Source organism: Vescimonas fastidiosa, assembly GCF_018326305.1.
Classification (GTDB): domain Bacteria; phylum Bacillota; class Clostridia; order Oscillospirales; family Oscillospiraceae; genus Vescimonas; species Vescimonas fastidiosa.
Genome location: NZ_AP023415.1, coordinates 1 through 115,343 on the forward strand (window position 1 = coordinate 1; position 115,343 = coordinate 115,343).

Sequence of the window (115,343 nt, forward strand, 5' to 3'; positions counted from 1 at the left end):
AAAACACAATAAAAATCTGATTATCCGCTAAAATACAGTATCTATCAGCATTTTCAAGGAAACAAACTCATCAATTTACTACTTATTTACTACCAACGAATGAGCCTTGATACGCAAGTTTTCCTAGATATGCAAAGATATGGTACAGCACATCAGTATTGAAACAAGAAAAAATTGAATATTTCATAGACTATGGAACGCCTAAAATGACGTTCCTTTTCTATTTTCAGCCGTTCTTATTGGACGGCTATTTTATTACCCAAAATGAAAGGAGCATTAGATTTATGAAAAAGACATGGAAACGATTGTGTACGGGCTTCTTAGCTCTTGCAACTGTCGTTACTTCTTTACCGACTACACCCGTTCATGCAGAAAGCAAGCAATACTGGACGGAAAGTGCAGAGCGTGTCGGTATCATTGAAAAAGTAATGAATGACGGTTCTATCGGTTCGACATTCAATGAGGGCTATATGAAAGTTGAGGGCGAAACTGCCTATTGTATCGACATCAATACAGATTTCAAAAATGGTTACAAGACCAGAGCTGACGCAAGCTCACGCATGAGTACCGACCAGATTTCAGATGTGGCGTTATCCTTAGAGTATGTCAAACAGTATGGCGAAGCTCACAAGGAACTGAACTACAAGCAACTCTATCTGTTGGAACAATGTGTTGTCTGGCAGAGATTGAGCGTACATCTTGGCTGGCAATGTGATAACGTGCGAGCTTCTTATGATGAAATTCAAAAGGCTACGCAGGACGAAGTTTTCTCTGGTGCAAAAGCCTTTGTCAAAGAAAATAAAGGACGCTATGAATGTGGCGGTTATATCTACTCTGGCGAGGGGCAGGAATTAGGACAATTCTGGGCGAAACTGAATGTCGGAAATGCAAAACTACAAAAGACTTCCAGTAATACCAGCATTACCGACGGTAATGGGAATTACTATATTGCAGGTGCAACATACGGTGTCTTTTCTGATAAAGACTGCACAAAACAGCTTGCCACCCTTACGACTGATGAAAACGGAAACACAGATATTGCAGAGGTAAAAGCAGGCACAGTCTATATCAAGGAATTATACGCACCAGCAGGATATAAAGTGGATAAAACTGTATATTCCTTAAAGGTTGAAGTTGGAAAGACAGCAATTTTGAAAGTATCAGATACGCCAAAAGTAACGGACACTTTGATTGAGCTTTTCAAGATTGATATGGAAACACAGAAAGACAATCCGCAAGGGAACGCTTCTTTAGCAGGTGCGGAATTTACATGGAAGTATTATGCTGGCTTCTACAATAAAGACAATCTCCCTGCCGAAGCTACTCGTACATGGGTTACAAAGACAATCGCTGAAACAGACAGCGACGGGACAACTCATTACATCACAAAATTAGCGGACACATACAAAGTATCTGGCGACAGCTTCTATATGCAGGACGGCAAGGCGGTTCTTCCACTTGGAACACTAACCGTAGAAGAAACAAAAGCTCCAAACGGCTACTTGTTAGAGGGTGCATATATGCAGGCTGGCGATAAGTCCGAACAGATAAAAGGCTTATATGTAACACAGATTACCGAGGACGGCGACCTTGCCGTATTATCTGGAAGTAACCAGTTTTCCGTATCAGACAAGGTTATCCGTGGCGGTGTCAAAATTCAGAAACGAGATTTAGAAACGGGCGATACAAAGCCACAAGGAAGTGCCACTTTGAAAGATACTGCCTTTGACATCATTTCCTTAAATGATAATGCAGTATTGGTTGAGGGCAAGTTATACAAGAAAAATGAAGTGGTAAAGACAATTCGTACAGATATTGAGGGTGTCGCTTCTACTTCTTCTGACCTCTTACCTTATGGAAAATTCCGTATCGTTGAGAGTGAAGCTCCCAACGGTTACTTAACTGACGGTGCAAAGCCGATTGATTTTACAATCACAGAAAATGGAAAAATCGTGGACTTAACCGAAAAAGCCCATTCTATCTATAATCAGATTAAGCGTGGAGATATTGAGGGTGTAAAAATCGGTGCAGGCACACACAAGCGTCTTGCTGATGTTCCTTTTAGGATCACAAGCAAGACAACGGGCGAAAATCACGTCGTGGTAACTGATGATAACGGGCAATTCTCCACTTCTGCTGACTGGGCTTCTCATAAGCACAATACAAACGCAGGCAAGACCAGCGAGGACGGTGTGTGGTTTGGAACTTCTGAACCAGACGACAGCAAGGGTGCATTGCCTTATGATACCTACATCATTGAAGAAATGCGTTGCGACAGTAACAAAGGCTTTGAACTTATCCCACCTTTTGAAATCGTGGTATCAAGAAATAATCTTGTGATTGATTTAGGGACGCTGACTGATGAATACGAAAAAGAAATCTCTATCCATACCACAGCGACCAGCAAGGACGGCGAAAAGACTATCCTTGCAGGAAAAGAGGTTACAATCGTTGATACTGTCAAATTAGACGGACTTACAAAAGGCACAAAATATCAGCTCAAAGGTTGGCAGATGTTAAAGGAAGAAAACGCCGAGCTTATCATTGACGGGAAACGTGTAGAAAACGATTATACCTTTGTCGCTGATGATGAAGAAATGAAAGTGGAAATTTCCTATACATTCAATGCGTCTGCTTTAGGTGGCAAGAACCTTGTTACCTTTGAGGAATTATATGATTTAAGCAATTCAGACGAACCCGTAAAAGTTGCGGAACACAAGGACATTGAGGACGACGGGCAAACGGTACTTATCACAGAGCGTATCATCAAGATACATACTACCGTTACCGATAAGGACGGCAATAAAGAGCTTAAAGCAGGAAAAGACGTTACAATCATTGATACCGTAACCTTAGAGGGCTTAGAAGTCGGTACACAGTACAAACTTGTGGGCTGGCAGATGTTGAAAGAAGAAAATGCAGAACTTCTTATCAATGGAAAACGTGTGGAAAGTGATTACACTTTTATTGCTGACAGCGAAGCTATGAAAGTGGAAGTTGCTTTTACGTTTGACGCTACTTCTCTTGACGGCAAACAGCTTGTAACTTTTGAGGAATTATACGATTTAAGCAATCCAGACGAGCCGAAGAAAGTTACCGAGCATAAGGATATTGAGGATAAGGGACAGACGATTACCTTTAAGGAAAAGCCAGAAGAACCAGAGAAACCCGAAACACCACCGACACCGGAAAAGCCTAACAGACCTAGCGACAGTCCCAAAACGGGCGACAGTACAAATGTAATGGCATTTATCGTGATGTTGCTTGCGTCTGCTGGTGGACTGGCTGGAACATATCTTTACAAACGCCGTAAAATGAAGAAATCATAAGGCGGTAACGGTATGAGGAAAGAAAAATCACGCTCTCCGCCGAAGCTGTCAAACGGCAGATTTTTTGCTTATTCTGGCTTGTCTGCCAACAACCTGCAAGAACACGGATAGTCAAGGGTGCGTAAGCATTGATTTTACCCTTTACTATCTGGGGGGATTGCTGGTACTTCCCAAACCGCCAGAATAAGAAATCACAATTAAAAAACTTATCAAATATAGAAAGAAACGAGGTAAAACAATATGGAAATGAAATATGTCGTGCCAGATATGGCACAGTCTTTTGGAACTCTTGAATTTGCAGGGCGAAAGCGAGCCAGTCTTTGAAAGAGATAAAAATAATCGCAGGGTCTTAGCCAGACGAAGCTATAACCTTTATTCCGACGTACAGAAAGGCGAAAATGTTGTGGTAGAAATTCCCGTGCAGGCTGGCGAAAAGAAGTTCAAGTATGAGCAGAAAGTAAAACTTGTCAATCCGAAGTTATACGGCAGAGGTTACGCAATCGGGGATATGGGACATACCGATTATGTATTAGTTGCTGATGATATTGTAGCAGTTGAAGAAAAGTAAAGGAGTGAAGAAGTTATGAGATTATCAAACGGATTTGTTATTGACAAAGAGAAAACATTTGGAGAATTAAAATTTACAGCAGTGCGTGATGTGTTCTTACAGAATGAGGACGGGACACCGAGTACCCAGCTTAAAAAGCGTATCTATGATTTGAAGTGCAGTCTGCATGGTGGAATTATCCCCGTATCTGTACCGCCAGAAGTACCGTTAAGAGAATTTCCGTACAATGCAGTTGTGGAACTTGTCAATCCCGTAGCCGATACGGTATCACGAAAGACCTATACGGGTGCAGATGTGGACTGGTATGTAAAGGCAGAGGATATTGTATTGAAGAATAAAGGAAACCAGAACGCAGGAAGTCCACAGAACCATACACCGCAGGGACAGCCGAAAAAATAAAAATTCTCCTCATAAGTTAGAAAAATAGAGGTACTCTCCCGTTAGTAGATTGCCTACCTTATCGTAAATGGTTAAAATAACGATAGGAGGTGGCACAAATGTATCAAATCAACAATGAAAAATTTGGACAATTTTTAGCCGAAGTGCGAAAAGAAAAACAAATGACACAAAAGGACTTAGCAGATAAGTTGTTTGTGTCGGATAAAACAGTTAGTAAATGGGAACGTGGAAACAGTATGCCAAATGTTACATTACTTATCCCTATTGCTGATATACTTGGTATTACAGTAACAGAACTTTTACAAGGAGAAAAATTAAAAGAGAACAAGACATTAAATAGTGATGTGGTAGAAACTCTTGTTGTAAACTCGTTAGACTTGTCGTTGCGTGATACAATTCATCAACGAAAAAAGAACTGGATATTTGCATTTCTTATCTCAATCGGTGTGGTAGTTATAGAGGCAATATTATTAACTGTTTCTGGAATTTCCATAGAACAAATGGGAGATAGTTTGTATATATCTTTGTTAATGCTTTTGTTTGCAAGTTGGCTTTGCATTTTTGCGAAAGAATTATTACCGACATATTATGATACAAATAAAGTTAATTTTGTATCACAAGGAATTTTCAGAATACACATGGCAGGGCTATCTTTTAATAATGCAAACTGGGGATATGTATTAACAGTATTTAGAGTATTTACATTAGGAACTGCTATTCTATATCCTATTATTTGCTATATCAGTTTTTTAGTTGGTGGCATTTCATTATGGAATACTGTAAAACATCCAGCTATAATTATTTTGCTGATAGGAATGTTAGTAACAACCTATATTGTTGGGAAAAAACACGAATAATGATATAAGCAGTTAGTCTTAGGATTGACTGCTTTTTTCTTACCCAGAAAGGAGTGATTGATTTATGCGTAAGATTTGGAACAAAGGACACCGTATCAGAGCCAGCGACAAGCACCTTGTCTACCATTTTTCCATAGGAACGCTTCTGTTTATATTCGTGGCGGTTCTTCTGCTACTGAATATAAAACAGCTCATGCGTACCGATTGGGAGCATTTCAGCTTGTTAGAAAACGGCTTGACGCTCTCCCCTTACAACTTCATAACCATACTGATAGCGACTGGTGTTTGTGCATTGGTCGTTTTTCTGTATTACCGATTCTGTTACGACAGTTTCAAGAAGCTCCTGCACCGTCAAAAGCTGGCAAGAATGATACTGGAAAATAAGTGGTATGAAGCCGATACCATACAAGACAGCGTTTTTTTTACTGACCTGCAAAGCAGATCAAGGGAAAAAATCGTCTGGTTTCCAAAGATTTATTATCAAATGGAAAAGGGACTGCTTCATATCCGATGTGAAATCACATTAGGAAAATATCAAGACCAGCTTTTACGGTTAGAGGATAAATTGGAAAGTGGCTTGTATTGTGAGCTGACCGACAAGACCCTGCATGACGGCTATATCGAATATACCCTGCTTTATGATATGATAGCGAACCGCATTACCATTGATGAAGTACGGGCAGAAAACGGCTGTCTTAGACTGATGAAAAATCTTGTCTGGGAATATGACGCACTCCCTCATGCTCTGATTGCTGGTGGGACTGGTGGCGGTAAAACCTATTTTCTGCTGACGCTCATTGAAGCCCTTACTGCATACCAACGCTGTCCTTTATATCTTAGACCCGAAGAACGCTGACCTTGCAGACTTAGGGACAGTTATGGGAAATGTGTATCACACCAAAGAAGAAATGATAGATTGCGTCAATGCCTTTTATGAGGGCATGGTACAGCGAAGTGAGGAAATGAAGCGACACCCGAACTATAAGACGGGCGAAAACTACGCCTATCTGGGACTGCCACCCTGCTTTCTTATCTTTGATGAATATGTGGCGTTTTTTGAAATGCTGGGGACAAAAGAAAGCGTGAGCCTACTTAGCCAGTTAAAGAAAATCGTTATGTTAGGGCGACAAGCAGGTTATTTCCTTATCGTTGCCTGCCAGCGTCCAGACGCAAAGTATTTCTCGGACGGTATCAGAGATAACTTCAATTTCCGTGTGGGACTTGGGCGTATCAGCGAATTAGGTTACGGTATGCTGTTTGGTTCAGATGTGAAAAAGCAGTTTTTCCAGAAGCGTATCAAGGGGCGTGGCTATTGTGATGTGGGAACAAGTGTTATCAGTGAGTTTTACACGCCTTTAGTCCCGAAAGGACATGATTTTTTGCAGACTATCGGCTCTCTTGCACAAGCAAGGCAGGACGGGACGGCGACGTGCGAAGCGAAAGGCGACGGCACGGACTAGCCGTTGCTGGTGTGGCGTCAGCCACGCCAGCAGGTAAAACCCCTCGGTATCTAACAGAGGGGTACGTTTGCAAATAGACAATAGACAAAAAACATAGGAAACATAAGGCTTCTGGCATGGTTTTCTAGCAAAAATCGGCTGTGAAGTCGCCTTAAAAAACTTCACACTTTACAGATTGGGGGTATGGTTCTGAATGAAGAACAACGGATAAAAGAATTACGGGAGAAACGGATTGCTTACGGTATCTCACAAGGCAGGCTGGCGGTGGCTTCTGGTATCACAAGGGAATATTTCAACAAGATAGAAAGTGGAAAAATGAAGCCGTCAAAGGAACTTCTGGAAACTCTGCATAAGGAACTGGCAAGGTTCAATCCAGAAGTACCGCTTACCATGCTGTTTGATTATGTGAAAATTCGTTTTCCCACGCTGGATATACAGCACATCATCAAAGATATATTAAAACTGAATATCAATTATATGCTCCATGAAGATTACGGACATTACAGTTATACGGAGCATTATTCTTTAGGGGACATCTTTATCTATACGTCGGCTGACGAAGAAAAAGGTGTCCTTTTAGAGTTAAAGGGGCGTGGTTGCCGACAGTTTGAAAGTTACCTGCTGGCACAACAAAGAAGTTGGTATGACTTTCTCATGGACGCACTCATAGACGGTGGCGTGATGAAGCGTATCGACCTTGCTATCAACGACCATACGGGTATTTTGGATATTCCAGAGCTTGCGGAAAAATGCAGGAAACGGGAATATATCGGAAAGTCCAGAAGTTATAAGTTTTATCAGTCGGGCGAGCTTATCAAGCATAGAGAGGACGACAGAGAATATATGGGACGCACCCTTTATCTTGGTTCGCTAAAATCAGATGTGTATTTCTGTATCTATGAAAAGGACTATGAGCAGTACGTCAAGTTAGGGACACCGCTGGAAGAAGCCGACATTATCAACCGTTTTGAGATACGGCTTAGAAATGAACGTGCCTATTATGCAGTACGAGATTTGCTGACCTATTATGACGCAGAGCAGACTGCCTTTTCTATCATCAACCAGTATGTGCGGTTTGTTGATGAAGAAGCAGACAAGCGAAAAAATGACTGGAAACTCAATGACCGCTGGGCGTGGTTTATCGGCGATAACAGACAGAGCTTGAAGCTGACGACAAAGCCAGAGCCTTACACCTTAGACCGTACATTGCGGTGGGTACAACGGCAGGTAGCACCGACCTTGAAAATGCTGAAAAGGATTGATAAGGGAAACGGAACAGACTACATGAAAACTATCGAACAGCGAGGCAAAGCTCACAGAAAAGCATGAAATGATAATCAAACAGCAGACGACCCCTGCAAAAGATTTAGTAGAAAGTTAGGAGTGATGAAAAAATGTGGGAATTATTGAAAGACTTCCTGCTGGTATCTGTTGGAACGGGTATCGGCGTAGCCTTGATGTGTATTTTAAGTGTTGGCAAAGGAGCTGACTATGAAATGAAGAAATTAAAAGAAAGCGAGGACAAATAACATGAATTTCGGGCAAAATTTGTATCAATGGTTTTTAAGCAACGCACAGAGCTTAGTGCTTATGTCGATTGTGGTTATCGGTATCTACTTAGGGTTCAAGCGTGAGTTTTCAAAACTTATCGGTTTCTTGGTAGTTGCCTTGATTGCTGTCGGCTTGGTATTCAATGCTGGCGGTGTGAAAGATGTACTGTTAGAGCTGTTCAATAAGATTATCGGTGCATAAAATTTTATTGTGGGGCTGATGTATGGGTGCTATAATGTGAAAAAAGAAGTAATCGAGGTGTTCTATTTTGAATGAGAGAGAAAAAATTATTCGTTTATGGTTTGATATGTGGTTGAAACAGCAAGACTTAGGAATAGATAAAATTTTTACAGAAGATGTTGTTTATACGGAAAGCTGGTGTCCTAAATATGAAAATCTTAAAACAGTAAAACATTGGTTTAATGAATGGAATACTCGTGGTAAAGTCATTATTTGGGATATTAAACAGTTCTTTCATAAAGAAAATCAAACTGTCGTAGAATGGTATTTTTAAAAAATGAAATGAATACGGGAAGCGTTGAAGAATTTGACGGTATTTCCTTAATTGAATGGACAGAAGATAACAAAATCAAATCATTAAAAGAATATGGTTGCAATCTGAATAACTATAATCCATATCAACACAGCGATAACCCTCAATTTAGAGATGAAAAAACAAACTGGTTTTAAAACTTAATCAAATTATATCCATATACATAAAGCAGTTAGTCTTAGGATTGACTGCTTTTTTCTTACCTAAAATCAGATTGGAGTGATGAAATGAGCGATATTTTTAAGGATATGCAGGCAAACGTCGGCTGTGATTATATTTCTAACCTGCCCTCTTACAAGCGTAAAGTGTGGCATGAAATGAAGCGATTACCGCTTACGAATTATGATATAAAACAGTTAGAAGATTTTTCAAAGTATGTGTTTGGTATGTCGTACCAGAGCTTAAAAGATGTGATGAAGCAACAGAAAGGACGTGAGGAACAATGCAGGAAACAAGGGTGCTGGTGGAAACGAGAGGAACAACTGGCGAAGAAACAATATCATACTGGTTCGACCTGCCGATAGATGTTGCCGAGTTTGAAGAAAAGTTAGGTATCGGTGCAGAAAGTGGGGATTATCGTATTATCGAAAAGGTGTTGCCTTATGCTGATGAAGTCCACGAACACACCAGCGTGTACCAGCTCAACGAATTAGATTTTATGTACCGCCAGCTTTCAAGTGATATGCAGGAAGAATATGTATCACTACTTACGGTGTTTGAAAATTTAGAAGCACTTTATATTTGCAGGAACGTGATTATTGTTTATCCCGACTGTAAAAGCATGATAGATGTTGCAAGGCAAAAGCTGATGAACGACCCGATGTTCAAGCATTTATCCGAGGACTGTCAAGAATACTACTTTGACTTTGAAGCCTACGCTTCTCACTTGCAGGAACACGGGAAATTTTTAGTAACAGAACACGGTATCTTTGAACTGCCAGAGTAGGAAATGAGGTGGTGCTTATGATTGATGATATGGCGGTTTATATTGCTAATCTTGGCAAATACAATGAGGGCTATTTAGTCGGTGCTTGGTTCACGTTCCCCATTGACGAGGAAGATGTGAAAGAAAAAATCGGCTTGAATGAACAGTATGAGGAATACGCTATCCATGATACCGACAACTTTCCCATTGCGATTGGCGAGTATGTTTCCATTGAAGAACTCAATGAGATGTATGAAATGATAGAGGAACTTCCCGACTATATTGTAGAGTGTCTGGACGAATTTATCAGCCACTATGGGACGCTGGAAGAAGTCGTGGAACATAAGGACGATATTTATTATTATCCCGACTGTGAAACCATGACAGACGTTGCCTACTACTACATAGACGAATTGCGAAGCACTTGGCGACATTCCACCCAGCTTACAGAACTACATTGACTATGAAGCCTACGGGCGAGATTTGGATATGGGCGGTTGCTTTATTGAAACAAGCCGAGGTATGTGCGAGATACCATATTAACGCTGGAAGATCAGCGACAAGCATTGTTGCTACTGACAGCGTATTTCTCTTTTAAGGGACAGTCTGAAACATGGCTGTCCTTTTCTATTTAGAAACTTACGAAAGGAGCTGAAAGAACTTGAAAAAGATTAAAAGCTACACGGGTATCTGGAACGTGGAAAAAGTCTTGTATGCAATCAATGACTTTAACTTACCCTTTCCCGTTACTTTTACACAGATTACATGGTTTGTGATTACGGAATTTCTCATCATTCTGTTTGGGGATATTCCCCCACTTTCCATGATTGAGGGAGCATTTCTCAAATATTTTGGTATTCCCGTTGCTCTCACTTGGTTTATGTCGCAGAAAACTTTTGACGGAAAGAAGCCGTACAGCTTTTTGAAATCACAGATAACCTATGCCCTGCGACCTAAAATCACTTATGCAGGAAAAGCCGTAAAACTGCATAAGCAGACCTTGAATGAAACAATCACGGCAGTAAGGAGTGTGAACTATGTTCCCGATAAAATATATTGACAATAACCTTGTCTGGAACAAGGACAATGAGGTGTTCGCTTACTATGAGCTGATACCGTACAACTATTCTTTCTTATCCGCAGAGCAGAAATTTATCGTGCATGACAGTTTTCGCCAGCTCATTGCACAGTCCCGTGAGGGTAAAATTCATGCCTTGCAGATTGCCACAGAAAGCTCAATCCGCAGTATGCAGGAGCAGTCAAAGAAACTGGTAACTGGAAAATTAAAGGAAGTTGCCTATCAGAAGATAGACGAACAGACCGAAGCGTTAGTATCTATGATTGGGGACAATCAAGTGGACTACCGCTTTTTTCTTGGCTTTAAGCTCATGGTTACGGAAGAACAGCTCAATCTGAAGAACATCAAAAAATCGGTGTGGCTGACGTTCACAGAATTTCTCCATGAAGTGAACCACACGCTGATGAATGATTTTGTTTCCATGCCGAATGATGAAATCAACCGTTACATAAAAATGGAAAAAGTTACTGGAAAATAAAATCTCCCGTCGCTTTAAGGTGCGTCGCTTGGAAATCCATGATTTTGGGTATCTCATGGAACATCTTTACGGCAGGGACGGTATCGCTTATGAAGATTATGAGTACCAGCTACCAAAGAAAAAATTGAACAAAGAGACGCTGATAAAATACTACGACCTTATCCGTCCGACAAGGTGTGTGATTGAGGAAAGCCAGCGGTATTTACGATTGGAACATGAGGACAAGGAAAGCTATGTGTCCTATTTTACCGTCAATGCGATTGTAGGAGAGCTTGATTTTCCGTCGTCTGAAATCTTCTATTTCCAGCAACAGCAATTCACATTCCCCGTTGATACGAGCATGAATGTAGAAATCGTGGAAAATCGGAAAGCATTAACGACCGTCCGCAACAAGAAAAAGGAACTGAAAGACCTTGATAATCACGCCTATCAAGCAGGAAGTGAAACCAGCTCAAATGTGGTGGACGCTTTAGACAGCGTGGACGAGCTGGAAACTGATTTAGACCAGACAAAAGAAAGTATGTATAAGTTAAGCTACGTCATACGGGTGTCTGCACCCGATCTTGACGAGCTGAAACGCCGTTGTGATGAAGTCAAGGACTTTTACGACGACCTCAATGTAAAGCTGGTGCGTCCTGCTGGGGATATGCTGGGGCTTCATTCTGAATTTTTTACCAGCCAGCAAGCGATATATCAATGACTATGTGCAGTATGTAAAATCAGACTTTTTTTAGCTGGGCTTGGCTTTTGGTGCGACACAGCAGTTAGGGAGAAACTACGGGTATCTATATGGGCTATTCTGTTGATACGGGAAGAAATGTGTACCTGCAACCGTCCCTTGCCAGTCAAGGTGTAAAAGGTACAGTTACCAACGCTTTAGCGTCTGCTTTTTGTCGGTTCGCTTGGCGGTGGGAAATCGTTCTGTAACAATCTTCTGGTATATTATGCGGTGCTGTTTGGCGGTCAAGCACTTCTGTTAGACCCTAAAAGTGAGCGTGGTAACTGGAAAGAAACGCTCCCAGAGATTGCACATGAAATCAATATCGTAAATCTTACCAGCGATAAGGACAATGCAGGGCTTCTTGACCCGTTTGTGATTATGAAGAATGTAAAAGACGCTGAAAGTCTGGCAATCGACATCTTAACATTCCTTACGGGTATTTCTTCAAGGGACGGCGAAAAATTCCCCGTACTTCGTAAGGCAGTACGCTCCGTTACCCAGAGCGACAGTCGGGGCTTGCTCCATGTGATAGACGAGCTACGCCGTGAAGATACGCCCATATCAAGAAATATCGCAGACCATATCGACAGCTTCACGGACTACGACTTTGCACACCTGCTGTTTTCAGACGGTACGGTAGAAAAATGCTATCAGTCTGGATAATCAGCTCAATATCATTCAAGTAGCGGACTTAGTATTGCCAGATAAAGACACCACTTTTAATGAATACACAACCATTGAATTATTATCGGTGTCTATGCTGATTGTGATTAGTACCTTTGCACTCGACTTCATTCACAGCGACAGAAGCATTTTTAAGATTGTAGACCTTGATGAAGCGTGGGCGTTCTTAAATGTGACACAAGGAGAAACGCTCTCTAACAAGCTGGTTCGTGCTGGACGAGCTATGCAGGCAGGCGTTTATTTTGTTACCCAGTCTGCCTATGATGTTTCAAAGGAAAGTCTGAAAAACAATATCGGCTTGAAATTTGCCTTTAGAAGCACGGATATAAACGAGATAAAGCAGACCTTAGAATTTTTCGGTATCGACAAGGACGATGAAAACAACCAGAAACGCTTGCGTGATTTGGAAAATGGACAATGTTTATTGCAGGACTTATACGGGCGTGTCGGTGTGGTACAGATACACCCCGTCTTTGAAGAACTGCTACACGCCTTTGATACCAGACCGCCCGTACAGAGAAATGAGGTGGAGTGATGAAAGAAAGGATAAAAGGTGCGTTCACAAAAAAGAAGATTTTCCACTTTCTCAAAATGGCTCTGTTCGTGGTGGCACTCTCCCTTATCCTGCTTTCACTTTTGGGGACGGTGGCTCATGCGACGGGGCTTGTAGACGATACCATAAACGCAGAAAATCTTTATTCAAAATATCCCCTTTCCAACTACCAGCTTGATTTTTTCGTCGATAATAGCTGGTCGTGGCTTCCGTGGAACTGGCTCGACGGTATCGGAAAATCGGTACAATACGGGCTGTACTGCATTACCAACTTTGTCTGGACTATCAGTTTGTATTTGAGTAATGCAACGGGCTATGTGGTGCAGGAAGCCTATAAGCTGGACTTCATCAATGATATGGCAGACAGTATCGGAAAGAGCATACAGACCCTTGCAGGCGTTACCGAGAACGGCTTTTCTTCTACGGGCTTCTATGTTGGTTTCCTGCTTCTCATTATCTTAGTGGTGGGAATGTACGTTGCTTATACGGGACTTATCAAACGGGAAACCAGCAAGGCACTTCACGCCGTTATCAACTTTGTAGTGGTGTTCGTACTGTCCGCTTCGTTTATCGCCTATGCTCCCGATTACATCAAGAAGATAAATGAATTTTCATCAGACATCAGTACCGCTTCACTTGATTTGGGAACAAAAATCATGCTCCCCAACTCTGACAGCGAGGGCAAGGACAGCGTGGACTTGATACGGGACAGCTTATTTTCTATTCAAGTGGAACAGCCGTGGCTACTTCTGCAATTCGGGAACAGCAACGCAGAGGAAATCGGGACAGACCGTGTGGTCGCTCTTGTATCGGCAAGTCCAGAGGACGAGGACGGGAAAACCAGAGAGGAAGTCGTGAAAACAGAAATCGAGGACAACGACAATAACAATCTGACAATACCGCAGGTCGTGAAACCGTTTGGGTATGGTGTTCTTCCTACTTGTTCTTTAACTTTAGGGTATCACGATATTTGTATTCTTGCTTACGGGCATGATGTTGTTCAGCCAGATACTTTTTTATTATCTTTGCAATGTTTTTTACCTATCAGTTTTTCTACTTTCCATGATACCGAGCTATGAAAGCATGGCAAAGCAGGCAATCGTGAGAGTATTTAATACCATAATGACACGGGCAGGAATAACGCTCATTGTAACGGTGGCATTTAGTATTTCCAGTATGTTTTACAACATTTCCACAGACTACCCATTCTTTATGGTGGCGTTCTTGCAGATAGTATGTTTCGCTGGTATCTACATGAAGCTGGGCGACTTAATGAGTATGTTCTCACTTAATGCTGGCGACAGTCAAAGCATGGGACGACGCATATTCCGCAGACCGTATCTGTTTATGCGACATCGGGCTAGGCGTATGGAACACCGTATTGCAAGGGCGGTAAGTGCTGGCGGTATTTCGGGCGGTGTAGCTGGTGCGGTGGCTGGAAGTGCCGTTGCTGGCAAGAGAGCCGAAAGAAAAAATACGGCTTCTAAAGAAAATCGGGGCAATACCACTTCCAGCATGGGACAGCGTGCAGGTTCAAAAGTCGGTGCTGTTTTAGATACGAAAAATAAAGTGAAAGACAAGGCAAACGCTGTCAAAGAGAATATCAAGGATATGCCGACACAGACCGCTTATGCGGTGTATTCCGCAAAGGAAAAGGCAAAGTCCAGCGTGTCCGACTTCAAGCGTGGCATGGTGCAGGAACAGCAGTCCAGACAGACGGGACGCTTGGAAAAGCAGGAACAGCGTAAGAAAAATATCGCTGACAAACGTATGGAGCTTCAAAAGGCACAAGAAGCAAGGCAGGTACAGCGAAAGGCTGACGGATCAGCGACAACGGGAGCTACCCGTCCCCATGAGCGACCAGTCACAGCTTCAACCATTCCAAAGCCGAGTGTTGAAAAAATGCAGGAAGTCAAACGCCCAGCCACAGCTCCAACTCCGAAAGCAAGTGAGCCAGTCAAGACAAATGTTATCAAAGAGCGTCCGTTATCTTCTGGTGCTTCTGATAAGAAAGCACCCCAGCCTACACAGACAGTACATAGGCAGAATGTAGAAAAAGTGGTATCGCAGGAAACACGCCAGAATGACACCAAAGACCGCAGGATAAAGGTTCAGCAGACCCAGAGCGTCCAGAAGAACCAGCAGACCATAGAGAAAACCCGTAACCTTGTAACGAAGAAAGGACAGAAGAAAAAATGAAACTGAAACATATCGCTATCATTGGCAGTCTGTTTCCTATCCTCTTTTCTCTGGTGCTTTTCTTTGGCGTCCTCATTAGTGCGGACAGCGACGACGAGAACAGCAATTTTTCTTCTGGCATTACGGGTATGAACCTATCCGCAGAAGTCTTGAAACATCAGCCTATGGTAGGAAAAATACGCCAGAGAAAACGGTATCTCCGAGTATGTCAATGTGTTACTTGCTATCATTCAAGTAGAAAGTGGCGGTACGGCAGAAGATGTTATGCAGAGTTCGGAAAGTCTTGGTTTACCGCCTAATTCCTTAGATACGGAAAGCTCAATCAAGCAGGGGTGTAAGTATTTTGCGTCCCTGCTTTCTTCCTGCAAAAATCAAGGTATCGACGACTTGAATGTAGCGATACAGTCTTATAACTATGGCGGTGGCTATGTGGGATATGTGGCAGGAAAAGGAAAAAAACACACTTTTAATCTTGCAGAGAGCTTCGCCCGTGAGAAATCGGGTGGAAAGAAAGTAACCTACACCAACCCGATAGCCGTTGCTAAGAATGGGGGCTGGCGGTATGGCTATGGAAATATGTTCTATGTGGAAGTAGTCAATCAGTATTTAGCAGTTCCGCAGGTATCGGGAGAACTGGCACAAAAGGTAATGAATGAAGCGTTGAAATATCAAGGCTGGAAGTATGTGTATGGTGGCAGTAACCCGAATACTTCCTTTGATTGTTCGGGATTGACGCAATGGTGCTATGGAAAAGCTGGTATCTCCTTACCGAGAACAGCACAAGCACAGTATGACGCAACCCAACATCTGCCACTCTCGCAGGCAAAAGCTAGGCGATTTGGTGTTTTTCCATTCCACCTATAACGCTGGTTCGTATGTAACACACGTCGGTATTCTTGTTTCGCCGACACAGATGTACCACGCAGGCGACCCGATAGGATATGCAGACCTAAGTAGTAGTTACTGGCAACAGCACTTAATCGGTGCAGGACGAGTAAAACAATAGAAAGGACTTGAAAAATATGTTTAAGAAGAATAAGAAACAGACAGAAACTATCAAAGAACCAAAAGAAAAAAAGGTGCGTACTGTCAAGGTAGGCACACATAAGAAAACCGTGATTGCGTTGTGGGTGGTGCTTGTCGCAAGCGTGAGCTTTGGAGTATATAAGAATTTTACCGCTATCGACCAGCACACGACCCATGAAAAAGAAATCATAGAGCTTCGCTTGCAGGACACCAACGGGATAGAAAATTTCGTAAAAAACTTTGCGAAGTCCTACTACACATGGAGTAACAGCAAAGAAGCGATTGAAGCAAGGACGCAGGCAATCAACGCTTATCTGACAAAGGAATTGCAAGACTTGAATGTTGATACAATCAGAACGGATATACCGACCAGCTCCACAGTTACAGATGTGATTGTATGGCATATCGAGCAATCGGGAACGGACACTTTTTCTGCTACCTACGAAGTAGATCAGCAGATAAAAGAGGGAGAACAGACAAGCAATGTGAAAGCAACCTATACTGTAAAAGTCTATGTGGACGCTGACGGGGATATGGTAATCGTTCAGAACCCTACCCTTGCACCAGCAATCGAAAAATCAGACTATGAGCCTAAGACACCAGAAGCAGACGCAAGCGTAGACGCTGATACTGTCAATGACGCTACCGCTTTTCTGGAAACATTCTTTAAGCTCTACCCAACAGCCACAGAAAAAGAGCTTGCCTACTATGTAGCTGGAAATGTGATTGAACCTATCGGCAGGGACTACCTTTATTCTGAATTGGTAAACCCTATCTTTATAAAGGACGGGGACAATGTGAAAGTCAAGGTTGCTGTAAAATTCCTTGATAATCAGACAAAGGCAACGCAGGTATCGCAGTATGAGCTTGTGCTACATAAGGATAGTAACTGGAAGATTATAAAATAATAGCTCTATTATACCCCCCTCCTCAATATGTGTCATGCTAGCTTGACATTTGAAGTCAATATGATATAATGACAATGTAAGGCTAACTTGACACTGAAAAGGAGGGGTGATTTTGAAAAACCGTGTAAAAGAGTTGCGTGAAAAGGAGGGACTAACGCAAAAGAAATTAGGCGAAAAAGTAAATGTTTCAAGACAAGCAATCAACGCTATTGAAACGGGAAAATATGACCCATCACTTTGGTTGGCTTATGATATTGCACAACTATTTAATATGAGCATTGAAGAAGTATTCAATTTTAAGGAGAGTGAGAGAAAATGAAATCATTAAAAAATCCTATGACTAATGCGATTTATATAGCTTCAATTACTGCTATTTACGCTATGATATTTATAGTTTCGTCTGAATTTGTATCAAAGTATGCTTATTGGCTTTCTGATAGTCGGTGGTCTTTGTTCATTCAAAACAAAAACATGAAATTTATAGGACTTGGGATGATTGGCATAGCAATTATCATTGACATATTCTCTGCTTTAAGAAGAAAGAAATATGATGAGTATCAAATAATTGCATTAGAAAAAATCATGCTATTTAATGGACTTTTTATAACGATTATCTTTCCATTTTCTTTATTTATACTTATTTTTGCACCGATATATTTTGTGGAAACGATTTTTGCTTTTATTCTATTTCAATGGTTGTGTATGGTAATTACAGAAGTGCTTTATTTATTTAAGAATTATAAAATTTAAGTGGAAGGAGTTGTTACTATGTGGTTTGTTTGGGTTATGTGGGGAATAGTTACCATTTCTATTATTGCAACAATTATTTTGATGACAGGAAAGGGAAGTAAATTTGTTACTGGTTTTAATACTAAAAGTACAGAAGAAAGAGCACAATATGACTCAAAAAAAGTGAGTAAACAAGCAGGAATTTTTATGATTTTAATAGATGTAGGATTGATTGCACTTGTTTCGTATATTCAGTTTAGAGCCGTTCCAGCTATTCAAAATAACACAATTTCAAATTATGGAACAGAAATAACTATTGTTTCATTAGGAATTTGTGCTTATATAATTCTTGTTGCAATGATAGCGGTTATTCGTGGCTTTAAGTATAGTAAGAAATAATGAGGTTAGAATGATAACCTCAAGTTCCTATGTAATTATTAAAGAAATTTACTACAAATAATTTGTTTGAGGTATTGGTATGATAAGACTTAAAAAACGAGATATAAAAAAGGCATTAAAAGCTGGTGCAAAAGCTGGCGGTGTATCATTAGCTGATGTTCGAGCTGATATTGAAGCAACGATTGATGAAGCAATGAACAGTACCGACCCTGATGTGCAGGCAAATTTCAAAAAGTATTTTGGAAATAAACGCCCTACGCCAGAAAAATATATTTATAAGATTACGAAAAAGACAGTAAAATAAGTGCTTTAAAGGGGGCTTGTATTATGGAACGCTTTAAGTACAATCTTATACGGTCATACACTACCTAACTGCATTTTATCAACAACTGAATATTTTATAGCTATAATAGCTCGTATAAAACTATATGTTTTGTGCGGGCTTTTTTCATACCCGAAAAAATTAAATTTTTTTCAAAATAGGTCATTAAATCACACCTTTCATTCCCTATATGGTGCGGAAAGAGGGATAAACACTTTTCAAATCATAGAGGAAAGGGGGTGAGATTGATGAAACCGTCTGACTTCCAGAAAACAGTTCAATGTCGCTTTGAAAGTTGTTTGAAGAAAGTTGTCCGTCATGTTGTAAAGGACTACCAGCAAGGATTGAAACGACGAAAAGATAAAGAAATTCCATTCTGTGAACTTCCAGAAATTTTCGTTGAAAATTTTGCTGTGTGGGACGACTACGAAACAGATTATACAATCTTTTCAGTATGTGGCATTGATATTCGTGTCCTTGATGATGGGCTGGCAGAAGCCTTGAAGAAACTTCCAGAAAGAAAGAGAAATACTCTGTTGATGTATTACTTCTTGGAAATGACAGAAAGTGAAATTGCCAACTTGCAAAAGATTACGCAAAGCGGTGTATTTAAAAACCGACATCATGCTTTAGAAACTATGAAAAAAATACTAAAGGAGAAGCAGTAAAATGAAGCAAACATTTAAGAAGCCGTCCTACTATTTGCTTTCGCAGGCAATGGACGGGGACGAAAAAGCGATTGAAAAAATACTGGCATTTTATGACCCGTACATATCAAAGTGCTGTCTGCGTCCACTCTATGATGAATACGGCAATGTTTATATTGTTGTAGATATGGAGTTAAAGGGACTTATCAGAGAAGCACTTATTAAAATGATTTTAGGGTTTGATATTGCCTTAGAAATCGAAGAAGAATAACAAGCAGTAACCGCAGAGCATGATTTGTTCAATCCCCTCTTTCCTGCTCTGCCCCTGCTTTTACATGAAAGCAACACGCTTTCGCCACAGCTCTTTGACAACTGAATAAAGCAGACAGATACGTTTGTGAGATAGCGAGCCACGGGGACTGTACGCCACGACCTTTTCAAAAGAAAGCGAGCGACCCACGCAGTGATCCGAGAGCGACTGTTGGAAAAGTCGTTTTGCCACGACCTATCCTCACAGAATAATGATACGTCCGCATGGTGCGGTTCTGCCCACAAGAATGGGAATAGTTGAGATACTAATGGAGCTTTCCAAAGCCGTCTGTCTGCTTCTGTAACATTGTGAAAAATACGCATATTGGATAAGCCTATGTGCGTATGTTGAGAATAGATAGCTGACTAAGGGGGCTGATAACTTGGCTAAAAAAGAACCTGCACAATATATCGTAGAACGGGAATTTTTAGGTAAATTTTCCGTAGAGGAATTGCTTGTCCGTATCGTGAAATCTCATGTAAAAAAAGGACTATCAAGAGGGTAAAACCCTTGAAAACAATGGAAAGAAGCCGTACTTTATGGTATAATATTATCATAGGTACGGCAGTTGAATAGGTGGAAAAATGATTTATCAAAAAGGTTCAAACTTATTTAACATGGCTATTTATATCAGATTATCACGAGAGGACGGAGATAAGGAAGAAAGCGATAGTGTAGGAAATCAGAGAAAACTTTTAACAGAATATGTGAACAAGCATGATGACTTTATCTTATATGATGTTTATATTGATGACGGTTTTACGGGAACGAATTTTAATAGACCAGACTTTCATAGAATGATTGCTGACATTGAAGATAACAAGGTAAATTGTGTTGTTGTAAAAGACCTTTCCCGTTTCGGACGAGATTACATTGATACGGGGCGATATTTGGAAAGAATATTTCCAGAGCTTAATGTTCGTTTTATTTCTGTAACAGATAATATTGATAGTATGAAGCAGGCATACGATATGTTACTTCCTATTAAAAATATATTCAACGAACAGTATGCCAGAGATATTTCTAATAAAGTTCAAGCGACTGTAAAATCAAAGCAGAAAGCAGGAGAATTTATCGGAGCTTTTACAAGTTATGGTTATAAAAAATCTCCTGCAAATAAAAATAAACTTGTGATTGATGAATATGCGTCCGAAGTTGTAAAAAGAGTATTTACTATGTATGCACAAGGAATAGGAAAACAAAGCATTGCAAAAATACTAAATGCAGAGGGTATCCTTTGTCCGTCGGAATATAAAAAGCTCAACGGCGAAAACTACAAAAATTGCAACCGTTTAGAGAAAACTTCTTATTGGACGTATTCTACAATTAAAGTGATGTTACAAAATGAGCTTTATATTGGAAACATGGTACAAGGAAAGAAACATCAACGTATGAGAAGCAAACAGCGTCCAGTTGAGAAAGAAAACTGGATAAGGGTTGAAAATACACATGAACCGATTATAGACCGTCATCTGTGGGATAAGGTACAAAAATTGCTGACGAAAAAGCACAGGGATATTGATTTAGAAACAAATAAAAATATCTTTGCAGGTTTTATCAAGTGTGGAGATTGTGGTCGGGCAATGATGAAAAATTTCTGGCGACGTGCTGATGGAAGTAAGTCCTATTCATTCTATTGTGGAACTTACAAAAGAAGTGGAAAAGATTATTGTACTCCGCACACGCTCCCATTTCAAGTATTGAATGATATTGTGCTGGGGGATTTAAAGCAGATAATCCGCAATGTAGAGAACTTGCAGGAACTTGTAAAATCACAATCTTTCACAGCAACAAAAATCAGAAAATCAACAGACATAGAACTGACAAAGTTAAAAGCAGAGCTTGAAAGAGTGAAGAAACTGAAAAAGTCAATTTATGAAGATTACAAAGACGAACTGATTTCTAAAGAAGAATTTCTTTCTTATCGAGAGGACTATCAACAAAAAGAAACGCTTTACTCCAAACAGATTGAAACGCTGGAAGAAAAGAAAAAGGAAAGTGTAACAGAAGATGTTTTTGAAACACCGTGGTTAAAGCGGTTGTTGGAACTGAAAGACATTGAAGAATTAGACAGAGATATTATAGTGGAAATGATAGACCAGATAACAGTTTATGAAAACCACAAACTTAAAATCTCATACAACTTCGGAAATGAACTGGAACATTTATTTTCAAGCGTTTACTGTGAGGACTTGGAGAAAAAGGCTATCTAATCTCAATACATTTCTAACTCCCCATAGATATTGGGGAATACATATCACAATTTGCGTAAACTACAACCAGCACACGGTGTTCGTGTTCAAAAAGCACTATGCCACCCATCGCTTTTCCGTGGGGTCGCACCCCACCGGACATGAAAGCTTCCGGGCGGCGGCAGAGTGGCTGGCGGAGCGCGGCATACCCTTTGAAGCGGCGGAGCTGGAGCTGGAAATGGGCCAGCCTCTGCGCTCCACAGAGGAGGCACGGCGTTTTTTCCGGCTCTACAGTCGAGACGAGGATAAGTCCGTTATCACCGACGAATTCCTGCGCGGAAGGCTAATAGAGACAGGGCGGACAGACTTTCCCCTGTACCTGCCCCATAAGCGGCCCGTGGGCTGCCTGAAATTTTCCAGCAAGAATTTATAATGTAAAAAAGGAGCAAGACGAATGAAAGCAAAGAAGCTCTCAGCGCTGCTGCTGGCTGTGGTGATGATCTTCAGCCTGGCCGCCTGCGGCAGCAAGACCCCGAAGACAGACTCCAACGCCACGCGCATTTTCACCGACTCCACAGGCCGGGAGGTAGAGGTCCCCGCCCAGATCAACAAGGTGGCCCTCAGCGGCCCTCTGGCCCAGATCGTTCTGTTTGCCCTGTGCCCGGATAAGCTGGTGGGCGTTTCCAATGCCTGGAGCAGCGAGGCCCAGGAGTTCCTGGACGAAAAGTATTTCAATATGCCCCAGATCGGGCAGCTTTACGGCGGCAAGGGGGAGCTGAACCTGGAGACCCTGCTTCAAAGCGGCGCTCAGGTGGTCATTGATGTGGGCGAGAGCAAGGGCAGCATCAAGGAGGACATGGATTCCCTGCAGCAGCAGATCGGCATCCCATTCGTACACATCAGCGCCGATATGCAGTCCTATCCCCAGGCCTATCGGATGCTGGGTGACCTCCTGGGTATGAAGACCGAGGCCGAGGCCCTGGCTACCTACTGCGAGAAGATCTACAGCCGCACCGAGACCATTGCCTCCGGCGTGGAAAAGGCCAATGTGCTCTATGTCACCGGTGACATGGGCCAGAATGTCATTGCCAAGGGCGCCTATCACGCCGAGATTTTGGACATGCTGACCAATAACCTGGCCCAGGTGGACGAGCCATCCTCCAAGGGTACCGGCAATGAGGTCAGCATGGAGCAGATCCTCACCTGGAACCCGGATGTGGTGATCTTCGCCCCGGAGAGCATCTACGCCACCGTGAAGGACGATGCCGCCTGGCAGAGCGTTACCGCCATCAAAAACGGCGCTTACTACGAAGTGCCCTTCGGCCCCTACAACTGGATGGGCTTCCCGCCCTCTGTGCAGCGGTATCTGGGCATGGTGTGGCTGAGTAAGCTGCTTTATCCCGACGCCACGGCGGACTACGACCTGTTTGCCGATGTGCAGGAGTATTACAAGCTCTTCTATCACTGCGACATCACCCGGGCCCAGTATGACGTCTTGGTAGCAAACTCCATCGGAAAATAAAAAAGGAGGGGGACTGCCTGAGGCAGTCCCCCAATATAATTCTATTCAGCCGTTTCAGTCTGCAAACAGGGGAGTGGAGAGATAGCGGTCGCCGGTGTCAGGCAGCAGGGCCACAATGGTCTTGCCCTTGTTCTCCGGGCGCTTTGCCAGCTGGATGGCGGCCCACACGGCGGCGCCGGAGGAGATGCCCACCAGCACGCCCTCCTTCTTGCCGATGAGCTTGCCGGTGGCGAAGGCATCGTCGTTTTCCACGGGGATGATCTCGTCGTAGACCTTGGTATCCAGCACATCCGGCACAAAGCCTGCGCCGATGCCCTGAATCTTGTGGCTTCCGGACACACCCTTGCTCAGCACCGGGGAGGCGGCAGGCTCCACAGCCACCACCTTCACATGGGGGTTCCGGCTCTTGAGATACTCGCCTATGCCGGTAACGGTGCCGCCGGTGCCTACGCCGGCCACGAAGATGTCCACCTTGCCGTCGGTGTCCTCCCAGATCTCAGGGCCGGTGGTGGCCTTGTGAACGGCGGGGTTGGCGGGGTTTACAAACTGGCCGGGGATGAAGCTGTTCGGGATCTCCTTGGCCAACTCGTCAGCCTTGGCGATGGCACCCTTCATGCCCTTGGCACCCTCGGAGAGCACCAGCTCCGCGCCGTAGGCCTTCATCAGCTGACGGCGCTCCACGCTCATGGTCTCGGGCATGACGATGATGATGCGATAGCCCCGGGCGGCGGCTACGGAGGCCAGGCCGATACCGGTGTTGCCGGAGGTGGGCTCGATGATGACGGAGCCGGGCTTCAGCAGCCCCTTCTGCTCGGCATCGTCGATCATGGCCTTGGCGATGCGGTCCTTCACGCTTCCGGCGGGGTTAAAGTATTCCAGCTTGCCCAGAACCTTGGCCTCCAGGCCCTGGGCCTTCTCAATATGTACCAGCTCCAGCAGGGGAGTCTTACCGATCAGCTGATCTGCAGATGTGAAAATCTTGCTCATTTTATATTCCTCCAAAATTTATTCTCAAAAGTTCCTATGGTTATCTGAATGTGGTGTCTGCGTTCTGGCTCACGGACAGCAGCAACATCGAAATTCGGCGGTAAAGTTCATTTTGAATTACCAACCTTTCTTGTAGGTTAATACGGATTATAGACCTGCCGGGGCTGTTTGTCAATACCCTTTAAGAAAATAATTTAATTGATTTACCCACTTCCCTGGTGTATAATAGGTAAAAAGAAAAGGGAGGGACAAAGTATGCTGATTTCAACGAAGGGACGCTATGCGCTGCGGGTGATGATCGACCTGGCCGAGCATCAGGCAGACGGATTCATCCCCCTAAGGACCATTGCCCAGCGCCAGGGCATTTCGGAGAAATACCTGGAGAGCATCATTAAGCTCCTGGTGAAGGCAAAGCTTCTCGCCGGACTCCGGGGTAAGGGCGGCGGCTACCGCCTGACCATGGCGCCGGAGCAGTACACCGTGGGCAGCATCCTGCGTCTGACGGAGGACTCCATGGCTCCCGTGTCCTGCCTGGAGCCCGGGGCGGAGGTCTGCTCCCGCTCCGGCGAGTGCCGCACGCTGGCCCTTTGGCGGGGGCTGGATAAGGTCATAAGTGACTATCTGAATGGTGTCACCCTGGCCGACCTGATGCACACCGATCCGGAGGGATTCGACTATGTGATCTGACCGTCGGCGCGATTTATATGCCGGGGCCAGGTTGAGATTGCCGGAAAAAGGGGCGGAAGCCCCATAAAAGTCCATAGCTTAGGAAGCGGCGTGCCGGGAAGCTTTTTCCGGCACGCCGCATTTATGTGTTTTATTTGTAGGTTTTGATAATATTCTCCGCTGCCTCCCGCCTGGAAATGCGCAGATCCATAGCCTGCTTTTCAATATACCGGTGCGCCTCCGCCTCTGTCATATTCAGGCATTCGATCAGGAGCCATTTTGCCCGGTTCACCAGGCGGATCTCCTTGATCTTTTCCTCTACGGTGGCCTGCTTGGCCTGCATTTGCCGTATCCGCTCCCGGGTGGCGCAGAGGATGCGCAGGTTTTGGGCCACCATTTGCCGGTTGGTGGGCTTGGACAGGGTGATTACCCCGTAGCGCACCACCTTGGAGTAGATCTCGTTATAGTGGTCGTTTTTCACCAGCAGCAGCACACCGGCGCCGCTGCCGGTGCAAATGTCAATGGCCAAATGCATTCCGAAATCGTCCGGCAGCGGTGTGTTGATCAGCACAATGTCAAACTCCGTGTCGGCCAGCCATCTGCGGGCCTCTGCCACACTGGACGCCGTTTGCACCGGCCAATAATCGGTCATGGGGAGCAGCGGCATAATGCTGTCTGTGAACCGTTCCGAGGCGGTAACGATCAAAACACTGTAGGTCCTTTCTTGAAATACCACAGGCTCCCCTCCTTTCCCCCCGGAGATTCCGGCGACTTACTTCACGCCAAAGGCGCACAGCACCGACTCGGGCAAATGTGCCCGCACAAACGGGCTGGTCTCGGCAAGGGCAATGGCCTCACCCAGGGAATCCGGCAGCGCTTGCAGCGCCTGCAGGATCTCTGCCGGGGCCGTGTAGAGATTGAAGTCCGAGGCCGGCGGGAGGGCCAGCTTATGGCTAATGCCGTAGAGCCCGGCGTAAATCAGCAGGGCATAGGCCAGATAGGGATTGGCGGTGGAGTCGGCGGAGCGCAGCTCTGCCCGGCGCTGCTCGCCCACAGCGGCGGGAATGCGGATCAGCTGGGAGCGGTTTTCATCCGACCAGGTGATGTACCGGGGTGCCTTGTCGCAGCCCAGGCGGCGATAGGATTCCTCGCTGGGATTTAAAAATAGGGTGATCTCGGCGATCTTATCCAGCAGACCGGCAATAACGGACGGCAGCAGGTCCGCCGTTCCGCCGTCCCTGGCGGAAATGTTTATGTGCATTCCGCTGCCGTCTCGGTCCGACAAAGGCTTGGGCTGAAAGCTGGCGCACAGGCCGTTTTGAGCGGCCACCGTGCGGACCACGGCCCGGAAGGTGATGGCGTTGTCCGCGGCGGTCAGGGGATCGGAGTAGCGGAAGTCGATCTCGTTTTGCCCCGGCCCACTCTCGTGATGAGAGCTTTCGGGCTGAATACCCATCTGCTCCAGCATCAGGCAAATCTCCCGACGGATATGCTCGCCCTTATCGTCGGGGGCAATGTCCATATAGCTTGCCTGGTCATGGGGGAGGGTAGTGGCCTTGCCGTATTCATCCAGCTTGAACAGATAAAACTCCATCTCCGCGCCGAAGGCGAACTCAATGCCCCTTTCGGCGGCCTCGGAAACGGCTTTTTTCAGGATGCTGCGGGTGTCCCGCTCAAAGGGCCGGCCATCGGGATAAAAAATATCGCAGAACATCCGGACCACCTTGCCATGCTCTGGCCGCCAGGGGAGCTGGATCAGGGTGGAGGGATCCGGCCGCAGTAGCAGGTCGGACCGCACCTCGCCGCCGAAGCCCTCAATGGCGGAGGCGTCGATGGCGATCCCGTAGGTGAAGGCCCGGGACAGCTCACCGGGCATAATGGCCACATTGTGCTGCTTCCCGTAGACATTGCAGAAGGCCAGGCGGATAAATTTCACATCCTCCTGCTCCACGAACTCCATAATTTCCCTGGGTGTATACTTCACAAGCCCACCTGCTTTCCTTTAGTTTGTAACATAAAGCTGCTTATAGGGGTTGCTGCTGTTGGGGGTGATCACGGTAAAGGGCTGGCGCAGCAACGCATCACAGTTGCCGCCGAACAGCTGGCAGAATGTATGCAGATAGTCCCGCACCTCGTTCATATCCTTGCGGGAGGCCGGGCGGGCAATGACCTGCTTAGGCAGCAGGAGCTTTTTGCAGTCCGAGCGGATGTAGAGCTTGCCGCCGTGCATCCCTGTGCAGGGGAAATTGCTCACGATGGGACGGGGCCCGTCGGTAAGGCCTAAAACGATGATAATGCCGCCGGCCTGGTATTCGCCCAGAAAGCTTCCGGCCTTGCCGCCGATGACCATGACCGGCAGCTTGTCGCCGTAGGCCTTCATGTGGATCCCGGCCCGGTATCCGGCGTTTCCCTCTACATACAGCTCGCCGCCCCGCATGGCATAGCCGGCGGCGTCGCCGATGCTGCCGTGTATAACAATGCGGCCTGCGTTCATGGTGTCGCCCACAGCGTCCTGGGCATTGCCGCGCACCTCGATGCAGGCGCCGTTGAGATAGGCACCCAGGGCATTGCCGGGTGTCCCCGTTATAGAGAGGCTTCCCTCCTCCAGTCCCGCACCGATAAACCGCTGCCCGTAGCAGTCGGTCACAGAAGCGTCTCCGGAGCAGTCGCGGATCGCCGCGTTGAGTTGTCGGTAATCCATTCCGGACGCATCAATATAGGTCATTATAGCACACCTCCGTATAGCTTGTACATAGAATTATTCGCCTGCATGGGAAATCCCCAAGATCTCCAGCTCCTTGTCGGTCATGCCGACGCCCCGGAGCATCAGGCGGTTCCCCTTCAGGGCCTCAATGGAGTTGATGCCCATGCCGCCCATCATCTCCTTGATCTCGTGCTTCCAGGCGGTCAGCAGGTTTACCAGTCTGTTTTTCCCCTCTTCGATGTCCAGCCGACTCACCAGCTCCGGGTTCTGGGTGGCAATGCCCCAGTTGCACCGGCCCGTCTGGCAGGAGCGGCACAGGTGGCAGCCCAGGGCCAGCAGAGCGGCTGTGCCGATGTAGCAGGCGTCCGCCCCCAGGGCAATGGCCTTGACCACATCGGCGGAGGAGCGGATGCTGCCGCTGGCGATGAGGGAGATGTGATTTCGAATTCCCTCGTCCCGCAGACGCTGGTCCACCGCAGCCAGAGCCAGCTCAATGGGAATGCCCACGGTGTCTCGGATACGGGTGGGAGCGGCGCCGGTGCCGCCCCGGAAGCCGTCGATGGCAATGATGTCCGCGCCGCTGCGGGCGATCCCGCTGGCAATAGCGGCGATGTTATGCACCGCGGCTACCTTTACAATAATAGGCTTTTTGTATTCCGTTGCCTCCTTCAGAGAGTAGACAAGCTGGCGCAGATCCTCAATGGAGTAAATATCGTGGTGGGGGGCGGGCGAGATGGCGTCGGTCCCCTCGGGCACCATGCGGGTCCGGGACACATCGCCTACGATCTTCGCACCGGGCAGGTGGCCGCCGATGCCCGGCTTTGCCCCCTGGCCCATCTTGATCTCAACGGCGGCACCGGCCTCCAGATACTGCTTGTGTACGCCGAAGCGGCCGGAGGCCACCTGGACGATGGTGTTGTCCCCGTAGGCGTAGAAGTCCTCGTGGAGCCCGCCCTCGCCGGTATTATAGCAGATGCCCAGCTCCTGAGCCGCCTGGGCCAGACAGGCGTGGGCGTTGTAGCTGATGGAGCCGTAGCTCATGGCGGAGAACATCACCGGCATGGACAGCTCGATCTGCGGCGGCAGCGTGCAGATAAGCTGTCCCTTTTCGCCTCGGCGGATGCTGTCGGGCTTCCGGCCCAGAAAAACTTTCGTTTCCATAGGCTCCCGAAGGGGGTCCACCGGGGGATTGGTCACCTGAGAGGCGTTGATGAGGATCCTGTCCCAATATACGGGATAACGCTTGGGATTGCCCATGGACGACAGCAGCACGCCGCCGCTTCCGGCCTGCTTGTAGATTTCTTTGATCGTATCCTCGTCCCAGTTGGCGTTGTCCCGGAAGGTGCAGTCACTTTTTCGGATCTTCAGGGCATGGGTGGGGCAGAAGCACACGCACCGCTGGCAATTCACGCACTTGCTCTCGTCGGTGGTCATGCAGCCCCGGTCTTTGTCAAAGCCGTGTACACCGTTGGCACATTGCTTTTCACACAGACGGCAGTTTATGCACCGAACCGGGTCGCGGACAACCTCAAACTGCGGATAAATATAGTCGATACCCATTAGAATTTCCCCTCCTTTACCCGAACGATCACAGGCTCGCCGCCTGCCGGGGCGTAAATGTTCTCCACATCCGGCTCAATGACCCGAATGGCGGACTCCTCGCTGGCAATGTAGACCTTGTCGTCCTTTTCACCCACCACCATGCTGCGCAGCTTCAGCCGGTCATTCAGAGCCATAAGCCCGCCCTCAAAGCCCAGCACGATGGAAAACGGCCCCGTGATAAGCAGACTGGAAAAGACCTTGCGGAGATACCGCAGCTTCTCCTGCTCCTGGGGCGGCTTCCTGTCGATGGTACTCCAGAAGGGAGCGGCGATGACCGAGGCCAGCTCCTCCAGCGACAGCTTTTGCTTGCGCAGCAGATAATCGGCGATGTAGGTAATGACCTCCGTATCCGTTTGCAGGGTACACTTGTAGCCGAACATCTCAATGAAGCGGCGGTTGGTGTCGTAGGAGGATATTTCCCCGTTGTGAACAATGGAGTAATTCAGCAGAGCGAAGGGATGCGCGCCGCCCCACCAGCCGGGGGTGTTGGTGGGATAGCGGCCATGGGCCGTCCAGCTATAGGCCTGGTAGTCCTCCAGCCGGTAGAAATAGCCCACATCCTCCGGATAGCCCACCGCCTTGAATACGCCCATATTCTTGCCGCAGGAAAATACATAGGCCCCCTTGATTCGGGTGTTGATGGCCATTACGGCCCGGGTCACGCACTCCTCCTCATCTATCTGCATGGAGGCCAGGGTGCTGCGCAGGGGTGTGACAAAGAACCGCCAGATCAGCGGCTCATTGGTAATGGCCGGCGTTGTGCGAATGGGGATCCGCTCCAGGTGGACGATCTCCATGGTCTCCCGCAAAAAGGCCTCGCAGCTTTTCCGGGCGGCCCGGTCCTCCAGGAACATATGCAGGGCAAAAAAGTCCTTGTACTCCGGGTAAATGCCGTAGGCCGCAAAGCCGCCGCCCAGTCCGTTGGAGCGGTCGTGCATGGGGCGCATACTCTCTATGATCTTTTCTCCGGTCATGCGCTTCCCGTCTCTGGATATAACGGCGGAAATGGCGCAGCCGGAAGGGATGCGTACCTGGCCTTCCATTTTATTCATAAAATCAGCTCCTATAAAAATAAAAAACGACAGAGTTTTGCAAGAGAAACTAATCTCTCTTGCAGAACTCCATCGTTCAAGCATAGTATAATCCATAATTTTGAATTATGCAATCCAGCAAATTGCAAAAAAATCATTTGTTAATTTTTCTGCATTGTGACAGAATGTGCAAAAATGCACAAAAACCGCATTTTTTTGTTGACATTTGCCGCCGCGGGGTGTACTATTCGGCCATGTTAAGAGACACAGGCGTCTCGGAGGGAGCTTTCCCGCCCGGACGCAGTGTCTCCTTTTTTATTTTTCGGAAAGGAAGAATCTGTTATGACAACTGTACCGGAATATTTTGGAAGCCTTGTTTTTGATACCCGTGTGATGAAGGCCCGCCTGTCCGGCGATGTATACCGCTCTCTGAAGCAGACCATTCAAAAGGGCGTTAAGCTGGACCCCACCGTGGCCGATGCCGTGGCCTCGGCCATGAAGGACTGGGCCATTGAGAACGGAGCCACCCATTTCACCCACTGGTTCCAGCCCATGACCGGGATTACCGCAGAGAAGCACGACAGCTTTATCAGCCCCGCTCCCGATGGGCGGGTCATCATGGAGTTCTCCGGCAAGGAGCTTATCAAGGGCGAGCCGGACGCATCCTCCTTCCCCTCCGGCGGCCTGCGCGCTACCTTTGAGGCCCGGGGCTACACCGCCTGGGACCCCACCAGCTTTGCCTTTATTAAAGGTAAGACCCTGTGCATTCCCACGGCCTTTTGCTCCTATGGCGGAGAGGCGCTGGATAAAAAGACGCCCCTGCTGCGCAGCATGGAGGCCCTGAACCGACAGGCACTGCGTATTTTGAAGCTGTTCGGAAACGAAAGCGTCCGGCGGGTGTCACCCTCTGTGGGCGCAGAGCAGGAGTATTTCCTTATTGATAAGGAAGTATACGATAAGCGCCGCGATCTCATTTACACCGGCCGGACCCTGTTCGGGGCCAAGCCCCCCAAGGGTCAGGAGCTGGACGACCACTATTTCGGCCCTATCAAGCCCCGGGTAGAGGCCTACATGGCCGACCTGAATGAGGAGCTTTGGAAGCTGGGCATTCTGGCTAAAACGGAGCACAACGAGGTGGCTCCCTCCCAGCACGAGCTGGCGCCTATTTTCACCACCACCAACATCGCTACCGACCAAAACCAGCTGACCATGGAGATTATGCAGAAAGTGGCGGCGGGGCATGGCTTGGTGTGCCTGCTCCAGGAAAAGCCCTTTGCCGGGGTCAACGGCAGCGGCAAGCATAATAACTGGTCCCTGGCCACCGATACCGGCGTCAACCTTCTCTCTCCTGGGGAGACGCCCTATGAAAACGCGCAGTTCCTGCTGTTTTTGGTGGCCGTTGTGCAGGCTGTGGACGACTACCAGGGCCTTCTGAGGGCTGCTGTGGCCACCGCCGGAAACGATCACCGCCTGGGTGCCAACGAGGCGCCTCCTGCTGTGGTCTCCGTGTTTCTGGGCGATGAGCTTACGGCCATTCTGGAGGCCCTGGAGACGGACACGGCATACGCCGGTGTGGAGAAGAAGAAGCTGAAGCTGGGCGTGGATGTGCTGCCCCATTTCTTCCGGGACACCACCGACCGCAACCGTACCTCCCCCTTTGCCTTCACCGGCAATAAGTTTGAGTTCCGCATGCTGGGCTCCAGCAACTCCATCGCCTGTGCCAACATCATGCTGAATACGGCTGTGGCTGAGTCCCTGCGTCAGTACGCCGACGAGCTGGAGTCTGCCTCTGACCTGAGCACAGCCCTTCACGACCTGATCCAGCGTGTTATTCGCCAGCATAAGCGCATTATCTTCAACGGCAACGGCTATGACGATGCCTGGATTCAGGAGGCCACCGAAAAGCGCGGCCTGCTGAACCTGCGCACCACGCCGGACGCCATCCCCATGCTGGTTCAGAAGGACAATATGGCCATGCTGGTGCGCCACAAGGTCTTTACGGAGTCCGAGCTTCGCTCCCGCTATGAGATCCAGCTGGAAAACTACTGCAAGACCGTCCGCATCGAGGCCCTGACCATGGTGGATATGGCCCGAAAGGAGATCCTGCCGTCGGTAGAGGCCTATGTGTCCGACCTGGCCACGGCCGCCGCCGCCAAGAGCACCGTTTCCGAGGAGCTGCCCTGGGGCTATGAGAAGAAGCTGCTGCGCAAGCTGGCCTCCCTGGTGGACACCATGGATGGCCGGGTGGACAGCCTGGAGGAGAAGCTGGTGCGCCTGGATACCCTCCGGGATACCACCGAGGAGGCGGCCTTCATCCGCGACGAGCTTATTCCCGCCATGGGCGAGCTGCGGGCCGTAGCCGATGAGTCGGAGACCCAGACCGCTGCTAAGTACTGGCCCTTCCCCACCTACGGCGAGCTGCTGTTCAGCGTAAAGTAAAAACCGTTTTCGAGTGCCGGTAGACAAATAATCCGCCCCGGGGCAACCTCTGTAAAGAGGACGCTCCGGGGCGGAATTTTTGCGCTTTATTGGGTTACTTTTGCAGAGACAGAGCCCACTGGGAGTATTTGGCGATGTTTTCATCCCGCTGCTTGGGATCGCTTCCCAGGGTGAGGATATAGACCTTGATCTTGGGCTCGGTGCCGGAGGGACGGACCAGGATCACGGTGCCATCGGCCAGGGCGTAGCGAAGCACATTGCTGCCCTTCAGCTCCGAGGCGGTAACCTTTCCGCTTGCGCAGTCGGTGACGGTGCCGTCCTTATAGTCCGTGCGTGCCGTAACGGCCACCCCGGCGATGTCCGCAGGGGGCACATCCCGCAGGGACTGCATGAGCACAGCCATCTTCTCCAGACCGTCCAGGCCGGGCATCACCAGATTGTGGGTCTTTTCACCGTAGTAGCCGTACTTTTCGTACAGGGCCTGGAGGGCGTCAAAGAGGGTCATGCCCCGGCTCTGATACCAGGCGGCCATCTCCGTCAGCAGCAGGGAGGCGGTGACGGCGTCCTTGTCCCGGACATAGTCGCCCAGCATATAGCCATAGCTCTCCTCGTAGGAGAACACCACCTTACCCAAACCCTGGCTCTCCAGCTGCTGCTTCTTTTCGGCCATGAACTTGAAGCCCGTGAAGGTATCGTAGCAGGTGACGCCGTGACTCTCGGCCACCCGGCGAGCCATTTCGGTGGTGACGATGGTCTTCAGCAGCACGGCGTTTTTAGGCAACTTTCCGTTACGCGCCATGGCGCCCAGCAGATAATCCGCCAGCAGCACGCCGGTCTGATTGCCGGACACGGGGATGAAGCGGCCGTCGGTGCCGCGCACCAGGATGCCCACCCGGTCGCTGTCCGGGTCGGTGCCGATGATGAAGTTGGCGCCCACCTGGTCAGCCAGGGCGATAGCCAGATAGAAGCCCTCGGGATTCTCGGGGTTGGGGGACTCTACCGTGGGGAAGGAGCCATCCAGCACCATCTGCTCGGGTACGCAGTGCAGGTGCTTCACGCCCAGGTCCCGCAGAGCCTGGGGCACCAGCTTCCAGCCGCAGCCGTGGAAGGGGGTGTAGACCACATGGAAGTCATCCGCCACCTTGGCGACACAAGCCCGGTCATTGACCATGGCCATGACATTTTCCATGAAGGCGTTGTCGGTTTCCTCCCCCATAAGCTCGATGCGTCCGGCGGCCTTGGCCTCGTCGAAGGGCATGGTCTTTACGCCGGTGAAAATGTCGATATTTTCCAGCTCCTTGGCAATGGCGTCGGCGTGGTGGGGGGGCAGCTGGGCGCCGTCGGACCAGTAGACCTTGTAGCCGTTATACTCCTTGGGATTGTGGCTGGCGGTGATGTTAATGCCCGCCTGGCAGCCGTAGTGCCGCACGGCGAAGCTCAGCTCCGGGGTGGGGCGAAGGGATTCGAAAATGCGCACATGGATGCCGTTGGCGGCGCAGACTTCCGCGGCAGCCCGGGCAAACTCCATGCTGTGGTGGCGGCAGTCCATGCAGATGGCAACGCCCTTATCCATGGCGGCGGGGCCTTCGGCGCAGATGACATTGGCAAAGCCCTGGGTGGCCCAGCGGATCACATAGATATTCATCTGGTGCAGGCCCATCTTCATGGTGCCCCGCAGACCGGCGGTACCGAACTCCAGGGGGCCGTAGAAGCGGCTCTCGATCTCCTTGTCATCGCCTGCGATGGATAAAAGCTCTGCCCGCTCATCTTCGGTGATGGCGTCGCTGTGGAGCCATTTTTGATATTCCGCTTTGTAGTCGATCATGCTGTAAAATCTCCCTTCCGTTTTATTGTGAAAGTTATGAATTATCCTCGTCGAAAATGGGCTCGGCGTTGAGCAGGGCCCGGGCCTCCTCCAGGCGGGAGGCGGGGACATAGAGGTCGGCACCGTAGCCGGAAAAGCCGTTGATAACCTTGCCGGCGCCGCCCTCCTTGGCATAATACTTAAAGCAGGGGATGCCGCAGGAGTGCAAAAAGGAGACGGTCACATCCGACTCGGCGGGGGAGTCGAAGGTGGACTGGAGCAGAACGGCCTTCTCCTTTTCGCCCTTTTCGTCCACCGGCCAGGCCGGTTCCTCCTTGTGGAAGCGCCAGCCGGAGGAGAGATCGTCCCAAAAATTCTGCGGGAGCTCGCCGTTTCGGGCGGTTTCCGAGACAGCTAACATATCAAAATCGTTCATGAAAAAACCTCCAATATGTTTTGTTATATGGTATCACCGATTATTTGTGGTATTTTGTCCCCTGCCGGATCTGAAAGGCGCGGTAGATCTGCTCTAAGAGCATCACCCGGGCTAGGTGGTGGGGAAAGGTCATGGGGGACATGGAGAGCTTCCAGTCCGCCCGGCGCTTCAGGTTCTCGCTGAGGCCCACGCTGCCGCCGATGAGGAAGGTGAGCTGGGTCTTGCCGGAGACCGCCAGCTGCTGCATTTTGCGGCTCATTTCCTCGCTGGAGCAGGGAGTGCCCTCAATACACAGGGCCACCAGCGCCCCGCCCTTGGGGAGCTTTGCGGTGATGGCGGCGGCCTCCGCGTCCAGAGCCTGCTGGATTTGGGCGGGGGAGGGCTCCTCCGGTAGACGGCTCTCCGGCAGCTCGAGAATGTCTAATTTACAGTACCGACTCAGGCGCTTGGCGTACTCCGCCGTGGCGTCCAGGTAGAATTTTTCCTTTAATTTTCCCACGCACAGGACGGTTATTTTCTGCATGGCAGGCCCTCCGCTATGTAAGCCTCGCTGCACTCGCCCCGGGGCGCCACGGTGAGATGCACATCGGCAAAGCCGCCGCCGCGCAGGGCGCACTCCACGGTATGGAGGGCGCAGACAGGGGTGTTATTCTCCTTGCTCAGATGCACCAGGACGAACTGGCGGGTGCCGGTTTTGGCCATGCGGCAGGCAAAGGCGGCCGCCGCATCGTTGGACAGGTGGCCCCGGTCGCTCAAAATGCGCTGCTTTAGGGGGTAGGGGTAGGGCCCCGTTTGCAGGTGGGTCACATCGTGATTGCTCTCCAGGAGCAGCAGGTCTACTCCGGCCAGAGCTTCCTCGGCGGCCTCGGTCACATAGCCGGTGTCCGAGAGAATCCCGGCGGAGGCGGTGGGGGTGTCGAAGCGGAAGTCCATAGACCCCTCGGCATCGTGGGAGGTGGCAAAGGGGGTAACGGTGAGACCGCCCAGCTCCTGGGCCAGACCCGGAGCCAGGGGATGGAGCAGCTCGGCCACTGTGGGGACCTGGCGGGAAAGGACCGCGCAGGTGGCGGGGGAGGCGAACACCGGCAGGGCCGTGTGCTTGAGAAAGACCCGCAGCCCGGCGGTGTGATCAGAATGGGTATGGGTGATGAAAACAGCGGAGAGGGTGTCCGGGGGATGGCCCAGGGCCTTCAGGGCCGTTTCCATGCGCCGGGCGGAGATGCCGGCGTCCACCAGAATGCGCACGCCGCCGCCGCAGACCAGGGCGGCGTTTCCCTCAGAGCCGCTGGCCAAGGTATGGATGGTGATCAAATGTCAGACCTCGCTTGTGATTTCATGGGAGTAGAGAAAGGTGGTGGGATAAAAACAGCGTCTGTACGCCGGCCGCCTTTCGGCGACTCTACGCGGCAGACGCTGCCTGGCGGCTGATCCTCAGCCGATATGGGCTTCTTTTTGCTCGGCGATGTCGGGCAGCTCCACCACGCGGATGTCCGCGCCTACGGCACGGAGCTTGCCCACCAGGTCCTCATAGCCCCGCTCAATAAACTGCACCTGGCTCAGCTCCGTGGTGCCCTGGGCGCTGAGACCGGCAATAACCATGGCCGCCCCTGCCCGCAGGTCACAGGCCTGGACCGGGGCGCCCTGGAGATGGTCCACGCCCTCGATGACGGCCACATGGCCGTCGGCCTGGATGTTGGCTCCCATGCGCTTTAGCTCGTCGATATACTTAAAGCGGCTGTTCCACACATTTTCGTTGACGATGCTGGTACCCCGGGCGGTGGTGAGGACCGCGGCGATCTGGGGCTGCATATCCGTGGGGAAGCCCGGGTAGGGCATGGTTTTCACATTGGTTTTCTGCAGGGGATCGCTGCGGCGAACCAAGATGGCGTCGCCCCGATCCTCTATATACACGCCCATCTCCACCAGCTTGGCACTGATGCAGTCCAAGTGCTTGGGGATGACATTTTTGATGAGTACCTGTCCGCCGGTGGCGGCCACGGCAGTCATGTAGGTGCCGGCCTCGATCTGGTCGGGAATGATACAGTAGCTGCCGCCGCCCAGACGCTCTACGCCCCGGATCTTGATGGTCTCGGTGCCTGCGCCCCGGATATCGGCGCCCATGGAGTTAAGGAAGTTGGCCAGGTCCACAATGTGGGGCTCCTTGGCGGCGTTTTCAATGACGGTGTTGCCCCGAGCCAGCACAGCGGCCATCATAATATTCATGGTAGCGCCTACAGACACTACATCCAAATAGACGGAGGTACCGGTAAGGCGGCCGTCCTTGGCGGTGGCCTGGATGAAGCCGCCCTCTACGCCCACCTCGGCTCCCATGGCGGTAAAGCCCTTGATGTGTTGGTCAATGGGCCGCACGCCAAAGTCGCAGCCGCCGGGCATGGCCACGGTGGCCTCGCCGAAGCGGCCCAGCAGGGCGCCGATAAGATAGTAGGAGGCACGGATGCGCCGGGCCATTTCATAAGAGGGATGGGTGGAGTGGATGGCATGGCAGTCCAGCTCCACGGCGTGACGGTTCAGCACGCGGATCTTAGCGCCCAGCTCCTCCAGAATATGCAGAAGCAGGGTCACATCGCTAATCTGGGGGATGTTTTCAATGCGGCAGGTACCATCCACCAGCAAAGCGGCGGGGATAATGCCTACGGCGGCGTTTTTGGCACCGCTGATGGTGATCTCTCCGAAAAGCGGATGTCCGCCTTCAATAATATATTGTTTCATAGAATTCCCTTTCCTAAAGTGAAGGAGGCCCAGTGCCTCATTATAAGAGCCGCTGCGTCAAACGCCGCAGGGCATAGTCATCCATTTATAAGAAATAGTATATCACATATTTTTTCAAAAGCAATCACCAATATTCCAAATCCGGCGGAAATCTTCCTCGGAAAATATGGAAAGAAGAAAAACAGGTCACTGAAAAAACCTTTCTGTCCCTGCTTTCCCTATTTCTACGGGGCCGTCAGCCTGAAAATTGCCGAATTTTTTTCAAAAGGGGTTGACACCGGAGAGAGATAGGTGTAGTATACAAACAACAAATATGTGAGCAATTATTCATATGAACACTTGAGGAGAAAAATATGGAGCAGATGGAAAAGAACCAGGACCAGGAGTTCCTGTGTCTGGACGAGAGCGGCGTGGAGGCCGTGCGCCAGCAGATGCCCGACGAGGACGATCTGTATGATCTGGCGGAGCTTTACAAGGTGTTTGGCGACTCCACCCGGATCAAGATACTCTATGTGCTGTTCGGCGCGGAGCTGTGCGTGTATGACATTGCAAGGCTCCTGGGCATGACCCAGAGTGCCGTGAGCCACCAGCTTCGCATTTTGAAAAACAACAAGCTGGTGAAGTTTCGCCGGGAAGGTAAGACTGTTTTTTATGGCCTGGATGACGACCATGTGCGCTCCATTTTGAAGCTGGGTATGGAGCATTTAGGCGACTGAGGAAAGGAGACCCATTATTATGAAAAAGACTTACAAAATCGAAGTAGACTGCGCTGCCTGCGCCGACAAGATGGAGCAGGCAGCTCAGAAAATCCAGGGTGTGGCTGCCGCCACCGTCAGCTTCATGACCCAGAAGATGAAGGTGGAGTTCGCAGAGGGCGCCGATGTGGAGGCGGTGATGCAGCAGGTGCTGAAGAACTGCAAAAAGGTGGAGGACGACTGCGAGATTTACCTTTGACTGGCGAAAAAATCCGTGTCATTGCGAAGCCAGTCCGCAGACTGGCTGTGGCAATCCGTGATACCCTATATCCCGTTTAGTCAGCGTGGCGGGCGACCGCAAGGGTCGCCCCTACGCAATTTTTGCCGATAAAAGGCTGCGATATTCTTTTTCGTAAACACAGAAGGAGGCGTAAAGGCCGTGACAAAGAAGCAGAAAACCAATCTTATACGGATCATCGTGTCGGCGGTGCTGGTGGCGGGGATTTGGCTCTCGCCCCTTACAGGCTGGCTGGAGGGCGTGCTGTACCTCCTCCCGTATTTCATCGTGGGCTATGACATTTTGCTCAAGGCTGTGAAGGGTATTTTCCGGGGGCAGGTGTTCGACGAGAATTTCCTTATGGCAGTGGCCACCGTGGGCGCTATGGCCCTGGGCGACTGGCGGGAGGGCTGCGCCGTTATGGTGTTTTACCAGGTGGGCGAGCTGTTCCAGAGCTACGCCGTGGGTAAGAGCCGCCGCAGCATCTCCGACCTGATGGATATTCGTCCGGACTATGCCAACATCGAGTCCGGCGGCACCCTGGAGAAGGTGGACCCGGATGATGTGGCCGTGGGCACCGTCATTGTGGTGCAGCCCGGGGAGCGCATTCCCATTGACGGCGTGGTGACCGAGGGTGAGTCTGCGGTGAATACCAGCGCTCTTACCGGCGAGAGCCTGCCCCGGCAGGTGAAGGCCGGGGACGAGATACTCTCCGGCTGCGTGAACCTCAGCGGCCTGCTGCATATCCGGACCACTAAGGAATTCGGCGACTCCACCGTGGCCAAGATCCTGGATCTGGTGGAAAATTCCAGCATGAAAAAGGCCAAGGCGGAGAACTTTATCACCAAGTTTGCCCGGGTCTATACCCCTGCGGTGTGCTACAGTGCCCTGGCTCTGGCGGTACTGCCGCCGGTGGTGCGGCTTGCTATGGGCAATGCACCCCTGTGGGGCGACTGGATCACAAGAGCCCTGACCTTCCTGGTCATCAGCTGCCCCTGCGCCTTGGTCATCAGCATTCCCCTGAGCTTTTTCGGCGGCATCGGCGGCGCGTCTGCCAAGGGGATTTTGGTCAAGGGCAGCAACTACTTGGAGGCCCTGGCTAAGACCGGGTGCGTGGTGTTCGACAAGACGGGCACCCTGACCAAGGGCGTTTTTCAGGTGCTGGAGACGGCCCCGGAGGGCATGGACGCACAGACCCTGCTGGGCTGGGCGGCCCAGGCGGAGTGCTACTCCGGACACCCCATCAGCCAGAGCCTGAAGGCGGCTTGGAGCGGCCGGGTGGATGCCGACCGGGTGACGGATGTGGAGGAGCTGGGCGGCTTCGGCCTTACGGCGCAGGTGGACGGCCACGCCGTGGCTGTGGGCAACCGGCGGCTCATGGAGAAGCTGGACATTCAGCCCGCAGAGCCTCAAAAGGCCGGAACCGTGGTCTATGTGGCCGTAGACGGCGTCTATGCCGGGTGTATCCTCCTGGGTGATGTGGTGAAGGAGCACGCAGTCCAGGCCATTCGGGGCCTGAAGGCGGAGGGCATCGAAAAGACCGTTATGCTCACCGGCGATGCAGACGCGGCGGCCCGGCAGGTGGCATCCCAGCTGGGCGTAGACGAAGTACACAGCCAGCTTTTGCCGGCGGATAAGGTCCGGCAGGTGGAGCGGCTGCTGCAGGAGCGCAAGGACGGTCGACTCCTGGCCTTTGTGGGCGACGGCATCAACGACGCACCTGTGCTGGCCCGGGCCGACATCGGTATCGCCATGGGCGCCCTGGGCAGCGATGCGGCCATTGAGGCGGCGGATGTGGTGCTTATGGACGATGACCCGGCCAAGATCGCTCTGGCTATGCGCATCTCCCGGCGGACCCTGCGCATTGTGTACGAGAATATCGTATTTGCCCTGGCGGTAAAGGCGGTGTGCCTGGTGCTGGGCGCTATCGGTATCGCCAATATGTGGCTGGCCATCGGCGCGGATGTGGGCGTGATGGTGCTGGCGGTGCTCAATGCCACCCGGGCCCTGTCGGCGGGAAAAGAGTAAAAAATAAACAGGCGGAGGGAGCTGTGGAAAGCCCCTTCGCCTGTTTTGTCTGCAGATTGCCCTTGTTTTTTTCGGAGTCGTAATCGCCATCTCTGAGCAACCGCTTGTCGCAGCGCTCTTACTATATTTATAGTACCACACGGACGGAAAATGTCAAGTGTGGGTTTTCTTTTGCCCCGGGTTGGGGGGCCATATTTTAGTCTTGAAAACCCGACCTCTTTCTGCTACAATTATTTAGTTAAAGTATGCCATTTTTGAGTAGTGAGGTGAACTGCGTGTACTTAAAAGCGCTTGAGATACAGGGCTTTAAGTCCTTTCCGGAGAAAACGGTTTTGAACTTCGGCGAGGACATCACAGCTATCGTCGGCCCCAACGGCTCCGGCAAGTCCAATATTTCCGACGCCATCCGCTGGGTCATGGGCGAGCAGAACAGCCGTCAGCTCCGGGGCGCTAAGATGGAGGATGTCATCTTCGGCGGCACCGAAAAGCGCCGCCAGATGGGCTTTGCCCAGGTGACGCTGGTCATTGACAATACCGAGCACATTTTCAGCCGTGATGAGGCAGAGGTGGCGGTGACCCGCCGCTATTACCGCAGCGGTGAGTCGGAATATTACATCAACCGTCAGTCCGTGCGCCTCAAGGATGTGAACGAGCTGTTCATGGACACCGGCATGGGCCGGGAGGGCTATTCCATCATCGGTCAGGGTAAAATTGATGAGATATTATCCGTCCGCAGCGACGACAGGCGGGAGGTTTTCGAGGAGGCGGCGGGCATCAGCAAGTACCGCCACCGCAAGGAGGAGTCTGAGCGGAAGCTCCAGCGCACGGAGGAGAACCTGGTGCGCATCAATGACAAGATCGCGGAGCTGGAGCTGCAGGTGGAGCCCCTGCGAAAGCAGGCGGAGACGGCTAAGAAATACCTGGTGCTTCACGATGAGCTGCGCACCCTGGAAATAAGCGTGTGGCTGGAAAATCTGCAGAAGCTGAAAACCGATCGGCTGAAGCTGCAGGCGGACTTTGAGACCGCGCAGGCCGACCAGAAAAAGGCCCAGGCGGAGCTGGATGAGGTATATGCCCAGGCAGAGGAATGCGCCCGGCTTATGCACGAGAGCGACTGCGCCGCCGAGGAAAAGCGCGCCCGGGTCTCGGACCTGGAGAGCGCCATCGGCGAGCATGAGTCCGCCGCCGCCGTGGCCCGAACCACGGCCCGGCATCATGCGGAGACCATCCAGCGCATGGAGCAGGAGATGAGCGAGAGCCGCAGCCGCACGGAGTCCCTCCAGGAGCAGACGGAGGCCCTGGGCCGCCGTATAGAGGAGATCGGAGAAGCCGCCCGGACTCTGGACGGGGAAATGGAGGCGCTGTGCGAGGAAATGCGCGGCAGCACCCACAGCAGCGATGCCTATGCCGTCCGGCTGGAGGAGCTGCGCCGCCGGGAGGCTCAGGAGGTTGCCCAGGCGGCCCAGGCCCAGGCGGAGCTGTCCGCCCTCACCGCCGGCTCGGACGAAATCGCCCAGCGTACCCGGGAGCTGGAGGATGAGCTGTCCCAAACCCGGGAGAAGCTGACCCAGGCCCAAGGAGAGGCCGGGGAGAACGAAAAGAAGCTGCAGGCTGCCCGGGAGGAGGAGCAGGCCGCCTCCAACATCATCGGCGGTCACAGCCTGAAAATGGAGGGCCGTCAGCGCCGCGCCCGGGAGAGTGCGGAGCAGAAGGACCGGCTGACCCTGGAGGAAAAGACCCTTTCAGACCGCATCCGGCTGCTGAGCGAAATGGAGAAGGAATACGAGGGCTTTTCCAAGGCCGTGAAGATCGTCATGCGGGCGGCCGAGGCCCGAACGCTCTCGGGTATCCATGGGCCGGTGGGCAACCTGATCCACGCCGACAAGGAGTGCAGCGTGGCTATTGAAATCGCCCTGGGCGGTGCGCTGCAGCATATTGTTGTGGATACGAAAAACGACGGCAAGAATGCCATCGGCCTATTAAAGCAGCGGGACGGAGGTCGGGCTACCTTCCTGCCTCTGGACACCATCCGGGGCCGCAGTCTCCGGGAAAACGGCCTGGAAAACGAGTACGGCTTCGTGGGCGTTGCGTCGGAATTGGTGCGCTACGAGGGGAAATATGGTGCCGTTGTGGAGAACCTTTTGGGCACTACCGTGGTAGTGGAGGACCTGGACTGCGGCATTCAGATGGCCAAGCGCCACGACAACCGCTTCCGCATCGTCACCCTGGACGGCCAGGTCATCAACGCCGGTGGCTCTATGACCGGCGGCAGCGTCAGCCGTAATGCGGGGATTCTCTCCCGCTCCGGGGAGCTGGAGCAGCTGGAGAAAAAGCGCAAGAAGATCCAGTCCCAGCTTCAGGACGCAGCCCTTATGGCCGAGAGTGCCAACCGGGAGCTGCAGAAGGCCCAGTATGAGCTGGAGGTGGCCAAGGACCAGCAGCGCCGGGCCAATGACCGGGTGCTGACCCTGGAGGGCCGCAAAAACCACTTTGATATTTTGCTGGACAGCCTGAAGCACCAGCAGGAGAGCCTGCACATTCAGAAGGAGAACCTGCAAAAGCGCAGCAGCGATGACGCCGGGCGGATGGACACCATTCGCCGGACCATTGCGGACTTTACCGCCCGGGCGGAAGCCACCCGGGCCGAGACGGAGACGCTTCAAAAGGAGCAGGCGGACTGCCGGCAGAGCCTCAGTGAGCTGTCGGCCCGGCTGACAGAGAAAAAGGCCCGGCAGGCGGCCCTCACTGCCGAGGGGGAGAGTACCCGGCGCAGCATGGAGGACCTGGTCCGCCTCCGGGAGAGCCTGGAGGGTGAGCACACCGACCGGGAGAGCCTGCGCGTCCGAACGGAGGAGGCCATGGCCCAGGCACAGGCTGAGGAGGAGCGGCAGATGCAGCAGGCCTGGGAGCTTCGGGAACACATTGAAGAGCATCGCCTGGCCCTGCAAAAGCTCGCCCAGGAGAAGATGGCCCTGGAGGCCCGGCGCAGCCAGACGGATCGGCTCAGCCGCACCTGCAACGATACCCTCCTCAACTGTGAGCGGGAGGTGACCCGCCTGGAGGGCAAGCTAAACGGCAGCGCTCTGGAGGAAAAGCAAATTCTGGATAAGCTGTGGGAGCGGTACGAGCTGAGCCACAGCGATGCCCAGAGCCTGCGCATCGAGCTGGAGAGCGTGCCCAAGGCTACCCGGCGTATCGGCGAGCTGAACCGGGAGATCAAGGGCCTGGGGCCCATCAACATCGGCGCTATTGAGGAGTTTGACCGGGTGAACACCCGCTATACCTACCTCTCTGACCAGCGCAACGATGTGGAGAGGGCCAAGGAGGAGCTGGTGGGCATCATCGAGGAGATCACCAAGCAGATGACGGAGATCTTCGCCACCCAGTTTGAGATACTCAAGCAGAGCTTCCAGGAGACTTTCCTGGAGCTGTTCGGCGGCGGCCGGGCTACCCTGGAGCTGGAGGACGAGAACGATATTCTCCGCTGCGGCATTGAAATTAAGGCCCAGCCCCCGGGAAAACAGCTGAAGACCCTGTCGCTGCTCTCCGGCGGTGAGAAGGCCTTTGTGGCCATCGCCCTGTATTTCGCCATTTTGAAGGTGCATCCCACGCCGTTTTGTGTGATGGACGAAATTGAGGCGGCGTTGGATGAGTCCAATGTGGTGCGCTACGCCAAGTATATGCGGCGCATTGCCGGCAAGACCCAGTTCATCGTCATCACCCACCGCCGGGGCACTATGGAGGAGGCGGATGTGCTGTATGGCATCACCATGCAGGAGCGGGGCGTTTCCACGGTGCTTACGGCCAACCTCAATGAGCTGAGCAAGGAAATGAAAATCAAGTGAGGAAAAACGGATTGCCACAGCCAGTGTGCGCACTGGCTTCGCAATGACAGGTTTACGGGACGCGGTGCGTGACCGGTGCGGGCCGATGTAGGCATCGACCCCTACGGATACGACGCATACATTTATAATTTGGAACAGGAGGCAGCATATGGGTATTTTCAGCAAGCTCAAGCAGGCCTGGTTCGGGGATGTGAACTGGGAAAAGCTGGACGACGAATTTTTTGATAATTTGGAGGAGTCCCTGATCCTGGCGGATGTGGGGGTAAACATCGCCACCGAGGCGGTGAACTCCCTGCGTAACGCCGTGTTCAGCTACGACATGAAGGACCCGGAGCAGGTAAAGGCGGAGCTGCGGAAGATATTGCTGCAAAAGCTGTCCGTGGGCGATGCGGCCCTGGACACCGCCAAGAGCCCCACGGTGATTCTGGTCATCGGCGTCAACGGCGTGGGCAAGACCACCTCCATCGGCAAGCTGGCGGCGCGGCTGAAAGGGGAGGGGAAAAAGGTCCTCCTCTGCGCAGGGGACACCTTCCGGGCCGCTGCCGCCGATCAGCTGGAGATTTGGGCGAACCGGGCCGGGGTGCCCATTGTGCGCCAGCATGAGGGGGCGGACCCGGGAGCGGTGCTGTTTGATGCATTGCAGGCGGCCAAGGCCCGGGATGTGGATGTGGTCCTGTGCGATACCGCCGGTCGGCTGCACAATAAGCAGAACCTGATGAACGAGCTGGCCAAGCTCCGGAAGATCATCGACCGGGAGCTGCCGGAGGCGGGCCGGGAGACACTGCTGGTGCTGGATGCCACCACCGGGCAAAACGGGCTTATCCAGGCCCGGAGCTTTAAGGAGACGGCGGGGCTTACGGGCATCGTGCTGACCAAGCTGGACGGCACCGCCAAGGGCGGTATCGTTATCGCCATTGCCCGGGATCTGGGCGTGCCGGTTAAATTTGTAGGCGTGGGCGAGGGTATCGACGATCTGAAGCCCTTTGACCCGGAGGAATTCGTAAACGATTTGTTTTAACAGGGGGAGAGACTATGACCAGAGCGGACGGACGGGCTTTTGATCAGCTTCGGCCCGTGGAGCTGACCAAGGACTATATAAAATTTGCCGAGGGCAGCGTGCTGATTCGCTGCGGCGACACGGTGGTGCTGTGCAACGCCTCGGTGGAGGAGAAAACACCGCCCCATGTGCCGGAGGGCCACGGCTGGGTGACGGCGGAGTATTCCATGCTGCCCCGGGCCAACCGGGAGCGCTCCCGCCGGGATATTGACAAGCTGAAGCTCTCCGGCCGCAGCGCGGAGATTCAGCGGCTTATCGGCCGCAGCCTCCGGGCGGCGGTGGACAGAGAGGCCCTGGGGGAGCGGACCATCACCGTGGACTGCGATGTTTTGCAGGGAGACGGAGGCACCCGTACCGCCTCCGTTACCGGCGGCTTTGTGGCCCTGGCCCTGGCCTGCCGGAAGCTGATGGCTGAGGGTAAGGTGACAAAAAATCCCATTATCCATCAGGTGGCGGCGGTGAGTGCAGGCATTGTGGACGATGTGCCCCTGCTGGACCTGCCCTACGCCGAGGACAGCCGGGCCCAGGTGGATCTCAACTGCGTCATGAACGAAAAAGGGGAGCTCATTGAGCTGCAGGGCACCGGCGAGGGTCGGAGCTTTACCCTTTCGGAGCAGCAGGAGCTGGTGCGCCTGTGCGCTAAGGGCATCGGGGAGCTGCTGGAAAAGCAGCGCCGGGTGCTGCAGGGATAATACAAAAGTAAGAAGGTAGAGATATGTCATCGGAAATTTTCGAGGCAGGTATGCTGCTGTGCTTTGGCTGCTCCTGGCCCATGAACATCACCAAATCCATTCGGGCCAAGACGGCTAAGGGGAAAAGCCTGGCTTTTGAACTCTTTGTGCTGGTGGGATACATTTGCGGCATAACGGGTAAGTGCATCAGCGGACAGATCAACTGGGTGTTCGCCATCTATATACTGGACCTGCTGATGGTGGCTACGGACATATTACTGACGCTGCGCAATCGGCGTCTGGACAAGAGAAAGGAGGCAGCGCAATGAAATTCGTATTGGCATCCCATAACAAGGGAAAACTGGCAGAAATGCAGAAAATATTAGGTGAGCTGGGTGTGGAGGTGGTGCTCCAGTCGGATCTGGGTCTGGACCTTGAGCCGGAGGAGAACGGCGCAATCTTCACCGAGAATGCCCGCATCAAGGCTAAGGCTGTCATGGAGGCCAGCGGTCTGCCGGCCATCGCCGATGACAGCGGCCTGTGCGTGGACGCGCTGAACGGCGCGCCGGGGGTCTACTCCGCCCGGTACGGCGGGCTGGATGACGATGCAGCCCGCTACCGCCTGCTGCTGCAGAATATGCGCGGCTCCATGACCCGGGCGGCCCACTTCCATACCTCGGTGGTGTGCCTGTTCCCCGACGGGACAGAGCTGACGGCAGAGGGGGAGTGCCCGGGTACCATTGCCTACGCCCCTATGGGGGACGGCGGCTTCGGCTATGACCCGGTGTTCTATGTGCCGAGTCTGCGCAAGACCTTTGCCCAGATGACACCGGAGGAGAAAAACGCCATCAGCCACCGGGGCAACGCCCTGCGGGCTTTCGGGACGGAATTAAAAGAATATTTGGAGAAGCATTGACTATGGAACTGACAAGCAAGCAGCGTGCCCAGCTGCGGGGCCTGGCCTCCACTCTGGACACCATTATTCATATCGGCAAGGACGGCATCAGCGATAACCTGGTGAAGCAGGCAAACGATGCTCTGGAGGCCCGGGAGCTTATAAAGGGCAAGGTGCTGGAGAATTCCATGCTCACCGCCCGGGAGGCTGCCGAGGAGCTGAAGGTGGTCACCCGCAGCCAGGTGGTACAGGTGATCGGAAACAAGTTTGTTCTCTATCGGATGCAGCATGACAAGACAAAACGCAAGATTCAGCTGCCGAAGGCGACCCGGCGGGGTGAGTGACCATGAAAATCGGCGTATTCGGGGGTACCTTTAACCCCATCCACCGGGGACATCTGGCGGCGGCCTCGGCAGCGGCGGGGCAGCTTTCTCTGGATAAGCTCCTGCTGATCCCGGACGCCATCCCGCCCCACAAGCCCTTGCCTTCCGGCAGTGCCGGGGCGGAGGAACGGCTGGAAATGGTGCAGCTTTGCACCGCAGAGGTGTCGGCTCCGGTGGAGGTTTTAGACCTGGAGCTGCGGCGGCAGGGGGCCAGCTATACCTGCGATACCTTAGCCCAGCTTCGGGAGCAGTACCCGGAGGAGGAGCTGTTTCTCCTTATGGGCTCGGATATGTTCTTGTCCTTTGAGACCTGGCGGCAGCCGGAGCGCATTTGCGATTTGGCGACCCTGGCGGTATTCAGCCGCCGGGAGGAGAGCGAGGCGGCGGCCTTTGCCCGGCAGAAGAAGCGCCTGGAGGAGACCTATGGCGCGCATATCCGGGTGCTGGAGAATCCGGAGGTGGTGGAAATCTCCTCCACGGAGCTGCGGGAAAAGCTGAGTCGGGGCGCGGGCCGGGCGTACCTTACCGAGCCGGTGTACGGCTATATTTTGCGCAAGGGCCTGTACGGCACAAAGGCGGATTTGAAGCATTTGACCCCGGAGGAGCTGCGACCCATTGCCCTGAGCTATTTAAAGCCCAAGCGGATGCCCCATGTGCTGGGCACGGAGCAGGAGGCGGCCTTCCTGGCGGAAAAATACGGCGCGGATGGCACGGCGGCCCGAGTAGCGGCCCTGCTCCACGACTGCACCAAGAAGCTGGATATGGACCGGCAGCTCTCCCTGTGCCGCCATTACGGCATCGACCTGGACCCGCTGGAGCAGGTGAGCCTGAAGCTCCTGCACTCCAAAACCGGCGCGGCGGTGGCCCGGGATAAATTCGGCGTGTCGGAGGAAATTTATAACGCCATTTTCTACCACACCACCGGCAAGGCGGACATGACCCTGCTGGAAAAAATCATTTACCTGGCGGATTACATTGAGCCCAGCCGCCGCTTTCCCGGGGTGGACGAGCTGCGCCGGGCGGTGCATACGGACTTAAATGAAGGGCTGTACCGGGCACTTTTGGACTCGGTCAAGGAGCTGCAGGGCTACGGAAGCCCTGTCCATCCCCACACCCGGGAGGCCCTGGACTCTATACGAAGCGAGATCGGAGGAACAATACATGAATAAATCACCCAAGGAACTGGCGCTGCTGGCGGCCCAGGCGCTGTCGGAGAAAAAGGGCCGGGAGATTCAGGTGCTGGAGATTGCGGACCTGACCACCCTGGCGGACTACTTTGTCCTGGCCACCGGCTCGTCCAATACGCAGATCAACGCCCTGGTTGACAATGTGGAAAAGGTGATCACGGAGCAGGCCGGCGAGGAGCCCCTGCACCGGGAGGGGTACCGGGGCGGCACCTGGGTGCTGCTGGACTATGGGTGCCTGGCCGTGCATGTTTTCAGCGCCGAGGCCCGGGAATTCTACGGCCTGGAGCGCCTGTGGCGGGACGGCAAGAGCGTGGACCTGACCGGCATCATCACCGATGGGGACTGAGTTCCGGCCCATTATTGACCTTGTGCGCCGCCACGAGGCCACGGCGGACCGCTGGGTCACCGTGGCGGTGGCCCGGCCCGGGGGCTGCGAGCATCTGTCCCTGGGCCTGCACCGGGATGAGGCTATGGCGGCGGCAGACGAGGAATATGCGCTGCTCTTGGTAAAAACCGCCCTGTGGCTGCGAGGGGGCTGCACCCTTCTCACAGCGGATGAGGCGGTTTACCGTTGGCTGCAAGGGGCGTACGCCCCGGCGGGGGCGCGGGCCTTTGATCGGGCGTTTCTGTCCGGCATATACCGTTCGCCCTTTCAGGTGGAGCGGCGGCAGACGCTGCCCCCGGAGCGGGAAACGCCGGCCTCGGCAGCAGCCCGGACGGAGGGCTGCCGCATCGGCATCGACCTGGGCGGCAGCGACCGCAAGGCCGCAGCGGTGATAGACGGGGAGACCGTTTACACCGAGGAGGTGGTCTGGCAGCCTAAGACGGCGTCGGACCTGCGCTATCATTATGAGGGGATCACCGCCGCCCTGCGTTCGGCCAAGGCCCATCTGCCGAGAGTGGACAGCGTAGGCATTTCCACCGCCGGGGTGGTGATAGACGGTGAAATTCGCCGCTCCAGCCTGTTTGTGGGGGTGGAGCAGGCAACCTATGACCGCTTGGGCCGGGACCTTTTGGCCCGGGCGGTGCGGGAGACCTGCGGAAATGTCCCCTGGGCCGCAAGCAACGACGGCGATGTGGCGGCCCTGGCCGGGGCTGTGAGCCTGGGGCGGCGGAAGCTGCTGGGTATTGCCTTGGGCACCAGTGAGGCCGGCGGCTATGTGGACGGCAGCGGACGCATCACCGGGCGGCTCCATGAGCTGGCATTTTTGCCGGTGGATGTGAACCCGCTGGCTCCGGTGGACCCCTGGTCCGGAGACCGGGGCGTGGGAGAACGGTACTTCTCCCAGGAGGGTGTGCTGCGCTTGGCCGGGCTGAACGGACTTACCCCGGAGGGGGAGACCCCGGCGGAAAAGCTCCGCTGGGTTCAGGACCGGGCCCGGGCCGGAGAGAGCCGGGCAATAGCGGCTTTTTCGGAGTTGGGACGGCTTTTGGGGCTGACCCTACCCTGGTATCAGCGGCTCACCGGCTGCGAAAGCGTGCTGCTGTTGGGTCGTGTCGTGGACGGTGCCAGCGGCGAGTGCCTGGTGGATTCGTGCCGGGCTGCACTGGAGAGCACCGGAGCGGCACTGGAGATATTGCTGCCGGAGGCTTCGCAGCGCCGGGTGGGTCAGGCTGCAGCAGCGGCATTTTTGAATAGTACATTATAATAATATAATGCGTATACACAAAAAGCAGGCCCGGCGGCCTGCTTGAGACTGTCGAAAAACCCTCCGGGTTTTTCCGACAAAAGGCTTGCGGTCTGCTGCGCGCATAATTTGTCCGTCCATGACGGACAAATTCCACACTGGCAGCCCGAGCTGTATTTTCTCTCACGCACATGTCGCGAGAGAAAATGATTTTATTTCTTTGCCGCCTGCGGGCGGCAAACTCTGCGAGGCTTTTTTGACACACTGAAGCAGGCCCGCCGGGCCTGCTTTTTTGCGGTATTAGGAGCTTTAGTCCGTATGCACATCCATCTGCGGATAGGGGATGGTAAAGCCGCTTTCCAGGAAGCGGCGACGGATGTGGCCCAGGGCCCGGCGGCGCACGGTGTTTTGAACGGCAGGCTTGGCCCGCAGGCCCAACAAATAGTCTACCGACCAGTCTCCCAGCTTGGAAAGCCCCAGAAAGGTGCAGCTTTCCACATCCGGCAGTTGGGCAATCTCTCGGGCCAGCTGCTGCAAAAAGGGCTCTATGGCATCGGGGCCGTCGTCATAGGAGGTGGAGACGGTGAGGTAAAGCTCATTGCTGAGCTGCGACACCTGGAAAATATTCCGGTTGGAAACGGTGACCAGGTTTCCGGTGGCCAGCTCCCGAAGCTTGGTGGCCCGGAGGGAAAACTGCACCACCTCGCCGGTCACCTCGCCGTATTTCACCACATCCCCCACGGCGAAATACTCCCCGGTGAGGATGTTCATGCCCATAATCACATCCTTGAGCATATCCTGCAGGGCCAGGCCCACGATGGCGCCGATGATGCCCAGGCCGGCGACCAGGGAGGATACATTTACCCCATGGATCTGCAGAACAAGAATCAGCGCCAGCAGCGCCAGCAGGCCCCGGGCGAAATTCAGCGTCAGGGCCAGATAGGTCTGGCGGCGGCCGGAGAGGGCTCCGGTGGAGGTGATTTTCTCCGTGAAGCGGTGGATCAGGTGCCGCAGCAGCAGCCAGCACACCAGGGCGGCGGCCACGGTGCAGAGACTGAAAATGAACTTGTAGGAGCCGAAATAGGCCAGTATCCGTTCCATGAGGCACCTCACAGCGATTTTTTCTCAGTATAGCACAGCCGCCGTGCCATTGCAACGCGGTTTTTTGCCGGGAAACGGGCGAAAAAACGGCGCAAGAGGCTTTACTTTGCGGCCCGGGACGGTATATAATGACTGTGATTTGACAGAAACGGAAGGGGCAGGAGGCCCTGGCCCACCGCCTGGATAAAATCTGCATCCGGGCGGAAGCCCTGCAAACGCCCTTCGGCACAAGGGAGCACACCTATTCCGTCTCTTGCTCCATGGCCATGCTGGCTTTGCAGGAGGCATGCCAAGCGCATTGCGAGAAGCATTGCAAGAAGTGCCAAAAAGAAAGCTGCGACCATGTGCCCTTCAAGGTTTTATTTGAGGAGCAGAACGGCGCGGAAAAGCAAGAAAAATAAGAGGTCACAAAATGTCTGAGAGAAGAGCGGAAGTGCTGCTGGCGGCGGTGATCATCGCCCGAAGCACCTCCTTTGTGTTCAATAAAATAGGCCTTCGTACCATGGATGCCTTCAATATGCTGGCGGTGCGGTTTCTGCTGGCCTTTGTGCTTTTGGCGGCTCTGTTCGGTAGGAAGCTGATAAAGGGTCTGAACCGCCGCGCCGTAGCCGGGGGCGCCCTGGTGGGCTTCCTCTTTTTCCTGGTGATGAGCTGCGAGATGCTGGCCCTGAAAACGGTGAACGCCGGCACGGTCTCCCTGCTGGAAAATTTGGCTATCATCATCGTGCCGCTGCTGGAGTCGGCCCTGCACCGCAGGGCTCCCTCGGCCATGAGCCTGCTGTGCGCCGCCATCGCCGTAGGGGGCGTGGCCCTGCTGACCCTGGAGGGCGGGAGCTTCCGCCTGGGCGCGGGGGAGTGTATTGCGCTGCTGGCGGCCTTCCTGTACGCCGCGGGCATCATCGCCATCGACCGCACCAGCCATCGGGCCGACGGCTTTGAGCTGGGAGTCCTGGAGGTGGGCTTTTTGGGCCTGTTTTCCCTTCTGGCTTCCTGCCTCTTTTCCTCACCCCGCCTGCCCCAGACGAGCAGCGAGTGGGGCATCATCCTGGTCCTGGCGGTGGTGTGTACCGGCTTTGGCTATACCCTGCAGCCTGTGGCCCAGAGCCATATCAGCGCAGATCGGGCCAGCCTGTTCTGCGCCCTGAGCCCGGCCTTTGCCACCATTTTCGGGGCCACGCTGCTCCATGAGCGGGTGGCAGGCCCGGGGTATCTGGGCATCGTTCTGATTTTGGGGAGCATCCTGCTGCCCAACCTGCTGACGCTGCGTGGAAAGTCCCGGGCCCGGGCTGTGCTGTTTGACATGGACGGCACGCTGCTGGACACCCTGGAGGACTTGCAGGACTCCGTAAATCATGTACTTTTGGCCCACGGATACCCGGCCCGGACCCGGGAGGAGATACGGGCCTTTCTGGGAAACGGTGCGGCCATGCTTTTGCGCCGGGCCCTGCCGGATACGGTGGGGGAGGAGGAATTTGCGGCCCTGCTGGCGGAATATAAGGCCTGGTATCAGGCGCACAACTGTGTAAAGACCCGCCCCTATCCGGGCATTCCGGAGCTGCTGGATAAGCTCCGGAAATCCGGAGTGCAGGTGGCCATCGTCTCCAATAAGCCCGACCCCACCACCAAGGCTCTGGCGGAGAAATTCTTCCCCGGCGTGCCGGCCTTCGGCCAGCGGGACGACCTGCCCGCCAAGCCCGCCCCAGACCTGGTGCTGCACGCCCTGGCGGTGCTGGACTGCCCCCGGGAGAGCGCCATCTATGTGGGCGACAGCGAGGTGGATATTCAGACCGCGTGGAACTGCCGCATGAACTATATCGGTGTGAGCTGGGGCTTCCGGGGCCGGGAGAAACTGCTGGCCGTAGCGCCCCGGGCCATCGTGGTAGACAGAGCTGAGGAAATTTTGCAGGGGAAAAATTTGCAACTTGTCCATTGACAAGCCGGAAAAAGGTGCTTATAATATGCTGTAATCAAGAAAATGCACTGACGGAGAAGAGATCCCCCGCCCGCCGCCAAAGAGAGGCGCGTCCCGGCTGAAAGCGCGCTGCGGTGAAGAAGGATCGGTACCACTCCCGAGCTGTCCGTGAGGAGCGGACCGGCCCCTCCCGTTACAGAGGACACGAGCGACGGAGTATTTCCGTAAGCAGGGTGGAACCGTGGAGTAAAGTCTTTTACCTCACCCCTGAATTTTGTCAGGGGTGAGGTTTTTTGTCACCCCAAGAAAGGAGAACACGATCATGAGCGAAGAAAACATCTATACCTTTGAAAACAAGGACTACCGCAGCACCTACTGGCACACCTGCTCCCATGTGCTGGCCCAGGCCGTCAAGCGCCTGTACCCGGAGGTGAAGCTGGCCATTGGCCCCAGCATCGAGGGCGGATTTTACTACGATTTCGACGCCCCCTTCAACTTCACCCAGGAGCATCTGGACGCCCTGGAGGCGGAGATGCGCAAGATCTGCAAGGAAAAGCTGAAGCTGGAGCGCTTCGAGCTGCCCCGGGCCGAAGCCATCGCCTTTATGCAGGAGAAGGACGAGCCCTACAAGGTGGAGCTTATTAACGACTTGCCCGCCGACGCCCACATCTCTTTTTATAAGCAGGGCGAGTTTGTGGACCTGTGCGCAGGCCCCCATCTGGATTCCACCGGCCGCATCAAGGGCAACGCCATCAAGCTGACCCAGTGCTGCGGCGCCTACTGGCGCGGCGACTCCAACCGCAAGATGCTCCAGCGTATCTACGCCGTGGCCTTCCCCAAGAAGGAGGAGCTGGACGAGTACCTGAAGCAGCGGGAGGAGGCCCTCAAGCGCGACCATAATAAGGTGGGCCGGGACCTGGAGTATTTCACCACCGTGGACTATATCGGCCAGGGCCTGCCCATTCTGCTGCCCAAGGGCGCCCGGGTCATCCAGCTTTTGCAGCGCTGGGTGGAGGATGTTGAGCAGAAGCGGGGCTACCTGTTGACCAAGACCCCCCTTATGGCAAAGCGGGAGCTTTATAAGATCTCCGGCCACTGGGAACATTATCTGGACGGTATGTTCATCCTGGGCGACCCCCACGACGAGACCAAGGAGTGCTTTGCCCTGCGGCCTATGACCTGCCCCTTCCAGTATCAGGTGTATCTGAACCGCCAGCGCTCCTACCGTGACCTGCCCATGCGCCTGGGCGAGACCTCTACCCTGTTCCGCAACGAGGATTCCGGCGAGATGCACGGGCTCATCCGCGTCCGCCAGTTCACTATTTCCGAGGGCCATTTGGTGCTGCGCCCGGACCAGCTGGAGGAGGAGTTCAAGGGCTGCCTGGAGCTGGCCAAGTACTGCCTGGGCACCGTGGGCCTGCTGGATAAATGTACCTTCCGCTTCTCCCAGTGGGACCCCGCCAACCCCAACAACAAGTACGAGGGCACCAAGGAGCAGTGGGACGAGGCCCAGCGCGTCATGGGCCAGATACTGGACGATTTGGACGTGAAGTACGAGATCGGCATCGACGAGGCCGCCTTCTACGGCCCCAAGCTGGATATTCAGTATAAGAATGTGTTCGGCAAGGAGGACACCCTGGTCACCATCCAGATCGATATGCTCCTGGCCCAGCGCTTCGGTATGTACTATATTGACGAAAACGGTGAGAAGGCTCTGCCGTATATCATCCACCGTACCTCTTTGGGCTGCTACGAGCGCACCCTGGCCTACCTTCTGGAGGAATATGCCGGAGCTCTGCCCACCTGGATGGCGCCCGAGCAGGTGCGCTTCCTGCCCGTCACCGATCGGGCCGCCGACTACTGCGCCGACGCCGCCAAGGCTTTGGAGGCTCAGGGCTTCCGGGTGGAGGTGGACTATCGCAACGAGAAGATCGGCAAGAAGATCCGCGATGCACAGGTGGAAAAGGTGCCCTACATGGTGGTGGTAGGCGACCGCGACATGGAAAACGGCACCGTCTCTCCCCGGCACCGGGTCGACGGCGACCTGGGCGCCATGTCCCTGGATGACTTTACCGCCCTGCTCCGCGAGGTGGTAGACAGCAAGGCCAAGAAGTAAAAACGGAATCCAAAATCCCCCGAGCGCCCCATTTTGGGGCGCTCGGACTTTTTTGTGAGGGAAAACCTCCGTAGGGGCCGATGCCCACATCGGCCCGGTTGCATCGGCCCCAAATCCATCCGTAGGGGCGGACGACCCGCCCCATCGCACCATCGGAAAACTGCCCTCTCCCTTGCCTAAAGGAAGAGGGATACCTCTCCGTACCTTTCTGTACCGAACCTCTTGTAACTCCTCCGTAGGGGCCGATGCCCACATCGGCCCGGTTGCACCGTCTCCAAATCCATCCGTAGGGGCGAACGACCCTGTCCGCCCTTTGCGGCGGCGTGAGGGCACGCCGCCCTACGGAAGCCCATCATGGGTGCGTAGGGGAGGGGCTCTGCCCCGCCGTAGGCTCTTTCCCACAAAAAAACAGGAGACGGCATAGGCCGCCTCCTGAGAGGGTATTCTTTTTTGCCTTGTCTTAGTAGCTGCCCAGGTCGGCGGACTTGTCGCCCTGGGGGTCTACGCCGAACTTGTAGTCGTTGCCGGGGAGGATGGCGTTGAGAATCACGCCGCACAGGGCTGCGATGGCCAGGCCCGTGAGGGTGATGTCCGCGCCGCCCACGGTGAAGGTGATGCCGCCGGTGGAGCTGAAGCCCAGGCCGCTGACGAAGATCACCGCGGCGATGATCAGGTTCCGGGACTTGGTCAGGTCCACCTTGTTCTCCACCACATTGCGCACACCCACAGCGGAGATCATGCCGTACAGCACGAAGCTGACACCGCCTACGATGGCCGTGGGGATGGAGTTGACCAGGGCGTCAAACTTGGGGGAGAAGGAGAGGATGATGGCGTACAGGGCTGCCAGACGGATGACCCGGGGATCGTAGACCCTGCTCAGAGCCAGGACGCCGGTGTTCTCGCCGTAGGTGGTGTTGGCAGGGCCGCCGAACATACCGGCCACCGCCGTGGCCAGGCCGTCGCCCAGGAGGGTGCGGTGCAGGCCGGGGTCTGCGATGAAGTTCGTGCCGGTGGTGGAGGAGATGGCGGACATGTCGCCGATGTGCTCCATCATGGCGGCGATGGCGATGGGGGCCATGACCAGGATAGAGGTCAGGTCAAACTTGGCGATGACAAACTGCTGCAGACCCACAAAGTCGGCCTTGCCTACCTCGGTAAAATCCACCTGACCGGCGATGAGGGCCACAATGTAGCTGCCCACCACACCCAGCAGGATGGGGATGATCTTCACCATGCCCTTGCCCCAGATGTTGGCCACGATGATGATGGCGATGGCCACCAGAGCCAGCCACCAGCAGGTGGAGGCGTTGGTGATGGCGGTGCCGGAGAGGTTCAGGCCGATGAGGATGATGATGGGGCCGGTGACGATGGGGGGGAAGAAGCGCATGACCTTCTGGGGACCCACCAGCTTGAACAGCAGGGCCAGCACCAGGTACAGCCCGCCGGCGATGACGATGCCGCCCAGGGCGTAGGGGAGCTTTTCTTCGCCGGTCATGGTGGCGAACTTGCCCGCATCCAGCTTGGATACCGCTTCAAAGCCGCCCAGGAAGGCGAAGGAGGAGCCCAGGAAGGCCGGGACCTTGAACTTGGTACACACATGGAACAGCAGCGTACCCAGACCCGCAAACAGCAGGGTGGTCTGGATGGAGAGCGGCAGGCCATAGCTCTGCACCAGGATGGGAACCAGCACCGTGGCGCCGAACATGGCGAACAGATGCTGCAGGCCCAGCACCAGCATCCGGGGCAGGCCCAGGGTGCGGGCGTCGTAGACGGCCTCATTGCCTAAGTTGTGTTTCTTCTTCATGGGAAACTCCTCCTTCATTTTATTTACATTTTTAATTGTAAACTGGCAAAAAAATTGACCGGTAAAAATACCGGTCAGAAAGGAAATATAGAAATGAAAACAGAGGCGCCAACAGTCGGGCATTTCTTTTTTGCAATAGAAAAGGTCATGTCGTCGCCTCCCTTCAAATTTCATCCTGCCCATTATACGGCTGGGAAAAACAAAAGGCAATTAGGAGTAAGTCCAATTCTGAACTGAAAAAATCACTGTTTTTTGTCGAAAAAAACTGACAGCTTCGGGAATAGAATCGCCGCCACAGCGATTTTCAGGGCGTCACCGGGGAGGAACAGGAGCATCCCGTCCCGCAGCAGCCGCCCCAGGCTCCAGCCCTTGTCCAGGTACACATTGAGAATCAGCCCCATGTACGGCAGCCCCACGGCGTAGAGGGTGGCCAGGCCCGCCACGCAGGCCAGAATAATGCGCAGGGGCCTGCGGTTTTTCCTTGTAATAAGCCCTATGACCAGGGCCGAGGGGATAAGCCCCAGCAGAAAGCCGAAGGTGGGCTGAAACACATAGCCAAAGCCGCCGCCCAGGGTGAAAATGGGCAGACCTACCAGGCCCAGAAGCACATATACCCCCTGGCTGGCCGCACCCCAATAGGGCCCCAGCAGGCACCCGGCCATGGCCGTAAAGAAGAACTGCAGGGTGATGGAGGAGTAGCCCAGGGGAATTTTAATAAACGCCCCCACGGCGGTCAGGGCCGCCAAAAGGGCTGCCCGGGCCAGCATTTTCGTTTTTTGGCTCATATTTGTAAACCTCTCTGCAAACTGTTTTGGTTTACAATACAACAAAAGAAAAAACTTGTCAATCCTTTAATAGAAATTTGGTTTACAATTTCAAATTGCAGTGGTACACTCTCTTTGTCAAAAAAGATGCCATAGCGAGACCGGTTTGCAAACCGGCTGTGGCAATCCGTGGCCACCCTGCACCGCACGCTTTGTCATACACGCGGCGGGGGTATCGGCATCATTGTAGGGGCGGACGACCCTGTCCGCCCGGAGCGTGAGAATATATATTTATGTGGAGGGGAGGAAGCGAGCATGAGTCAGCAGCGTGTGTGCCGTGCTCTGCAGGAGGCCGGGGACTATCTCTCCGGCCAGGAGCTGAGCCGGACCTTGGGCATCAGCCGGGCCGCCGTGTGGAAGGCGGTGGAGGCCCTGCGCCGCCAGGGGTACGATATCGAGGCCCGCACAGGCCGGGGCTACCGGCTCGTGGGCGCACCGGATCTCCTCTCCCGGGAGACGGTGGAGCGGTATTTGTCCCGGCCCCGGGAGGATTTCCGGGTGCTGGAAACGGTGGACTCCACCAACTCTTTCTGCCGCCGCCTGGCCCTGGAGGGGGCCCCTGACGGCACGGCGGTGCTGGCGGATTGCCAGACGGCGGGCCGAGGGCGCCGGGGCCGCAGCTTCCAGTCCCCGGCAGGCAAGGGCCTGTTTTTCTCCATCCTTTGGCGGCCCGACTGCGCCCCAGAGAAGCTCTTGCCGCTGACGGCTCTCAGCGCCGTGGCTGTCTGCCGCGCCGTTCAGCGGGTGACCGGTGTTCGGCCGCAGATCAAGTGGCCCAATGATCTGGTGCTGGGAGGGCGCAAGCTGGCGGGCATCCTCACGGAGATGTCCCTGGAGGGGGAGAGCGGCCATGTGTCCCATGTGGTGGTGGGCATCGGCATCAATGTTCACCAGCAGCCGGAGGATTTTACCGGCGAGGTGGCGGACATTGCCACCTCCTTGGACCTGTCCCTGGGCGGGAGGGTCTGCCGGGCCCGGTTGGCGGCGGCCCTGCTGGAGGAGATGGACTATCTGCGCCGGGAGGTGCTGTTCACCCCGGAAAGATGGCTGGCGGATTACCGGGCGGCCTGCCTGAATGTAGGCAGGACCGTGCGCCTCCTTCAGGGCGATGCCCGGGAGACGGTACAGGCCCTGAGAATTGATGAGCAGTACGGCCTGGTGGTGCGCCATGAGGACGGAAGCGTGGAAACTGTGCGCAGCGGCGAGGTGTCGGTGCGCGGACTTTATGGATATACGGAGTGATAGCAATGCTGAAAGACCTTTGGGAACTGTTTTACACCTTCGCCAAGGTGGGCGTCATGACCTTTGGCGGGGGCTACGCCATGCTGCCCATTTTGCAGCGTGAGGTGGTGGAGAAAAAGGGCTGGGCCACCGACGAGGAGCTGACGGATTATTTCGCCATCGGCCAGTGTACCCCGGGGGTCATCGCCGTGAACACCGCCACCTTTATCGGTCAGAAGCATCGGGGTGTGGCCGGGGGCATCGTGGCCACCCTGGGAGTGGTGTTCCCGTCCCTTATCATCATCTCCGCTCTGGCCAAGGTCATCACCGCCTACGCCCACCTTAGCTGGGTGCAGCACGCCTTTGCGGGCATCCGGGTGTGCGTGTGCGTGCTGATCTTCAACGCCGTGCTGAAGCTGGTAAAAAGTGCCATGAAGGACGCCTGGTGCTGGGGTATTTTCGGATTGATCCTGGTTTTGTCCTTTGTGCTTGATGTGTCGCCCATCCTGTATGTGTTGGCGGCGGGCCTGGCGGGCGTAGTGCTTCAGGCCGTGAAAGGGAGGGAGAAGAAATGACCTATCTGCTGCTGTTTTACGAGTTTTTCAAGACCGGCCTTTTCGCCGTGGGCGGCGGTATGGCGACCCTGCCGTTTCTCTATGATATGTCCGCCCGGCATCCGGACTGGTTCAGCGCCTCCCAGATTGCCGATATGGTGGCCGTGTCCGAGTCCACTCCCGGCCCCATCGGGGTGAATATGGCCACCTATGTGGGCTTCCAGGTGGGGAGCATTCCCGGTGCCATCGTTGCCACCATCGGCCTGGTGACTCCGTCTATCATCGTCATCCTTATCATCGCCGCCTTCCTGCGCAGCTTCCGGGACAGCAAGCTGGTAAACAGCGTCTTTTACGGCCTGCGACCGGCCTCGGCGGCCATGGTGGCGGCGGCGGGGCTCAGCGTGGCGGGGGTAGCCCTGCTCCATAGCGGCATGACGGGCTTGGCGGCGCTGAACTGGAAGGCTCTTCTTCTGGCGGCCGTGCTGCTGGTCCTCACCCGGTGGGTAAAGCCCACTAAGGGCCTGCATCCCATTCTGTTCATCCTGGCCTCCGCCGTGGTGGGCGTGGTATTTAGCTTTTGAAATAAAAATTTCCCTGTCCGGCTTAAATACGGACAGGGAAATTTTGCTTATCGGTAAACGGTGTGTAGGGGTCGGCCTCCCGGACGACCCGAACCGGGTCTGCGCCACATTTCTTGTGAAAACCGATGTCATTGCGAAGCCAGTGCGCAAACTGGTCGTGGCAATCCGTACCCCCCGTCCCCTCGGCCCCCTTGCCTAAAGGGGGCTGGCACGGCGAAGCCGTGACTGGGGGATTCCGCTTTGCATCGCACCCCTTGTAACGCTTTCGTAGGGGCGGGGTTCTACCCCGCCCGGACTTGCACTGCACCTCTTGCAATGTGTCATTGCGCAGCCAGTGACATCGGTCACTGGCTGCGCAATCCGTACTCCCTACGGAGTTTCCTTTCTATCGTTGTAGGGGCGGACGCCTCTGTCCGCCCGTCTGCATTGGGCACTATCGCAGCGGCGTGAGGGTACGCCGCCCTACAAAATTGTCCAAATCCCTGCGTAGGGGCGACCCTTGCGGTCGCCCGCCCCCAGGGAAAACCTCCTCAGGACATATTCTTTTTCCCCGGCGTCAGCTTCCGCTTGTTGCCCTGCTCATCCACCACCCAGGTGTTGTCCAGCTCCCGGCGGAGATTGTCCATGACGCTGTTGAGATACTCCTGGCGCAGAGCGGCCCGCTCCTCCGTCTCGGCAGGGGTCAGCCCCTCGGGGGTCTTGGCCTTCCGGGCCAGCTCATTGATGCGGTCAATTTTTTTCTGTTCCATTCTTTTATCCCCTTTATACTTACAAAAATCGTTTCATGGTAATGCCTGTGCGTCCCTTGCGGCTTTGGCCGCCTACGGACTCCACCAGGCACTTGCCCAGGCCCCGAGCCGTAAGCACATCGCCCTGCTGCACCGGGGCGTCGGGCTTTTCGCAGGACATCCAGTTTACCTCTACCTTGCCGCTGCGAATCAGGTCCGCCGCCACACTGCGGCTGAGGGAAAAGCCGGCGGCCAATACGCTGTCCAGCCGCAGGGAGGCTACGGTGTCCCGCAGGAGCTTTGCCGGCTGCTCGGGAACGGCGATCTCCTCCGGCCCTATTTCCGACAGGCGCAGGTGTACCCGGCCCGCCTGAGACCATTCCTGCAAAAGGAAATCCGCCACGCTGCTGCCCACCAGCACATCCGCCCATTGGGGCGAAACCAAAATGTCACCGATCTTCTCCCTTGTCAGACCCAGTCCCATGAGACTGCCCAAAAAGTCCCGGTGGGTAGGGTGGTCCGTCTCGTAAAACCGGCACCGCAGCGCCCGGATAGCTCCGGCCTCCGGCCCCTGGGCCCAGTCCGGGAGAAAGTGCATCTGCCGGCGCTGGGCGCCTTGGTAGCCGCCCCAAAGAGCCCAGCCCTCCTGCACGCCCAAGGCCTGCATCAGCTGCCCGGCCAAGGCCTGCTCGTGGGGGGAGAGGAAGCCGCTCTCCTCCGGTATATTGCGGCTGCGGCAGCGCTCCAGAGCGTCCCACAGACGGCCCAGCAGCACCCGCTCCTCCGCCGAGGCGGAGAGTTTATCCAAAAGAAGTCGTTTTTCCATTTAATTACCTCTCTGCTAAGCAAAAAGAATAATATTTGTGCGTTTAGAATTAAAGCTGCGCCCTATTGAAAGGACGCAGCTTATACTCAGTTAGTTCCGCCGCCGCGAACATTACAGGTAAGCGTTTGGCCATCTACAGTTGCGGTTATAGTGGTGACTTTACTTGCATCGTTAGAAACGCCAGTTACAATACCATCTGCGGAAATTGTTGCAACAGAAGTATCACCGATTTTCCATGTCACCGCAGAGTCAGTTCCGTCAACGACCATTTGGACTTCTTCCCCGGGGGTAATGCTGAAATCATCTAAAGAGGTTCCTTCGTCCTGGAAGATAGATCTCAGTGTCAGGCCCTTTGCAGGCACATCCGTCTGCTCCGTCCCCTTCACCGCTACGCTGCAGGAGGCGGTAAGGTCTCCTGCCTTGGCAGTGACCACGGCGCTGCCCTCGCCTACGGCCTTCACGGTGCCGTCGGCGGAAACGGTGGCCACGGCTTCGTTGCTGCTGGAGAAGCTGACGATGCTTTCGCCTCCGGAGGCGGTGAGCTTCACGGTGCTGCCCACAGTGAGGTCGGCATTTCTTTGGCTGAGCGTCAGAGCCCGGACGGGCGTGTCGGTCTTGCCGCCGGTGAAAAGCTCGGTGAATTGGCTGCCGAAGATGGTGCAGGCCACCAGACCCAGCACCAGCACCAGGCACGCCACCACGACACCGCCGCCCACCTTGGGCCGGGCCTTGGCGCCGCCTACCCGGCGTCCGCCGGTCTTTACGGGCTTGCCGCTGTGCAGCTCCTCATCCTCCTGGCAGAAGGGACAGGTTTTATATGTATCGGAGAACATTTCTCCGCATTTGGGACATTTCAAAAGGCGCATTGCTGATCCTCCTAACTTTACATAATTATTCTATACGGATTCTGCGCCTGCGTCAACTGGAAAACATGGGAATTCATCCTTTTTTAACAAGTTCCCTTGCAATTATTCCGCATCCTGCCTATAATGGAAGAAAAATGACAGCAGGGGGACATCGCTTATGAACACCATGATCATCGGCATCGCCGGAGGTACCGGCAGCGGCAAAACTACCCTCACCGACCATCTGGCCGCCCACTTCGGCTCGGCCATCAGCGTCGTACACCACGATAATTACTATAAGCGCCAGGATGTCCCCTTTGAGGAGCGCTGCAAGCAGAATTACGACCACCCCGATGCCTTTGATACCGGCCTCATGGTCAGCCAGCTCAAGGAGCTGAAGGCGGGCCGCCCCATCCGCTGTCCGGTGTACTCCTACGCGGATCACAACCGCACGGAGGAAACGGTGCTCATTCAGCCTGCCCCGGTGATCATCGTGTAGGGCATCCTCATTTTCCACGATCCCCGCCTGCGGGAGCTGATGGATATTCGCATCTTCGTGGAGACGGACGCGGATGTGCGCATTCTGCGTCGGGCCCTGCGGGATGTGGAGGAGCGGGGCCGCTCCATGCAGTCCGTTGTGCAGCAGTATCTGACCACGGTGAAGCCCATGCACGAGCAGTTCGTGGAGCCTACGAGAAAGTTTGCCGACATCGTGGTGCTGGAGGGAGGTCACAATCTGGTGGCTCTGGACCTTATCATGCAGCGCATCGCCGGCCATATCGCAGAGGAAGCGGCGCATGAATAAGATACTCCGTTATAGCCTGGCGGTGCTTTTTATAGGCCTGGGCCTATATTTTCTGCTGCCCTTAGGCATCGGCGTGCGCCATATAGGCATGTTTGCCCCGGCGGCGGTATTCGGCATCTTTGCCTGGATACTCCTGCGCCCGCAGAAGGTAAAGGCACTGCTCACCGGGCGGCATCGGGCCCTGTGGCGAACGCTGCTGGCCCTGTTTGCGGCGGGGCTTATGTGCGTGGATGTGATTTTGGGCCTCATGGTGCGCCAGGCGGTGAATCGGCCCGAAAGCGACGCGCCCTGCACGGTTTTGGTCCTGGGCTGCGAAATTCGGGGCCTGCGCCCCAGTAAGATGCTCCAGGCCCGTATCGACAGTGCCTATGACTACCTTGCGGCCAATCCCCGGGCCGTGTGCGTGGCCTGCGGCGGCATGGCCGACGACGAGATCATCTCCGAGGCCCGGTGCATTCGGGACGAGCTGGTGCGCCGGGGTATCGACCCGGGTCGCATCTACCTGGAGGAAAAGTCCGAGAATACCAGGCAGAACATCGCCTTTGCCGCGGACATCATCAAGGAAAACGGCCTGCCCACGGAAATAGCCGTAGCCAGCGACAATTTCCACCAGCTCCGCTCGTCCATTTACGCAAAGAAAAGCGGCCTTTCGGCCTATTCCCTGGGCTGCCGCTCCTACTGGCTCTTAGGCCCCGGTTATTGGGCCCGGGAGACCATCGCCGTGGCCGCGGCGTTTACATTGGGAAGATAACGAAAGACCCTGCCAGGCGTCCATGAACCGGGCAGGGTCTTTTTGCGTTTATTTGTAATAAGGCAGGGGGGAGGCTCAGATCTCCTTCCCGCTGTCCACCACAATGGCCCGTGCCCGGGCCAGGCGCAGGTCGTGGGTCAGGCGCTCTATGGGCAGGTTCTGCTTCAGCTGCTCCGGGGTCATGCCGTACAGGGCGGACATCTGGGTGTATTTCTCCTCCAGCTCCGCGTCGGTAAACCGGATGTTTTCCAGTCGGGCGATCTCTGTCATGGCCAGCTCAAACTCCACCGAGGCCCGGGCGCTGCTCTCCGCCTGCCGGCGCAGATCCTCCCGGGTAATGCCCGCCATCTCCAGATAGGCGTCCATGGTGGCCCCTTGGCTCTGAAGCTGCTGCTCCATGTCCTGCAGGAGACCGTCCAGCTGGCACTGGACCATCCGCTCCGGAATGTCCACCTCCATCCCGGCAATGACCTGCTGCACCAGGGCATCGGCGTAGGCGTCGGCGGCCTCCTGCTGCTTTGCGCGCACCGTCTGCTCCATGATGCTCCGGCGCAGGGCGGAGGTGTCGGCATAGCCCTGGGCCTTGGCAAATTCGTCGTTCATGTCGGGCTGCACCCGGCGTGTTATCTTGTGGACCTTGATGTGGAACACCGCGTCCTTGCCCGCCAGCTCCGGGGCATACTGGGTGGGGAAGGTGACGGCAATGTCCCGCTCGCCGCCCACGGCCAGCCCGGCCACCTGCTCCTCAAACCCGGGGATGAAGTAGCCGCTGCCCAGCAGCAGGGGATACTGCTCCGCCTTGCCGCCCTCAAAGGGTACGCCGTCCACGAAGCCCTCAAAGTCCAGCACCACCTCGTCGCCCATGGCGGCCTTCTCCGGGTGCTCCTCGGTGAGATGATTCTGCAGGTATTCCCCAATGGCGGCGGTAACATCGTCGTCAGACAGCTCCACCTGGGGCCGGGGAGCGGAGAGACCCTTGTACTGCCCTAGCTTCACCTCCGGGTAGAGGTCGATGAGGGCGCTGAATACATAGCCCTCGGGCCCGATGGCCTCCACGGTCAGCTCCGGGGCCCCGGCCACGCTGATGTCCTCCTGGCGCACGGCCTCCACCAGGGCAATGGGGAAAGTGCTATTCACCGCGTCCTGGTAAAACACATCGGCTCCGTGCTTTTCCTCCATCTCCTGCCGGGTGGGAAGGGAGCCGTCCTCCTTTGTAAACAGCGCCTTGCTCCGCTCATAGGCCTCCTCCAGCGCCTTTTCCCAGGCCTCCTGTTCCACCTGAATGGTCAGCACCACCCGGCGGTTCTCTTTATTTTCCCGTTTCAGCAGCATACTGCATCCTCCTCAAAATTTGACAGATGCATACAGTATAATATAAAGCCGCCCCTTTCCGCAAGTCGCCGCGTATAAAAAATGTTAAAAATTTGTGATATTTCCGTTTCTCCCTATGGCATCTGCCGGGAAATGTGCTATAATGGCAGGGTGTCTATTTGCGGCCCAATATGAGGAGCTGCTTTCCCCAAAAGCCTTGCAGGGGTTGCCTTCCCTGCAGACCACAAGCCTTTTGGCAAAAAAACGGAGTTTTTTCGCCAGCATAAGTGTCGGAGGATATTCATGCAAAAAATCAAGCACTTCATCAAAACCCATCCCCATATGTGGTGGGGTCTGTATCTGCCGGTGTACCTCATTCTGTATTTCGTTGTGGAGCATGTGGTCACCGACAATTACTGGCCCACCCAAACGGTCATCGACAACTATATCCCCTTCTGCGAGTATTTCGTCATCCCCTATGATAGCTGGGGCATCCTGCTGTTTATCCTGGGCGTGTTTTTTATTGTAAAGGACCCGGAGAGCTTCCGGCGCTATATGTGGTTCATTGCCATCGCCTATACCACCGCCACCCTTTTTTGCTTCCTGGTGCCCAACGGCCAGGACCTGCGCCCGGCGGAGCTGCCCCGGCAGAATATCTGCACCTGGATCCTGCAAATGACCTGGGCCGCCGATAATAATGCCAATGTTTTCCCCAGCGTCCATGTGCTGGGCGTGGTGGCGGCCATCGCCGCCATGTGGCACTCGCCGAAGCTGAAGCGGGTCTGGCAGATCGCCGGCACCGTTTGGTTTGTCATCATCGCGGCGTCTACCCTGCTTGTGAAGCAGCACGCCTTCATCGATTTGGCTGCTGCCCTGGTGTGGGGCGCCGTGGTCTATGTCATCGTGTATGTCATCATCGGGCATAAGAGAGATAAAATGGGTCTGCGCTGCGGCGCGGAGGACCCGGGAAGGGAGGACGGTCATGACCATTCCCCAGACCCCCGTATTTGAGGGTATCACGGCGGAGGAGTGCCGCCGCATCTATGAGTGCTTCGGCGTTCGGGAGCGGCGCTTTAAGCCCGAGGAGCAGATTTACGACTTCGGCAGCGGCGGACACAGCATCGGCATCTTAGTCTCCGGCTCCGCCATCGTGGAGCGTGTAGACCGCCGGGGCGACCGCACCATTTTGGAGCATCTTCTGCCCGGGGGTGTGTTCGGTGAGATGCTCATGTTTCAGAATGTCCTGGGCGACAGCATCGATGTGTCCTGCGAAAAGTCCTGCTCCGTCTGGTTCTTCCCCCAGGAAAAGCTGGAAAACCGCTGCGAAAAAAACTGCGGCCATCACAACCGCATGATCGAGAATATGTTCCACCTCATTGCCGAGAAGGCCACGGCCCTGTCCGAGCGGGTGGAGGTGCTCAGCCGCCGCAGCATCCGGGATAAGCTGCTGTGCTATTTCTCCCTCCAGCAGGCCAAAAACGGCGGCAGCTTCACCCTGCCCTTTTCCCTCAGCGCCTTGGCCGATTACATATCCACCGACCGCAGCGCCATGATGCGGGAACTGAAAAAGCTCCGCGAGGGCGGCGTGGTGCAGATCGAGGGTCGAAAAGTTACGATTTTAGCCGAGGATATTGCCCCGTAGGAATTGACAAAAGAAGATTTAATGTTAAAATAAAAACGAGATTATTCTCCCCAAGTAAGAGAGCGTATTCTTGCAAAAACTCACAAGGAAGGAAGATAGCACCTATGTATCGCATTGTTACAAAAACAGCTCTGAAGCCTACTGTGATCCTGTATGAGATCGAGGCCCCCATGGTGGCGAAGAAGGCTCAGCCGGGCCAGTTCATCATCCTGCGGGTAGATGAAAACGGCGAGCGTATCCCCATCACCATCCATGATTACGATCGGGAGAAGGGTACCGTCACCATCATCGTTCAGACCGTGGGCGCCACCACCGAGAAGCTCAGCCATAAGCAGCAGGGCGACTGCCTCCACGACTTTGTAGGCCCCCTGGGCAAGCCCACCGAGACCGAGGGCAAGAAGAAGGTCTGCGTAGTGGGCGGCGGCGTAGGCTGCGCCATTGCCTATCCTGTGCTGAAGAAGTTCCACGACTGCGGGGCTGAGGTCCACGCCGTGGTGGGCTTTAAGAATAAGGATGTTGTGATCCTGGAGGATAAGTTCCGGGCCGTTTCCTCCGTGCTGAAGGTCTGCACCGACGACGGCTCCTACGGCCAGAAGGGCCTTGTCACCGAGGCGCTGAAGGAGCTGCTGGATGCGGGCAATGTATATGATGAGATTTTCGCCATCGGCCCCATGGTGATGATGAAGTTCGTCAGCAAGACCACCGAGCCCTACGGCGTGCCCACCACGGTGTCCATGAGCCCCATCATGATCGACGGCACCGGTATGTGCGGCGGCTGCCGCCTGACTGTGGGCGGCGAGACCAAGTTCGCCTGCGTAGACGGCCCCGACTTCGACGGGCACAAGGTGGACTGGGACCTGGCTGTCAAGCGCAACCAGATGTATCACGATTTCGAGGTACATAAGCACGAAGAGGTCTGCAACCTCTTCAAGAAGGAGGTAAAGTAACATGGCTGTGAATATGCGTCAGGATAAGAATCCCATGCCTTCTCAGGACCCCAATGTCCGCAATCATAATTTCCTGGAGGTGGCCCTGGGCTACACCGAGGAGCAGGCTCTGGACGAGGCTGCCCGGTGTCTCAACTGCAAGGCCCACCCCTGTGTAAACGGCTGCCCCGTGAATGTCCGCATCCCCGAGTTCATTCAGAAGATCGTGGAAAAGGACTATGAGGGCGCCTATCAGGTCATTCACCAGACCAGCTCCCTGCCCGCCGTGTGCGGCCGCGTCTGCCCCCAGGAGAGCCAGTGCGAGATGCACTGCGTCCGGGGCAAGAAGGGCGAGGCCGTGGGTATCGGCCGCCTGGAGCGCTTCGTGGCCGACTGGCACAACGCCCACAGCACCGAGGCCCCCGAAAAGCCCCAGTCCAACGGCCATAAGGTAGCCGTGGTAGGCTCCGGCCCTGCCGGCCTCACCTGCGCCGGCGACCTGGCCAAGAAGGGCTACGATGTCACCGTGTACGAGGCCCTGCATCTGGCCGGCGGCGTGCTGGTGTACGGCATCCCCGAGTTCCGTCTGCCCAAGACCATCGTGCAGAAGGAAGTGGACGGCCTGAAGGCTATGGGCGTGAAGGTGGAGACCAACATCGTCGTGGGCCGCACCATCACCATCGACGAGCTGATGGAGGAGAACGGCTTTGAGGCCGTGTTTGTAGGCTCCGGCGCAGGCCTGCCCATGTTCATGCACATCCCCGGCGAGAACCTCAAGGGCGTGTATTCCGCCAATGAGTTCCTCACCCGTATCAACCTTATGAAGGCCTATAAGCCCGACTCCGACACCCCCATCATGGACCTCAAGGGCAAGAAGGTGGCTGTGGTCGGCGGCGGCAATGTGGCCATGGATGCCGCCCGCTGCTCCAAGCGCCTGGGCGCCGAGGTGTATGTGGTGTACCGCCGCGGCATGGAGGAGCTTCCCGCCCGTCATGAGGAGGTGGAGCACGCCATCGAGGAGGGCGTCATCTTCAAGACCCTCAATAACCCCGTTCAGATCAACGGCGATGAGCAGGACTGCGTGAAGTCCATGACCTGCATCGAGATGGAGCTGGGCGAGCCGGACGCCTCCGGCCGTCGCCGCCCCGTGGAGAAGCAGGGCAGCGAGTTCGACCTTCCCGTGGACGCCGTCATCATGTCCCTGGGCACCACCCCCAACCCCCTCATCAAGGCCACTACCAAGGGCCTGGAGGTCAATAAGAAGGGCTGCATCATCGTCAATGAGGACGGCCTCACCTCCCGTGAGGGCGTGTACGCCGGCGGCGATGCCGTTACCGGCGCTGCCACCGTCATCCTGGCCATGGGCGCCGGCAAGCTGGGCGCCAAGTCCATCGATGAGTTCCTGAGCGCAAAGTAAGCCAATACATAATAAAAGGGCGGGAGAGTCACTTCTCCCGCCTTTCTATACGGACGGAAACGCTTCCTGCACCCCTCCGTAGGGGCCTGCCTCCCGGACGACCCGAACCGGGCTTGTACAAATGCCATCGCCCTCCGTAGGGGCAGGGTTCTACCCCGCCCGTTGCGTCAAATCTCATCATAGAAAACAACCGAAATCAACAAAAAACTCTCTCCCGGTCCGGGAGAGAGTTTTTTCTGCTTATTTCTCGCAATTCAGCCTGTAAATCAGCTCCATGCCCCGCAGCAGCAGGCTTTCATCGTAGATGAACTCCCTGCGGCAGTGGGGAACAATGCACTCGGCCAGGCCGCCGGTGGCCAGGAGCGTGCATTTTTTGCCCAGCTCCGCCTCAAACCGCTCCGTCAGCCCGTCCATCATAGCCGCTGCGCCGAATACCGCGCCGCTTTGAATGGATTCCAAGGCCGTGCCGCATATGGCCTGCTTCGGCGCCTGGATGGATACCGACGGGAGCTGCGCCGTCCCGGAAAACAGGGCCTGCACGCCCAGCCGTACCCCGGCCAGGATGGCCCCGCCGATGTACCGGCGCTGCTGGTCCACCACCGTCACCGTGGTGGCGGTGCCCATGTCGAAGATAATGGCTGGCAGGGGGTATTCCGCCGCCGCAGCCGCGTCCGCCGCCAGGATGTCATTTCCCAGGGTGTCTCCCTCCGGGATGGCCAGAGTCAGCCCGCTTTTTGACCGGGATGTGACGATATACGGGGTGATGCCCGTCAGCCGCTGCACCACCTGGGACAGCACCGGTACCAAAACCGGCACCACGGAGCAGATCACCGCCCCGTCTACCCGGCCCAGCTCCACGCCCTCCCGGGCAAAGAGGCTGGCCGCCAGGGTAAAGTATTCCTCCACCGGCCGCTCCGGCACGGTGCCCAGGCGGTAGAGCCTGCGCGCCCGGCCCTCGCCCGCAGGCAGGCCGAAAACAATATTGGAGTTGCCTATGTCAATGGTCAGCAGCATTCCGTCCACCGCCTTACTTTTTCTTGCCGATGGCGATAAGCCGGGAGATCACCGGAGCCAGCACCACATTTACGCCGATCTCCAGTAAGAAGTTGCCGCCCGCCAGGCCCAAAATCATGTATGCTCCGGCGCTTTCATAGCCCAGAGCGGCAGCCCAGCCGTTGAGGGTCTCCATGAAGAACACCAGGCAGCCCAGCAGGAACACACCCGTGTTTACCAACGGGCAGACGATGGCTGCCATGATAATGGCCACCCACTGATTCTTCTTGCTCAGGGCCGTGTACACAAGCCCGGCGATAAGGCCGCACAGCGTACCTTTCACCAGAACCGTAATCACGGTGCCCAGGGGATTGACAGGCAGGAAAGCCGCTGCCTGCCCGGCAATGAGGATCACTCCGCCGGACACGAGGCCCAGCCACGCGCCCACCTTCCATCCATATATCGCAGCGCCCACCACAATGGGCACCAGGGATACATTGATGTTCAGTCCTCCGATTTGGAAGGTACCGCCTAAAAACTGCAGCACCAAGACGATGGCGGTGAACACACCCGCGCCCACCAAGTTCTTTGTTTTCTGATTCACTTTTCAAACCTCCTGCTGCCGCTCCGGCTAACCCGGATGCAGCGCAAATTTTGACGCAAAAAAGCGCCGAAAGCATTGTACCGCAACTGCGCCAAAAAGGCAAGACAATTTTTTCACGAACTTAAACACGCCTATAAAATCTCGCCGCTCAGCACATCCCGTCCCCTCCGTAGGGGCCGATGATCCTGTTGCGGTGCCCAAAATTTTTGCGCTGCCTTACGGCGGACGCCCCCAATTTTGACCGCGGCCACTCGCTCACTTCGCTTCCTCTGCCACCGGCAGCGCTCAGTTCGCTCCCCACATCGGCCCGCACGCAGGCACTTCTTGCAACCCTCCGTAGGGGCCGATGCCTACATCGGCCCGCCCCACCACATTTCTTGCAAAAAACTGTCATTGCGAGGGCGCGCCGCGCCCGTGGCAATCCGCACCTCCACCCCTAAAAATGAAACCTATAAAGGCCGCCTTTTTCAAGGCGGCCTTTATAGGTTTGAGGATAGAAAGGAAAAGCAATTCATGTAAGGAATTACTATGGACATACTATACGACGCAAACCTCGAATTGTAAAGCGACAAGTGTTCATTTTTTTTATGAGAATATGTCATGCTCGAATGGGAAATGTTGCAAATGCTATTGCATTTCTTCCGAAAACGGCGTATAACACATGTATGACATAATAACATGGAACCTGGAAAGGAGGGACGGTCTATGGAGACAAAAAAATTGGAGGCGCTGGTGATGGCGGTGCGCACGGGCAGCTTTACCCGGGCGGCGGAGGTGCTGGGCTATACCCAGTCCGGCCTGACCCACATGATGAACAGCCTGGAAAAGGACATCGGCTTTCCCCTCCTGGTGCGCAGCCGCAACGGCATCCGTCTCTCTGCTGCCGGGGAGCGGGTCTTGCCTATGATTGAGGACCTTCTCCGGGCCGGGGACACCCTGGAGCGGGAAATACGCCTCATCAACACCCGCCGGGAGGAGACCATCCGGGTAGGCTCCTACGCCAGCATCGCCGTGCATTGGCTGCCGGAGCTGATCCAGCGCTTCCGGGACCGGCATCCGGATGTGGCGGTGGACATTCAAATGGGCAGCGTCCAGGAGGTTTACAGATGGGTTCGGGAGGACAAGGTGGATATGTGCTTCGCCTCCCATCAGGAGGGCGGCAATTTCGACTGGATCCACCTGCGCAACGACCCCCTTTTGGCCATCCTGCCGCCGGGCTATGATCTCCGGGGCTGCAGCAGCCTACCCGTCTCCCGTCTGGAGGGCCTGGACTTTCTTATGCCGTCTCTGGGCTTCCATCTGGACATTATGCGGGCCCTGGGCGATGTAAAGCCCAATATTCAGCAGACCCATGTCAACGACAGCGTCATCATCTCCATGGTAGAGCACGGCCTGGGCGTCAGCATCCTGTCGGAACTGGTGCTTCGGGGCCGCCGGGATAATGTGGTGGCCGTGCCCTTGGACCCGCCGGCCGTGCGGGAGCTGGGCATCGCCGTGCGATCGAAAAAGGAGCTGCGCCCCATCGCCCGGCGCTTCATCACCGAGACAAAAGAGATTCTGGAGAATATACCGTTATGATTTTTGAACCTGTTACCCCGCAGAATGCGGAAAAATTAAGACCCTACTATATAAATTGTGACTACCGCCTGTGCGAGTATTCCGTGGGCGTGAAGCTCATGTGGGGCGGCGTGCTGCGCCCGGCCTATTGCCAGGCGGCGGGCTGCCTGATCGTTCGCAACGAAATAGATGGCCGCTACCAGTTTGATTTCCCTGTTCCCGGCCCGGAGGGAGATGTGGATGCGGCCCTGACCCTCATCGAAAAATACTGCACCCAGCAGGGAGTGCGCCCGGTGATCTCCGTGGTGCCGGAGGGGGAGGCCGGGCGGATGTTCCTCCGCTACCCGGTGGTGCGGCTCATCAGTGAGCGTCCCTGGAAGGACTATATCTATCGCCGGGAGGATCTGGCAAACTTCCCGGGCCGCCGTTACAGCGGCCAGCGCAACCATGTTAATAAATTCCGCAAGCTCTTCCCCGATGCGGAGTATGTGCCCCTGACCGGGGCGGACGAGCCGCTTCTGGAGCAATTCTGGCAGGATTACGGGGCGGAGTTCACCAAGCAGAATGCCATTGCGAAAAACGAGCTGCGCCTGGCTAAGGAGATGCTGCGCCACCTCTCCGGCGATTGGTTCGTGGCCGGCGGCCTGCTCCATCAGGGGCGCTTGATCGCCATCAGCATGGGCGAGCAGTGCGGCAGCACCATGCAGGTCCATATCGAAAAGGCCCTGTACTCCTGCCCCGGGGCCTACCCCGCTATGGTCCAGGCCTTCGCCCAGCACTGTGACGAGAGCGTGCAGTGGATGAATCGGGAGGATGACGCCCGGGACAAGGGCCTGCGCACCTCCAAAATGCAGTACCTCCCGACCTCCCTGGCCGGTAAGCTGTGCTTTGAGGTGGGCAGCGAGTTAGACCGTATTCGGCAGATCCCCACCCTGCACACGGACCGGCTGACCCTGGACGCCCTGGAGGAAAAGGATAAGCCGGCCTATAATGCCCTCTGCCTGGATGACGCGCGCAACCGTCTTTGGGGCTACGACTGGCATAAGGACTACGACGGCACCCCCCTGGAGGACTATTTTCTGAAAACGGCCCGGGAGGATTTCCGCCTGCGCCGCTGCGTGAATTTCGCCGTCCGTCTGGAGGGGAAATGCATCGGCGAGGCGGTGCTGTATAACCCCGACTGGCGGGGCGGCATGGAGCTGGGCTGCCGCATTGCCCCGGAATACGCGGGAAACGGCTATGGCACCGAGGCCTTTGCCGCTGCCGCCCATTGGGCTCTGTACGGCCTGGGCCTTGCCCGGGTGGCAGCCAAATGCTTTAAGGAGAACGAAGCCTCCTATAAAATGCTCTCCGCCTCCATGCGCCCCAGCACCCAAGACGACACCTATTTCTATTTCGAGAAAACCATCTGAATCACCCCTTGCACCCCTTGCAAAAACCCCTGTCATTGCGAGACCAGTTCGCAAACTGGTCGTGGCAATCCGTACCCCCGTCCTTATAGGCCCCCTTGCCTAAAGGGGGCTGGCACGGTGAAGCCGTGACTGGGGGATTCTTTCCACGCACCCCCCGGCAGAGCACACGGGCCCTGCCCTACAAAAAACCATGTAGGGCGGGACCCATGTGTCCCGCCACACAATTCACCCCATGTACTTCCCCTATCTTTCCTCTCTCACCATTTTCGCTCCGGGCGTATGCCCGGCTCTTTTTTTGCCCATACTATACCCATAATTCGGGAAAACGGAGGGGCATTATGAACCGACCCTTTGCGGAGAAATGCCGCCAGCTGGACGACCTGCTGGGCGTGGGCCGCTGCTTTGATATGGTGAGCCGGGAGCTGTATGTAGGGGACCGCCGAGCCAAGCTCTGGGTGGTCAACGGCTACGCCAAGGACCTGCTCCTGGAGCGGGCCGTGGAAAAGCTCCAGGCCATCCCCACCCTGGCGGATATACCGGACCTGGACGCCCTTTTGCGGCGCTATGTCACCATCTGCGACGCGGGCACCTGCTGCGACCGTATGCAGGCGGCATCGGATGTGTTTGCGGGCAAGACGCTTTTGGTGGTGGAGGGCTATGACGGCGGCCTGCTGCTGGATGCCAAGGAGTATCCCACCCGCTCCGTCCAGGAGCCGGACTCCGGCAAGGTCCTCCGGGGCAGTCACGACGGCTTTGTGGAGAGCATTATGGAAAACGCCGCCCTCCTGCGCCGGCGCATTCGTGACCCGGCCCTGACCCTGGAGCGTGTCCGGGTCAGCCGCCGCTCCCAGTGTGATGTGGCCCTGTGCTACCTGGAGGGCCGGGCGGACCGCAAGCTCCTCTCCCAGCTTCGGGAAAAGCTCCGCAGCGCCCCCATCCGGTCTGTCGCCATGAGCCAGGAGACCATCGCCGAGGCCATCGCCCCCCGCCAGTGGTATAATCCTTTCCCCAAGACCCGCTATACCGAGCGCCCGGATGTGGCCACCGCCTCCCTGATGGAGGGCAATATCCTCCTGCTCATCGACAATACCCCCGCCGTCATGCTTCTCCCGGTGTCCCTCCTGCGGTTTAACGAGGAGATCAATGACTACTATTTTCCGCCCCTGGTGGGCACCTACCTGCGCATCATCCGCTTTTTTGTCATGCTCCTCAATGTCATCATCACGCCCCTTTGGTATCTGCTGGCCACAGACCCGGCGGGCCTGACCCCACCCTGGGATTTCCTCCTGGTGCAGGGGGATTGCGCCGTGCCCCTGGCCCTGCAGCTTCTGCTGGTGGAGCTGCTTGTAGATGTGCTGAAGCTGGCATCGCTGAATACGCCGGATGCCCTGGGCAACTCCTTCAGTATGCTGGGTGCGCTGATTCTGGGTGACTTTGCGGTGCAGTCCCGTTGGCTGGTGCCGGAGGTGCTGGTGTATATGGCCTTCGTAGCCGTGAGCAACTTCGCCCAGCACAGCTTCGAGATGGGCTACGCCTGCAAGCTCTGCCGTATGGCTCTGCTGCTGTGCGCCATCACCCTGCGCTGGTGGGGCTTTGCCCTGGGTCTGGTGGGCGTGCTGGTGCTGATGGCCACCGCCAAGCCCATAGCGGGCCGCGGCTATCTTTACCCCCTGCTGCCCTTTGACGGCAAAGCCCTCCGCTCCCTTCTCCTCCGCCGCCCCGCCAAAAAGGATAACACATAAAACAATAAATGTGTCACTGCTGTGGCAATCCGCCCCCCCCGTCCCCCCGGCCCCCTTGCCTAAAGGGGGCTGGCACGGCGAAGCCGTGACTGGGGGATTCCTCACCTCACCGCACCTCTTGTAACGCTTCCGTAGGGGACGATGCCCACATCGTCCCGCGTCCTGTACTACTTGCAACCCTCCGTAGGGGCGACCCTTGCGGTCGCCCGCCCATTGCACCTCTTGTTGCACTTCCGTAGGGGCCGATGCCTACATCGGCCCGCCCACCGCACTTCTTGTTGCACTTCCGTAGGGGCCGATGCCTACATCGGCCCGCCCATCGCACTCCTTGTAACCCTCCGTAGGGGCGGACGCCTCTACCTGCCCTCCGGGTCTGTACCGCATTTCTTATAATGTGTCATTGCGAACCAGTGACCGATGTCACTGGTGTGGCAATCCGCATCCCCGTACCCCCGTCCTCCACAATTTTTCCTCCCCCAAAGCCGTTTTGCTTGCTTGCAAGGCGGCTTTGTGCTATGATAACATCGTATTTGTATGAAAAGGGGGGACCCCATGCCCACGCTGCGGGAAAAACGCCTGTTTCTTCTGGATATGGACGGCACTATTTATCTGGACGACCGCCTCTTTGACGGTGTCATTCCCTTTTTGCATTACATCCGTCAGGTGGGTGGCCGCTACCTCTTCCTCACCAATAATTCCTCCCGGGGCGTGGAGGGCTATATGGAAAAGATGCGCCGCTTGGGCATTGAAACGGAAAAATCCGACTACCTCACCTCTGTGGATGTAAGCATCGCCGCCCTGCAAAAGGAGCGCCCGGGGAAAAAGTGCTATGTGTTCGGCACCCGCTCCTTTTACGCCCAGCTGGAAAGCGCCGGTATCCCCGTCACGGATAGGCCCGACCCGGATGTTGATATTCTTCTGTGCGGCTTTGACCGGGAGCTGACCTTTCAAAAGCTGGAGGACGCCTGCATTCTCTTAAATCGCGGGGCCGAGTTCTGGGCCACCAACCCGGACTGGGTCTGCCCCACCTGGTACGGCTCCGTCCCCGACTGCGGCAGCGTCTGCCGTATGCTCACCACCGCCACCGGCCGCACCCCCCGTTTTTTGGGTAAGCCCCGGCCGGACATGGTGTATCTTTCCATGGCCCGCACCGGCTTTCCCCCCGCTCAGACGGTGCTTTTGGGGGACCGGCTCTACACGGATATTGCCTGCGGCGTCAATGCCGGTATTGACACGGTGTTCGTTCTCTCCGGCGAGGGGACGGAGGCGGATATAGAAAAATTCGGCGTCCATCCCACCTGGGTGCGCCGGGATATTGCAGAGATTCTGCAAGAACTGCAAAAAACGGAGGATAATTGAAAAAATTTCAATTTTCATTTTATTTAAGCCGTTTTTCTCGCCGCTTTCGCGGCAACCGAAAAATAGGACGCTTTATGACCGTTCTTTCTGTTGGTCATTTGTGCCTTGCAACATAGCGGAAAGGAATGGTCATAAAAACATGAAACTAAACTACAAGCGGACGATTCTGGTGGGCTTTGCCTTTTTCCTGATCTGTGCCTTTTGGCAGGCCTACGACAATACCATCCCCCTGATTCTCACCAATAAATTCGGTATGTCCCAGACCTGGTCTGGCGTCATCATGGCTCTGGATAATGTCTTGGCCCTGTTCCTGCTGCCTCTGTTCGGCGCCATCTCCGACCGCAGCCACAGTAAAAAGGGCCGCCGCACTCCCTTCATCGTGGTGGGCACCCTCATTGCCGCCGTGGCTCTGGTGGGCCTGAGCTTTGTGGACCTGGCCCAGCTCAATAATATTAAGGAGGTCTCCGCCATCGACGACCCCGCCGCCCTGGTGACCATCTATGAAAAGGAGAAGGACGAGACCCTCCTGACCCCCGATGGCGCGCGTTTCACCCTTTCGGAGCGGTTTACCCAGGAGGAGTTCTCCGCCATCCGCAGCCAGATCCAGGAGGGGGAAAAGACCCACACCAATCCCGACTATACCAATTATGTGGTCCCCGCCCGGCAGGCCTACGCCTGGCAGGTAACGGCGGAGAGCCCCGCCACCCTGGTGTTTTTCATTGTTTTGCTGCTGGTGGTGCTGGTGAGCATGGCCACCTTCCGCTCCCCGGCGGTTGCCCTGATGCCGGATGTCACCGTGAAGCCCCTGCGCAGTAAGGCCAACGCCATCATAAATCTCATGGGCTCTGCCGGCGGCATATTGGTTCTGGCCCTGGGCATGGTCTTTGCCACCGCCTCCGTGCGCAACTCCCTCATGAGCTACACCGCCTATTTTGCCGTTATCGCCGCCATTATGCTCACGGCCCTGGTGATCTTCCTGCTCACCGTCCGGGAGCCGGAGTGGGCCGCGCAGATGGTCCAGGACTCCGTGCGCTACGGCCTGGAGGACAAGCCTGAGACGGTGGAAGGCGACGACGGTACGGAGACCTACGAGGCCCAGGTGCAGCCCGCCGTCAAGGGCGGCCTGTCCCCGGAGGAGAAGAAGTCCATGATCTTCATTCTCCTGTCCATTGTCCTGTGGTTCTTCGGCTATAACGCCGTCACCAGTAAATACTCGGTCTATGCCAGCAATATTCTCCATAAGGACTATAACCTCACCCTCATCATCGCCCAGGCGGCGGCCATCATTTCCTACCTGCCCGTGGGCATGATCGCCTCCAAGGTGGGCCGGAAAAAGACCATCTGCGCCGGCGTTATCATGCTGGCCACGGCCTTCGGCGTGGCGGCCTTCCTGCGGGATAACAGCCCCGCTATGCTCATGAATGCCATGTTCGCCCTGGCGGGTATCGCCTGGGCCACCATCAATGTAAACTCCTTCCCCATGGTGGTGGAGATGTGCTCGGAGCAGGATGTGGGCCGCTACACGGGCCTTTACTACACCGCCTCCATGGCCGCCCAGGTGGCCACGCCCATGTTCTCGGGCCTGCTGATGGATAAGCTGGGCATGACGGTGCTGTTCCCCTACGCGGCGGTGTTCTCCGCCCTGGCCCTTGTGACCATGCGCTTCGTCCGCCACGGCGACAGCCGCCCCGAGGCCAAGAAGGGCCTGGATGCATTGGAGGATATGGATAACTGATATGTGGACCGTCATTTTAATTGTTATTATCCTGCTGCTCCTGGCAGAGATATTCGCCCTGCTGACCGTGTGCCGCCGGGGCCATTCCTACTGGACACTGCTGCGGAAATACCGCTATGCCCACCGGGGCTACCACGGCAAGGATTTAGCCCCGGAAAACTCTCTCCTTGCCTATAAGGAGGCCATCCGCCGGGGCTTCGGCGTGGAGCTGGATGTCCATTTGATGAAGGACGGAAACCTGGCCGTTATCCACGATGCCAGCTTATTGCGCACCGCCGGGGCCGATGTTCTGGTGGAGGATCTGACGGCGGATGAGGTAAAGCAGTATCGGCTGGAGGGTACCGATGAGCAGATTCCCCTGCTGGAGGAGGTCTTGCCCCTGTTTGAGCAGAGCGGCCTTCCCCTGGTGGTGGAGCTGAAAGCGGAGCGGGGGAACCACGATGCTCTGGCCGACGCCACCTGTGCGGTGCTGGATAAGTATAAGGTGCTGTACTGCATTGAGTCCTTCGACCCCCGGTGCATCCGGTGGCTGAAAAAGAATCGCCCGGAGATCGTCCGGGGCCAGCTCAGCGAAAACTTCCTCCGCCACGGCGACGGCGGCAATATGCCCAAACCCCTGCTCTGGGCCCTGGGCAATTTGCTGACCAACTGCCTGGCCAAGCCTGATTTTATCGCCTACCGGTTTTCCGACCGGGATAATCTCTGCCTGCGCTGGTGCCGGTGGTTCTATCATGTCCAGGAGATCAACTGGACCATCATCACAAAAGAGGAGATGTGCGCGGCGGAGTCTGCCGGAAATCTTGTGATTTTCCAGGACTTCGATCCCCGCCTGTAAAGCTATGAGAGTTATCACAGGGTCTGCCCGCGGCAGACGGTTAAAGGAGCTGGAGGGCCTGGAGACCCGCCCCACCACGGGGAAGGTCAAGGAGGCTCTGTTCTCCGTCATCCAGTTCGATATTGAGGGGCGCCGGGTCCTGGACCTCTTCGCCGGCACCGGCCAGCTGGGCATTGAGGCCCTGAGCCGGGGGGCGGAGAGCGCCGTGTTCGTAGAGCGGCGCAAGGATGCCCTCCAGGCCATCCGGGAGAATCTGGAGGCCTGCGGCTTTTCGGATCGGGCCCGGGTGGTAAACGGCGATGCCATGAGCTACCTGAAGTCCGGCGAGAAGTTCGACCTGATTTTTTTGGACCCCCCCTACGCCTCCGGCCTCTTACAGCAGGCCCTGGAGGAAATCGCAAGGTTTGACATTTGCCGCAGACATGGTATAATTGTGGCGGAAAGTGCGGCGGATCAGGCTCTGCCCCCGCTCAGCGGCCCCTATTCGATATACAGAGAGTATCGTTACGGCAAAATAAAACTCACTGTATACCATAGAAACGAGGATTGACCCCATGAAAATAGCCATCTATCCCGGCAGCTTCGACCCCATTACCCTGGGACACCTGGACATCATCCGCCGCGCCGCCCTGTGCTTTGACAAGGTTTATGTGTGCGTGATGGACAACTGCAATAAAAAAGCCCATATGTTCCCGGCGGAAAAGCGCCTGGAGATGCTGCGCCGGTCCGTGGCGGATCTGCCCAATGTAGAGGCGGAGCTGTTCCGGGGATTGCTGGCCGACTACGCCCGGGAAAAGGACGCCCGCATCATCGTCAAGGGCCTGCGCAATGCCACGGACTTTGACCAGGAGTACCAAATGGCCGCCATCAACCGGGGCATCTGGGCGGATCTGGAGACAGTGTTTCTGCCCGCCAGCATCGCCTACCAGCACTTCAGCTCCACCATGGTCCGGGAGATGATCCGCTATGGCCAGCCGCTGGAAAAATATGTTCCCCTGCCTGTGGCGGAGGAACTGAAGCACCACCTATCAAATTGAAAACCGGGAGGATATAGTATGGAAGAAAAAGATCTGCAGCGCCTGCTGGACATGCTCTACGGCATGATCGACGAAGCCAAAAGCGCCCCCTTCAGCGCCGAAAGATGCACCATCAACCGTGACGAGGCTTTGGACATCCTCACGGAGATCCGCAGCCGTATGCCCCTGGAGATCAAGAAGGCCCAGGAGCTGATCCGCGCCCGGGAGGAGTATATCGCCTCGGCAAAAAAAGAGGTGGAGAAGATGCTCCGCCAGGCCGATCTGGACGCGAAAACCATCGTCTCCGAGAGCGAGACCCTTCAGCGCGCCCGCATGAAGTCCGCGGAGATCATCCATCGGGCCGAGGAGCGCACGAGCGAGCTCTATCGGGTGGCCAACGCCTACACCGAGGATGCCCTGCGCCGCACCGAGGAGGCCATTCAGATGGCTCTGGACGAGGTGCGCCAGTCCCGGGTCCGCTTCCGGGCCGCCTCCAACGAGCAAATGCAGCAAATCCGCAGCGGCTCCGCTCCTGAGCCGGAGGAAAAGCCGGAGGAGAATGGAGAAAACTGACAAAATATGCGGTAAAATTTCGTAGAAACGCACAAATTGTCGAAGGACTCTCCGGGACTCTCTTGGTATAAAACTATATATCGTGTCTCACCCGAACACCGTCCACTATATGTAGTGGGCGGTGTTTTTTCGTTCCGGGAAATAGGCAAACAACTGTTCTAATTTATGCAAAAACAGTACAAAATACCCGATTTCCTTAGGAAATATGTTCCATTTTAGGAAAAAAATATTCTTGCAATTAGCCGCCCGATTTACTATACTGTAACCATAGAAGTGGGGCGTTGTGGGGGTAATGCCCATATTTGTGGGGGATAATCCCACACGATCCCACAAAAACCCATGGAAGGAGGGACAGCCGTGACCGGCCAATACGCACACAATATCGATGCCAAGGGGCGGCTGTTCATCCCCGCCAAGCTCCGGGAAGAGCTGGGCCAGACCTTCCATGTCACCATCGGCCTGGATCACTGCCTCTCCATCTATTCCAACGAGAGCTGGGACGCCTTCATGGCCAAGCTTCGTGACCTGCCGTACAGCAAGGCCAAGGCCCTGCGTGTTCTGTCGGCCAACGCCGTGGACTGCGAGCCCGATGCCCAGGGCCGCATCCTCATCCCCGCCAAGCTCCGTCAGTATGCGGACCTGCAAAAGGAAGTGGTGGTCATCGGCAGCTTCGACCGGGCTGAGATCTGGAGTGCCGACCGCTGGGCCCGTGAGGAGACCCTGGCCTTCGAGAGTGGCGCCCTGGAGCGGGCTATGGAAGAGATGGGACTGTAAGCTATGGGATTTGACCGCAATGCCGCATCCGATCAGGCCTTCGGCCATAAGCCGGTGCTGCTGGAGGAGTGCCTGACCGCTCTGAATATAAAGCCCGACGGCATTTATGTAGACGGCACCCTGGGCCGGGCCGGACACTCCCTGGAGATCGTAAAAAAACTCACCGGAAATGGCCGCCTTATCTGCCTGGATCGGGACGAAACGGCCATTGAGGCCGCCAAAATTCGCCTGGCCGACTATCTGGACCGGGTGACCCTGGTACACAGCAATTTCAGCCGCATCGCCGAAGTCCTGCACGAGCTGGACATTCCCGGCGTAGACGGGATGCTCTTTGACCTGGGCGTCTCCTCACCGCAGCTGGACGAAGCCCGGCGCGGCTTCTCCTATATGCACGACGCCCCCCTGGATATGCGCATGGACCGCACGGCGGCCCTTACCGCCCGGGATGTGGTCAATGACTGGAGCTACGAGGACCTGCGCCGCATCCTCTTTGAATACGGCGAGGAGCGCTATGCCCCGGCCATCGCCAAGGCCATCGTCCGCCGCCGCCAGGAAGCGGCCATCGAGACCACCGGCCAGCTGGTGGGCATCATCCGCGCTGCCATGCCTCCTGCCGCGCTGCGGGAAAAGCAGCACCCGGCTAAGCGCAGCTTTCAGGCCATCCGCATCGCCGTCAACGATGAACTGGGCGAGCTGCCCCCCATGCTCCAAGCCGCCTCCGACGCCCTCCGCCCCGGCGGACGCCTGGCCGTCATCAGCTTCCATTCCCTGGAAGACCGTATTATTAAGAAAACCTTGCAGGAGCTCTCCACCGGCTGCACCTGCCCGCCGAATTTCCCTGTGTGCGTTTGCGGCAAAAAGCCCAAGATGAAGCTGGTAGGCCGCAAACCCATCGTGGCAGGCGAGGCGGAGCTGGTCTATAACCCCCGGGCCCGCAGCGCCAAGCTCCGGGTGGCAGAAAAGATATAAGACCTGGCGAAAAAACTCCGTTTTTTCTGCCAAAAGGCTTACAGCCTGCTGCGCGCATAATTTTTGCGCTGGGCGCAAAAATTCCACACTGGCAGCCTGAGAGGTATTTTTCCTCACGCGCATGTCGCGGTGAAAAATGATTGGAGTTTTCGCGTCTGCGGACGCGAACTCTGCGAGGCTTTTTAGAAGAAGATAAATCCAAGAAAGAAAGGAAGAGGAAATCATGGCACAGAAATATGATCGCCGCAGATACGGATATACAGACGGCTCCCTGGCCTATGATCTGGACGCCCTGGCCCGGGAACGCGCATTAGACGATGCCGGCCGCATGGAGCAGCCGCACCGGGAGCCGACCCCCCAGCCCAAGCGCCAGCCTGTGGCCCGGCCCGTGGCCAAGCCCTCTCCCTTGGTTTTGGCCTGCGCGGTGCTGCTGACGGGCCTGGTGGTGCTGCTGCTCATGGGCTACGTGCGTCTGACCCAGGTAAACACGGATATTTCCGAGATGAAGTCGGAGATCAGCCAGCTGGAGGAGCGTCAGGTAGCCCTGCTGACCCAGTATGAAAAGACCTTTGACCTGGCCACTGTCAAGCGGGTGGCCGAGGAGGCGGGCATGAAGAAGCCCACCAGCGGCCAGGTGGAGTACCTGGAGCTGCCCTCCAGCGACAGCGCCGTGGTGTATCGCGGCGATGCGGGCACAGCCCTTGAAAACATCGTGGACTCCATAGCCGCCGCAGTCTCTTCTGTGGTGGAATATTTCCGCTGAGTCCTCCCATATAGTGAAGCGAGGAGTAAGGGAGTAAGAAGGAGACTTCTTGCTCCTTGCTTTGGTCTCATAGCCACAACGCTAAACCCGCCCCAAACGCACTTCTTGCACCCCTCCGTAGGGGCGGGGTTCTACCCTGCCCGCCCGTAAGCACACCTTGCAAATTCCGTAGGGGCCGATGCCTACATCGGCCCGCTCTACCGCACCCCTTGTAACCCCCCTGTCATTGCGAACCAGTGACCGATGTCACTGGTGTGGCAATCCGCAACCCCCGTCCCCTTGGCCCCCTTGCCTAAAGGGGGCTGGCACGGCAAAGCCGTGACTGGGGGATTCTTTCCCCGCACCCCCGGTAGGGCACACGGGCCCTGCCCTACATGGTGTTGCGTTATCGGGGCCGGGCGGACAGGGGCGTCCGCCCCTACAAGGAATTCCGTAGGGGCCGATGCCTACATCGGCCCGCCCTACCGCACCCCTGCAAAACTCCCTGTCATTGCCGGGGCGTACACCGCCCACAGCAATCCGTAATACCCCTGCCAACTCAGCCAAAATGCGAGAAAAGGAGCAAAAAATGACCCCCACCAACGGCGAAATGAACCGCAAAAGTGAAAAGGTCCGTCGGGCCAACCGCACCATCCAAAACCGCACCCTGATCCTCATGGCCTTTTTGGGTGTAGGTGTGTTCATTGCGCTCTTTTTCAAGCTCTTCTCCCTGCAAATTCTGCGCCACGACGAGCTGGAGGCCAAGGCCCTGGACCAGCAGACCCGCAGCACCGTGGTCACCGCCACCCGGGGCACCATTTACGACCGCAACGGCAATATTATGGCCATCTCCGCCACAGCGGAAACGGTTTTTCTCTCCCCTCTGGAAATGAATCGCGCCCTGAACGACAAGGATGCCCCCGTCACCTGGACCAAGGACAGCGTGGCCCAAAGGCTCTCGGAGATCCTGCAGATCAACAAGGAGGGCATCCTCAAGAAAATGGAGCGCACCGACTCCCAGTACGAGGTGCTGAAAATGCGCATAGAGGAGGAGGTAGCCGACCAAATTCGCAGCTACATCAATGATGAGGGCGTGGTGGGAGTCTACATGGCCACCGATGCCAAGCGCTACTATCCCTATTCCACCCTGGCCTCTCAGGTCATTGGCTTCGTAGGCACAGACAACACCGGCCTCTACGGCCTGGAGGCCCGGTATAACAGCACCCTGGAGGGGCAAACGGGCCTGGTGGTGTCTACCAAGGACCCGGCGGGCAACGATATGCTCTATGGCTATGAGCAGTATTATAAGGCGAAAAACGGCAGCGACATCGTCCTGACCCTGGACGCCACCGTTCAGTATTATGTGGAAAAGGCCATTAATGAGATGGTCACCGCCACCGAGGCCGCCAACGGCGCCACGGGCATTGTCATGGATGTGGAGACCGGCGCGGTTTTGGCCATGGCCTCCAGCCCCGGCTACGACCTGAATGACCCTTCCTCCATTTATGATGCCGCCGTCGCCAAGCTGGTGACGGAGAAGAAGCTGGACCTGGCGGACGCCCAGCTGCGCCAGTGGCGCAACAAGGCCATCAACGATACCTATGAGCCCGGCTCCACCTTCAAGGTCTTGACCCTGGCGGCGGCTCTGGAGGAGGGGGTTATCGACAAGGATACCACCTTCGACTGCTCCGGCTCCATCCATGTGCTGGACGCCACCATCCACTGCAGCAACCGGGGCGGCCACGGCCACCAGACCCTGGAGCAAACGGCGGGTAACTCCTGCAACCCCGCCTTCATCACCTACGGCCTGCGCCTGGGCACGGAGAAGTTCTATGATTATATGAAGAACTTCGGCATCATAAACGGCAGCGGCATCGACTTAGACGGCGAGGCCCTGGGCATCTTCGCCCCCCAGGAGACCTCCTCGGAGCTGGACCTGGCCTGCTACGCCTTCGGGCAGAACTTCAATACCACCCCCATTGCCCTTATTTCCGCCCAGGCCGCCTGCATCAACGGCGGCTACCTCCACACTCCCTATGTGGTGGAGCGGGTGGTGGACAGCGACGGCAATGTTCTCTCCAGCCATGATACCACCCCGGTGCGCCAGGTGGTCAGCGAGGAGACCTCCGCCCTGGTGCGTCAGTGCCTGGAGTATGTGGTTTCCTCCGGCACGGGCCGCAACGGTCAGGTGAAGGGCTACCGCATCGGCGGCAAAACCGGCACGGCGGATAAGGGGAAAACAGGCGACACCATTTTGTCCTTCATGTGCTTTGCCCCGGCGGATAAACCCAAGTATATCATGCTCCTGACCCTGGATACCCCTGCCGGGGAGGGCCGTGGCGGCGGCGGCACCGTAGCCCCCTATGCCAGCCAGATCATGTCGGAGATTCTTCCTTATTTGGGCGTGGAGCCCTCCTATTCCGCGGAGGAGCTGCTGGGCTCCGACACCACGGTGAACTATGTGATCGGTATGTCCGTTTCGGACGCCGAGGCCAAGCTGAAGGCCCGGGGCTTCTCTGTGAAGGTGGTGGGCGACGGCGATACCGTCACCGACCAGACCCCCGAGGGCGGCACGGTGATCCCCGGCAAGTCCCGGGTGATCCTCTATGCCGGGTCGGAAAAGCCCAGTACCCTTTGCACCGTGCCGAACCTGGTGGGCATGTCCCCCAGTGAGGCCAATGTTGCGGTGAGCAGCGCGGGACTGATCCTGCGCTTCACCGGTACCACAGACAGCGGCTCGGACAGCATCCGGGTCATCAATCAGTCGGAGGCCGCAGGCTCCCAGGTGGAGGCGGGGACAGTGATTTCCGCCCAGCTCCGGGACGGCGGCGTGACGGACTGAGACCGGCGCAGAGCTTTGCTTTTTAGAGATGCTTTGAGCCGGAGAGGTCCTGTGGTTTTCGGTGAAAGGAGAGGACCGAGTGCGCCTGCGGGAGCTGCTGCACGGAGTGGAGGTCATCAGGCAAAATGTGCCGGAAAGCCTTGAAATTACAGGGGTTTTCTGTGATTCCAGGGAGACGGAAAAGGACAGCGTTTTTGTGGCGATCCCTGGAAACCGCTGCGACGGCGGGGACTATGCTCTTGAGGCTCTGAAAAGGGGCGCGGCGGCGGTGGCCTGCCAGGGAAAACCGCCGGAAAATCTGCCCCGGGGCGCACCGCTCATTCTGGTGCCCGATGCCCGGAAGGCCTTGGCTCACCTTGCCTGCAACTGGTACGGAAATCCCGCCAAAAGCCTGAAGCTTATAGGCGTTACGGGCACCAACGGAAAGACCACGACAACTTATCTGATAAAGCATATTTTAGAGGCGACGGGGGAGAAAACCGGGCTTATCGGCACTGTGGAAAACCGGGCCGGAGAGGAGCGTTTTCCCGCCCGGAGGACCACGCCAAACGCCCTGGAAATTCAAAAAATCCTGGGGAAAATGGTGACAAATCGGTGCAAATTCGGTGTCATGGAGGTGTCATCTCATGCGCTTTTACAGGACAGAACGGAGAACATTCCCTTCACCGTCGGGGTGTTTACCAACCTGACGGAGGACCACCTGGATTACCACAAAACTATGGAGCACTATTGCGACGCCAAGGCGAAATTGTTTCGCCATTGCCGCACGGCGGCGTGCAACGGAGACGACCCCTGGCGACAGCGGATTTTAGCCGGGTCCCGCTGCCCGGTGCTGCTGTACGGACTGGGGGAGGAAGCAGACCTCCGGGGCGAGGACATCCGGCTTTTCAGCCGGGGGGTGGAATTCACCGTCCGGGAAAACGAAAAAAGAATCCCCGTGCAGGTGGGTGTGCCGGGGCGGTTTTCGGTGTATAATACCCTGGGGGCCATGGCAGCGTGCCGGCTGCTGGGGATCTCGGCGGAGACCTGCGCCCAGGCCCTGCGGACCTTTCCCGGGGTCAAGGGCCGCATGGAGGTGGTACCCACACCGGGAAAGCCCTATACCCTCCTCATAGATTACGCCCACACACCGGACGCTCTGGAAAATGTGCTGCAAACGGCCCGGGGGTTTGCCCGGGGCCGGGTCATCGCCGTATTCGGCTGCGGCGGGGACCGGGAAAAGGAAAAGCGCCCCCGGATGGGGCAGGCGGTGGCGAGACTTGCGGACTTCGCTGTGGTCACAAGCGACAATCCCCGCACCGAGGACCCGGAGGCCATTATCCGGGACATTCTGCCGGGCATGGCAGCGGCGGCGGGGCGGTATGCGGTGGAGCCGGACCGGAGAAAAGCCATTGCTCTGGCCATGGAGCAGGGCCGGGCGGGAGATGTGATCCTCCTGTGCGGCAAAGGACACGAGACTTACCAGGAGATCGGAAACGAAACTCGCCCTATGGATGAGCGGGAGATCGTTCGGTCCCTGCTGTGAATACAGAAGAAAAAAGCCCGTGAGGGGCGAAGAGAGGAAAGAAAATTATGATCCTGCAAGTGATTTTAGCCTGCGTTATCTGCTTTGCCATTACGGCTCTGGCCGGAAAGCTGCTGATCCCGGAGTTGGTGAAGCTGAAGGCGGGGCAGAGCATCAAGGAGATCGGCCCCACCTGGCACATGACCAAGCAGGGCACGCCTACCATGGGCGGGCTTATGTTCATCATCGGCATCGGCGTCACGGTGGTGGCGCTGGGCTGGAGGGGCATGGCGCAGGGGGATTTCACCCACATCTATGTGTATCTGTTTGCCCTGGTGTTCGGCGTTATCGGCTACATTGACGACTATCAGAAGGTGAAGCACCACCACAATACCGGGCTTACGGCCATTCAGAAATTCCTTTTGCAGCTGGCGGCGGCGGTGGCCTTTTTGTGCCTGCTGCGCTATGAGGGACATCTGAGCCCCAACCTGTACATCCCGTTTTTCAACACCTATGTGGTGCTGAACTGGGTGGTGTACATGGTGCTGGCGGCCTTTATCATCGTGGGTACGGTGAACGCGGTGAACATCACCGACGGGCTGGACGGCCTGTCCTCCAGCGTCACCGTTCCTGTGGCGATTTTCTTCGCGGTGATGGGCATTGTGTGGAAGCAGTTTCCCCAGCTGGGCATCTTCGGCGGGGCTATGGTAGGGGGCCTTTTTGGCTTTTTGCTCTACAATCACTACCCGGCCAAGGTGTTTATGGGAGACACCGGATCCCTGTTTTTAGGGGGAGCGGTGGCGGCCCTGGCCTTTGCCTATGATATGCCCCTGGTGCTGATCCCCGTGGGCATCGTGTATATCTGTGAGACCCTGTCGGACATTTTGCAGGTGGGCTACTTCAAGCTGACCCACGGCAAGCGCATTTTCAAAATGGCGCCGCTGCACCATCACTTTGAGATGTGCGGGTGGAAGGAGACCAAGATCGTGGCGGTATTCACTACGGTCAGCGCCATCTTCTGTGTGCTGGCCTATCTGGGTGTGATGAATCGGTTTGCATATTAAAGGACGGATTGCCACAGCCAGTGTGCGCACTGGCTTCGCAATGACACATTGCAAGGAGTGCGGTGTGCGGGCCGATGTAGGCATCGGCCCCTACGAAGGGTTACAAGGAGTGCGGTAAAACGGGGCGTCGAGGACGCCGCCCCCTACGGAAGTGGTTGTAGGGACGGGCGCACCGGCTTCGCAATGACAGGTTTTTTGATACGCGGACATTTATGATTTTCGTTTGTAAAATAGGGGAGAGGAGGGAAAGACCATGCCCCAGACGGAAAAAAGGAAACAGCGGGGGGTATTTGCCCGGAAGCGGGTCCGGCGGGACCCGGGGCAGAGCCAGGCCCGGGGGCAGAGCCGGGGCCAGGGCGTCAGACCCTTGGCGGCGGGGCGCATGGACCTTCCGTTTTTACTCCTGACCCTGCTGCTGACCATTATGGGGCTGGTGATGCTGTTTTCCGCCAGCTTTCCCTCGGCCAACTACGAAAGCGGTGACCCGGCCTATTACTTAAAGCGGCAGGGGCTGTTTGCCCTGCTGGGTCTGGCGGCTATGCTCGCAATGGCGCGGATAGACTATCACCGACTCCGGGGTATGGCGAAAATCCTCATGTATGTGTCGGTTTTCCTGCTGGCCCTGGTGCTGGTGCCCGGGGTGGGTATCACCCAAAACCGCGCCACCCGCTGGCTGGGCAAGGCGGGCGTGCTGACCTTTCAGCCCTCTGAAATCGCGAAGCTGGCCATCATCGTTTACTTTGCCGACAGCATCTCCAAAAAGAAAAACCTTATGGAGAATTTCAAATACGGCGTTCGGCCCTATATCCTGATCCTGGGCTTTTTCGCGGGACTGATGCTGCTGGAGCCGCATCTGTCGGGCACCATTTTGATCGTGGGCACGGGAATTGTGCTGATGATCGTGGGCGGCCTTGACAAGCGCTGGATCATCGGCGGCATAAGCGGCGTGGCAGCGGTGGGCCTGATCTATGTGAAGCTGGTGGAGGCCGGGATCATCTCCTACGGCGCGGACCGCATCCGCATGTGGAAGGACCCGTGGATCGATGCCCTGGACGAGGGCTACCAGATGTGCCAGAGCCTTATCGCCATCGGCTCCGGCGGGCTCACGGGGGTGGGCCTGGGCAAGGGACGGCAGAAGTTTCTGTACCTGCCCGAGGAGCACAACGACTTTATCTTCGCCGTGGTGTGCGAGGAACTGGGACTTATCGGGGCGACGCTGGTGATGCTGGTGTTTGCGCTGCTGATCCTGCGGGGCTTTTGGATCGCCCTCCAGGCCCGGGACCGCTTCGGGGCGCTGCTGGTGGTGGGCGTTATGACCCAGATCAGCCTGCAGACCTTTTTGAACATTGCGGTGGTATCGGGACTGGTCCCGGCCACGGGCATTTCCCTGCCGTTTTTCAGCTACGGCGGCACGGCCCTGGCATTGCAGCTATTTGAAATGGGCATTGTACTGAGTGTATCCAGGCAGATCCCGGCACCCCGGGGCGGATAAGAGGAGGAAGCGATGAAAGTTATCTTTACCTGCGGCGGCACGGCGGGCCATGTGAACCCGGCCCTGGCCCTGGCGGGCTATATGCGGAAAAAGGACCCTACGGTGGAAGTCCTCTTTGTGGGAACGCCGGAGGGCATTGAGCGGGACCTGGTGGCCCAGGCGGGCTACGACTATCGGGGCATTGCCGTGGGCAGCCTGGAGAGGTCGGTGAGCTGGGAGGCCATCCGGCACAACTGCAAGAGCGCCTGGGAAATGCTGGCTCTGCGGCGCAAGACGGGAGCCATTCTCAAGGAGTTTCCCGCGGACCTGGTGGTGGGCACCGGAGGCTACGCAAGCTATCCCATGGTAAAATACGCCGCCCTGCGGGGCATCCCCACGGCGGTACACGAGGCCAACATGATCCCGGGGCTGACCACAAAAATGCTGGAAAAGCACGCCTCGCGCATTATGGTGGGCTTTGAGGAGTGCCGGGCGCTCTACAAGCACCCGGAGCGCATTGCCGTCACCGGTACCCCGGTGCGGGGAGACTTCTTTGACCTGACCCATGAGGAAGCCAAGGCGGCTTTGGGCATGGGGAAGGACGAGCCTTTGGTGGTGTCCTTCTGGGGCAGCCTGGGGGCCAGCACCATGAACGGGCAGATGCTGGACTTTTTTAAGAAGGAAAAAGAGGACGGGTATCCCTTTTACCACATCCACGCCGTAGGCGGCCGGGGCTGGGAGACTATGCAGCAGGAGATGCAGAAGGCAGGTCTCCCGGGCAGCCACAAGCTGGATGTGCGGAAGTATATTTACGATATGGCCGTGGTGATGCGGGCGGCAGACCTGGTGATCTGCCGGGCCGGGGCGTCTACCATCAGCGAGATTACGGCTCTGGCGGTGCCGACCATCATCGTGCCGTCGCCGTATGTGGCCAATAACCACCAGGAGAAGAACGCGCGGATTCTCGCCCAGCACGGGGGCGCGTGCCTCATCCGGGAGGAGGAGTCCAGCGGCGAAAAGCTCTACCGCACGGCGAGGGATATTCTGGGAAGTCCCACGCGCCTGGCCTCTATGAGCCGGGGCATGGCGGAGCTGGGCATTTTGGACGCTACGGAGCGGATATATAATACGGTGATGGAGCTGGTGAAGTAACCAACAGACCCCGGGGGGCATAGGATGGCGTACATTCTATGAAAACGGGGGAGGAATATGAGCGTCATTTTGGTGGAGGGCGGCAGAAAACTCTCCGGCGCGGTGACGGTGCAGGGGGCCAAAAACAGCGTGCTGCCCATGCTGGCGGCTACGGTGCTTTGCGCCGGCGTGTGCCGGGTGCAGGGATGCCCGAAGCTCAGCGATGTGGACACGGCGGCACAGATCATCGGACACCTGGGCGGAAGCGTTCACCGGGAGGGCGCAGACCTGGTGGTGGACACCCGGGCTCTTACCGGGTGGGAGATACCCCGGGAGCTGATGCGCCGAATGCGCTCGTCGGTGATGTTTTTGGGCGCGATTCTGGCCCGGTGCGGCCGGGCGAAATGTACTTATCCCGGGGGATGCGACTTGGGGCCCCGGCCCATAGACCTGCACCTGGCGGCCCTGAAGGCTTTGGGGGCCCGGGTGCGGGAGGAGGACGGCAACATACTCTGCCGGGGCGAGAGGCTCCGGGGCGCGGAGATCTTTCTGCGGATTCCCAGCGTGGGCGCTACGGAAAACGCCATTCTGGCGGCCTGCGGAGCGGAGGGGGTGACCACTATCTCCAACGCAGCCCGGGAGCCGGAAATCGTGGAGCTGCAGGAGTTTCTGCGGAAAATGGGCGCCTGCGTCCAGGGCGCAGGCACCGCCACCGTTGTGGTGGAGGGACGGAAAAAGCTCCACGGCTGCTCGCACAGGGTACATCCGGACCGCATTGTGGCGGCCACCTATCTGTGCGCGGCGGCGGGGACGGGCGGATGCATTTACCTGCGCCGGGCCGACTACCGGGAGCTGGCGGCGCCGCTGTGCGTGCTGCGGGAGAGCGGATGCGAAATTTGCAGCGACGGCGGAGGCATACGGCTGAAGAGCCGGGGGCGGCTGCGGGCGGTTTCGCCGGTGCGGACATCGCCGTATCCGGGGTTTCCCACGGACGACCAGGCCCTTATGATGGCGGCACTGCTCCGGAGTCAAGGGGACACGGTGTTCGTGGAGAACCTGTTCTCCAACCGCTACCGCCATGTGGAGCAGATGAAAAAGCTGGGCGCGCAGATTCAGGTCCGGGAGGCGGCGGCTATTGTAAGCGGAGTGAAAACCCTTCGGGGCGCGGCGGTGCAGGCTACGGATCTGCGGGGCGGCGCGGCACTGGTGGCGGCGGGTCTTCAGGCCGAAGGCGTGACACGGGTGGAGGAGATCCACCACATTGAGCGGGGCTACGCCGACATAGTAGCGGACTTAGCGGGCCTGGGCGCCTGCATACGAAAAGAAGATTTTTACGAAAGTTGAGGATTCCCATGGCCGGACGGAACAGGCGCAGACGCAGAAAAAGAAAGGGAAGCTTTTCCTTTTTATATAAGCTGCTGATGTTTTTTGTCATCTGCGGCGCCATTGTTGCCGCCCTGGCTGTGTTTTTCAAGGTGGATACCATCGAGGTTACCGGCAACAGCCGCTATACGGACAGCGAGATCGCCGAAAGCGGCAACATCCATGTGGGCGATAACCTATTTCTTATCAATAAATTTGGGGCGGCGGAGGAGATCACCCGGAAGCTGCCCTATATCTCCAGCGTGCGCATCAGCCGAAAGCTCCCGGATACCCTGTGCATCCAGGTGGAGGAAAACGGCGCCCTGTGCGCCTTGGAGCAGGGGGGCGAAACCTGGCTGCTCAGCAGCAGCGGCAAGCTGGTGGAAAAAACGAATACGGCGGCGGAGGCCACCCGGGTCACCGGACTGACGGCCCTGGAGCCGGAGGCGGGGAAGGCCCTGCAGGTGGATGCGGAGCAGCAGAGCGCCAAGGAGACCCTTTTGACGCTTTTGGCGGCCCTGAACAGCCGGGAGGCCCTGTCTCGGTGCCAGGAGATCCATTTGGAGGACGGCAGCTATATTACTCTGCGGTTTGACGGGAGGTTTGATGTGCTTCTTTCCTGGGATGCCGACTTCGGCTACAAGCTGGACTGCCTGCTGGCGGTGGTGGACACCAAGCTGGAGGAGAACGAGAAGGGGACCATCGACCTGACGCGAAAAGAGGTCCGGTTCGTTCCGGGATAAACTTTTTCGGGAAAATGCCGGGGAATACTTGACCGAAAAGGGAAAGTGAGATAGAATAAAATACGATATAGCAGCAGCGAAACCATTCTATAAACGGATGATACCATCGATTATACAAGGGCAGAACCTTGTTAATCGATGGCAAGACTGCCATCTCAGACAATCTGCAGCAGGAGGAAGCGACATGGCATTTGCAATGGATACAGGAGTGGAAAATGTGGTCAGCATCAAGGTCATCGGTGTTGGCGGCGGCGGAAACAATGTGGTAAACCGCATGGTCACCAGCGGCGTCAAGGGCGTTGATTTTGTGGCCGTGAATACAGATAAGCAGGCGCTGAATTCTTCTGCGGCAAGCTATAAGATCCAGATCGGTGAGAAGCTCACCGGCGGCAAGGGCGCAGGCTCCGACCCGGAGGTGGGCCGCAAGGCCGCCGAGGAGAGCCGCAATCAGCTTTCTAAAGCACTGGAAAACACCGATATGGTGTTTGTTACCGCCGGTATGGGCGGCGGCACCGGCACCGGCGCGGCTCCGGTGGTGGCCGAGAGCGCCCGGGAACAGGGCATTCTCACCGTGGGCGTTGTGACCAAGCCCTTCGGCTTTGAGGGACGCCGCCGCATGACCCAGGCCGAGCAGGGCATTGAGGAGCTGCGGGGGAAGGTGGATTCTCTGGTCATCATCCCCAACGAGCGGCTGAAGTATGCCACCGATCAGAAGATTACTTTTTCCAACGCCTTTGAAATTGCGGATGATGTGCTGCGCCAGGCGGTGGTGAGCATTTCCGACCTGATTCGGGAGACCGGATTCATTAACCTGGACTTTGCGGATGTCACCGCTGTGATGAAGGATGCAGGCCTGGCCCACATGGGCGTGGGCCGCGCCGCCGGGAAGGGTAAGGCCGAGGAGGCCGCCCGCATGGCCATTTCCAGCCCCCTGCTGGAGACCAGCATCCAGGGCGCCAAGGGCGTGCTGATCAATGTCACCGGCTCCATGGACATCGGCCTGGAGGAGGTGGAGCAGGCTGCCACCCTGGTACAGGAGGCGGTGAGCCCCGATGCGCTGACCATCTTTGGCGCCACTTTCGACGAGAATCTGGACGACGAGATCCGCGTGACCGTTATTGCTACGGGCTTTGCGGAGCCCGATGAGGTGGCGCAGATTTCAAAGCCTGTGGCCGGAAAGGCTGCCCCGGAGGCAAAGCAGCCCGCCCAGGAACCGACGGAGGGCATTACCCCGGAGGAAGAGGCGGAGCTGAAAAAGGAGCAGAGCCATTTCGACGATATTTTGAAGATCTTCGAGCGGGGTCAGAATTAAGCGCGGCAGCGGATATGTGGTAATATATGGAATATTAGAAAACGACCGGCCTGGGGCCGGTCGTTTTTGGCGTGTGGAGTCTTTGGAGTTGCGGATTGCCACAGCCAGTGTGCGCACTGGCTTCGCAATGACAGGCTTTTTGCAAGGAGTTCGGTGGTTGGTGGGCGGCGGGACACATGGGTCCCGCCCTACACGCATTTTTGTAGGGCAGGGCCCGTGTGCCCTGCCGGGAAATGCGATGATTGACGGGCGGCGGGGTGAGGGCACCCCGCCCTACGCATTTTATGGGGCGCGTAGGGGAGGAGCTCTCTTGCCCACCGTTGTGCCAACCGATTCCCGGCCACTGTCGTGGCCGCCAATCGGGGCACTTCCTCGAAATCGCCTCGCTTCCTCCGCCACCGGCGGCGCTTCGGCGATTTCCCCTCCCGCGGGCGACCGCAAGGGTCGCCCCTACGGAGGGTTACAAGCGGTGCGGTGCAAGCCCGGGTGGCGGGGTGAGGGCACCCCGCCCTACGGTGGAAATGTAGGGGCGGACGCCCCTGTCCGCCTGGTGCGGCGGGGTAAAAGCTTATCGGCTGCGATGAAAACCAACATTCCCCGTCGGCTTGGCCGGCGGGGAATGTTGGTGTATCACTTTTTCATGACGCAGACTGTAACAGCGCCGTTGGGGTACATCGTGATTAGGGATCGCTTTCCGTTTATGGTGGTATTCAGGGAAATATGATCCACCAGGTCCTCCAAATGGGTGGCATGGTACCGCGCTGTGATCTCTTCAAAGGTATCGTACTTTTGGTCGGGAATGTACTCGTCGTCATTCTCAAAAATAATGGTTATATTGGTGTAAACATGGTCCGGGTAATATTCCTTGAGAAAAGCCTGCATTTTTGAGACCCGATCGAGGCTTTCGACCTTGTAACAATAGATGCGATGGATGTCATCTTCATAAATCAATTTTGGCTCCATTGTGTCTTCCTTCCCCCGTGCGGTTCTCGTTCATTGGCAGCTTACGGTATTATTTTCTCATGCGAGGTCATTTTTGTCAATCTTTGCAGGAAAAACAGCGTAAGGAGGGGCGGGGTAGCACCCCGCCCCTACGGATGTTTGGGAGAGTTTACGGTGGCGGTCAGCGGGTTTGGCCGTTGCCGTGGATGATATATTTATAGGTGCTCAGCTCGTCCAGGCCCATGGGACCCCGGGCGTGGAGCTTTTGGGTGGAGATGCCCATTTCGCAGCCCAGGCCGAATTCGCCGCCGTCGGTGAAGCGGGTGGAGACATTGACATAAACGGCGGCACTGTCCGTTTCCTCCTCAAAGCGCCGGGCATTTTCAGCGTTTTCTGTGACGATGGCCTCGCTGTGGCCGGTGGAATGCTGCAAAATGTGGGCGATGGCGGCGTCCACGCTGCCTACCACAGCCACGGCCAGGATATAATCCAAAAACTCCGTGTCAAAATCCCGCTCGGAGGCGGGGGTGCCGGGGATGATCCGGGCCGCCGCCGGGTCCAGGCGCAGCTCCACGGGGATCTGCCCCGCCGCCCGGCGGTCATCCACCAGGGCTTTTTTCAGCATGGGCAGGAATTTTTCCGCCACGGCCCTATGGACCAGGCAGACCTCCTCGGCGTTACAGACGGAGGGACGGCTGGTTTTGGCGTTGATGATGATTTTTACAGCTTTTTCCAGGTCGGCAAATTCATCCACATAGACATGGCAGATGCCGGTGCCGGTCTCGATGCAGGGGACGGTGGCGTTTTCCACACAGGCCCGGATAAGGCCCGCGCCGCCCCGGGGAATGAGCAGGTCCACCAGACCCTTGGCCTGCATGAGCTGACGGGCGCTGTCGTGGCTGGTGTCCTCCAAAATATTGAGAATATCGGGGTTTCCGCCTGCGGCGGCGATGCCCTTCTTCAGAGCAGCGGTGATGGCCCGGGCGCTGCCGATGGCCTCCCGACCGCTGCGCAGGACGCAGACATTGCCGCTCTTAATGGCCAAGGCCGCGGCATCGGAGGTGACATTGGGACGGCTCTCATAGATGATGGCCACCAGGCCCAGAGGCACCTGCTTTTTATAGATGGTCATGCCGTTAGGGCGCTTCACCTCGCTGAGGATGCGGCCTGTGTGGTCCGGAAGCCGGGACACGGCACAAAGCCCGTCGGCCATGGCGGCGACGCGGCCTTCATCCAGCCGGAGACGGTCCAGCATCACATCGGAAATTTTGCCCCGGGCGGCTTCTACATCCCGGGCGTTGATGGCGAGAATGTCATCTGTATGCTGCCGCAGGCTCTGAGCCATGGACAGGAGCAGGCGGTTCTTATCCTCCGCCGTCAGGGTGTGCAGGCTGCTCCGGGCGGCCCGGGTGCGGCGGATGATTTCCATAGTCGTCATGGCGTTACACCTTTCTTTTCAAAAATCTTGTGCCCACGGGCTTGCCCTGGGCGATGTCGTAGAGCAGGTCGGGCTTACTGCCGTTGGCAATGACCATCTCACAGCCGGCAGAGGTGGCGATGACGGCGGCGTTGAGCTTGGTGACCATGCCGCCGGAGCCCAGGGCGGAGCCGGTGCCACCGGCCAGGGCGTAAATGTGATCGTCCACATTTTCCACGGTGGGAATGATGCGGGCATCGGGGTTTTGGTGGGGGTCGCTGTCGTAGAGACCGTCAATATCCGACAGCAGCACCAGCAGGTCTGCGCCGATGGCGGCGGCCACGATGGCGGAAAGGGTGTCATTTTCACCGATGGTGTTCTCCACGCCGATCTCGTCCGTGGCCACGGCATCGTTTTCATTGATGACCGGCAGGGCGCCCAGCTCCAGCAGGCGGGTGAGGGTGTTGCGCACATTGTGGCTGCGCTGCCCGTTTTTGATGTCCTCGCCGGTGAGCAGGAGCTGCGCCACGGTGTGATTATATTCGCCGAAGAGCTTATCGTAGGTGTAGATCAGCTCGCACTGGCCCACGGCGGCAGCGGCCTGCTTGCCGGGCATATCGGCCGGCCGACCGGGCAGGTTCAGCTTGCCCACGCCCATGCCGATGGCCCCGGAGGAGACAAGGATGATCTCGTGACCGGCGTTTTTCAGGTCGCTGAGTACCTTGCACAGCTTCTCGATGCGCTGGATGTTCAGCCGGCCCGTGGCGTGGGTCAGGGTGGATGTGCCAACTTTTACGGTGATCCTCATGGCGTAAACCTCTTTTCGGTGGGGTAAATGTATGGGAACTATTATACTGTGTCTTTCTCCGAAAAGCAAGAACCCGGTGGGGGCGGAGAGGGAGGATATATGGGATTTTTTGAGAAATATCCAAATTTATACGATTATTTTACATTATAATATAATAATATAAATCAATGAGCCGCAGAAAATCGAGACACATTCTCCTATAATTGCCGGTCATTTTTTCGCTCCGGCGGCGCAAAGTAAAGGTTGTCGTCGACGACAAAAATGAAAAAGCGAGGGGTGGCTGCATGTATGAAGCAAGAGGCAAATCCCTTTGGGGGCGCGCGGCGGCCTTGTGCGCGGCGATTTTGCTGGCGCTTACAGTCTGCGTCCGGGGCGCCTACGCCCAGGAGAAAACCGTGATCCCCTTGGGGCAGGCAGTGGGCATCAAGCTCTTTGCCGACGGCGTACTGGTGGTGGATGTGTCGGAGCTGGAGGACGGCAGGAGCCCGGCTCTGCAGTGCGGCATCCGAGAGGGCGACCTGCTTTTGACCTTTAACGGCGAAAAAATCGTTTCCACGGAGCACTTGCAGAAGCTGCTTCGGGAAAACGGCGATAAGGAGGCGCAGATGACCCTTCAGCGGGGTCAGGCGTATGAAACGGTGAACATCACCCCCGTGTGCGGCGACGACGGCAGCGTCCGCCTGGGGGCGTGGATCCGCGACAGCATGGCCGGCATCGGCACCATGACCTATTATGACCCCGAGAGCGGCAGCTTCGGCGCCCTGGGTCACGGCATTACCGATGTGGACACGGCCCAGCTTATGAGCCTGGGCTCCGGCTCCATTATGGAGACCACCGTGAAAGCGGTGAAGAAGGGCGAAAAGGGCGAGCCCGGTGAGCTGAAGGGCGACTTTTCCGTGCAGCGGGATGTGGGCACGGTGACGGTGAACAGTGACGGCGGCATCTTCGGCACCGTATCCGACGCCGATTTCCCCGCTCGGAGCCAGGCGGTGCCTGTGGCCGGTGCCGAGGAAGTGAAGCCCGGCCGTGCGGTGATCCTCTCCACCGTTTCCGGTGAGGAAATTCGAGAGTATCAGGTGGAGATCGTGAAGGTATTCCGGGATGCGGACTCCACCCGAAACCTGCTGCTGCGCATCACGGACCCGGAGCTGCTCCAGGCCACCGGCGGCATCGTCCAGGGTATGAGCGGCAGTCCCATTCTGCAAAACGGCAAGCTGGTGGGCGCCGTGACCCATGTGATGATCAACGACCCCACCCAGGGCTACGGCATTTTTGCCGAAAATATGCTGGTGCGGGCCGGATAAGGAGTGAGGCTTATGCAATCAATTTTGATCCGGGACACCACCCGGGCCCAGCGTGAACAGATCGTCCGGCAAGGCTTGGCCGCCTGCGGCAGCAGCTGTGAGGGCTGCAATGGCTGCGACAATCTGGGCGGCGGTCGGGTGGATGCCTTCTACCAGCCGTATATCGACGGTGAAAAGGAGCTGTGGGAGCTGAATGCGGAATACCGCCGGGGGCTCGTTCGGTAAAAGCGCACAAAAATGTCCCCCGCACGGGCCTTTGCGGCCTGTGCGGGGGACTTCTCCATTGACAATCCGCGCCCCGGTAGGGTACAATGGTAAAAAATGAGAAAGGGAACGGAAAAGATGATCGAAGGCAAGGAAAAAAAGTTCAAAAAAGGGCAGATCATTCTAAAGGAAAAGAGCTTTGAGCTGGCCATTTACGATGTGATGCTGGGCCGCGTGGGCGTGTACATCAATTACGGCACCCCGGAGGAGAAGCTGGTGGTGGAGATCGAAGCGGGGGACTTTTTGAATGTCATCAGCTTCCTGGAGACCCGCCCCCGGAACACCACGGCGGTGGCCCTGGAGCCCACGGTGGTGAAGATCATCAACCATGACAATTTCAGCATCTTCTTCCAGGAGAATCCGGCGAAGATCATGAGTCTTTTGGAGCATATGTCCGCCCGGATGCGTGCCCTGCAGCGAGCCTATGTGCAGGCCTGCCAAGCTCTGGAGAAATACGCCGATACGGACAAGATAAAAGAGGATAACCATGAGTGGTACGCCGAGCACAGCCACACCTATAAATTCTGGGCGGATATGTTCTTCGGCAGTGATGCGAAAAAGTGAAAGAAAGCGGGGGCCTGTCGATAGAGTGGTAGGAATTACGATAACGGTAAGGAAGGGCGTGTGAGGGAAACCCAAGAAGGGAGTCCCTTACCATTAAAATCAATGGTTTTTGAAACTTTTTTAAGGTTTCAAAAACCTGAGCAGCGTGGTAAAAATATTTTTTTGGCACGCTAAGCACCGAGGCGTTTGCCTCGGCGTTTTTTATATGGGGGACGAGTGGAGTATGTGGGACGCGGATTGCCACGACCAGTTTGCGAACTGGTCTCGCAATGACAGGGCTTTGCAAGAGGTGCGGTACAAACCCGGGCGGGCGGACAGAGGCGTCCGCCCCTACGAATTCTTTGCAATACAAATTTTTGCAATAAAAAAGGGATGCCGGTGAGGGCATCCCTATTGAGGTTTTACGCCGGGGCCATTGCCTTGGCGTGGGTCTGCGCTTATTCGATCTCCAGGCGCTTCGACTGCTTGGCCTCCTGGGTGACCTTGGGCAGGATCAGCTCCAGGACACCTTTGTCGTACTTGGCCTTGATGTTGGCGGTGTCGATGCCGGCGACATTGAAGCTGCGGCTGTAGGTGCCATAGCTGCGCTCGCAGCACAGGTACTTGCCGCGCTTATCCTTGTTCTCGTGCTCGGAATGACGCTGGGCCGAGATGGTCAGGACATCGTCGCTCAGATCCAGGTGGATATTCTCCTTCTCAAAGCCCGGCAGATCTGCGGTAATCTTGAAGTGGTCGCCCTCGTCGGTGACATCGGTACGGAAGGAGTCGGTGAAGGTCCGGCCAAAATTGGCCCAGGGATCATCGAAGAAGCTCTTTTCGACTTTCTCGATCTCGCGGAAGGGATCGAAAACACTCAGTGCATGATTACGATTCAACATGATGATGACCTCCTATATAAACGGTTTGGAATTACTTTTTCTGTTCCCCTCGGAACAATTATGATTCTACGGCGGAGGTGTGAACAAATCCAGTAATTTCTATGAACAGAATATGAATTTTAGCACTCTTGAGCGGCGAGTGCTAATTCGGCGGGAAACGAAAAACCGCGGGGGTGGCGACCCTCGCAGTTTTCCGAGTTCAGGGTTTGCTGTGGCAGCTTTTGCAGGCGCCGCAGGCACCGCAGTTGCCACCGCAGGAGTGCTTTCCCTGCTTTCGCTGGCGAATCAAATGGCGAACAATGAGAAAGATAACAGCAAGTAAGAGAAGGGAAATGACAATGGTTGATAGGTTGGCAGAAAACCAGGATAACATGGGAAAAACTCCTTTCCGTTAGATTTATTCAGACAGCCGCCACAAGGGCCTCCGGCCGGACGCCGGAGCGCAGGCAGCGGCAGTGGTCTGCCATGCAGGTCATGAAAGTAGGGAAGATCATTTCCTGCGGTTAGATTCATCTAACTGCTACGGAGTTTAGCACATCTAACCGACATTGTCAATAGGTTTTTGCAAGTTTTTTTGCAGACGGAGACGGAAATGGGGCAAAAGTGGGGGAGACGGTCAAGTTGCCGTGCTTTTGCACAAAAACGGACGGATTATTTTTATATAGCTAAATGAGAAAACGAGGACTTCCTTAAAAAAGACTTGAAATAGGAAACAAATTATTGTATAATCCATAGCGTAAAAAGGACAATGGGAAAAATAGTGTATCCATGCAGAGCAGTTGCAGGAATAGGGAGCGGGTCATTTCGGCGCTTTGATAATCGAGCTTTTTAATTGAGCGCAAAAAACCTGTGATTTCACTGGATTCCTTCAAAGAGCGATGGTATATTTTTTAAGGGTACATGAGTGAGCAGCACTTACTTAAATTATACAGAGATGTTGCGTACCGAACTGTCGATAAAGTAGGCTTACTACGATACCGGAAAGGGAAGGTGTGCGCAGGGAACCCAAGAAGGGTGTCCTGCGCTATTATCATTTGAAAACTCTTCAGCGCTTTAAGGACGGAGAGAATCTGATTGCCAAAGCCTTTGCTTTCAGCGAAGAAAGAATAATTGAAGGAGGAGTGAGTCGGAAGTGGAGCAGAAAAAGAAAACCAAGATTATTATAATTATATTGGCTGTACTCCTGGGGCTCAGCCTTTTGGTCCTGGCCGGTACCCTTATCCGCGCCAGGCTGACCGACAGCGATCCCGGCACCGTGACCGTGCCGGACAACCTGATTACCCCCGAGGAGGACACCGGAACGGAGGACACCCGGACTCCCGGCAGCGGCAGCGGCACCTCCTCCGCCCCGGCGCCCGCCCAGAGCGCCGCCGCGGCCCAAAAGGCGGCCACCATTGCCCTCTATAATAAGCACCCGGAGGACAACGCGCCCTTTACGGTGGGCAATATGTTCCCCGGCGACAGCGAGACAAAGTATTTTTGCGTGCAGGTGTCCTATCACGACAAGGTCACCGTGCATTATAAGGCCGTCGTCCGCCCGGGCTACGAGAAATTAGCCCAGGTGCTGCAGGTGCGGGTCAAGCTCCTCACCACAGGGGAGACCCTCTACGACGGCGGAATAGCGGCTATGCCCCAGAGCTTGACGCACAAGCTGGCCTCTGAAAGCTCCGTTACCCAGGAGCTATACTATGAGATCACTGCGTACTTAGACACAAGCGTGGGCAATGCATATCAGAGTCAGGACCTGATCGCCGACTTCCAGTGGTGGGTGGAGGAAACCGGCAGCCTGGACAACCCGGAAACGGGCGACGCCTTCCGGAGTATGCTGTGGGCCGTGGCCGGGGTCTGCTCCGGCGGTCTGCTCCTTCTCCTCGTGTTGCGCAGACGGAAGGAGGACGAAGCCGATGCCTGAGACCAAAACCGCTAAAAAGCTCACCGGGGGCATTATCACCATCATTATTCTTGTGATTTGCCTCTGCATCACCACCTTTGCTCTGGTATACACCTCCGTTTCCGTGGAGAACAATCGCTTCCACACAGGGGAGGTCAAAATCAATCTCAACGACGGCAAGCCCGTGATCCGGGAGCATGAGTTCCGTTTTGAGCCGGGGATGACCGTTGTAAAGAGCTTCTTCGTGGAAAACGACAGCACCTGGGATGTGTATTACCGGCTGTACCTGGACAATGTCTCCGGGGGTCTTGCCGATGTGCTGACCGTGACGGTAAAGGACGGGGACAAGGTCCTCTGCACCGGCACCGCCGGGCAGCTGACCCGGGAGAATGTCACCGCCGCAGAGGATATTCTGCCGGTGGGCCAGCGCCGGAATCTGACCGTGACCTTCCACTACCCGGAAAATAGCGGCAACGAGAGCGAGAACCTGGACCTCCTCTTTACCCTGTGCGCCGAGGCCACCCAAACCAAGAACAATCCGAATAAACTATTCCAGTGAAAAAACGATACATAAGGAGCAGCGCAAATGAAGGCATGGAAGGTTATCAGAAGCATTTTCGTGTGGCTGATGGTGGTTTTTGCCGTGGGGATGATGGTATTCACCGTCATATCCGTGTCCACCTTTGACCGGGCGGATCGGAAGCTCTTCGGCTACAAGGCGTTCATCGTCCTGTCCGACTCCATGAGCAAAACCGACTTTAATGCCGGGGATTTGGTGCTGGTCAAGGAGGTTGACCCCGCCACCCTGCAGGAGGGCGACATCATCGCCTACACCTCCCAAAACACCGCAAACTACGGGGAAACCGTCACCCATAAGATACGCAGGCTCACCACCGACGCCAGCGGCGAGCTGGGCTTTATCACCTACGGCACCACCACGGACACGGACGACGAGACCGTGGTCACCTATCCCTATGTGCTGGGCAAATACAGCAGCCACATTCCCAAGGCGGGCACCTTCTTCCAGTTCTTGAAGTCCACCCCCGGGTATATTGTGTGCATTCTGGTGCCGTTTTTGGTGCTGATTCTGCTGGAGGGCGTGCGGTGTATTCGCCTGTTCCGCAAGTACAAGGCGGAGCAGCAGGCCCAGCTGCAGGCGGAGCGGGATAAGATTGCCGCCGACCGCGCCGAGACCCAGCGGATGATGCAGGAGCTGCTGCAGATGAAGGCGCAGATGGCGCAGGAAAAGAGCACAGACGAAAAAACGGAGGATAATACCGCCGACACTACCATGTTGTAAACGCGGAGAGCCGCGAGTACATAAGGAGGTTGCGTTTATGCAAACTGCACAACTGGCAAATCCCACAATGGGGGGGGGGGTATGGACGCCCCTGTTAGTCAAAACGACTAATCGCTCTGGGGGAAATGCAAAATGACAAAGCTCCGATTTTGGCGGCATTGTTCGGAGCTTCGGTTCCCGAAATGCCGACAAAATTATAAAGGAGAAAGCAAACGATGACAAACAGCAAATCCACTAAGCGGGCATTGCTCACTAGCGTACTGGCGCTGCTCATGTGTGTGACCATGCTCGTAGGCGCCACCTTCGCGTGGTTTACCGACACCGCATCCACCGGTGTCAACAAGATCCAGGCGGGGAATCTGGATGTGGAATTGGAGTACAGCAAAGATTTCACCGAATGGAAAAAGGTGAACGATACGACTAAGGTGTTCGAGGACAGCACACTGTGGGAACCCGGTCGTACAGAGGTCGTATATCTTCGCGTCAAGAACGCAGGAACGCTTGCACTGAAGTATACGCTCGGCATTTATAACCTTTACAATAGCACCGGCAAAAATGTTTTGGGCAACAAATATAGTCTCAGCGACTATGTGAAGCTGGGCGTAGCGGAAGCCGATGCTGCATATGCAGACCGTGCGGCGGCGATCAGTGCTGTTCAAGACAGCGCCAAAACGCTTAATAGTATTGGAGACACCGGTGTTGTCGGTGCAGACCTTGCTACCAACACTACAAAGGTCTATGCAATGGTGCTTTATATGCCTACGGAAGTCGGAAACGAAGCTAACCCGAAAAATAATGATCCGTATTGGGCGGCAAAGGTTTCCTTCGGTATCAGTGTAAGCGCTACACAGGCAATGTCTGAATCGGATTCGTTTGGCAATACATACGATGAAGATGCTGCCGCCATTCTGTCTGCAATCAGCTTTTCTTCCGGAAAGCACGAAATCACCCAGAATATGCAGGCGAGCGGACGCTTTGGCGCAGTGCAGGCCGAAAGGACCGCTAAGTTTACAATCAACGCCGATGTGTATGCCGTATACACTAAGGATACAAGCGGCACTACCGGCGGAGCCATGGCTGTTTCTGCTGATGGAGACAGTAAGGTCATCATCAACGGCGGTGATTTCCGTCAGGTCAGTGTACCTGCCGACGACCCTGTATGCGATCTGATTTACGCTCTGGGCAATGCTCAAATCGAAATCAATGGCGGTACCTTCAAGGCTGTTCTTCCCGAACGCACCCTGAACTGCCTGGACGGCTCCAATGCGAAGATCACCGTTAAGGGCGGCAGCTTCTATATGTATGACCCGTCCCACCCGACCCTTGGAGACAACGAAGTTGTTGTTGCAGCAGGCTACCATGTAGTGCAGGACGGCGACTGGTATAATGTTGTTGCTGACTGACTTACGATTATAAGATTCCTAAGCCCTCTCCGCCCTCGGGCGGAGGGGCAATCCAAGGGCATAGGCGAGGGCGTATGTCTTTGGATTGCCTTGGTGTAATCACGGGAAAATCCGCGTTTACATAGAGTTATTAAAGTAGTATAATTGGGAGGAAAAACACGATGGAAAACAGCAAATCCACCAAGCGGGCATTGCTCACCAGCGTACTGGCTCTGCTCATGTGTGTGGCCATGCTCGTAGGCGCCACCTTTGCGTGGTTCACCGACACCGCAAGCACCGGTGTCAATAAGATCCAGGCGGGGAATCTGGATGTCAAGCTCGAATATGCAACCGCATGGAACGATGACGGCAGTGTTAAGACTTGGGCAGATGCCGAGGGCAAGACTCTTACTTTCAAGACCAAAGACAATAGAGCCGCCGACCAAATCCTCTGGGAGCCGGGTTGTACATACGAGCTGCCCGAGCTGCGCGTTGTCAACAACGGCAACCTGGCGCTGAAGTATAAGGTTGTCGTTTCCGGAATTCAGGGCAGCGCTAAGCTGAACGAAGTTATCGACTGGACAATGAAGCTGGACAATGCCGATTTTATTATGGGCAGCGAGCATAGTTTGGTTGCTAAGAATAATGACACCGTTGACTTTGATATCTTCACCATTTCCGGTACGATGGACAAGAACGCCGGTAACGAGTATCAGGGTCTGTCCATTGATGACATCTCCATCACCGTGTACGCCACGCAGGACGCCGTGGAGAACGACAGCTTCAGCAATACCTATGATGAAAATGCCGATATGACTCCCGATAACTTAGACAAGCTGCTTTTTGTTAATCTGACGGTTCCCGTTGCGAAGAATGCCGAGGGCAACATTATAGATACAATCATCAGCAATACTGTTGATGAAGATATTAACATTGAGAATCCGAACTTTACTTTCGCGGCTCAAATTCCCGCAGCAGCAATTGACCCGGATGCTTCGGAGCTTAAAGTTACCGTTACTCCGAAAACTGCCGCACCTGCAGGAATCTCCGTTTCCTCCGATCAGGGTGTGATGCCTTATGAGATAAAAATTGAGGGAATCAAGGCAGATAATGATGCTGTAATTCCGGTAGTTTTCTATATCGGCAAAAACTTAAAAAATGTTAAGGTATACCACAATACCACGGAACTGATCCCCAATTACGGCGGAGAAGATTGGGAAAGCTTCGGCTATAATCCCGATACCGGCTTTTTGGCGGTTTCTCCCAAGTCCTTCAGCCCCTTTACGGTGGTGTATGACGCCCCCGCTATGACCGTTGACGGCGTCGCTTATTACGATCTGACAAGCGCGGTAACTGCGGCTTCTGAGGGCAGCACCATTACTTTCTGCAAGAGCACATCAGAGTCTATGAAATTAGACCTTACCGCTCCCATGGAACTCAAAGGCATTACCTTTAAGGCGCTCTCCGGTGTGAGCATTCACGGTTTGCAGCTTGCCTCCACCAGCGCAAAAACTCGTTTGACTTTGGACGGCATCAAATTTGAAGGCATTTCCTTCACGGATCGAGTGGTAATCGGACAGGATACATCCTCCTACGGTCTGTCAAAGTGCACCGACATTACCTTCGATAACTGCAAATTCAATCTGGCTACCTCGACCGAAAAATACCCGGATGCAATCAAACGCATGGGCGCCACGGTTTCCGGTACGATTTCCGAGAAGGAAGCCGTTGCTTACATGAGCGGACTGACGGTCAAAAATTGCAAATTTACCAATGTCCGCTATGGCGTTTATGGCGGAAAAGTGCGGAATACTACCGTGGAAAACTGCACCTTCACCAATTGCTCCAGCTATGCTGTACGCTTTGAGGATGTTGCCGGCAAGTTGAATGTCATCGGCAATACTGTCAATAAGGCCGGGGGTGTTCTGTCGATCAATACCGTCGGTAACAACTATTCCACTACCGACATTCAAACCGATGTAACCATCAAGGACAATAATGCTGTCAGCATGACCTGCCGAAACGGCTATGTGTTCGTGACGGCCTACGACAATGCCAAAAAAAGCGGAAAATCCACCTATACCATCACCGGCAACAGTTGCACCTACACGCAGTCTTTTGATGAACCGCTGAATGGCTTCCGTATTAAGAGCACCTACGGTCCCAGCGTAGCCGAGTTTATTGAGAATAAATAATTATGTCCCTTTCAGTCCCCTCCGCCTATCATGGCGGAGGGGCCATCAAAGGGCATAAGCAAAGCCTTATGTCTTTTGATGGCCTTGGTGTAAACGCGGAGAGCCGCGAGTACATAAGGAGGTTGCGTTTATGCAAACTGCACAACTGACAAATCCCACAACGGGGGGGGGGTGGATGGATGCCCCTGTTAGTCAAAACGACTAATCGCTCTGGGGAAAATGCAAAATGACAAAGCTCCGATTTTGGCGGCATTGTTCGGAGCTTCGGTTCCTGAAATGCCGACAAAATTATGAAGGAGAAAGCAAACAATGACAAACAGCAAATCCACCAAGCGGGCATTGTTCACCAGCGTACTGGCTCTGCTCATGTGCGTGACCATGCTCGTAGGTGCCACCTTCGCGTGGTTCACCGACACCGCATCCACCGGTGTCAACAAGATCCAAGCAGGTAACTTGAAAATGGAGGTTTCTTACAAGAACACCTCAGATGGCGAATTCACAGTTTTGAAGGAAAACACCAATGTTTTCATGGAGAATGCTCTTTGGGAGCCGGGTCATGTTGAGTACGCTGTGCTGAATGTGAAGAACATCGGCACTCTGGCACTCAAGTACAATCTGGGCATTAACATTGCCAGTGAGACCGGCAGCACCAATGTCGACGGAAAAGCATTTAAGCTGTCCGACTACATCCGCTTCGCAGTGCTGGATGGCGACCGGACCGGAAACAGCGTTGACCGTGATGCTCTGGTGGCCGCCGCAACGGACAGCAAGCTCATCAAGGAGGGTTACACCGCAGAGGACAACATGACTGCCGGTGCTAATAAGGTCGTGACCCTGGTTGTCTGGATGCCCACCACCATTGGCAACGAGGCCAATCACAAGACGAGCGCAACTGCTCCGTCCATCGACTTGGGCATCAGCGTGGTGGCTACGCAGTACACGCACGAGAACGACAGCTTCGACAATCAGTACGACAAGGATGCCCAGTATCCGCCCAAGACCATTTCAGTAACGACGGCAGAGGAGTTCACCGCTGCGCTGAAGGATGCCAAAGCGGGTGACACGGTAAAGCTGGCAGCCTCTGTAACCGGCAGCAGCGCGTTTACGGTCAACAAGGAGCTTACTATTGACTTGAACGGTTATACCCTCAACAGCACGAATAAAAATACGCTGAAGCTTGCGTCCGGAGCGGAGCTGACCATGAAGGACAGCAGCGCCGATCAGAGCGGAAAGCTCAGCAACGGTTATGTAGGCAAGGCCGATGTCACAATGATCGATCTCGGAGCTCAAGCCAAGTTTACATTGCTCAGCGGTACGCTGGAGGGCAATGAAAAGGATAATCTCTATTCTATCGTGATCGGCAACAGTGCGAAGAAGGAGTGTACGGTTACCATCGCCGGCGGTACAGTTACGGTTCCTGAGAGGCAGACCAAAAGCCGTGCCATCAGCGCCAGCAATGGCATGACTCTGAACATCTCCGGCGGCCAGATCATCGGCGGTTTGTACGGATTGGATCTGTATACGGGCTCGCATGCCACGGTGACGGGCGGCAGAATTTTGGCGAACGCAAAGGATGGCCGTACCGATGAGTACGGAACATCCTATGCGGTGCACGCCAAGGGCGAAGCAACCCTCACGGTCGGTTCGCTGAGTGTGGAGAGCAGGCCGGAAATCAAGGGCATCAAGTTTGAGTCGAGCGGCGTGAAGACTGAACTCCCGACGATTACGCTGGTGAAGGGTGACATTACAAACCCGGTGTATTCGATGGAGGTAAAATACAACTACTCGCTGTTCAAGCTGGGGATTACGGCCGATGCTCCCGTGACATTCGTGGACGATACGGCGCACTATTTCCTGGCGGACGGTCTGCAGATGGTTCAGAACGGCAGCACATGGAGCGTTGCCGCTCAATAAGGGATAACAGAGGTTTGTCCTCTCCGCCCTCGGGCGGAGGGGCAATCAAAGGGCACATCCCCGGGCGAGGGCGATATGCCTTTTGATTGCCTATCATTTTTCGTGATAACCGTGAAAGGAGCGCAGAAGTATGCGGCTGTTTACCCGGGTGGGCTACCGACCCAAGCGTATCGAAACAAAAGAACAAAGCGATGGCCTTCTTCACCTCCTGGCCCTTTCCGCTGTGGGACTTTGCGCCTGTCTCATCTGCCTGTGCGGGGTAAGTTGGGCGTGGTTTACCGCCACCACCTCCACAGCAGCGACGGTGATTCAGGCTGCCACCTATACGGTCGATGTATCTGCTGAAAACGAGTCTGTAAAAACTACACCCGAGAGCGGCACGACCACGGTCACCTTTGCTGCCGCAGGAGAGTATACTATCACGCTCACCCCCTCCGGCACAGCCCAAAACGGATACTGCAAAATCAGTTATGCCGGGGCCTCCTACTATACCGGGCAGCTCACCACCGACAAATTGCACTTTACGGTAAACGCCGATGCAGACAGCAAGCTGACCGTTACCCCGCAGTGGGGCTCTTACTCCGGTACCCCTAATTTGAGCAGCGACGGTACGATCGGCAACGCAACCGGAACAGCCGGCAATACCGCCGATATGTCAGCGGAGCAAACGACCGCCTCGGCGGCGCCGAGCTACTCTCCGGAGGAAAGCGCGGCCTCCACCCCGGACGCTTCGGCAGACCCGACAACGGCACAGCCTGAAAGCGTCTCCGGCGGCGAACAAGCACCTGCACCGGAGGACAGTAACCGGTAAGTTTAACAGTATAACCCACCTCAAATACGGCAAATCCATGACCTGCCATATTTGGGGCGATTTTTCGACATTCGGCGGCAGATAAACTGCAAAAGACGAGCGCTTTATCGTAAATTTCTTGTCTGCATGACAAAAAACTACAACTGCCTAAAAACTGGGAAAATATATAAATTACCATTTCGAACCGAGAGGGCAACACTTTGAAAAACTTTTTCCGAAATTTTGATTTTTTACCTTGCAATTCCATTTTTAAGGAGTATAATACACTGTAGATATATGTAAGTACAGACTGGAGTATAATTACCAAGCCCCAGGGGGGGTAAGCTCTTTTTGCATTTAAACCGGCGTTGGATAAGAGTGTTCTGTTTTCAAAAATGAAGCCCAATAAAAACAAAGGAGAAGAAATGATGCGAAGAAGAATGCTAACGGTTTTGCTTGCATTGTGCATGGTGGTTTCTCTGATCCCTATGCAGGTGCTGGCGGTGGATGCCAAGGCGGAGGGAGGCCTTGGAACACTGGGGATTCAGCAAATATCAGAGAAAAAATATGCTGTCACACCCGATGTGACAGAGTATGAATGGATATTAAATAATGCTTCGCTGACACAGCAGATGATGGGGCATGTGATGGAGATCAAGGTCGGCAAGGGCTCCACGGCCTCTGTGGCAGTGGGCTACGGTGACGATGACATTAAAACCATTCAAACCGGCAGAAACTGGGCCATGACGGAGACAACCAAGCAGGCGCAGAGTATGCAGACCCGCCGCAGCACCAATGTCGTTGGCGCCATTAACGCCGGAGGCTACGACATGAGCAATGGGCGTCCCACGGGCGCTTTTATCATGAGTGGTACTGTGATCAATGAGCCGACCAGCACTACATTCTGGATCGATAAAGACGGCAATGCGCATATCACAAGCGCGCAGGAATGTAATGCAGCCCTTGCGGACGGCAATGTGCTGGAGGCAGTTGCCAGCTTTGGCGATATTTTTGAAGACGGCCACGCCCGCAGTGACCTTGACAATTCTACCCGTGCATCCCGCACAGCCATCGGCATTAAGGCGGACGGTACGGTGGTAATGATGATGGTAGACGGCCGCCAGGCGCCTTACTCCGTTGGTATGACCATGGCGGAGGTCGGTGCTACAATGGAGTCTCTGGGCTGCGTGCAGGCTGTTAATCTGGACGGCGGCGGCTCCTCCACCTTCGCAACCCAGCGTGAGGGTGAGTCGGAGAACGATACATCGGCTGGCCTGACCCTGCGCTGCCGTCCGTCCGATGGTTACGAGCGCAAGGTGTCCAACACCATTATGGTGCTTTCTAAGGCACAGCCCACAGGGCAGTTCGATCACGCAGTGCTTACACCCAATGCGGAGGTTTACACCCCCGGCAGCACGGTGCAGTTTAGCGCAGCGGGCGTAGATGCAGCCGGCGGCAGTGCAGCTGTTCCCCAGGACGCTGTCTGGACGGTTCTCTCTGGCAGCGGAAGAATTGATGCCAATAGTGGACTTTACACGGCAGCCGATACCTGCGGCAAAGTCACGGTAGGCTTGAAATCCGCTGGAAAAATTGTTGGCCAGACCAGCATTCAGGTTCAGTGGCCGGATAAGCTGGGCTTTACAAACACCAGTGTTTCCATAGACTTTGGCCAGACCAGTGACCTGACCTTCAAGCCCACATGGCAAGGCCGTGAGGTCAAATATAAGGATGGGGACTTTGAGTGGAGTATTGATGAAAATGGCCTGAGTTATAAGCATACCATTAAGGTTGAAGAATACTATTATCCGTTTTGGATGAAAGGCGTGCCCTATTTTGCTGATGCCCGTTGGTATCAGCTAAGCCTTGCACTGGACGGACATGTTGGAGATATCAAAAATGTCAGCTATAAAGTTGACAGCGGTGTTGTCTGCTATAGCTCAGACTATAAAATAGATGCGCTTAAGATTAATGCAGATAAAAACGGAACCGTGTGGGCAACAGAGAGTGTTTCACATATTTCATCCAGTTTTTATAAGAATACAGACGGCGCAGTAATTGCTGATAACATCAAGAATGATGTTGCAAAGAAAAATGCTGCGGGAACAAACTACGACTACGCTGTTCGTGGTTTGAAGCAAACGGCAGATTATTCCTTTTCACTGGGACAATTCTCAGATAACCAATATACCGCTGATTCTGAGACTTCGGTCCGTGGCACGATCCGGGTTGCACTGAAACATGATACCTCCATCGCAGGGCAGATTGAAGCCGTGGTTGGCATGGAACCGTTTGTCCTGATGGACTTTGAGGATCATAATGGCACCAATGCGAAAGAGTACTGGTCCACGCATGTTGGGCCTTCCTCTGCGGGCGGTAGCGGACAGCTCCTTCCCGAAGAAGTGAAAAGAGACCGCCTGTGGATTCGTGATACGACGGGTAAGGGCGTGATTTTCCCTGAAGGATATAATCAGATAGTCAGCGCCGATGAAGATGAAAATGTCCGCTTTGGCCAATATGCGTTTAAGCTCGGCTACGACTTTACGAAAGTTGATCCAACAGTGGTTGCAGCGGCAGACTTTGGCTTTTCGGGAGACCTCCTTGTTAATACGGTACAGCCGACTAAAATCGGTATGTGGATCAAGGTGCCTGCTGCGTGCAAGGGTGACAACTCTGTGCTGAAAGCGGTGTTAAAAGGAGGCGCATTTGAGGCTGACCTCGCAACTTCATATATGAAGTTCAATGAGGACGGCAGCATAAGCTATGTGGACGACAAGCAGCTTAACGGTACAGCAGCCTATGTGCAGTACTATAGTTACAATACTGATGGCACAGTGAGTGGAAGCACACTCAACGACTGGGCCGGTAAGGATTGGACTTGGGTGGAAGCGGACATTTCTTCTTTCCAGATGCCCGTTGACGTTGCGCGCGGTTACACAGTTCGTGTGGTGTCGGCTCAGAACTGTGCCAAAGGCAGTGGCTATCTCTATATCGATAATCTGCAGTTCATCTACGGCACTAATACCAATGATACTACCCGACCAGTGCTGGAATCCATTACGGAGAAGGGCAGCGGCACGGTGCTGGCCGGGAAAGGCTCCACTGTGCTGAGCAGCGGCACTCTCACGTTCTACGCTGTGTATTCTGACAGTGAGCTCACCGACAAGTATGCCACCGGTATCGATCAGAGCGGTATCCGCGTGCTTTTGGACGGCACGGACTACACCGACCAGCTGGAAATCAACGAAGGCTCGCTCTACCTTAAGGGCGTGAACCTCCGTAACGGCTCTCACACCCTCTCAATCCGGCTCAAGGACTTCTACGGCAATGTGACCACCGAGACCCGCACCTTCCGGGTGGAGGATGCCGAGGGTCAGAGATCGGCCATCGATGTGCTGCCCCAGCCGGAGGCTCCGGAGATTGGCAAGGAATACGCCCTCTCCATCGTGAACAACACGGGAGAGCCTGTGACCAAGGCCGAGATCACCGTAGATTTCAGCACCATGGGCAACGCCGCCAAGTATCTGCAGGACGCGATCGTGGAAAGCTCCGATGATTATCTGCTGACACTTGAAAAGACAGATAGGCAGGCAAAGATCACGATCACGCGGAAGTCGGCACAGCGGTCACTGCTGGCACGGCTCTTCGGAGCGGATGATTATGTATCCGAGCTGGGATACCTTATCATCAACATCCCCGCGGACGCTGCGCAGGATAGCAAACTGAAATACACCGTCACGCAGGGAAGCTATACCATTGCCGATGGTACGGAGAACGGCAAGACCTATACCTTCTCCGGCACGGCACAGGAGGTCGCGCTGACGGCCGGTTATCATCTCAACTGCGAATGGGCTATTGTCGGTATGCCCACGGAGCTGACCGTGACAAACGCAGACGGCAATGCCGTCTCCCGCGCGACCATTTATCAGGTGAACGGCGCGGGCGCCTCTGTAAGCATGGGTAAGACGAATATGAAGGGGAAGCTGACCCGTACCTTTGATACGGCGGGAGAGTATACCTTCTACGCGGAAAAGGCCAACAGCGGGCGTTCTTGGAATCAGCGGGTGATCGTCTGTGAGCGGACGGCGGAGAACGAGGGCAAACCCTTTGGCATCATG

The 115,343-nt window shown here is 55.4% G+C and carries 100 protein-coding genes and 8 pseudogenes (1 of these 108 running past the window's edge); 83 read left to right on the forward strand and 25 right to left on the reverse strand.

Annotated features, from left to right (window positions below):
- The first annotated feature begins 284 nt into the window (after positions 1-284).
- The 27 genes and pseudogenes from KI236_RS00005 to KI236_RS00130 all read left to right on the forward strand — a co-directional run bounded on the left by KI236_RS00005 (position 285) and on the right by KI236_RS00130 (position 23,410).
- On the forward strand, positions 285-3,329 hold the full coding sequence (locus KI236_RS00005; protein ID WP_212818235.1) for an SrtB-anchored collagen-binding adhesin: 3,045 nt from the start codon (positions 285-287) through the stop codon (positions 3,327-3,329).
- A gap of 246 nt (positions 3,330-3,575) precedes the next feature.
- Positions 3,576-3,653: a DUF961 family protein gene (locus tag KI236_RS12385; RefSeq protein ID WP_456243475.1), complete on the forward strand. Its 78-nt coding sequence runs from the start codon at positions 3,576-3,578 to the stop codon at positions 3,651-3,653.
- Complete coding sequence (locus KI236_RS00010; protein ID WP_456243476.1) at positions 3,619-3,897, forward strand: YdcP family protein; 279 nt, start codon at positions 3,619-3,621, stop codon at positions 3,895-3,897. The genes KI236_RS12385 and KI236_RS00010 overlap by 35 nt, the downstream gene beginning before the upstream one ends.
- A gap of 15 nt (positions 3,898-3,912) precedes the next feature.
- Positions 3,913-4,296 carry a YdcP family protein gene (locus KI236_RS00015; protein WP_003432338.1) on the forward strand — a complete coding sequence of 128 codons (384 nt, stop codon included), beginning with the start codon at positions 3,913-3,915 and terminating at the stop codon, positions 4,294-4,296.
- A gap of 98 nt (positions 4,297-4,394) precedes the next feature.
- On the forward strand, positions 4,395-5,153 hold the full coding sequence (locus KI236_RS00020) for a helix-turn-helix domain-containing protein (RefSeq protein ID WP_048923953.1): 759 nt from the start codon (positions 4,395-4,397) through the stop codon (positions 5,151-5,153).
- Positions 5,154-5,217: 64 nt separating this feature from the next.
- Positions 5,218-6,613 (forward strand): annotated as a pseudogene (locus tag KI236_RS00025) (FtsK/SpoIIIE domain-containing protein).
- Between the two features lie 183 nt (positions 6,614-6,796).
- Positions 6,797-7,994: pseudogene (mobT, locus tag KI236_RS00030) on the forward strand (MobT family relaxase).
- Between the two features lie 13 nt (positions 7,995-8,007).
- Complete coding sequence (locus KI236_RS00035; RefSeq protein ID WP_003061156.1) at positions 8,008-8,142, forward strand: DUF3789 domain-containing protein; 135 nt, start codon at positions 8,008-8,010, stop codon at positions 8,140-8,142.
- Position 8,143: 1 nt separating this feature from the next.
- Positions 8,144-8,365 (forward strand): hypothetical protein, encoded by a 222-nt coding sequence (locus KI236_RS00040; protein WP_003060793.1) that lies wholly within the window; start codon positions 8,144-8,146, stop codon positions 8,363-8,365.
- Between the two features lie 67 nt (positions 8,366-8,432).
- Positions 8,433-8,854, forward strand: a pseudogene (locus KI236_RS00045) (nuclear transport factor 2 family protein).
- Positions 8,855-9,159: 305 nt separating this feature from the next.
- The gene (locus KI236_RS00055; RefSeq protein ID WP_003062492.1) at positions 9,160-9,663 is read left to right on the forward strand and encodes an antirestriction protein ArdA; all 504 of its coding nucleotides are present in this window, start codon (positions 9,160-9,162) and stop codon (positions 9,661-9,663) included.
- Between the two features lie 17 nt (positions 9,664-9,680).
- Positions 9,681-10,185, forward strand: a pseudogene (locus KI236_RS00060) (antirestriction protein ArdA).
- A 118-nt stretch (positions 10,186-10,303) separates the two neighbouring features.
- Positions 10,304-10,702 carry a conjugal transfer protein gene (locus KI236_RS00065; RefSeq protein WP_010723729.1) on the forward strand — a complete coding sequence of 133 codons (399 nt, stop codon included), beginning with the start codon at positions 10,304-10,306 and terminating at the stop codon, positions 10,700-10,702.
- A pseudogene (gene tcpF / locus KI236_RS00070) lies at positions 10,680-13,138 on the forward strand (conjugal transfer ATPase TcpF). The gene KI236_RS00065 and the pseudogene tcpF overlap by 23 nt, the downstream one beginning before the upstream one ends.
- A pseudogene (locus KI236_RS00075) lies at positions 13,138-15,355 on the forward strand (CD3337/EF1877 family mobilome membrane protein). The pseudogenes tcpF and KI236_RS00075 overlap by 1 nt, the downstream one beginning before the upstream one ends.
- A gap of 213 nt (positions 15,356-15,568) precedes the next feature.
- Positions 15,569-16,361: pseudogene (locus tag KI236_RS00080) on the forward strand (C40 family peptidase).
- 16 nt (positions 16,362-16,377) lie between these two features.
- The gene (locus KI236_RS00085) at positions 16,378-17,289 is read left to right on the forward strand and encodes a conjugal transfer protein (protein ID WP_212818237.1); all 912 of its coding nucleotides are present in this window, start codon (positions 16,378-16,380) and stop codon (positions 17,287-17,289) included.
- Between the two features lie 112 nt (positions 17,290-17,401).
- A complete protein-coding gene (locus tag KI236_RS00090; RefSeq protein WP_023921725.1) occupies positions 17,402-17,608 on the forward strand; it encodes a helix-turn-helix transcriptional regulator in 207 nt (68 codons plus the stop codon).
- A complete protein-coding gene (locus KI236_RS00095; RefSeq protein WP_005428623.1) occupies positions 17,605-18,039 on the forward strand; it encodes a hypothetical protein in 435 nt (144 codons plus the stop codon). Before KI236_RS00090 ends, KI236_RS00095 begins: the two co-directional genes overlap by 4 nt.
- 18 nt (positions 18,040-18,057) lie before the next feature.
- A complete protein-coding gene (locus KI236_RS00100; protein WP_212818239.1) occupies positions 18,058-18,417 on the forward strand; it encodes a DUF3784 domain-containing protein in 360 nt (119 codons plus the stop codon).
- Between the two features lie 79 nt (positions 18,418-18,496).
- On the forward strand, positions 18,497-18,721 hold the full coding sequence (locus tag KI236_RS00105; protein WP_005428625.1) for a hypothetical protein: 225 nt from the start codon (positions 18,497-18,499) through the stop codon (positions 18,719-18,721).
- A gap of 266 nt (positions 18,722-18,987) precedes the next feature.
- Entirely contained in the window at positions 18,988-19,407 is a 420-nt protein-coding gene (locus KI236_RS00110; protein ID WP_005428626.1) for an RNA polymerase sigma factor, read from the forward strand.
- Between the two features lies 1 nt (position 19,408).
- Positions 19,409-19,657 carry a helix-turn-helix domain-containing protein gene (locus KI236_RS00115; protein ID WP_004613734.1) on the forward strand — a complete coding sequence of 83 codons (249 nt, stop codon included), beginning with the start codon at positions 19,409-19,411 and terminating at the stop codon, positions 19,655-19,657.
- Between the two features lie 421 nt (positions 19,658-20,078).
- On the forward strand, positions 20,079-20,201 hold the full coding sequence (locus tag KI236_RS12210; protein WP_002323371.1) for a hypothetical protein: 123 nt from the start codon (positions 20,079-20,081) through the stop codon (positions 20,199-20,201).
- A 79-nt stretch (positions 20,202-20,280) separates the two neighbouring features.
- Positions 20,281-21,909 carry a recombinase family protein gene (locus KI236_RS00120; RefSeq protein ID WP_212818241.1) on the forward strand — a complete coding sequence of 543 codons (1,629 nt, stop codon included), beginning with the start codon at positions 20,281-20,283 and terminating at the stop codon, positions 21,907-21,909.
- Positions 21,910-21,991: 82 nt separating this feature from the next.
- On the forward strand, positions 21,992-22,321 hold the full coding sequence (locus KI236_RS00125) for a hypothetical protein (RefSeq protein ID WP_212818243.1): 330 nt from the start codon (positions 21,992-21,994) through the stop codon (positions 22,319-22,321).
- Between the two features lie 21 nt (positions 22,322-22,342).
- On the forward strand, positions 22,343-23,410 hold the full coding sequence (locus KI236_RS00130) for an ABC transporter substrate-binding protein (protein WP_212818245.1): 1,068 nt from the start codon (positions 22,343-22,345) through the stop codon (positions 23,408-23,410).
- Between the two features lie 54 nt (positions 23,411-23,464).
- On the opposite strand, the gene cysK is transcribed toward KI236_RS00130, so the two are convergent.
- On the reverse strand, positions 23,465-24,397 hold the full coding sequence (cysK, locus tag KI236_RS00135) for a cysteine synthase A (protein WP_212818247.1): 933 nt from the start codon (positions 24,395-24,397) through the stop codon (positions 23,465-23,467).
- Between the two features lie 255 nt (positions 24,398-24,652).
- Between cysK and KI236_RS00140 the strand changes: the two genes are divergently transcribed.
- Positions 24,653-25,084: an RrF2 family transcriptional regulator gene (locus KI236_RS00140; protein ID WP_212818249.1), complete on the forward strand. Its 432-nt coding sequence runs from the start codon at positions 24,653-24,655 to the stop codon at positions 25,082-25,084.
- 130 nt (positions 25,085-25,214) lie between these two features.
- Here KI236_RS00140 and KI236_RS00145 read toward each other — a convergent pair whose 3' ends face one another.
- Genes KI236_RS00145 through KI236_RS00165 form a run of 5 tightly spaced genes read right to left on the reverse strand, consistent with a single transcriptional unit; the run spans position 25,215 to position 30,421 of the window.
- The gene (locus tag KI236_RS00145; RefSeq protein ID WP_212818251.1) at positions 25,215-25,799 is read right to left on the reverse strand and encodes an ANTAR domain-containing response regulator; all 585 of its coding nucleotides are present in this window, start codon (positions 25,797-25,799) and stop codon (positions 25,215-25,217) included.
- Between the two features lie 36 nt (positions 25,800-25,835).
- Positions 25,836-27,047: a glutamine synthetase family protein gene (locus KI236_RS00150; RefSeq protein WP_212818253.1), complete on the reverse strand. Its 1,212-nt coding sequence runs from the start codon at positions 27,045-27,047 to the stop codon at positions 25,836-25,838.
- Positions 27,048-27,065: 18 nt separating this feature from the next.
- Positions 27,066-27,788 carry a GltB/FmdC/FwdC-like GXGXG domain-containing protein gene (locus tag KI236_RS00155; protein WP_212818255.1) on the reverse strand — a complete coding sequence of 241 codons (723 nt, stop codon included), beginning with the start codon at positions 27,786-27,788 and terminating at the stop codon, positions 27,066-27,068.
- A gap of 33 nt (positions 27,789-27,821) precedes the next feature.
- Positions 27,822-29,327 (reverse strand): glutamate synthase-related protein, encoded by a 1,506-nt coding sequence (locus KI236_RS00160; RefSeq protein WP_212818257.1) that lies wholly within the window; start codon positions 29,325-29,327, stop codon positions 27,822-27,824.
- Positions 29,327-30,421, reverse strand: a complete 1,095-nt coding sequence (locus KI236_RS00165) for a class II glutamine amidotransferase (protein ID WP_212818259.1) — start codon at positions 30,419-30,421, stop codon at positions 29,327-29,329. The genes KI236_RS00160 and KI236_RS00165 overlap by 1 nt, the downstream gene beginning before the upstream one ends.
- A gap of 321 nt (positions 30,422-30,742) precedes the next feature.
- On the opposite strand from KI236_RS00165, the gene KI236_RS00170 reads away from it, so the two are divergent.
- A complete protein-coding gene (locus KI236_RS00170; RefSeq protein ID WP_212818261.1) occupies positions 30,743-32,839 on the forward strand; it encodes a glutamine synthetase III family protein in 2,097 nt (698 codons plus the stop codon).
- A gap of 94 nt (positions 32,840-32,933) precedes the next feature.
- On the opposite strand, the gene KI236_RS00175 is transcribed toward KI236_RS00170, so the two are convergent.
- The 5 genes from KI236_RS00175 to KI236_RS00195 all read right to left on the reverse strand — a co-directional run bounded on the left by KI236_RS00175 (position 32,934) and on the right by KI236_RS00195 (position 37,809).
- A complete protein-coding gene (locus KI236_RS00175) occupies positions 32,934-34,664 on the reverse strand; it encodes a phospho-sugar mutase (RefSeq protein WP_228738056.1) in 1,731 nt (576 codons plus the stop codon).
- 34 nt (positions 34,665-34,698) lie between these two features.
- Entirely contained in the window at positions 34,699-35,079 is a 381-nt protein-coding gene (locus KI236_RS00180; protein WP_212818263.1) for a hypothetical protein, read from the reverse strand.
- Between the two features lie 40 nt (positions 35,080-35,119).
- On the reverse strand, positions 35,120-35,602 hold the full coding sequence (gene rlmH / locus KI236_RS00185) for a 23S rRNA (pseudouridine(1915)-N(3))-methyltransferase RlmH (protein WP_212818265.1): 483 nt from the start codon (positions 35,600-35,602) through the stop codon (positions 35,120-35,122).
- Positions 35,590-36,390 (reverse strand): MBL fold metallo-hydrolase, encoded by an 801-nt coding sequence (locus KI236_RS00190; protein WP_212818267.1) that lies wholly within the window; start codon positions 36,388-36,390, stop codon positions 35,590-35,592. The genes rlmH and KI236_RS00190 overlap by 13 nt, the downstream gene beginning before the upstream one ends.
- 120 nt (positions 36,391-36,510) lie before the next feature.
- Complete coding sequence (locus KI236_RS00195; RefSeq protein ID WP_212818269.1) at positions 36,511-37,809, reverse strand: UDP-N-acetylglucosamine 1-carboxyvinyltransferase; 1,299 nt, start codon at positions 37,807-37,809, stop codon at positions 36,511-36,513.
- Between the two features lie 362 nt (positions 37,810-38,171).
- Here KI236_RS00195 and KI236_RS00200 point away from each other — a divergent pair, with 362 nt between their 5' ends.
- The 12 genes from KI236_RS00200 (at position 38,172) to KI236_RS00255 (ending at position 50,496) form a co-directional block, all read left to right on the forward strand.
- Positions 38,172-38,525, forward strand: a complete 354-nt coding sequence (locus KI236_RS00200; protein ID WP_212820555.1) for an ArsR/SmtB family transcription factor — start codon at positions 38,172-38,174, stop codon at positions 38,523-38,525.
- Between the two features lie 19 nt (positions 38,526-38,544).
- Positions 38,545-38,763, forward strand: a complete 219-nt coding sequence (locus tag KI236_RS00205) for a cation transporter (protein ID WP_212818271.1) — start codon at positions 38,545-38,547, stop codon at positions 38,761-38,763.
- 180 nt (positions 38,764-38,943) lie between these two features.
- Positions 38,944-40,809, forward strand: a complete 1,866-nt coding sequence (locus KI236_RS00210) for a heavy metal translocating P-type ATPase (RefSeq protein WP_212818273.1) — start codon at positions 38,944-38,946, stop codon at positions 40,807-40,809.
- Positions 40,810-41,084: 275 nt separating this feature from the next.
- A complete protein-coding gene (gene smc / locus KI236_RS00215) occupies positions 41,085-44,654 on the forward strand; it encodes a chromosome segregation protein SMC (RefSeq protein WP_212818275.1) in 3,570 nt (1,189 codons plus the stop codon).
- Positions 44,655-44,802: 148 nt separating this feature from the next.
- The gene (ftsY, locus tag KI236_RS00220) at positions 44,803-45,672 is read left to right on the forward strand and encodes a signal recognition particle-docking protein FtsY (RefSeq protein ID WP_212818277.1); all 870 of its coding nucleotides are present in this window, start codon (positions 44,803-44,805) and stop codon (positions 45,670-45,672) included.
- 14 nt (positions 45,673-45,686) lie between these two features.
- Complete coding sequence (gene rph / locus KI236_RS00225; RefSeq protein WP_212818279.1) at positions 45,687-46,403, forward strand: ribonuclease PH; 717 nt, start codon at positions 45,687-45,689, stop codon at positions 46,401-46,403.
- Positions 46,404-46,426: 23 nt separating this feature from the next.
- Complete coding sequence (locus KI236_RS00230; RefSeq protein ID WP_228738057.1) at positions 46,427-46,711, forward strand: hypothetical protein; 285 nt, start codon at positions 46,427-46,429, stop codon at positions 46,709-46,711.
- A complete protein-coding gene (rdgB, locus tag KI236_RS00235; protein ID WP_212818281.1) occupies positions 46,708-47,298 on the forward strand; it encodes an RdgB/HAM1 family non-canonical purine NTP pyrophosphatase in 591 nt (196 codons plus the stop codon). Before KI236_RS00230 ends, rdgB begins: the two co-directional genes overlap by 4 nt.
- A gap of 2 nt (positions 47,299-47,300) precedes the next feature.
- Positions 47,301-47,621, forward strand: coding sequence for a ribosome assembly RNA-binding protein YhbY (yhbY, locus tag KI236_RS00240; protein WP_212818283.1), 321 nt, complete (start codon positions 47,301-47,303; stop codon positions 47,619-47,621).
- 2 nt (positions 47,622-47,623) lie between these two features.
- The gene (nadD, locus tag KI236_RS00245) at positions 47,624-48,829 is read left to right on the forward strand and encodes a nicotinate (nicotinamide) nucleotide adenylyltransferase (RefSeq protein WP_212818285.1); all 1,206 of its coding nucleotides are present in this window, start codon (positions 47,624-47,626) and stop codon (positions 48,827-48,829) included.
- Complete coding sequence (gene rsfS, locus KI236_RS00250) at positions 48,822-49,193, forward strand: ribosome silencing factor (protein ID WP_212818287.1); 372 nt, start codon at positions 48,822-48,824, stop codon at positions 49,191-49,193. Before nadD ends, rsfS begins: the two co-directional genes overlap by 8 nt.
- Complete coding sequence (locus KI236_RS00255; RefSeq protein ID WP_212818289.1) at positions 49,183-50,496, forward strand: ROK family protein; 1,314 nt, start codon at positions 49,183-49,185, stop codon at positions 50,494-50,496. Before rsfS ends, KI236_RS00255 begins: the two co-directional genes overlap by 11 nt.
- A 288-nt stretch (positions 50,497-50,784) precedes the next feature.
- On the opposite strand, the gene KI236_RS00260 is transcribed toward KI236_RS00255, so the two are convergent.
- The gene (locus tag KI236_RS00260; RefSeq protein WP_212818291.1) at positions 50,785-51,576 is read right to left on the reverse strand and encodes a mechanosensitive ion channel family protein; all 792 of its coding nucleotides are present in this window, start codon (positions 51,574-51,576) and stop codon (positions 50,785-50,787) included.
- A 412-nt stretch (positions 51,577-51,988) separates the two neighbouring features.
- Here KI236_RS00260 and KI236_RS00265 point away from each other — a divergent pair, with 412 nt between their 5' ends.
- A complete protein-coding gene (locus KI236_RS00265) occupies positions 51,989-53,509 on the forward strand; it encodes an HAD-IA family hydrolase (protein WP_212818293.1) in 1,521 nt (506 codons plus the stop codon).
- A gap of 301 nt (positions 53,510-53,810) precedes the next feature.
- Complete coding sequence (gene thrS, locus KI236_RS00270) at positions 53,811-55,604, forward strand: threonine--tRNA ligase (protein ID WP_212818295.1); 1,794 nt, start codon at positions 53,811-53,813, stop codon at positions 55,602-55,604.
- Positions 55,605-56,064: 460 nt separating this feature from the next.
- Here thrS and KI236_RS00275 read toward each other — a convergent pair whose 3' ends face one another.
- Both KI236_RS00275 and KI236_RS00280 read right to left on the reverse strand, forming a co-directional pair.
- Positions 56,065-57,408 carry a uracil-xanthine permease family protein gene (locus KI236_RS00275; RefSeq protein ID WP_212818297.1) on the reverse strand — a complete coding sequence of 448 codons (1,344 nt, stop codon included), beginning with the start codon at positions 57,406-57,408 and terminating at the stop codon, positions 56,065-56,067.
- A gap of 242 nt (positions 57,409-57,650) precedes the next feature.
- Positions 57,651-58,193, reverse strand: a complete 543-nt coding sequence (locus KI236_RS00280; protein ID WP_212818299.1) for a biotin transporter BioY — start codon at positions 58,191-58,193, stop codon at positions 57,651-57,653.
- Positions 58,194-58,487: 294 nt separating this feature from the next.
- Here KI236_RS00280 and KI236_RS00285 point away from each other — a divergent pair, with 294 nt between their 5' ends.
- From KI236_RS00285 to KI236_RS00295, 3 genes are read left to right on the forward strand one after another with little or no spacing between them, the layout of a single operon-like run.
- Complete coding sequence (locus tag KI236_RS00285) at positions 58,488-59,474, forward strand: biotin--[acetyl-CoA-carboxylase] ligase (protein WP_212818301.1); 987 nt, start codon at positions 58,488-58,490, stop codon at positions 59,472-59,474.
- Between the two features lie 8 nt (positions 59,475-59,482).
- On the forward strand, positions 59,483-60,028 hold the full coding sequence (locus KI236_RS00290) for a chromate transporter (protein ID WP_212820559.1): 546 nt from the start codon (positions 59,483-59,485) through the stop codon (positions 60,026-60,028).
- Positions 60,025-60,588, forward strand: a complete 564-nt coding sequence (locus KI236_RS00295) for a chromate transporter (protein WP_212818303.1) — start codon at positions 60,025-60,027, stop codon at positions 60,586-60,588. The genes KI236_RS00290 and KI236_RS00295 overlap by 4 nt, the downstream gene beginning before the upstream one ends.
- A 530-nt stretch (positions 60,589-61,118) precedes the next feature.
- Here the strand turns inward: KI236_RS00295 and KI236_RS00300 are convergent.
- The 3 genes from KI236_RS00300 to KI236_RS00310 all read right to left on the reverse strand — a co-directional run bounded on the left by KI236_RS00300 (position 61,119) and on the right by KI236_RS00310 (position 63,008).
- Positions 61,119-61,337 carry a DUF896 domain-containing protein gene (locus KI236_RS00300; RefSeq protein WP_212818305.1) on the reverse strand — a complete coding sequence of 73 codons (219 nt, stop codon included), beginning with the start codon at positions 61,335-61,337 and terminating at the stop codon, positions 61,119-61,121.
- Positions 61,338-61,356: 19 nt separating this feature from the next.
- Entirely contained in the window at positions 61,357-62,142 is a 786-nt protein-coding gene (locus KI236_RS00305) for a YlmH family RNA-binding protein (protein ID WP_212818307.1), read from the reverse strand.
- A gap of 86 nt (positions 62,143-62,228) precedes the next feature.
- The gene (locus KI236_RS00310; RefSeq protein WP_212818309.1) at positions 62,229-63,008 is read right to left on the reverse strand and encodes an Ig-like domain-containing protein; all 780 of its coding nucleotides are present in this window, start codon (positions 63,006-63,008) and stop codon (positions 62,229-62,231) included.
- 157 nt (positions 63,009-63,165) lie between these two features.
- Between KI236_RS00310 and udk the strand changes: the two are divergent.
- Positions 63,166-63,792 (forward strand): annotated as a pseudogene (gene udk / locus KI236_RS00315) (uridine kinase).
- A complete protein-coding gene (locus KI236_RS00320; protein WP_212818311.1) occupies positions 63,785-64,543 on the forward strand; it encodes a YdcF family protein in 759 nt (252 codons plus the stop codon). Before udk ends, KI236_RS00320 begins: the two are co-directional and overlap by 8 nt.
- 75 nt (positions 64,544-64,618) lie before the next feature.
- Here the strand turns inward: KI236_RS00320 and tig are convergent, their stop codons facing one another.
- Entirely contained in the window at positions 64,619-65,875 is a 1,257-nt protein-coding gene (gene tig, locus KI236_RS00325; protein ID WP_212818313.1) for a trigger factor, read from the reverse strand.
- Positions 65,876-66,157: 282 nt separating this feature from the next.
- Here tig and KI236_RS00330 point away from each other — a divergent pair, with 282 nt between their 5' ends.
- The 4 genes from KI236_RS00330 (at position 66,158) to gltA (ending at position 69,839) form a co-directional block, all read left to right on the forward strand.
- Positions 66,158-66,865, forward strand: coding sequence for a phosphatase PAP2 family protein (locus KI236_RS00330; protein ID WP_212818316.1), 708 nt, complete (start codon positions 66,158-66,160; stop codon positions 66,863-66,865).
- A complete protein-coding gene (locus KI236_RS00335; RefSeq protein ID WP_212818318.1) occupies positions 66,837-67,496 on the forward strand; it encodes a Crp/Fnr family transcriptional regulator in 660 nt (219 codons plus the stop codon). The genes KI236_RS00330 and KI236_RS00335 overlap by 29 nt, the downstream gene beginning before the upstream one ends.
- 104 nt (positions 67,497-67,600) lie before the next feature.
- Positions 67,601-68,443 (forward strand): sulfide/dihydroorotate dehydrogenase-like FAD/NAD-binding protein, encoded by an 843-nt coding sequence (locus tag KI236_RS00340; RefSeq protein WP_212818320.1) that lies wholly within the window; start codon positions 67,601-67,603, stop codon positions 68,441-68,443.
- Position 68,444: 1 nt separating this feature from the next.
- Positions 68,445-69,839, forward strand: coding sequence for an NADPH-dependent glutamate synthase (gene gltA, locus KI236_RS00345; protein ID WP_212818322.1), 1,395 nt, complete (start codon positions 68,445-68,447; stop codon positions 69,837-69,839).
- A 240-nt stretch (positions 69,840-70,079) separates the two neighbouring features.
- Here gltA and KI236_RS00350 read toward each other — a convergent pair whose 3' ends face one another.
- Entirely contained in the window at positions 70,080-70,853 is a 774-nt protein-coding gene (locus KI236_RS00350) for a type III pantothenate kinase (protein ID WP_212818324.1), read from the reverse strand.
- A 13-nt stretch (positions 70,854-70,866) separates the two neighbouring features.
- Entirely contained in the window at positions 70,867-71,436 is a 570-nt protein-coding gene (locus tag KI236_RS00355) for an ECF transporter S component (protein WP_212818326.1), read from the reverse strand.
- Positions 71,437-72,141: 705 nt separating this feature from the next.
- Here KI236_RS00355 and KI236_RS00360 point away from each other — a divergent pair.
- The 20 genes from KI236_RS00360 to ftsZ all read left to right on the forward strand — a co-directional run bounded on the left by KI236_RS00360 (position 72,142) and on the right by ftsZ (position 95,579).
- Entirely contained in the window at positions 72,142-73,014 is an 873-nt protein-coding gene (locus KI236_RS00360; RefSeq protein ID WP_212818328.1) for a LysR family transcriptional regulator, read from the forward strand.
- Entirely contained in the window at positions 73,011-74,405 is a 1,395-nt protein-coding gene (locus KI236_RS00365) for a GNAT family N-acetyltransferase (protein WP_212818330.1), read from the forward strand. The genes KI236_RS00360 and KI236_RS00365 overlap by 4 nt, the downstream gene beginning before the upstream one ends.
- A 338-nt stretch (positions 74,406-74,743) precedes the next feature.
- Entirely contained in the window at positions 74,744-76,147 is a 1,404-nt protein-coding gene (locus KI236_RS00370; protein ID WP_212818332.1) for a spore germination protein, read from the forward strand.
- 552 nt (positions 76,148-76,699) lie between these two features.
- Positions 76,700-77,506 carry an HAD-IIA family hydrolase gene (locus KI236_RS00375; protein WP_212818334.1) on the forward strand — a complete coding sequence of 269 codons (807 nt, stop codon included), beginning with the start codon at positions 76,700-76,702 and terminating at the stop codon, positions 77,504-77,506.
- A gap of 139 nt (positions 77,507-77,645) precedes the next feature.
- Complete coding sequence (locus KI236_RS00380; RefSeq protein WP_212818336.1) at positions 77,646-79,241, forward strand: MFS transporter; 1,596 nt, start codon at positions 77,646-77,648, stop codon at positions 79,239-79,241.
- 1 nt (position 79,242) lies between these two features.
- Positions 79,243-80,076, forward strand: coding sequence for a glycerophosphodiester phosphodiesterase family protein (locus KI236_RS00385; RefSeq protein WP_212818338.1), 834 nt, complete (start codon positions 79,243-79,245; stop codon positions 80,074-80,076).
- A 4-nt stretch (positions 80,077-80,080) separates the two neighbouring features.
- Positions 80,081-80,626 carry a 16S rRNA (guanine(966)-N(2))-methyltransferase RsmD gene (rsmD, locus tag KI236_RS00390; protein ID WP_212818340.1) on the forward strand — a complete coding sequence of 182 codons (546 nt, stop codon included), beginning with the start codon at positions 80,081-80,083 and terminating at the stop codon, positions 80,624-80,626.
- A gap of 4 nt (positions 80,627-80,630) precedes the next feature.
- The gene (coaD, locus tag KI236_RS00395) at positions 80,631-81,113 is read left to right on the forward strand and encodes a pantetheine-phosphate adenylyltransferase (RefSeq protein ID WP_212818342.1); all 483 of its coding nucleotides are present in this window, start codon (positions 80,631-80,633) and stop codon (positions 81,111-81,113) included.
- Positions 81,114-81,131: 18 nt separating this feature from the next.
- Positions 81,132-81,665: a hypothetical protein gene (locus KI236_RS00400; RefSeq protein ID WP_212818344.1), complete on the forward strand. Its 534-nt coding sequence runs from the start codon at positions 81,132-81,134 to the stop codon at positions 81,663-81,665.
- Between the two features lie 357 nt (positions 81,666-82,022).
- Positions 82,023-82,439 carry a division/cell wall cluster transcriptional repressor MraZ gene (gene mraZ / locus KI236_RS00405; protein WP_212818346.1) on the forward strand — a complete coding sequence of 139 codons (417 nt, stop codon included), beginning with the start codon at positions 82,023-82,025 and terminating at the stop codon, positions 82,437-82,439.
- Positions 82,440-82,442: 3 nt separating this feature from the next.
- Complete coding sequence (gene rsmH / locus KI236_RS00410; protein WP_212818348.1) at positions 82,443-83,408, forward strand: 16S rRNA (cytosine(1402)-N(4))-methyltransferase RsmH; 966 nt, start codon at positions 82,443-82,445, stop codon at positions 83,406-83,408.
- Between the two features lie 223 nt (positions 83,409-83,631).
- Positions 83,632-84,171, forward strand: a complete 540-nt coding sequence (locus KI236_RS00415; RefSeq protein WP_212818350.1) for a hypothetical protein — start codon at positions 83,632-83,634, stop codon at positions 84,169-84,171.
- Positions 84,172-84,739: 568 nt separating this feature from the next.
- The gene (locus KI236_RS00420; protein WP_212818352.1) at positions 84,740-86,992 is read left to right on the forward strand and encodes a penicillin-binding transpeptidase domain-containing protein; all 2,253 of its coding nucleotides are present in this window, start codon (positions 84,740-84,742) and stop codon (positions 86,990-86,992) included.
- A gap of 79 nt (positions 86,993-87,071) precedes the next feature.
- Complete coding sequence (locus KI236_RS00425) at positions 87,072-88,517, forward strand: UDP-N-acetylmuramoyl-L-alanyl-D-glutamate--2,6-diaminopimelate ligase (RefSeq protein ID WP_212818354.1); 1,446 nt, start codon at positions 87,072-87,074, stop codon at positions 88,515-88,517.
- 47 nt (positions 88,518-88,564) lie between these two features.
- Positions 88,565-89,560 (forward strand): phospho-N-acetylmuramoyl-pentapeptide-transferase, encoded by a 996-nt coding sequence (gene mraY, locus KI236_RS00430; RefSeq protein WP_212818356.1) that lies wholly within the window; start codon positions 88,565-88,567, stop codon positions 89,558-89,560.
- Positions 89,561-89,813: 253 nt separating this feature from the next.
- On the forward strand, positions 89,814-91,052 hold the full coding sequence (ftsW, locus tag KI236_RS00435) for a putative lipid II flippase FtsW (RefSeq protein WP_228738058.1): 1,239 nt from the start codon (positions 89,814-89,816) through the stop codon (positions 91,050-91,052).
- A 12-nt stretch (positions 91,053-91,064) separates the two neighbouring features.
- Positions 91,065-92,183 (forward strand): undecaprenyldiphospho-muramoylpentapeptide beta-N-acetylglucosaminyltransferase, encoded by a 1,119-nt coding sequence (gene murG, locus KI236_RS00440; protein ID WP_212818359.1) that lies wholly within the window; start codon positions 91,065-91,067, stop codon positions 92,181-92,183.
- 57 nt (positions 92,184-92,240) lie between these two features.
- Entirely contained in the window at positions 92,241-93,506 is a 1,266-nt protein-coding gene (gene murA / locus KI236_RS00445) for a UDP-N-acetylglucosamine 1-carboxyvinyltransferase (protein WP_212818361.1), read from the forward strand.
- A 77-nt stretch (positions 93,507-93,583) separates the two neighbouring features.
- Positions 93,584-94,267 (forward strand): cell division protein FtsQ/DivIB, encoded by a 684-nt coding sequence (locus KI236_RS00450; RefSeq protein WP_212818363.1) that lies wholly within the window; start codon positions 93,584-93,586, stop codon positions 94,265-94,267.
- A gap of 184 nt (positions 94,268-94,451) precedes the next feature.
- Positions 94,452-95,579 carry a cell division protein FtsZ gene (gene ftsZ / locus KI236_RS00455; protein WP_212818365.1) on the forward strand — a complete coding sequence of 376 codons (1,128 nt, stop codon included), beginning with the start codon at positions 94,452-94,454 and terminating at the stop codon, positions 95,577-95,579.
- A 630-nt stretch (positions 95,580-96,209) separates the two neighbouring features.
- Here ftsZ and KI236_RS00460 read toward each other — a convergent pair.
- From KI236_RS00460 to proB, 3 genes are all read right to left on the reverse strand, one after another.
- Positions 96,210-96,542 carry a hypothetical protein gene (locus KI236_RS00460; protein WP_212818367.1) on the reverse strand — a complete coding sequence of 111 codons (333 nt, stop codon included), beginning with the start codon at positions 96,540-96,542 and terminating at the stop codon, positions 96,210-96,212.
- 160 nt (positions 96,543-96,702) lie between these two features.
- The gene (locus tag KI236_RS00465) at positions 96,703-97,959 is read right to left on the reverse strand and encodes a glutamate-5-semialdehyde dehydrogenase (protein WP_212818369.1); all 1,257 of its coding nucleotides are present in this window, start codon (positions 97,957-97,959) and stop codon (positions 96,703-96,705) included.
- A 4-nt stretch (positions 97,960-97,963) separates the two neighbouring features.
- The gene (gene proB, locus KI236_RS00470) at positions 97,964-98,746 is read right to left on the reverse strand and encodes a glutamate 5-kinase (RefSeq protein WP_212818371.1); all 783 of its coding nucleotides are present in this window, start codon (positions 98,744-98,746) and stop codon (positions 97,964-97,966) included.
- 284 nt (positions 98,747-99,030) lie between these two features.
- Here proB and spoIVB point away from each other — a divergent pair, with 284 nt between their 5' ends.
- From spoIVB to KI236_RS00485, 3 genes are all read left to right on the forward strand, one after another.
- Positions 99,031-100,050 carry a SpoIVB peptidase gene (gene spoIVB, locus KI236_RS00475; protein ID WP_212818373.1) on the forward strand — a complete coding sequence of 340 codons (1,020 nt, stop codon included), beginning with the start codon at positions 99,031-99,033 and terminating at the stop codon, positions 100,048-100,050.
- A 12-nt stretch (positions 100,051-100,062) separates the two neighbouring features.
- Complete coding sequence (locus KI236_RS00480) at positions 100,063-100,275, forward strand: hypothetical protein (protein WP_212818375.1); 213 nt, start codon at positions 100,063-100,065, stop codon at positions 100,273-100,275.
- 117 nt (positions 100,276-100,392) lie between these two features.
- A complete protein-coding gene (locus tag KI236_RS00485; protein ID WP_212818377.1) occupies positions 100,393-100,878 on the forward strand; it encodes a Crp/Fnr family transcriptional regulator in 486 nt (161 codons plus the stop codon).
- A 437-nt stretch (positions 100,879-101,315) separates the two neighbouring features.
- Here the strand turns inward: KI236_RS00485 and KI236_RS00490 are convergent, their stop codons facing one another.
- A complete protein-coding gene (locus KI236_RS00490; RefSeq protein WP_212818378.1) occupies positions 101,316-101,756 on the reverse strand; it encodes an Hsp20/alpha crystallin family protein in 441 nt (146 codons plus the stop codon).
- Positions 101,757-101,955: 199 nt separating this feature from the next.
- Positions 101,956-102,129, reverse strand: coding sequence for a FeoB-associated Cys-rich membrane protein (locus KI236_RS00495; protein WP_212818380.1), 174 nt, complete (start codon positions 102,127-102,129; stop codon positions 101,956-101,958).
- Positions 102,130-102,888: 759 nt separating this feature from the next.
- Here KI236_RS00495 and KI236_RS00500 point away from each other — a divergent pair.
- The 8 genes from KI236_RS00500 to KI236_RS00535 form a co-directional block, all read left to right on the forward strand.
- On the forward strand, positions 102,889-103,668 hold the full coding sequence (locus KI236_RS00500) for an LPXTG cell wall anchor domain-containing protein (protein ID WP_212818382.1): 780 nt from the start codon (positions 102,889-102,891) through the stop codon (positions 103,666-103,668).
- Positions 103,661-104,206, forward strand: coding sequence for a TasA family protein (locus KI236_RS00505; protein ID WP_212818384.1), 546 nt, complete (start codon positions 103,661-103,663; stop codon positions 104,204-104,206). Before KI236_RS00500 ends, KI236_RS00505 begins: the two co-directional genes overlap by 8 nt.
- A gap of 27 nt (positions 104,207-104,233) precedes the next feature.
- Complete coding sequence (locus KI236_RS00510; protein WP_212818386.1) at positions 104,234-104,947, forward strand: signal peptidase I; 714 nt, start codon at positions 104,234-104,236, stop codon at positions 104,945-104,947.
- 215 nt (positions 104,948-105,162) lie between these two features.
- Entirely contained in the window at positions 105,163-106,350 is a 1,188-nt protein-coding gene (locus KI236_RS00515; protein WP_212818388.1) for a TasA family protein, read from the forward strand.
- A 161-nt stretch (positions 106,351-106,511) separates the two neighbouring features.
- Positions 106,512-108,524: a right-handed parallel beta-helix repeat-containing protein gene (locus KI236_RS00520; RefSeq protein WP_212818390.1), complete on the forward strand. Its 2,013-nt coding sequence runs from the start codon at positions 106,512-106,514 to the stop codon at positions 108,522-108,524.
- Positions 108,525-108,833: 309 nt separating this feature from the next.
- Positions 108,834-110,438, forward strand: a complete 1,605-nt coding sequence (locus KI236_RS00525) for a SipW-dependent-type signal peptide-containing protein (RefSeq protein WP_212818392.1) — start codon at positions 108,834-108,836, stop codon at positions 110,436-110,438.
- 130 nt (positions 110,439-110,568) lie between these two features.
- Positions 110,569-111,249, forward strand: a complete 681-nt coding sequence (locus KI236_RS00530; protein WP_212818394.1) for a hypothetical protein — start codon at positions 110,569-110,571, stop codon at positions 111,247-111,249.
- 404 nt (positions 111,250-111,653) lie between these two features.
- On the forward strand, positions 111,654-115,343 hold the 5' end (the start) of the coding sequence (locus KI236_RS00535) for a phosphodiester glycosidase family protein (protein WP_212818396.1). The gene runs 3,858 nt beyond the window's last position; 3,690 of the gene's 7,548 nt are visible here — the first part of the coding sequence; it begins with the start codon at positions 111,654-111,656; its stop codon lies beyond the right edge, outside the window.

What these genes read in the sequence shown, in the direction of transcription:
- gltA (WP_212818322.1), top strand. Translation starts at nt 68,445, where the DNA reads ATGGCTGTGAATATGCGTCAGGATAAGAATCCCATGCCTTCTCAGGAC.
- KI236_RS00160 (WP_212818257.1), bottom strand. Translation starts at nt 29,327, where the DNA reads ATGGGTATCGACTATATTTATCCGCAGTTTGAGGTTGTCCGCGACCCG.
- KI236_RS00505 (WP_212818384.1), top strand. Translation starts at nt 103,661, where the DNA reads ATGCCTGAGACCAAAACCGCTAAAAAGCTCACCGGGGGCATTATCACC.
- KI236_RS00330 (WP_212818316.1), top strand. Translation starts at nt 66,158, where the DNA reads ATGCAAAAAATCAAGCACTTCATCAAAACCCATCCCCATATGTGGTGG.
- KI236_RS00115 (WP_004613734.1), top strand. Translation starts at nt 19,409, where the DNA reads ATGAAGCAAACATTTAAGAAGCCGTCCTACTATTTGCTTTCGCAGGCA.
- KI236_RS00035 (WP_003061156.1), top strand. Translation starts at nt 8,008, where the DNA reads ATGTGGGAATTATTGAAAGACTTCCTGCTGGTATCTGTTGGAACGGGT.
- ftsZ (WP_212818365.1), top strand. Translation starts at nt 94,452, where the DNA reads ATGGCATTTGCAATGGATACAGGAGTGGAAAATGTGGTCAGCATCAAG.
- KI236_RS00420 (WP_212818352.1), top strand. Translation starts at nt 84,740, where the DNA reads ATGACCCCCACCAACGGCGAAATGAACCGCAAAAGTGAAAAGGTCCGT.
- KI236_RS00450 (WP_212818363.1), top strand. Translation starts at nt 93,584, where the DNA reads ATGTTTTTTGTCATCTGCGGCGCCATTGTTGCCGCCCTGGCTGTGTTT.
- KI236_RS00520 (WP_212818390.1), top strand. Translation starts at nt 106,512, where the DNA reads ATGGAAAACAGCAAATCCACCAAGCGGGCATTGCTCACCAGCGTACTG.
- KI236_RS00255 (WP_212818289.1), top strand. Translation starts at nt 49,183, where the DNA reads ATGGGGACTGAGTTCCGGCCCATTATTGACCTTGTGCGCCGCCACGAG.
- spoIVB (WP_212818373.1), top strand. Translation starts at nt 99,031, where the DNA reads ATGTATGAAGCAAGAGGCAAATCCCTTTGGGGGCGCGCGGCGGCCTTG.
- KI236_RS00275 (WP_212818297.1), bottom strand. Translation starts at nt 57,408, where the DNA reads ATGAAGAAGAAACACAACTTAGGCAATGAGGCCGTCTACGACGCCCGC.
- KI236_RS00105 (WP_005428625.1), top strand. Translation starts at nt 18,497, where the DNA reads ATGATAAGACTTAAAAAACGAGATATAAAAAAGGCATTAAAAGCTGGT.
- ftsW (WP_228738058.1), top strand. Translation starts at nt 89,814, where the DNA reads ATGCCCCAGACGGAAAAAAGGAAACAGCGGGGGGTATTTGCCCGGAAG.
- KI236_RS00265 (WP_212818293.1), top strand. Translation starts at nt 51,989, where the DNA reads ATGTCTGAGAGAAGAGCGGAAGTGCTGCTGGCGGCGGTGATCATCGCC.
- KI236_RS00305 (WP_212818307.1), bottom strand. Translation starts at nt 62,142, where the DNA reads ATGGAAAAACGACTTCTTTTGGATAAACTCTCCGCCTCGGCGGAGGAG.
- KI236_RS00015 (WP_003432338.1), top strand. Translation starts at nt 3,913, where the DNA reads ATGAGATTATCAAACGGATTTGTTATTGACAAAGAGAAAACATTTGGA.
- KI236_RS00230 (WP_228738057.1), top strand. Translation starts at nt 46,427, where the DNA reads ATGTCATCGGAAATTTTCGAGGCAGGTATGCTGCTGTGCTTTGGCTGC.
- KI236_RS00165 (WP_212818259.1), bottom strand. Translation starts at nt 30,421, where the DNA reads ATGAATAAAATGGAAGGCCAGGTACGCATCCCTTCCGGCTGCGCCATT.
- KI236_RS00460 (WP_212818367.1), bottom strand. Translation starts at nt 96,542, where the DNA reads ATGGAGCCAAAATTGATTTATGAAGATGACATCCATCGCATCTATTGT.
- tig (WP_212818313.1), bottom strand. Translation starts at nt 65,875, where the DNA reads ATGCTGCTGAAACGGGAAAATAAAGAGAACCGCCGGGTGGTGCTGACC.
- KI236_RS00340 (WP_212818320.1), top strand. Translation starts at nt 67,601, where the DNA reads ATGTATCGCATTGTTACAAAAACAGCTCTGAAGCCTACTGTGATCCTG.
- KI236_RS00140 (WP_212818249.1), top strand. Translation starts at nt 24,653, where the DNA reads ATGCTGATTTCAACGAAGGGACGCTATGCGCTGCGGGTGATGATCGAC.
- rlmH (WP_212818265.1), bottom strand. Translation starts at nt 35,602, where the DNA reads ATGCAGAAAATAACCGTCCTGTGCGTGGGAAAATTAAAGGAAAAATTC.
- KI236_RS00370 (WP_212818332.1), top strand. Translation starts at nt 74,744, where the DNA reads ATGAACCGACCCTTTGCGGAGAAATGCCGCCAGCTGGACGACCTGCTG.
- KI236_RS00300 (WP_212818305.1), bottom strand. Translation starts at nt 61,337, where the DNA reads ATGGAACAGAAAAAAATTGACCGCATCAATGAGCTGGCCCGGAAGGCC.
- KI236_RS00110 (WP_005428626.1), top strand. Translation starts at nt 18,988, where the DNA reads ATGAAACCGTCTGACTTCCAGAAAACAGTTCAATGTCGCTTTGAAAGT.
- KI236_RS00180 (WP_212818263.1), bottom strand. Translation starts at nt 35,079, where the DNA reads ATGAACGATTTTGATATGTTAGCTGTCTCGGAAACCGCCCGAAACGGC.
- murG (WP_212818359.1), top strand. Translation starts at nt 91,065, where the DNA reads ATGAAAGTTATCTTTACCTGCGGCGGCACGGCGGGCCATGTGAACCCG.
- KI236_RS00155 (WP_212818255.1), bottom strand. Translation starts at nt 27,788, where the DNA reads ATGACCTATATTGATGCGTCCGGAATGGATTACCGACAACTCAACGCG.
- KI236_RS00095 (WP_005428623.1), top strand. Translation starts at nt 17,605, where the DNA reads ATGAAATCATTAAAAAATCCTATGACTAATGCGATTTATATAGCTTCA.
- coaD (WP_212818342.1), top strand. Translation starts at nt 80,631, where the DNA reads ATGAAAATAGCCATCTATCCCGGCAGCTTCGACCCCATTACCCTGGGA.
- KI236_RS00055 (WP_003062492.1), top strand. Translation starts at nt 9,160, where the DNA reads ATGCAGGAAACAAGGGTGCTGGTGGAAACGAGAGGAACAACTGGCGAA.
- KI236_RS00040 (WP_003060793.1), top strand. Translation starts at nt 8,144, where the DNA reads ATGAATTTCGGGCAAAATTTGTATCAATGGTTTTTAAGCAACGCACAG.
- KI236_RS00295 (WP_212818303.1), top strand. Translation starts at nt 60,025, where the DNA reads ATGACCTATCTGCTGCTGTTTTACGAGTTTTTCAAGACCGGCCTTTTC.
- KI236_RS00175 (WP_228738056.1), bottom strand. Translation starts at nt 34,664, where the DNA reads ATGATCGACTACAAAGCGGAATATCAAAAATGGCTCCACAGCGACGCC.
- KI236_RS00510 (WP_212818386.1), top strand. Translation starts at nt 104,234, where the DNA reads ATGAAGGCATGGAAGGTTATCAGAAGCATTTTCGTGTGGCTGATGGTG.
- KI236_RS00495 (WP_212818380.1), bottom strand. Translation starts at nt 102,129, where the DNA reads ATGTTATCCTGGTTTTCTGCCAACCTATCAACCATTGTCATTTCCCTT.
- KI236_RS00525 (WP_212818392.1), top strand. Translation starts at nt 108,834, where the DNA reads ATGACAAACAGCAAATCCACCAAGCGGGCATTGTTCACCAGCGTACTG.
- KI236_RS00375 (WP_212818334.1), top strand. Translation starts at nt 76,700, where the DNA reads ATGCCCACGCTGCGGGAAAAACGCCTGTTTCTTCTGGATATGGACGGC.
- nadD (WP_212818285.1), top strand. Translation starts at nt 47,624, where the DNA reads ATGAAAATCGGCGTATTCGGGGGTACCTTTAACCCCATCCACCGGGGA.
- rph (WP_212818279.1), top strand. Translation starts at nt 45,687, where the DNA reads ATGACCAGAGCGGACGGACGGGCTTTTGATCAGCTTCGGCCCGTGGAG.
- murA (WP_212818361.1), top strand. Translation starts at nt 92,241, where the DNA reads ATGAGCGTCATTTTGGTGGAGGGCGGCAGAAAACTCTCCGGCGCGGTG.
- KI236_RS00205 (WP_212818271.1), top strand. Translation starts at nt 38,545, where the DNA reads ATGAAAAAGACTTACAAAATCGAAGTAGACTGCGCTGCCTGCGCCGAC.
- KI236_RS00020 (WP_048923953.1), top strand. Translation starts at nt 4,395, where the DNA reads ATGTATCAAATCAACAATGAAAAATTTGGACAATTTTTAGCCGAAGTG.
- rsmH (WP_212818348.1), top strand. Translation starts at nt 82,443, where the DNA reads ATGGGATTTGACCGCAATGCCGCATCCGATCAGGCCTTCGGCCATAAG.
- KI236_RS00280 (WP_212818299.1), bottom strand. Translation starts at nt 58,193, where the DNA reads ATGAGCCAAAAAACGAAAATGCTGGCCCGGGCAGCCCTTTTGGCGGCC.
- mraY (WP_212818356.1), top strand. Translation starts at nt 88,565, where the DNA reads ATGATCCTGCAAGTGATTTTAGCCTGCGTTATCTGCTTTGCCATTACG.
- KI236_RS00465 (WP_212818369.1), bottom strand. Translation starts at nt 97,959, where the DNA reads ATGACGACTATGGAAATCATCCGCCGCACCCGGGCCGCCCGGAGCAGC.
- yhbY (WP_212818283.1), top strand. Translation starts at nt 47,301, where the DNA reads ATGGAACTGACAAGCAAGCAGCGTGCCCAGCTGCGGGGCCTGGCCTCC.
- KI236_RS00385 (WP_212818338.1), top strand. Translation starts at nt 79,243, where the DNA reads ATGTGGACCGTCATTTTAATTGTTATTATCCTGCTGCTCCTGGCAGAG.
- KI236_RS00285 (WP_212818301.1), top strand. Translation starts at nt 58,488, where the DNA reads ATGAGTCAGCAGCGTGTGTGCCGTGCTCTGCAGGAGGCCGGGGACTAT.
- KI236_RS00200 (WP_212820555.1), top strand. Translation starts at nt 38,172, where the DNA reads ATGGAAAAGAACCAGGACCAGGAGTTCCTGTGTCTGGACGAGAGCGGC.
- KI236_RS00130 (WP_212818245.1), top strand. Translation starts at nt 22,343, where the DNA reads ATGAAAGCAAAGAAGCTCTCAGCGCTGCTGCTGGCTGTGGTGATGATC.
- KI236_RS00320 (WP_212818311.1), top strand. Translation starts at nt 63,785, where the DNA reads ATGAATAAGATACTCCGTTATAGCCTGGCGGTGCTTTTTATAGGCCTG.
- KI236_RS00360 (WP_212818328.1), top strand. Translation starts at nt 72,142, where the DNA reads ATGGAGACAAAAAAATTGGAGGCGCTGGTGATGGCGGTGCGCACGGGC.
- KI236_RS00415 (WP_212818350.1), top strand. Translation starts at nt 83,632, where the DNA reads ATGGCACAGAAATATGATCGCCGCAGATACGGATATACAGACGGCTCC.
- KI236_RS00260 (WP_212818291.1), bottom strand. Translation starts at nt 51,576, where the DNA reads ATGGAACGGATACTGGCCTATTTCGGCTCCTACAAGTTCATTTTCAGT.
- cysK (WP_212818247.1), bottom strand. Translation starts at nt 24,397, where the DNA reads ATGAGCAAGATTTTCACATCTGCAGATCAGCTGATCGGTAAGACTCCC.
- KI236_RS00085 (WP_212818237.1), top strand. Translation starts at nt 16,378, where the DNA reads ATGTTTAAGAAGAATAAGAAACAGACAGAAACTATCAAAGAACCAAAA.
- KI236_RS00005 (WP_212818235.1), top strand. Translation starts at nt 285, where the DNA reads ATGAAAAAGACATGGAAACGATTGTGTACGGGCTTCTTAGCTCTTGCA.
- KI236_RS00400 (WP_212818344.1), top strand. Translation starts at nt 81,132, where the DNA reads ATGGAAGAAAAAGATCTGCAGCGCCTGCTGGACATGCTCTACGGCATG.
- thrS (WP_212818295.1), top strand. Translation starts at nt 53,811, where the DNA reads ATGAGCGAAGAAAACATCTATACCTTTGAAAACAAGGACTACCGCAGC.
- KI236_RS00480 (WP_212818375.1), top strand. Translation starts at nt 100,063, where the DNA reads ATGCAATCAATTTTGATCCGGGACACCACCCGGGCCCAGCGTGAACAG.
- KI236_RS00170 (WP_212818261.1), top strand. Translation starts at nt 30,743, where the DNA reads ATGACAACTGTACCGGAATATTTTGGAAGCCTTGTTTTTGATACCCGT.
- KI236_RS00485 (WP_212818377.1), top strand. Translation starts at nt 100,393, where the DNA reads ATGATCGAAGGCAAGGAAAAAAAGTTCAAAAAAGGGCAGATCATTCTA.
- KI236_RS12385 (WP_456243475.1), top strand. Translation starts at nt 3,576, where the DNA reads ATGAAATATGTCGTGCCAGATATGGCACAGTCTTTTGGAACTCTTGAA.
- KI236_RS00335 (WP_212818318.1), top strand. Translation starts at nt 66,837, where the DNA reads ATGACCATTCCCCAGACCCCCGTATTTGAGGGTATCACGGCGGAGGAG.
- proB (WP_212818371.1), bottom strand. Translation starts at nt 98,746, where the DNA reads ATGAGGATCACCGTAAAAGTTGGCACATCCACCCTGACCCACGCCACG.
- KI236_RS00515 (WP_212818388.1), top strand. Translation starts at nt 105,163, where the DNA reads ATGACAAACAGCAAATCCACTAAGCGGGCATTGCTCACTAGCGTACTG.
- KI236_RS00350 (WP_212818324.1), bottom strand. Translation starts at nt 70,853, where the DNA reads ATGCTGCTGACCATTGACATAGGCAACTCCAATATTGTTTTCGGCCTG.
- KI236_RS00530 (WP_212818394.1), top strand. Translation starts at nt 110,569, where the DNA reads ATGCGGCTGTTTACCCGGGTGGGCTACCGACCCAAGCGTATCGAAACA.
- rdgB (WP_212818281.1), top strand. Translation starts at nt 46,708, where the DNA reads ATGAAATTCGTATTGGCATCCCATAACAAGGGAAAACTGGCAGAAATG.
- ftsY (WP_212818277.1), top strand. Translation starts at nt 44,803, where the DNA reads ATGGGTATTTTCAGCAAGCTCAAGCAGGCCTGGTTCGGGGATGTGAAC.
- KI236_RS00365 (WP_212818330.1), top strand. Translation starts at nt 73,011, where the DNA reads ATGATTTTTGAACCTGTTACCCCGCAGAATGCGGAAAAATTAAGACCC.
- KI236_RS00120 (WP_212818241.1), top strand. Translation starts at nt 20,281, where the DNA reads ATGATTTATCAAAAAGGTTCAAACTTATTTAACATGGCTATTTATATC.
- KI236_RS00195 (WP_212818269.1), bottom strand. Translation starts at nt 37,809, where the DNA reads ATGAAACAATATATTATTGAAGGCGGACATCCGCTTTTCGGAGAGATC.
- KI236_RS00310 (WP_212818309.1), bottom strand. Translation starts at nt 63,008, where the DNA reads ATGCGCCTTTTGAAATGTCCCAAATGCGGAGAAATGTTCTCCGATACA.
- rsfS (WP_212818287.1), top strand. Translation starts at nt 48,822, where the DNA reads ATGAATAAATCACCCAAGGAACTGGCGCTGCTGGCGGCCCAGGCGCTG.
- KI236_RS00380 (WP_212818336.1), top strand. Translation starts at nt 77,646, where the DNA reads ATGAAACTAAACTACAAGCGGACGATTCTGGTGGGCTTTGCCTTTTTC.
- KI236_RS00490 (WP_212818378.1), bottom strand. Translation starts at nt 101,756, where the DNA reads ATGTTGAATCGTAATCATGCACTGAGTGTTTTCGATCCCTTCCGCGAG.
- rsmD (WP_212818340.1), top strand. Translation starts at nt 80,081, where the DNA reads ATGAGAGTTATCACAGGGTCTGCCCGCGGCAGACGGTTAAAGGAGCTG.
- KI236_RS00100 (WP_212818239.1), top strand. Translation starts at nt 18,058, where the DNA reads ATGTGGTTTGTTTGGGTTATGTGGGGAATAGTTACCATTTCTATTATT.